This is a genomic window from Lelliottia wanjuensis, from assembly GCF_030238365.1.
GTDB classification, from domain to species: Bacteria; Pseudomonadota; Gammaproteobacteria; order Enterobacterales; family Enterobacteriaceae; genus Enterobacter; species Enterobacter wanjuensis.
Genome location: NZ_JASSOT010000047.1, coordinates 56495 through 151803, shown reverse-complemented (window position 1 = coordinate 151803; position 95309 = coordinate 56495). Strand labels below are relative to the sequence as shown.

Genomic DNA, 95309 nt, shown 5'->3' with positions numbered 1-95309 from the left:
GTGTTCCATCTTTTCCGGCAAGGTAGTGATTGACGACAGCTAATCTGGTTTCGAGGGAATATTTTGGCTTTGCCATAAAAAACTGCACCTTAATCAGTTGGGTGTCCAACTTTTGGGGTGCAGTCCAGAAGGGGGCTTTTTTTTAACTCAATTTTGACGGTAGCCAACAGCTGGCGATTAATCCGCCCTCAGGCGCATTATCCAGCGTCAGGTTGCCACGATGCAGCTGCACGATGCGCTGGACGATACTCAGCCCTAAACCACTCCCGCCATAGCGCTGGTCGAGACGACGGAACGGCTCGGTAATCGAATGCCGATGCGCTTCATCAATGCCCGGTCCCTGATCGATGACGCTGACCTGGGTTCCTTCTTCGTGCTCGGTTAACGCCACTTCGATGGTCGTTCCTGCCGGGCTATAGCGCGCCGCATTCTCCAGTAAATTACGCAGCATCAAACGCAACAAAACCGCATCTCCCTGAACGGTCAGCGAGCTATGCTCGGGCCAGATGATGCGGTGATCTTTCGCCTCATGCTCCAGTGCCAGCGGCGCGATAATATGATCTGTCCAGTTGACCGTATCATAATGGCCGCTCGCCAGTGCCTGGCCCGCTCGCGCCAGCATCAGCAGCTGTTCAACAGTGTGCATCAGCTGATCGATACGATTAATCAACGTCGCAGCCTGCGGTGAGCCTGACTGGACCATCAGTTCCAGATGGAGTCGAATACCGGCCAGCGGTGTACGCAGCTCATGGGCCGCGTCAGCGGTGAATAATCGCTCCTGCTGGATGGTGTGGTCCAGACGGGCAAGGAGCTGGTTCAGAGAGGTCGTAACCGCGCCGATCTCTTCCATATCGGAATAAACAGGCAGAGGGGTCAGATTATCCGCCGAGCGATTGGCAAGGCTGTCGCGAAGTTTGTTGAGCGGGCGTGTAATCCAGGTGATGGCCCAGAAGGAGAAGAGCAGGGTAAAACCGACCATCACCAGGGAAGGTACCAGCAGCGAGGCGATAGCTTCGCGGATCTCTTTCTCCACGTGCTGGTTACGCGCTTTGGCGGATAATGTCTCGCTCACCAGAAAGCCGATCTGCTCGCGGCTTTCATGCCACAGCCAGACCACGCTAATCAGTTGGAAAAATAACAGAATGACCGCCAGCAAAACCATTAATCGCCGACGCATGCTGTTCATTTTTGACTCTCCAGGCGATAGCCTACGCCGCGAACGGTTTTGATGCGGTCTTTGCCAAGCTTGCGCCGCAAGTTGTGAATATGCACTTCAAGGGTGTTTGAGCCCGGATCATCCTGCCAGGAGTAGATATCCTGCTGGAGTGTTTCGCGGTGAACCGTCTGCCCGGTGCGCATAATCAGGCGCGTCAGCAGGGCAAACTCTTTCGGCGTGACTTCCACGGGCTCGGCATTACGCAGCACTTGCTGCGTTTGCAGATTCAGCGTCAGATCGCCATCCGTGACCAGATTATCGCTGTGGCCCTGGTAGCGGCGAATCAACGCACGAACGCGAGCCTGGAGCTCCGCCAGGGCAAAGGGTTTGACCAGATAGTCATCGGCACCGGAGTCCAGACCATTAATTCTGTCTTCCAGAGCGTCTCGCGCCGTCAGGATCAGTACCGGGTTCTCGACGCCACGGCGACGCCACTGGGTGAGCAGGGTCGCGCCGTCTTTATCGGGCAGCCCTAAATCCAGGATCACCAGACTGTACTCGCCGCTTTGAATCAGCGAGTCAGCCTCTGCCGCGGTGGCGGCACAATCTAGCGCGTATCCTTCGTTGGCCAGCGCCAGCGCCAGCCCTTCCTGTAATAACAGGTCGTCTTCCACAATGAGTAATTTCATCGCTAGTTATTCTGGTAGATGTCCTTGTAGAGCCTGCTTTCGAAACGCACCAGAGGGATACGGCGATTGCGCTGGTCGCTCGGTTCGACGGCATAGCCGGAGAGATACTGCACAAATGCCATGCGTTGACCGCTGGCCGTCGTGATAAAGCCCGCAAGGTTGTATACGCCCTGCAGTGAACCCGTCTTGGCGGAAACCTTGCCGTCTACGCCCGCGGCGTGAAGGCCAGCGCGATACTGCAGAGAGCCATCGTAACCCGCCAGCGGGAGCATTGAGATGAAGTTTAGCTCAGTGTCGTGCTGCGCAATGTACTGAAGAACCTGCATCATTGTTGCTGGCGAGATCAAATTATGGCGCGAAAGGCCGGAACCATCGACCGCAATAGTGTTACCAAGATCGATCCCCGCCTGCTGGCGCAGGATCTGGCGGACGGCATCGGAGCCAGCGCGCCAGGTACCAGGCACACCAAAACGGGCATGACCAATCATGCGGAACACCGTATCGGCAATCATGTTGTCGGACTTTTTCAGCATAATCTTAAGCAGATCGTGCAGGGGCGCAGACTGTTTGCTGGCAATCACCGTTCCGGGCTCATTGGCCTGCGTCTGGCGCAGCAGCGTACCGGAATAGCTGATATTGGCTTGTTTTAACTCATCTTTCAGAATGGCACCGGCGTAGCTTGCCCCGTCCTGGATGGCAAACGCCAGCGGCAGCGGATCGGCGCGCTGGGTCAGACATCCGGTCAGGGTGAAGCGGTTCAGATCGCCAGGCACCACGTCCAGCTCACAATATTGCGCATCGGGCGAGCCTTTCGCCAGCGTGCGGACCTGGCTGAACATCGTCACCGGGTAATAGGACGCCACGCGGATAAAGGCTAAATCATCGGCCTTCGGCGCGCTGTAGAGTGAGACAGAGAAGCAGTTGCGGTCGACAATCGCGGCAGCGGGCGGGGCGCTAAAGCATTGGGTCATGTCGTTCCACGGCCAGCCTGGCGCTTTATCGTGGCTGGCAAAAATGGAGGTATCGATCAGCACGTTGCCGTCGATTCTCTGCACGCCGGATTTTTTCAGCACCGCAACCATGTTGCGGATATCCTGGCGCTTAAAGGTTGGATCGCCGCCAAAACGGGCGATTAAATCCCCTTTCAGGACGCCGCCATCCACGCTGCCTTTACTCTCCAGCGTCGTGGTGAAGCGGAAGTCTGGTCCCAGCTGCAATAGCGCAGCCAGAGCCGTAATCACTTTCTGTGTACTGGCGGGGAGTGCCATCTGCTGGCTGTGATAATCAATCTCCGGCGCCTGGGCACCCACTTTTTGCACCATCAGCGCAAGGTTAGCGCCAGCAGGGAGTTGATTAATATACTCATCAACATTCGCTGCCTGGACAGTGAACGCCACACTGGTAGTCAATCCGATGATAAATCTGGAAAATCGCATAATCTCGCGCTAACAACCCGTAAACAAACCGTCATACTACGGTGCAACGCCCTGTAAAGTAAACGATGACCCATAGTGAACTTCGCGGTAAAATACGCATCAAATTGAAAAATTGCTGCTGACCTGGAACTTTGCTTCCGGGTCAGTTTTCTTTTGCTCCCGACCTGTGACAGGCTGTGACGCCTGCGAGGCCGGAAGTCGGAGTGAGTCCGTCGCTCCCAACAGGAATGTTTAAGAGGTATAACAAATGCAAGCTATTCCGATGACCTTACGTGGTGCCGAAAAACTGCGCGAAGAACTGGATTTCCTGAAATCTGTTCGCCGTCCTGAAATCATCGCCGCTATCGCGGATGCGCGTGAGCATGGCGACCTGAAAGAGAACGCGGAGTATCACGCCGCGCGCGAACAGCAAGGCTTCTGCGAAGGTCGTATCAAAGATATTGAAGCGAAACTGTCGAATGCACAGGTTATCGATATCAGCAAAATCCCGAACAATGGCCGCGTGATTTTTGGTTCTACCGTGACGGTGCTGAACCTGGATAATGACGAAGAGCAGACTTACCGCATTGTGGGCGATGACGAGGCAGACTTTAAACAGAACCTCATCTCCGTGAACTCACCGATTGCGCGTGGTCTGATCGGCAAAGAGCAGGACGATGTGGTGGTGATCCGCACGCCAGGTGGCGAAGTGGAATACGAAGTGATTAAGGTCGAGTACCTGTAATTCGCATCTCCCCGCAGTTGTTGATACATTGTAAAGATAGGAAAAAGGCCGCATAGCGGCCTTTTATCAACTCAAGGAGCGTGGCATTTTGCTCACCTGCTTGTGGAAATCCCTCGTTTTACACTGAAAAAGTGTTCGATTCGGGATATTCTTAGCGTGGCAGCGAGATTTTGCGCTCTTTAGTCGGGCGGTAGAGCACCAGCGTTTTACCGATAACCTGTACATTACAGGCACCGGTATTGCGCACGATAGCTTCCACGATCAGGGTTTTGGTGTCTCTGTCTTCAGAGGCAATTTTTACCTTAATCAGCTCGTGGTGCTCCAGCGCTTGTTCGATCTCGGCAAGCACCCCTTCGGTCAAACCATTATTGCCAAGCATGACTACAGGCTTGAGTGGATGTGCCAGACCTTTAAGGTGCTGTTTTTGTTTAGTACTCAGATTCATCGTATATTTTTGCTTACGTTGGGATTGAAAACGGTTCATTCTACCGCCATCTCCCTTATATCGCCAAATAGCTGCGTAGAAATTTACGTCAAAGGCAGGTTACGATGAACCAGGACGGAAAGTTAAATGACAGGTAAAAAGCGTTCTGCCAGCTCCAGCCGCTGGCTCCAGGAACACTTTAGCGATAAATATGTTCTTCAGGCACAGAAAAAGGGGTTACGTTCCCGTGCCTGGTTTAAACTTGATGAAATACAGCAAAGTGACAAACTCTTTAAGCCGGGAATGACGATTGTTGATCTCGGTGCTGCACCTGGCGGATGGTCCCAGTATGCTGTTACGCAAATTGGCGGACAGGGGCGAATCATCGCACTTGATCTTTTGCCAATGGATCCGATAGTCGGTGTGGACTTCCTTCAGGGCGATTTTCGTGATGAATTAGTTCTGAAAGCATTACTCGAACGTGTAGGTGACAGTAAAGTTCAGGTTGTCATGTCCGATATGGCGCCAAATATGTGCGGAACACCGGCGGTGGATATTCCCCGTTCCATGTATCTGGTTGAACTTGCGTTAGAAATGTGTCGTGATGTTCTAGCGCCTGGTGGTAGTTTTGTAGTGAAGGTGTTCCAGGGCGAAGGTTTCGAGGAGTATCTTAAGGAAATTCGCTCCCTGTTTGCGAAGGTGAAAGTTCGTAAGCCGGACTCTTCCCGTGCTCGTTCACGTGAAGTGTATATTGTAGCGACCGGGCGGAAATGATAACCGGCTGACTTCGGACGAACGTTCGAAAGACACTGGATAGAGAGTCTCCTGACGCTGTTTTTAACACAGTTGTAATATGAGGTTAATCCCTTGAGTGACATGGCGAAAAACCTAATACTCTGGCTGGTCATTGCCGTTGTGCTGATGTCAGTGTTCCAGAGCTTTGGGCCCAGCGAGTCGAATGGCCGTAAGGTGGATTACTCTACCTTCCTGCAAGAGGTCAATCAGGACCAGGTTCGCGAAGCGCGTATCAACGGACGTGAGATCAACGTTACCAAGAAAGATAGTAACCGTTACACGACTTACATCCCGGTGAACGATCCTAAGCTGCTTGATAACCTTCTGACTAAAAACGTCAAGGTGGTAGGTGAGCCGCCAGAAGAGCCGAGCCTGCTGGCTTCTATCTTCATCTCCTGGTTCCCGATGCTGCTGCTTATCGGTGTCTGGATCTTCTTCATGCGCCAAATGCAGGGCGGCGGTGGCAAAGGCGCCATGTCGTTCGGTAAGAGCAAAGCGCGCATGCTGACGGAAGATCAGATCAAGACCACGTTTGCCGACGTCGCAGGTTGTGACGAAGCAAAAGAAGAAGTGGCTGAACTGGTTGAATACCTGCGTGAGCCGAGCCGTTTCCAGAAACTGGGCGGTAAGATCCCGAAAGGCGTTCTGATGGTAGGTCCTCCGGGTACCGGTAAAACCCTGCTGGCGAAAGCCATCGCGGGTGAAGCGAAAGTCCCGTTCTTTACCATTTCAGGTTCTGACTTCGTTGAAATGTTCGTGGGTGTCGGTGCATCTCGTGTGCGTGACATGTTCGAGCAGGCCAAGAAGGCAGCACCGTGCATTATCTTCATCGATGAAATCGATGCCGTAGGCCGCCAGCGTGGCGCGGGTCTGGGCGGCGGTCACGATGAACGTGAACAGACTTTGAACCAGATGCTGGTTGAAATGGATGGCTTCGAAGGTAACGAAGGTATCATCGTTATCGCGGCAACTAACCGTCCAGACGTACTTGACCCTGCGCTGCTGCGTCCAGGCCGTTTCGACCGTCAGGTTGTGGTCGGTCTGCCAGATGTGCGTGGTCGTGAACAGATCCTTAAAGTCCACATGCGTCGCGTACCGCTGTCTCCGGACATCGATGCGGCAATCATCGCACGTGGTACACCTGGCTTCTCCGGTGCTGATCTGGCGAACCTGGTGAACGAAGCAGCGCTGTTTGCTGCTCGCGGTAACAAACGCGTTGTGTCGATGGTGGAATTCGAGAAAGCGAAAGACAAAATCATGATGGGTGCGGAACGTCGCTCCATGGTGATGACCGAAGCGCAGAAAGAGTCCACGGCATACCACGAAGCAGGCCATGCGATTATTGGTCGTCTGGTGCCGGAACACGATCCGGTGCATAAAGTGACCATTATCCCACGCGGTCGTGCACTGGGTGTGACCTTCTTCCTGCCGGAAGGCGATGCGATTAGCGCCAGCCGTCAGAAGCTGGAAAGTCAGATTTCGACCCTGTACGGCGGTCGTCTGGCTGAAGAGATCATCTACGGTGTGGAACATGTTTCTACCGGTGCGTCGAACGACATCAAAGTCGCGACGAACCTGGCGCGTAACATGGTCACTCAGTGGGGCTTCTCCGACAAACTCGGTCCGCTGCTGTACGCGGAAGAGGAAGGCGAAGTGTTCCTGGGCCGCTCCGTGGCGAAAGCGAAACACATGTCCGATGAAACGGCTCGTATCATCGATCAGGAAGTTAAGGCGCTGGTTGAACGTAACTATGGCCGTGCGCGTGAAATTCTGAATGACAACCTGGACATTCTGCACTCGATGAAAGATGCGCTCATGAAATATGAGACCATCGATGCTCCGCAGATTGACGACCTGATGGCCCGCCGCGAAGTGCGTCCGCCAGCAGGCTGGGAAGATCCAGGCGCTTCCAACAACTCTGACAACAATGGCACCCCGCGTGCTCCGCGTCCGGTCGATGAACCGCGTACGCCGAATCCGGGCAATACCATGTCAGAACAGCTTGGCGACAAATAAGTCACCGCTGGAGATGTGATTATCTTCACCTGAAACCCTGGAGCTTGCTCCGGGGTTTTTCTTATCTGCATAACTCAAAATACCAGGGATTTAGCCATGAAACTTTTCGCCCAGGACACGACTCTCGATCTCTCACATCCTCATGTGATGGGTATCCTGAACGTCACCCCTGACTCCTTCTCCGACGGTGGCTCGCATAACACGCTGATTGATGCGGTGAAACATGCCAATCTGATGATCAATGCAGGCGCAACGATTGTGGATGTCGGCGGCGAATCGACGCGCCCCGGTGCGGCGGATGTGAGTGTGGAAGAAGAGTTATCCCGCGTAATCCCGGTGGTTGAGGCGATTGCCCAACGTTTTGAGGTGTGGATCTCTGTCGACACCTCCAAGCCGGAAGTGATTCGTGAAGCGGCGCGAGTGGGCGCTCACATCATCAATGATATCCGTTCGCTGTCTGAACCGGGCGCGCTGGAAGCGGCAGCTGAAACGGGCCTGCCTGTTTGCTTGATGCATATGCAGGGCCAGCCGAAGACGATGCAGGAAGCGCCAAAGTATTCTGATGTCTATGCAGACGTGAATCGCTACTTTATTGAGCAAATCGCGCGCTGTGAGCGTGCAGGTATCGCAAAAGAGAAATTGCTGCTCGACCCGGGATTCGGTTTCGGTAAAAATCTGTCACATAACTATGAGCTGCTTGCGCGCTTATCTGAGTTTCACCATTTTGGCCTGCCGTTGCTGGTCGGGATGTCGCGAAAAACGATGGTCGGGCAATTGCTGAATGTTGGCCCGAGCGAACGTCTCAGCGGCAGTCTTGCCTGCGCGGTGATCGCGGCCATGCAAGGGGCTCACATTATTCGCGTCCATGACGTCAAAGAGACTGTAGAAGCTATGCGTGTGGTTGAAGCCACATTGTCAGCGAAGGAAAACAAACGCTATGAGTAATCGTAAATATTTTGGCACCGATGGTATCCGTGGGCGCGTGGGTGATGCACCTATTACTCCTGAATTTGTGCTCAAACTGGGTTGGGCGGCAGGTAAGGTGTTGGCTCGTCATGGCTCGCGTAAAATCATCATCGGTAAAGACACCCGTATTTCTGGCTATATGCTGGAGTCCGCGTTAGAAGCGGGTCTTTCCGCCGCCGGGCTTTCCGCTTCCTTTACGGGCCCGATGCCAACGCCTGCGGTCGCGTACCTCACGCGTACTTTCCGCGCGGAAGCGGGTATCGTGATTTCGGCTTCCCATAACCCGTTCTACGATAACGGCATCAAATTCTTCTCCATCGATGGCACCAAACTGCCGGACGAAGTGGAAGAAGCCATCGAAGCGGAAATGGAAAAAGAGCTGACCTGCGTTGACTCTTCAGAGCTGGGTAAAGCCAGCCGTATCGTGGATGCCGCGGGCCGTTACATCGAATTCTGCAAAGGCACCTTCCCGAACGAACTGAGCCTGAGCCACCTGAAAATCGTGGTCGATTGTGCCAATGGCGCCACCTACCACATTGCGCCGAATGTCTTCCGTGAGCTGGGTGCTAAAGTCATTGCCATCGGCTGTGAGCCGGACGGCGTCAACATCAACGAAGAAGTGGGTGCGACAGATGTGCGTGCGCTGCAGGCGCGCGTGCTGGCAGAAAAAGCCGATCTGGGTATCGCGTATGACGGCGATGGCGATCGCGTGATCATGGTCGATCATGAAGGGAACAAGGTCGATGGCGATCAGATCCTGTATATCATCGCTCGTGAAGGGCTGCGTCAGGGACAGCTGCGCGGCGGTGCGGTTGGCACGCTGATGAGCAATATGGGTCTTGAGCTGGCGCTGAAACAGCTGGGTATTCCGTTTGTCCGTGCGAAAGTGGGCGACCGCTACGTGCTGGAGAAACTGCAGGAAAAAGGCTGGCGCATCGGGGCTGAAAACTCCGGTCACGTGATCCTGCTCGACAAAACCACCACGGGTGACGGCATCGTGGCCAGTCTGCAGGTTGTAGCGGCGATGGTGCGTAACCATATGAGCCTGCACGATCTCTGCACCGGCATGAAAATGTTCCCGCAGATTCTGGTAAACGTGCGCTTTACCGCAGGCAAAGGCGATCCGCTGGAAAATGAGAACGTGAAAACGGTGATGGCTGAAGTCGAAGCTGCCCTCGGCAATCGTGGCCGCGTACTGCTGCGCAAATCCGGCACTGAGCCGTTAATTCGCGTGATGGTGGAAGGTGAAGACGAGAAACAGGTGACAGAGTTTGCTCACCGAATTGCTGATGCGGTGAAAGCTGCATAAATTCTCGCAGTAAGTGTTTAAAAAGGCGGCGTTTGCCGCCTTAAACTTATCCGACAAAAGCGCTTTTGCTGTTTTTTTCCGCAGTTGATACAATGCGCTGAAATTGCCCTTGCGAAGGTCATTCGCTTTGGTTAGTATTCACACCCGCTTCAGTGGGAAACATAATTCCCGCTAAATTGGTCGAAGCATTGGTATGCGGCAAATCCGCAAGGAACAGGTTGATTATGTACGAAGCTCTTTTAGTTGTTTTCCTTATTGTAGCCATCGCTCTTGTAGCGCTGATCATGCTGCAGCAAGGTAAAGGCGCTGATATGGGAGCCTCCTTCGGAGCAGGCGCTTCCGGTACGCTGTTCGGTTCAAGTGGTTCTGCGAACTTCATGACCCGCACGACGGCGATTCTGGCTACGCTGTTCTTCATCATCAGTCTGGCGCTTGGCAATATCAACAGCAACAAGACCACGAAAGGAAGCGAGTGGGACAATCTGAGTGCTCCGTCTAAAACTGAGCAGACTCAGCCAGCTGAACCGGCCAAGCCGACCAGCGATATCCCGCACTAAGTAGTATTCAGTACCGAGGTGGTGGAATTGGTAGACACGCTACCTTGAGGTGGTAGTGCCCTAACGGGCTTGTGGGTTCGAGTCCCATCCTCGGTACCAATATTCCAGAAGAAAGACGTCGAAAGACGTCTTTTTTTTCGTCTGTATCTTTTGCTTTTCGTGTTTTGTAGGCCCGGTAAGCGCAGCGCCACCGGGCAAAACTGGCGGGTGGCGCTGCGCTTACCCGCCCTACGAACACCGCAACCGACAACAAAAAAGGCGCCATCAGGCGCCTTTTGCATTTCATCTGAACGATTACTTCTTATCGCTGTGTTCCAGATTCTCAACCTGCGGCAGACCATTGCCGGAAGAGGCAGAGAGCAGGCCGGTTTCGATGTAGTTGAACAGCTTCTCACGGGTGTCGGTGATATCCAGATTACGCATGGTCAACTGACCGATACGATCGTCCGGAGAGAAGACCGAATCGCCTTTCTCCATGGTCAGACGCTCTGCTTTATAGGTCAGGTTGTCAGACACGGTGTTCAGGATTGAATAGTCGTTACCCCGACGCAGTTCCAGCGTCACTTCACCGGTGATGGCGCTCGCCACCCAACGCTGCAGCGCGTCACGCAGCATCAGCGCCTGCGGATCAAACCAGCGACCCTGATACAGCAGTTTACCCAGCTGACGGCCATGAGAGTGATACTGCTCGATGGTGTCTTCGTTGTGAATACCGGTCAGCAGACGCTCATAGGCGATGTGCAGCAGGGCCATCCCCGGCGCTTCATAGATGCCGCGGCTCTTCGCTTCGATGATACGGTTTTCAATCTGATCGCTCATGCCTAAACCGTGACGACCACCGATGCGGTTGGCTTCGAGCATCAGCTCGACGTCATCAGCGAACTTCTGGCCGTTCAGGGCAACCGGATGGCCGCGCTCAAAACGTACAGTCACCTCTTCGGCCTGGATTTTGACGTTTTCGTCCCAGAACTTCACGCCCATGATCGGGTTAACGATCTTCACGCTGGAGTTCAGGAATTCCAGGTCTTTCGCTTCGTGCGTCGCACCCAGCATGTTGGAGTCGGTGGAGTAGGCTTTCTCAACTGACATCTTGTAGTCGAAGCCGCAGGCAATCATAAACTCGGACATTTCATGACGACCGCCGAGCTCGTCGATAAAGTCGGTGTCCAGCCAGGGTTTGTAGATCTGCAGCTCGGCGTTGGTCAGCAGGCCATAGCGATAGAAACGCTCAATGTCGTTGCCTTTATAGGTACTGCCATCGCCCCAGATGTTCACGCCGTCGTCTTTCATGGCCGCGACCAGCATGGTGCCGGTGACCGCACGGCCCAGCGGCGTGGTGTTGAAATAGGTCAGACCGCCCGTGGTATTATGGAATGCGCCGCACTGAATTGCTGCGATACCTTCCGCAACCAGCTGCTTACGGCAGTCAATCAGACGTGCGTTCTCTGCGCCATATTCCATGGCACGGCGAGGGATCGCATCATAATCTTCCTCATCCGGCTGACCCAGGTTCGCAGTATAAGCATACGGAACCGCTCCCTTTTGGCGCATCCACAGCAGTGCAGCGCTGGTATCCAGGCCGCCAGAAAAAGCGATGCCAATACGTTGTCCTACCGGAAGATGCTTGAGAATCGTCGTCATAAAATAAAACCCTGCTTGATTGACTGATAAGAGACCGCTTTCGCTCTTATTGCATGTTTATGCAAAATAAGTGAGTTTTCATTTAATCATCTTTTGTCGATGACCGGAAGAGATTCGTGCGTTTTTTGTAAAAATTCCTTTGGTGCTGCCCGTTGCGGGATGATTCGACAAACACACACAAACATTTAACGCTATTCAGCGTAGCGCATGGAAACCAGAGTTGACAGCCGAATGCTCTAACCAATATAATGCATGCAGATTTTACGTCCCGTCCTCGGTACCAAATCCCAGCATTATTTGCATTTTTTACCCAAAACGAGTAAAATTTGCCACGTTTCAGGCGCGGGGTGGAGCAGCCTGGTAGCTCGTCGGGCTCATAACCCGAAGGTCGTCGGTTCAAATCCGGCCCCCGCAACCACTTTCCTATAAAGTTCTTTTTCAAATATACTGTGAAGACTCAGAGCCTTCGTAGCTGGATTTGAAAAAATTCTTTCAGAAAGTGCTCCAGGCCGCAGTTGCGGCTATAGGGTTCAGTTATCTAAAGCCCCGATTTATCGGGGTTTTTTGTTATCTGACTACAGAATAACTGGGCTTTAGGCCCTTTTTTTATGTCTTGGGGGTGGGCTTGTCCACATTAGAGCAAAAATTAACAGAGATGATTAAGGCACCAGTCGAAGCACTGGGCTACGAACTGGTCGGCATCGAATTTATTCGCAGCCGCACATCCACGCTGCGCATCTATATTGATAGTGAAGATGGCATCAATGTTGATGATTGTGCTGATGTCAGCCACCAGGTCAGTGCGGTTCTTGACGTTGAAGATCCTATTACTGTTGCCTACAACCTGGAAGTTTCCTCGCCTGGTCTCCATCGTCCAATGTTCACCGCTGAGCATTACACGAAGTATCTCGGTGAAGAAGTGACTGTTGTCCTGCGTATGGCTGTGCAGAACCGCCGTAAATGGCAGGGCATTATTAAGGCCGTTGATGGTGAGATGATCACGGTAACAGTCGAAGGCAAAGATGAAGTGTTCGCGCTGAGTAATATCCAGAAGGCGAACCTGGTTCCCCACTTTTAACAGTCTGGATTGAGGTGAAAAGCCCGCGATGAACAAAGAAATTTTGGCTGTTGTTGAAGCCGTCTCTAACGAGAAATCACTGCCGCGTGAGAAGATTTTCGAAGCGCTGGAAAGTGCCCTGGCTACAGCAACCAAGAAAAAATACGAACAAGAGATCGATGTTCGCGTAGAAATCGATCGTAAAAGTGGTGACTTCGATACCTTCCGCCGTTGGGTGATCGTTGAAGAAGTGACCCAACCAACCAAAGAAATCACGCTTGAAGCGGCTCGTTACGAAGACGAAAGCTTCAACGTTGGCGAATATGTTGAAGATCAGATCGAATCTGTCACCTTCGACCGTATCACCACCCAGACCGCTAAGCAGGTTATCGTACAGAAAGTACGTGAAGCTGAGCGCGCGATGGTGGTTGATCAGTTCCGCGAACACGAAGGTGAAATCATCACCGGTGTGGTGAAGAAAGTGAACCGTGACAACATCTCTCTGGATCTGGGCAGCAACGCTGAAGCCGTGATCCTGCGTGAAGACATGTTGCCGCGCGAGAACTTCCGTCCAGGTGACCGTATCCGCGGTGTTCTGTACGCAGTGCGTCCAGAAGCACGTGGTGCGCAGCTCTTCGTCACGCGCTCTAAGCCAGAAATGCTGATCGAACTGTTCCGCATTGAGGTGCCAGAAATCGGTGAAGAAGTTATCGAGATCAAAGCAGCGGCCCGCGATCCGGGTTCTCGCGCTAAGATCGCGGTAAAAACCAACGACAAGCGTATCGACCCGGTCGGTGCTTGCGTCGGTATGCGTGGCGCACGTGTCCAGGCAGTCTCTACTGAACTGGGTGGCGAGCGCATTGATATCGTTCTGTGGGACGACAACCCGGCACAATTCGTGATTAACGCGATGGCTCCGGCTGACGTGTCTTCTATCGTTGTCGACGAAGACAAGCACACCATGGATATCGCCGTTGAAGCAGGTAACCTGGCACAGGCTATCGGTCGTAACGGTCAGAACGTACGTCTGGCTTCTCAGCTGAGCGGCTGGGATCTGAACGTCATGACGGTTGATGACCTGCAGGCTAAGCATCAGGCTGAAGCCCATGCAGCGATCGATAACTTTACGAAGTACCTGGACATCGACGAAGATTTCGCCACCGTCCTGGTTGAAGAAGGTTTCTCTTCGCTTGAAGAACTGGCCTATGTGCCAATTAAAGAACTGCTGGAAATTGACGGCCTGGATGAAGCAACCGTTGAAGCCCTGCGTGAACGCGCTAAAAACGCACTGACCACCCTGGCGCTGGCTCAGGAAGAAAGCCTTGGCGATAACAAGCCGGCTGATGACCTGCTGAATCTGGAAGGTCTTGATCGTGCGATTGCGTTCAAGCTGGCTGCCCGTGGTGTTTGTACGCTGGAAGATCTCGCTGAGCAAGGCGTTGATGACCTGGCTGATATCGAAGGTTTAACCGACGAGAAAGCCGGCGAGCTCATCATGGCCGCACGTAATATTTGCTGGTTCGGCGACGAAGCGTAATAAACTGTAGCAGGAAGGAACAGCATGACTGATGTAACTGTAAAATCGCTGGCTGCTGAGATTCAAACCCCTGTGGACCGCCTGGTACAGCAATTTGCTGATGCAGGGATCCCAAAGGCGGCTGATGACTCAGTGACTGCGCAAGAAAAACAAACATTGTTAGCGCACCTGAACCGTGAACACGGTTCTACGCCTGACAAACTGACGCTGCAGCGCAAAACGCGTAGCACGTTAAACGTTCCCGGTACCGGTGGGAAAAGTAAATCGGTACAAATCGAAGTCCGCAAGACACGCACCTTTGTAAAACGTGATCCGCAAGAGGCCGAGCGCCTTGCAGCGGAAGAGCAGGCGCAGCGTGAAGCGGAAGAGCAAGCCCATCGTGAGGCAGAAGAAACAGCCAAGCGTGAGGCAGTATTAAAAGCTGAACGTGAGGCCGCTGAAAAAGCGAAACGCGATGCCAGTGAAAAAGCAAAGCGTGAAGCTGCGGAAAAAGACAAAGTGAGCAATCAACAGACTGACGATATGACCAAAACCGCCCAGGCAGAAAAAGCCCGTCGTGAAAATGAAGCAGCCGATCTGAAGCGTAAAGCGGAAGAAGAAGCGCGTCGCAAGCTCGAAGAAGATGCGCGTCGCGTCGCTGAAGAAGCACGTCGTATGGCGGAAGAAAATGCGGGTGTTTGGGCTGAGCAAGAGAAAGAGAAAGGTGAAGAGGATAAGAGCGATTATCACGTCACCACGTCTCAGCATGCTCGCCAGGCCGAAGATGAGAACGATCGTGAAGTCGAAGGCGGCCGTGGCCGTACTCGTACGACCAAAGCGGCACGTCCTCAGAAGAAAGGCAACAAGCACTCTGAATCTAAAGCTGACCGTGAAGAAGCGCGCGCCGCTGTTCGTGGTGGTAAAGGTGGCAAGCGTAAAGGTTCCTCTTTACAGCAGGGCTTCCAGAAACCTGCTCAGGCCGTTAACCGCGACGTTGTGATCGGCGAAACCATCACCGTGGGCGACCTGGCAAACAAAATGGCTGTGAAAGGCTCTCAGGTCATCAAAGCGATGATGAAACTGGGCGCAATGGCAACCATTAACCAGGTTATCGATCAGGAAACCGCACAGCTGGTTGCTGAAGAGATGGGCCACAAAGTTATCCTGCGTCGTGAAAACGAGCTGGAAGAAGCGGTAATGAGCGACCGTGACACTGGCGCTGCGGCAGAATCCCGCGCACCGGTTGTGACCATCATGGGTCACGTTGACCACGGTAAAACCTCTCTGCTGGACTACATTCGTTCAACGAAAGTGGCCTCTGGCGAAGCGGGCGGCATCACCCAGCATATCGGTGCATACCACGTTGAAACGGACAACGGTATGATCACCTTCCTGGATACCCCGGGTCACGCCGCGTTTACCTCCATGCGTGCTCGTGGTGCTCAGGCAACGGATATCGTTGTTCTGGTTGTTGCAGCAGACGATGGCGTGATGCCACAGACAATCGAAGCTATCCAGCACGCGAAAGCGGCGCAGGTGCCAGTGGTTGTTGCTGTGAACAAGATCGATAAGCCAGAAGCGGATATGGATCGCGTTAAAAACGAACTGTCCCAGTACGGTGTTATGCCGGAAGAGTGGGGCGGTGAGTCTCAGTTCATCCCAGTTTCTGCGAAAGCAGGTACCGGTATTGATGACCTGCTGAACGCCATCCTGCTGCAGGCTGAAGTTCTGGAACTGAAAGCCGTTCGTAAAGGCATGGCAAGCGGTGCAGTTATCGAATCCTTCCTCGATAAAGGTCGTGGTCCGGTAGCCACTGTTCTGGTCCGTGAAGGTACCCTGAACAAAGGCGACATCGTGCTGTGCGGCTTCGAATACGGTCGTGTTCGTGCGATGCGTAACGAACTGGGTCAGGAAGTTCTGGAAGCAGGTCCATCCATTCCTGTGGAAATCCTGGGTCTGTCCGGTGTTCCGGCTGCCGGTGATGAAGTGACCGTTGTTCGTGACGAGAAGAAAGCGCGTGAAGTTGCGCTGTACCGTCAGGGCAAATTCCGCGAAGTTAAACTGGCTCGTCAGCAGAAATCTAAGCTCGAGAACATGTTCGCTAACATGACCGAAGGCGAAGTTCACGAAGTGAACGTCGTACTGAAAGCGGACGTTCAGGGGTCTGTGGAAGCGATCTCCGACTCTTTACTGAAACTGTCTACCGACGAAGTGAAAGTGAAGATCATCGGTTCTGGTGTCGGTGGTATCACCGAAACCGACGCAACCCTGGCTGCGGCGTCCAACGCGATTCTGGTTGGCTTCAACGTTCGTGCTGATGCTTCTGCGCGTAAAGTTATCGATTCAGAAAGCCTGGATCTGCGCTACTACTCCGTCATCTACCATCTGATCGACGAAGTGAAAGCAGCGATGAGCGGCATGCTGTCTCCGGAACTGAAACAGCAGATCATCGGTCTGGCTGAAGTTCGTGACGTGTTCAAATCACCGAAATTCGGTGCGATTGCGGGTTGTATGGTTACCGAAGGTACCATCAAACGTCACAACCCAATCCGCGTTCTGCGTGACAACGTGGTTATCTACGAAGGCGAGCTGGAATCCCTGCGCCGCTTCAAAGATGACGTTAACGAAGTCCGTAACGGCATGGAATGTGGTATCGGCGTTAAGAACTACAACGACGTTCGCGTTGGCGATATGATCGAAGTGTTCGAAATCATCGAAATCCAGCGTAGCATCGCTTAATCCCTGAAAGGGTTAAGAAAATTGTAAGCCGGGTAAGCGAAGCGCCATCCGGCATGAAATATCAAAAGGGGCTTATGGCCCCTTTTTTGTCTGGAGAATTTATTATGGCGAAAGAATTTGGTCGCCCACAGCGCGTTGCTCAGGAGATGCAGAAAGAGATCGCTCTCATCCTGCAGCGCGAAATCAAAGACCCACGCGTGGGAATGATGACCACCGTTTCGGGCGTTGAAATGTCCCGTGACCTGGCGTATGCCAAAGTGTTCGTCACCTTCCTGAACGACAAAGACGAAGCAGCTGTTAAAAACGGCATTAAAGCCCTGCAGGAAGCCTCTGGTTTTATCCGCTCTCTGCTCGGCAAAGCGATGCGCCTGCGTATCGTGCCTGAGCTGACCTTCTTCTACGATAACTCCCTGGTAGAAGGTATGCGCATGTCCAACCTGGTGACCAGCGTGGTTAAACATGACGATGAACGTCGTGTGAACCCGGACGACAGCAAGGAGGACTGATGAGTCGTCCTCGTCGTCGCGGTCGCGACGTGCACGGCGTGCTGTTGCTGGATAAACCTCAGGGTGCATCCAGTAACGACGTGCTGCAAAAAGTGAAGCGTCTTTATAACGCCAACCGCGCCGGACATACCGGCGCGCTGGATCCGCTGGCGACCGGCATGCTGCCGGTGTGTCTGGGCGAAGCAACCAAGTTTTCCCAGTACCTGCTCGATTCCGATAAGCGTTATCGCGTGATCGCAAAACTGGGTCAGCGCACGGATACCTCCGATGCGGATGGTCAGGTTGTCGAAGAGCGTCCGGTGACCTTCAGTGACGAACAGCTTCAGGCGGCGCTTGAAAGCTTCCGTGGCGATACCTTACAGGTGCCGTCCATGTATTCGGCGCTGAAGTATCAGGGTAAAAAGCTCTACGAGTACGCGCGTCAGGGTATTGATGTCCCGCGTGAAGCGCGCCCGATCACGGTCTATGAGCTGCTGTTCATTCGTCACGAAGGCGATGAACTGGAGCTGGAAGTTCACTGTTCGAAAGGGACCTATATTCGTACCATCATTGACGATCTGGGTGAAAAGCTGGGTTGTGGCGCGCATGTCATCTACTTGCGTCGTCTGGCTGTCAGCAAATATCCGGTCGAACGCATGGTGACGCTTGAGCAACTGCGTGCGTTGGTCAAACAGGCAGAAGAGCAGGGGATCTCCCCGGCCGATCTGCTCGATCCGCTGCTGATGCCAATGGACAGCCCGGCCGCTGATTTCCCGATCGTGAATTTGCCATTAACGTCATCCGTTTACTTTAAAAACGGCAATCCGGTTCGCACGACAGATACCCCGCATACCGGGCTGGTTCGCGTGACGGAAGGCGAAGAAAACAAGTTCATCGGAATGGGTGAAATCGACGACGAAGGCCGTGTCGCACCGCGTCGCCTGGTGGTTGAATATCCCCTTTAAGATATTTACTTGCCTTGCGATAAGCAGGGGAGACGGGTAGAATATCGCCGCTTAACGCCTGGTAAATTGTTTAACAATCTGCGGGGCGTAAACTGGGGTTGCTGAATTAGAGATCGGCACCCTTTCATTCTTTATTTTTTGGAGTTCATCATGTCTCTAAGCGTTGAAGCTAAAGCTAAAATCGTTTCCGAGTTCGGTCGTGGTACTAACGACAGCGGTTCTACCGAAGTTCAGGTAGCCCTGCTGACTGCACAGATTAACCACCTGCAGGGTCACTTTGCAGAGCACAAAAAAGATCACCACAGCCGTCGTGGTCTGCTGCGTATGGTTTCTCAGCGTCGTAAACTGCTCGACTACCTGAAACGTAAAGATGTTGCACGCTACACCGCGCTGATCGAGCGTCTGGGTCTGCGTCGCTAAGTCTTGCGAGTTTCAGAAAAAGGGGCCTAATGGCCCCTTTTTTCAACCAGACGGCAGCAATTCACTGGAAACTATTGTATTGTTGCTATAAATGATCTTCATTGCAGAGGTTCGCGCGGCTAATGAGAGGCTTCACCCATGGGGGTGTCGGTTGTCATTAGTCGCGAGGATGCGAAGAAGGTCGGGTTAAATCGACAGCACACCGAAGGTGTGCTGTCATTCATTAAGAAAGGACAGAATTTTGCTGAATCCGATCGTTCGTAAATTCCAGTATGGTCAGCATACCGTCACTCTGGAAACCGGCATGATGGCACGTCAGGCTACTGCTGCCGTTATGGTAAGCATGGATGACACTGCGGTATTCGTGACCGTTGTTGGCCAGAAAAAAGCTAAACCAGGTCAGGACTTTTTCCCGCTGACCGTTAACTATCAGGAGCGTACTTACGCTGCTGGTAAAATCCCGGGTGGCTTCTTCCGTCGTGAAGGCCGTCCAAGCGAAGGCGAAACCCTGATTGCGCGTCTGATTGACCGCCCGGTTCGTCCGCTGTTCCCGGAAGGCTTCGTTAACGAAGTTCAGGTTATTGCGACCGTTGTTTCCGTTAACCCACAGGTTAACCCGGACATCGTAGCGATGATCGGTGCATCCGCTGCACTGTCCCTGTCAGGTATTCCATTCAACGGTCCTATCGGTTCTGCTCGCGTCGGTTACATCAACGACCAGTACGTACTGAACCCGACTCAGGATGAGCTGAAAGAAAGTAAGCTGGACCTGGTTGTTGCCGGTACCGAAGCTGCGGTACTGATGGTTGAATCCGAAGCAGAACTGCTGAGCGAAGACCAGATGCTGGGCGCGGTGGTGTTTGGCCACGAGCAGCAGCAGATTGTTATCCAGAACATCAACGATCTGGTGAAAGAAGCCGGTAAACCACGTTGGGACTGGCAGCCAGAAGCCGTGAACGAAGCGCTGAACGCGCGCGTTGCTGCACTGGCAGAAGCTCGTCTGAGTGATGCATACCGCATCACTGACAAACAAGAGCGTTACGCTCAGATTGACGTCATCAAATCCGAAACCATCGCTACGCTGGTTGCTGAAGATGAATCTCTGGACGCGAACGAGCTGAGCGAAATCCTGCACGCTATCGAGAAAAATGCTGTACGTAGCCGCGTTCTGGCTGGCGAACCGCGTATCGATGGCCGCGAAAAAGACATGATCCGTGGTCTGGATGTGCGTACCGGCGTTCTGCCACGTACTCACGGTTCCGCACTGTTCACCCGTGGCGAAACTCAGGCGCTGGTAACAGCCACTCTGGGTACCGCACGTGACGCGCAGAACATTGACGAACTGATGGGCGAGCGCACTGACAGCTTCCTGTTCCACTACAACTTCCCTCCGTACTCCGTAGGCGAAACCGGTATGGTTGGCTCGCCTAAGCGTCGTGAAATTGGTCACGGTCGTCTGGCGAAGCGCGGCGTGCTGGCGGTTATGCCGGAAGCTGACAAATTCCCGTACACCGTTCGTGTGGTTTCTGAAATCACCGAATCTAACGGTTCTTCTTCCATGGCTTCCGTGTGTGGCGCTTCCCTGGCTCTGATGGATGCAGGCGTGCCAATCAAAGCCGCTGTTGCGGGTATCGCAATGGGCCTGGTGAAAGAAGGCGACAACTTTGTTGTTCTGTCTGACATTCTGGGCGACGAAGATCACCTGGGCGATATGGACTTCAAAGTAGCGGGTTCCCGCGAAGGTATCTCTGCGCTGCAGATGGATATCAAAATTGAAGGTATCACCAAAGAGATCATGCAGGTTGCTCTGAACCAGGCTAAAGGTGCGCGTCTGCACATCCTGGGCGTGATGGAACAGGCGATCAACGCGCCGCGCGGCGACATCTCTCAGTTCGCACCGCGTATCCACACGATCAAGATCAGCCCAGACAAGATCAAAGACGTGATCGGTAAAGGCGGTTCTGTGATCCGTGCTCTGACTGAAGAGACCGGCACCACCATCGAAATCGAAGATGACGGTACCGTGAAGATCGCAGCGACCGACGGCGAAAAAGCGAAATTCGCGATTCGTCGTATCGAAGAGATCACTGCAGAAATCGAAGTGGGTCGCATCTACAATGGTAAAGTGACCCGTATCGTTGACTTTGGCGCGTTCGTTGCCATCGGTGGCGGTAAAGAAGGTCTGGTTCACATCTCTCAGATCGCTGACAAGCGCGTTGAGAAAGTGACCGATTACCTGCAGATGAACCAGGAAGTACCGGTTAAAGTTCTGGAAGTTGACCGCCAGGGCCGTATCCGTCTGAGCATTAAAGAAGCAACCGAGCAGTCTCAGCCTGCTGCCGCGCCGGAAGCCCCGGCCGCAGAACAAGGCGAGTAAGGTTGCATTTGCCCTCCGCTTTGGCGGAGGGCGTATTATCAGGCAGGACGCCTTGTTAGCAGCCGGGGGACAGGACGTTCATCCAATAGTTGTCTTCGGGAGTGGGAAATGAAGCCTTTTTTGCGCTGGTGTTTCGTTGCGACAGCTTTAACGCTGGCAGGATGCAGCAACTCTGCCTGGCGTAAGAGCGAAGTCCTCGCAGTGCCATTGCAACCGACTTTGCAGCAGGAAGTGATTCTGGCACGCATGGAACAAATTCTTGCCAGTCGGGCTTTAACCGATGATGAACGCGCACAGCTTTTATATGAGCGCGGAGTGTTGTATGATAGTCTCGGTCTGAGGGCACTAGCGCGAAATGATTTTTCACAAGCGCTGGCAATCCGACCTGATATGCCTGAAGTATTCAATTACTTAGGCATATATTTAACGCAGGCAGGCAATTTTGATGCTGCCTATGAAGCGTTTGATTCTGTACTTGAGCTTGATCCAACTTACAACTACGCGCACTTGAATCGCGGTATCGCCCTGTATTACGGCGGTCGTGACAAGTTAGCGCAAGATGATCTGCTGGCGTTTTATCAAGACGATCCTAATGATCCTTTCCGCGTCCTGTGGCTTTACATCGTTGAGCAGAAGCTCGATGAGAAGCAGGCGAAAGAGACGTTAAAGCAACGTTTCGAGAAATCGGACAAGGAACAATGGGGATGGAACATTGTCGAGTTCTACCTGGGCAACATTAGCGAAGCAACGCTGATGGATAGGCTCAAGGCGGACGCAACGGATAACACCTCGCTCGCTGAGCATCTCAGTGAAACCAACTTCTATTTAGGTAAGTACTACCTAAGTCTGGGGGATAAGGACAGCGCCACGGCACTGTTCAAATTAGCGGTTGCTAACAACGTCCACAACTTCGTTGAGCACCGTTATGCATTGTTGGAATTATCGCTCTTGGGCCAGGAGCAAGACGACCTGGCAGAATCGGACCAGCAATAGCTGACGTCACCACTTCAGCCCGTAATCATTTTTTGATTGCCATCACCTTAACTGGTGAGGGCGTTGTTGTTCGTCAATACACCTACTTTGAGCCGGTTCACACTTTTCAATGAAAATTGCTAATCATTTTCACGACGAGTTATGTAGACTGGCCGCCATTAATATCGAGGCACTTGTACTACATGGCTGAATTCGAAACCACTTTTGCAGATCTGGGCCTGAAGGCCACTATCCTTGAAGCCCTTAACGATCTGGGTTACGAAAAACCATCTCCGATCCAGGCTGAATGCATCCCGCATCTGCTCTCTGGTCGTGACGTGCTGGGCATGGCCCAGACTGGTAGCGGTAAGACCGCAGCGTTCTCGCTGCCACTGCTGCACAACATTGATCCGGAACTGCGTGCTCCGCAGATCCTCGTGCTCGCTCCGACCCGTGAACTGGCTGTTCAGGTTGCGGAAGCGATGACTGAATTCTCTAAACATATGCGCGGCGTGAACGTGGTAGCCCTTTACGGCGGCCAGCGTTATGACGTGCAGTTACGCGCCCTGCGTCAGGGTCCACAGATTGTTGTCGGTACACCTGGCCGTCTGCTGGATCACCTGAAACGCGGTACTCTGGATCTCTCTAAACTGAGCGGTCTGGTTCTGGATGAAGCTGACGAAATGCTGCGCATGGGCTTCATCGAAGACGTAGAAACCATCATGGCTCAGATCCCAGAAGGTCATCAGACCGCTCTGTTCTCTGCAACCATGCCAGAAGCGATCCGTCGTATCACCCGTCGTTTCATGAAGGATCCGCAGGAAGTGCGCATCCAGTCCAGCGTGACCACTCGCCCGGACATCAGCCAGACATTCTGGTCTGTACATGGAATGCGTAAAAACGAAGCGCTGGTGCGTTTCCTGGAAGCAGAAGATTTTGATGCGGCGATTATCTTCGTACGTACCAAAAACGCGACCCTGGAAGTGGCTGAAGCTCTGGAACGTAGCGGCTACAACAGCGCAGCGCTGAACGGCGACATGAACCAGTCCCTGCGTGAGCAGACTCTGGAGCGTCTGAAAGACGGTCGTCTGGACATCCTGATTGCAACCGACGTGGCAGCACGTGGTCTGGACGTAGAACGTATCAGCCTGGTTGTGAACTACGATATCCCTATGGATTCCGAGTCTTACGTTCACCGTATCGGTCGTACCGGTCGTGCGGGTCGTGCTGGCCGTGCTCTGCTGTTCGTTGAGAACCGTGAGCGTCGTCTGCTGCGTAACATTGAACGCACCATGAAGCTGACCATTCCAGAAGCAGACCTGCCAAACGCAGACCTGCTGGGCAAACGCCGTCTGGAAAAATTCGCCGCGAAAGTCCAGCAGCAGCTGGAAAGCAGCGATCTGGATCAGTACCGTGCTCTGCTGGCGCAAATCCAGCCGACCGTGGAAGGCGAAGCGCTGGACATCGAAACTCTGGCTGCAGCGCTGCTGAAAATGGCCCAGGGCGAACGTGCTCTGATCGTGCCACCTGATGCACCGATGCGTCCTAAGCGTGAATTCCGCGACCGTGACGATCGTTTCGATCGCAACGATCGTGCTCCACGCGGCGACCGCAATGACCGTGGCCCACGTGGCGACCGTCCAGAGCGTAGCGGTGAAGACCGTCCACGTCGTGAGCGTCGTGACGCAGGCGATATGGAACTGTACCGCATTGAAGTTGGCCGTGATGACGGTGTTGAAGTTCGTCATATCGTTGGCGCTATCGCTAACGAAGGTGACATCAGCAGCCGTTACATCGGTAACATCAAGCTGTTCGGTACTCACTCTACTATCGAACTGCCAAAAGGCATGCCGGGCGAAGTTCTGCAGCACTTTACTCGCACTCGCATCCTGAACAAGCCGATGAACATGCAGCTGATGGGCGATGCCCAGCCGCGTCCGGACCGTGGTCCTCGTCGTGAAGGCGATCGTCCAGCGGGCGAGCGTCGTTTCGGTGGCGGTGAGCGTCGTGAAGGCGGTCGTGGTCCTCGTCGTGATGGCGCAGCACCAGCCGGTGCAGGCCGCTTCAGCGGTGAGCGTCGCGAAAATCGCGGCCCACGTCGCGAAGAAGGCACTACCCGTCGTCGCGACGCGTAATTGCCACGCCTGATAGCGTAAAGTAATCATTACAGCCCCGATATTTTTATCGGGGCTTTTTTTATTCCATTTGTACTATCGTACTGGTACAGTGCGACACATTAAAATGCAGTAGCAAAATGTTTAACTGGAGAAAGGGCTGTATGGCGACACTAACCACCACACAAACTTCACCTTCGCTGCTCGGCGGCGTGGTGATCATCGGCGGGACGATAATTGGCGCAGGGATGTTTTCCCTGCCGGTGGTGATGTCCGGTGCGTGGTTCTTCTGGTCGCTGGCGGCGCTGGTGTTTACCTGGTTCTGTATGCTGCATTCCGGGCTGATGATCCTCGAAGCCAACCTGAACTACCGTATCGGGTCGAGCTTCGACACCATCACCAAAGATCTGCTGGGCAAAGGCTGGAACGTGGTGAATGGCATCTCGATTGCCTTCGTGCTCTACATCCTGACCTACGCCTACATTTCGGCGAGCGGTTCGATCCTGCACCATACGTTTGCCGAGATGTCGCTAAACATTCCGGCACGGATGGCCGGTTTAGTCTTCGCCCTGGCGGTAGCCTTTATCGTCTGGATGAGCACTAAAGCGGTGAGCCGCATGACGGCTATCGTGCTCGGCGCAAAGGTGATTACTTTCTTCCTGACTTTCGGCAGCCTGCTGGGGCACGTCACGCCCGCGACGCTGTTTAACGTTGCGGAAACTCACGCGTCGTACTCGCCGTATCTCCTGATGACACTGCCGTTCTGTCTGGCGTCGTTTGGCTATCACGGTAACGTCCCGAGCCTGATGAAGTATTACGGCAAAGATCCGCGCACCATCATTCGCTGCCTGGTTTACGGTACGCTGCTGGCGCTGGGCCTGTATGTGATTTGGCTGCTGGGGACGATGGGCAACATCCCGCGTCCGGAATTTATCGGCATTGCTCAGAAGGGCGGGAATATTGATGTGCTGGTGCAGGCGCTGAGTGGCGTGCTGAACAGCCGCAGTCTGGATCTGCTCCTGGTGGTGTTCTCAAACTTTGCGGTGGCGAGTTCGTTCCTCGGCGTGACGCTGGGCCTGTTCGACTACCTGGCGGATCTGTTTGGCTTTGATGATTCCGCGATGGGCCGTCTGAAAACCGCGCTGCTGACCTTCCTGCCGCCAATTGTGGGTGGCCTGCTGTGGCCTAACGGTTTCCTGTATGCCATCGGGTATGCGGGTCTGGCGGCGACCATCTGGGCGGCGATTGTTCCGGCGCTGCTGGCGCGTAAATCACGTAAACGCTTCGGCAGCCCAAAATTCCGCGTCTGGGGCGGCAAGCCGATGATTGCGCTGATTCTGGTGTTCGGTGTCGGTAACGCGCTGGTGCATATTCTGTCGAGCTTTGATGTGTTGCCGGTGTATCAGTAAAACGCTTTGCCGGATGGCGGCAGCATAAATTTGTAGGCCCGGTAAGCGCAGCGCCACCGGGCACAAAACTACCCCAACAACTCCTCTTTCACCTGCATCGCCAGATCAAACGAATGCAAACGCGCCTGGTGATCGAAAATCTGTCCGTTAACCATAATCTCATCGGCCTGCGTTTCGCGCAGCACTGCCTCCAGCCCGTGACGCACTTTCGCTTTATCGCCCACCAGCGACATGCTCAGCGCCTGCTGCACGCCGTATTGCTCCGACGCTGACCACAGCTGATGCATATTCTCCACCGGTGGCGGCAACTGCCCGCTTTCGCCACGACGCAGTTTGGCGAAGGCCTGCTGCATCGAGGTGAACAGGAATTCCGCATCGCGGTTGCTGTCGGCGGCAATGATATTGATGCACACCATCGCGTGCGGTTTCTCCAGCCGCTCTGACGGTTTGAAGTTAGTGCGATAAAGATGCAGCGCCTGATGCAACATATCCGGGGCAAAGTGGGAGGCGAACGCAAACGGCAGGCCGAGCTGTGCCGCCAGCTGTGCGCTGTAGAGGCTTGAACCTAACAGCCATACGGGAATCTTCTCACCGTAGCCAGGAACCGGACGCACATGTGGATTTGGATCGCGCGCATCGAACCAGTCCACCAGCTCCGCCACATCGCGCGGGAAGTTATCAATATCGCCGCTCATATGGCGACGCAGCGCGCGCATGGTCGGCTGATCGCTGCCCGGCGCACGGCCAAGCCCTAAATCAATACGCCCCGGATAAAGGGTATTCAGCGTGCCAAACTGCTCGGCAATTACCAGCGGGGAGTGGTTCGGTAGCATCACGCCGCCCGAGCCGAGATGAAGGGTGGTAGTATTCGCGGCCAGATAGCCAATCAGCACCGAGGTCGCGGCGCTGGCGATGCCAACCATGTTGTGATGCTCCGCCAGCCAGTAGCGATGATATCCGCGCTGTTCCGCGAGACGGGCGAGATCCAGAGAGTGAGAAAAGGCTTCTCGCGCAGAGGAGCCTTCTGGGATCGGCGCCAGATCGAGCACCGAAAAGGGAATGGATTTATCAGTCATAACAGCTCACTTTGTCGACGGCATATCTTTTAATAGTGCATTAAAAATTAACCCTTGTTGTTAACAAAGTGAGCTTTTTTTAGGCCTGCAGCTCCAGCCCTGCCACGCGTCTCCAGTAACCGTTACAGTCACTGTTGGCCTTCAGCGGCAATGGCGCGGTGCCATTTTCGTTGGCGCGAAACGCATCCAGCATCGCAAAGACGTCAGTGTCTAACGGCGACAGACGCACCATATCCACCACGCCCTGCATCGACGTCAGCTCGTTGCCGAGGTTGTAAACATAGCCGCTCATGGTCTGAATGCCGTTCAGCACAAACACCAGTTGGTTCTCCTGCGACAGCATATTGCGGCCGTTCGGATACTTGATGCAGCAGGTTTCACACTCGTCTTTCGGGCGATCTTCCGAACGGGCGGTAAAGCAGCGCGCGGAGTAGGCCAGCGGCAGATGCCCGTAGCTCAACACCTCCACTTCAAACTGGTCGCGGATGCCCAGCTCTTGGCACTGATTCAGCAGATTGACCAGCCAGTCGCGGGACAGTTCCACCGGCATACACCAGCGCGTCATCCCCTGTTTCAACAGCAGGCGCAGCGTCACGGCGTTGTAGCAGTTGAGCGCGTGCCCGGCGACAAACGGCAGCTTGCGCTCGGCGCACATATTCACCACGCCAAGATCGCTCGCTTCCAGTAGAAAATCGCCGTTATCGACGTAGCGCTTAATCTCGCCAAGCTCGGACGAGGCCTGCACCAGCGCCAGCGTCGACAGCACCACCTGCTTGCCGCTGCCCGCGAGGGTTTTCGCCATATCCAGCCAGTCGCCCACTTTGGTTGCACGACGCTTGCTGCACACGGATTCACCGAGATAAATCGTATCGGCGCTGCTGCCCGCCGCCTGCTGGTAAAAATCTTCCAGCGTCTCTTTTGACCAGTAGTAGAGCACCGGTCCTAATGAATATTTCATGGATTATCTCACTGCCATTTACGGTGATACGCGCCAAGCGTGGTTTGCGTGCCTTCGGACATTGCGCCCAGGGTGTCCATCCAGGTCGGTTGGGGCGCATAGTTCTGCGGATCGGCCATGCAGCGGTCAATCGCCTGACGCCACACTTTGGCGACCTGGCTGACGTACGCCGGGCTGCGCTGGCGGCCTTCGATTTTCACCGAGGCGATATTCGCCGCCAGCAGTTCTGGCAGCAGCTCCAGGGTGTTCAGGCTGGTCGGCTCTTCGAGAGCGTGATACCGCTCGCCGTCGACCAGATAGCGGCCCTTACACAGCGTCGGATAACCGGCGTTTTCCCCGTCCTGGTAGCGGTCGATCAGCACGTCGTTCAGACGCGATTCCAGCCCTTGCGGCGTCTGCTGCCAGCGCACAAAGCGGGCAGGGGAGCAGGCCCCGACGGTATTCGGCGATTCGCCGGTCAGATAGGACGACAGATAGCAACGGCCTTCCGCCATAATGCACAGACTGCCGAACGCAAAAACTTCCAGGGGAACTGGCGAGACCCGCGCCAGTTGCTTAACCTGATGAATAGAGAGCACGCGCGGCAACACCACGCGGGCGACGTCGAAGTGGCGGTGATAGAAACGCACGGCCTCCTCGTTGGTGGCCGAAGCCTGAACAGAGACATGGCGCTCAATATGCGGATAGCGTTCTGCGGCATACTCCAGCATAGCGAGGTCGGCCAGAATCAAGGCATCTGCCCCAAGCTGGGCCGCCATATCCACCGCGCGCTGCCAGCGCGCATAGCCATCGGGATGGGCGAAGGTGTTGATGGCGATATGTAATTTGCGGCGGTGCTGGTGGACGAAGTTAACCGCTTCCTGAAGCTTTTTCTCCGTGAAGTTCAGACCAGCAAAATGGCGGGCGTTGGTGTCATCTTTCAGACCGATATAGACCGCGTCGGCGCCATTTTCGATGGCCGCCTTAAGTGCCGGAAGGTTTCCGGCTGGACAGAGCAGCTCCATAATTTATCCTGACGTTCGCTGCCCCAGAGGGCACAAAATTGTTAACGAACGGGGAGTTTAATTAACCTCCACGCGACAATTTTTGATTTAAGGCAGTTAATGGCGTATTGATGACACCAATAATCAATGACGTCGCAATACGGTTTGTTGATTTACGCCGCTACGATGGCTGCCGGATATGGCAAAATAACGGGATTATCGACATCAGGGAGTAAAGCTCGTGCTGGAAAAACTGCGTTCACGCCTCGTACAATTTGGTCCATCAATGCTGAGCGTGCCGGTCAAACTGACACCGTTCGCCCTTAAGCGTCAGGTGCTTCAACAGGTGCTAAGCTGGCAGTTCCGCCAGGCGCTGGAAGAGGGCGAGCTGGAGTTTCTGGAAGGCCGCTGGCTGAGTATCGAGGTGCGTGACATTGGACTGCGCTGGTTTACCTCCGTTGAGAACGGCAAGCTGCTGGTCAGTGATTCCGCCCCAGCGGATGTCAGTTTCAGTGCGAACGCCAGCGATCTGCTGATGATTGCCGCCCGTAAGCAGGACCCGGATACCCTCTTCTTCCAGCGTCGTCTGGTGATTGAAGGCGATACCGAGCTTGGCCTGTACGTCAAAAATTTAATGGATGCCATTGAACTGGATCAGATGCCGAAGGCGCTGCGCACGGTGCTGATGCAAATGGCCGATTTCGTTGAGGCTGGTCTGAAAAACCCGCCTGAAAGTAAACACACTTCAGTAGGTGAGCCATGCTGATTCGAGTTGAAATTGGGATTGATGCCCCAGGTATTGATGCATTATTACGTCGGTCGTTCCCGGAAGACGGCGAGGCCCGACTGGTCCACGATCTGCGCGAAGACGGTCTGGTGACGCTCGGTCTGGTCGCGACGGACGATGAAGGGCAGGTCGTGGGTTATGTGGCGTTCAGCCCGGTCGCCGTTCAGGGTGAAGATCTGCAGTGGGTCGGAATGGCCCCGCTGGCCGTGGATGAAAACTATCGCGGTCAGGGGCTGGCGCGCCAGCTGGTGTATGAAGGGCTCGATTCCCTGAATGAATTTGGCTATGCCGCGGTGGTGACGCTCGGCGATCCGGCGTTCTACGGTCGCTTAGGGTTTGAGCCTGCCGCGCCTTACGATCTGCACTGCCGCTGGCCGGGCACCGAAACCGCCTTCCAGGTGCATCGCCTGGCGGATGACGCCCTGAACGGCGTCAGCGGTCTGGTTGAGTATCACGATCACTTCAATCGCTTTTAACCGGCGCCGTTTGCAGGCTCTCGCGTAGGGCCTCAAACGACCCATCCCCGGCGACGAGGCGCTCTTTCTGGCGCTTCGTCAGCTGTTTAATGCGGTACTCCATCTTCAGCGCCAGCGAGCGCTCACCCACGTGCGCCGAAAAGGCCAGCGTCAGCTCACCTTTCCCCCGCAGCGCTTTGGCGCCTTTTCCCGTTTGATGTTCAAGGAAGCGCCGCGGCACATCGGTGGTAATCCCGGTGTAGAGCGCATTGTTGGCCGTTCGGACAAGATAAAGAAACCAGCACACGGTTCATAGATTCAGTATGTTAAGGTGAACGCACCATAGCATGAGAGGGAACAATAATGGAAACTCTGGCCGCCATCAGCCGCTGGCTGGCAAAGCAGCACGTCGTCACCTGGTGTGTCCACCGTGAGGGCGATCTGTGGTGCGCGAATGCGTTTTATTATTACGATCCCGAGCGCGTGGCGTTTTACGTCCTGAGCGAAGACAAAACCCGCCATGCGCAGATGTCCGGGCCCATCGCGCCGGTCGCAGGGACGATCAACGGTCAGCCGAAAAATGTCGCGCTGATCCGCGGCGTGCAGTTTAAAGGTGAGATTCGTCGTCTGGAAGGGGAGGAGAGCGACGCAATGCGCAAGCGCTACACGCGCCGCTTCCCGATGGCTCTTGCCATGTCAGCGCCAGTCTGGGAAATTCGCCTCGATGAGCTGAAATTTACCGACAACACGCTGGGCTTCGGTAAGAAGCTTCACTGGCTACGATCCGAGCAGGCGTAGTGCTTCGCGGTTAAAGGCCGGCAGATCGTCCGGCGTCCGGCTCGTGACCAGCTGATTGTTATCGACGACCACTTCCTGATCGTAGAAATCTGCTCCCGCATTTTTCAGATCGATAACGATCGGTTTAACCGCGGTCAGTTTGCGCCCCCGCACCACCTCGGCGCTGATCAACAGCTGCGGCCCGTGGCAGATGGCGAAAACAGGTTTGCCGCTGGAGACAAAATCACGTGTGAACGTCACAAAGCGCTCGTCGCCGCGCAGCGTATCCGGGGAGTGGCCGCCAGGTAACAGCAGGGCGTCAAAGTCTGCCGGGCGCACTTCATCAATGGCTTTGTCGATGGTCACACTGGCCTCGCCCTTATGGCCTTTTACCGTTTTTCCGGCCTGCTTATCGATCGTCACCACCTCGTGCCCGGCTTTGCGAAATGCCTCGGCGGGTGAGGTGAACTCTGAATCTTCAAACTCGTCGGTGATCAATACGGCTATTTTCTTGCCCATGTTTCCTCCGTTGTTTTGGCTTCAGACAGATTTTTTTCCGTTTGTGGTAAATACTTACCCGTAACAGACTTTTAAGTGTGGCTAAGCAGGCTGAAATCGCAAACGGACTAATCTGCAAAGGAGATAAAATGAGCCAGGTATTAATCACAGGAGCCACCGGGCTGGTGGGCGATCACCTTCTGAGAATGCTGATCCGGGAGCCGAGGATCAATTACATCGCCGCGCCCACCCGACGCCCGTTAGCGGACATCTCGGGCGTATACAATCCTCACGATCCGCAGCTGACGGATGCCCTCGCCCAGGTGCAGGATCCGATCGATATCGCCTTTTGCTGCCTAGGGACCACCCGCCGTGAAGCCGGCAGCAAAGAGGCCTTTATCCACGCCGACTACACGCTGGTGGTGGATACGGCGCTCACTGCCAAACGTCTGGGGGCGAAGCACTTCTTAGTGGTCAGCTCGATGGGCGCGAACGCGAACTCGCCGTTTTTCTACAACAAAGTGAAAGGCAAAATGGAAGACGCCCTGATCGCGCAGAACTGGGACCGGCTCACGATTGTGCGCCCGTCAATGCTGCTGGGCGATCGTGAAAAGCAGCGTTTCAATGAGTCGATTTTTGCGCCGCTGTTCCAGCTTTTCCCCGGCAACTGGAAATCCATTCAGGCGCGTGATGTGGCGAGCGCCATGCTCCATGAAGCTCGCTCCCCCTCAAAGGAGGGCGTCAATATCATCCCGTCGGCTAAACTGCGTGAAATCGCAAAAGGCGAGGCGTAAACTCCCCGGGCTAAATGAATCTCACTCCCGGGGAATGCTATGACTGGTCAGTCTTCATCTCAGGCGGCAACGCCATTTCAGTGGTGGAAGCCCGCACTCTTTTTTCTCGTCGTTATTGTTGGTCTCTGGTATGTGAAATGGCAGCCCTATTACGGCAAAGCCTTCACCGCAGCTGAAACCCATACCATCGGCAAATCGATCCTCGCCCAGGCCGACGCCAGCCCGCTCCAGGCGGCGTGGGATTACGCTATGGTCTACTTCCTCGCCGTCTGGAAAGCCGCCGTGTTGGGCGTGCTGCTGGGGTCGCTGATTCAGGTTCTCATTCCGCGCCAGTGGTTACTGCGAACCCTCGGGCAACCGCGCTTTCAGGGGACGCTGCTCGGCACGATCTTCTCGCTGCCGGGGATGATGTGCTCCTGCTGCGCCGCACCCGTCACGGCAGGCATGCGGCGTCAGAATGTGTCGATGGGCGGCGCGCTGGCATTCTGGATGGGCAATCCGGTCCTTAATCCGGCCACGCTGGTGTTTATGGGCTTTGTGCTTGGCTGGCATTTTGCGCTGATCCGGCTGGTGGCGGGGCTAATCATGGTACTGGTGGTGGCTTCGCTGGTGCAGCGTCTGGTGAAAGAGCAGAACGTCCAGCCCGCGTCAGTTGAGGTTGATATGTCTGAACCCCAGGGCGAGTTCTTCTCCCGCTGGGGCAAAGCGCTGTGGCAACTCTTCTGGAGCACCATCCCGGTCTATATTCTGGCGGTGCTGGTTCTGGGCGCGGCGCGCGTCTGGCTCTTCCCGCACGCGGACGGGGCGATCGATAATTCCCTGCTGTGGGTGATTGCGATGGCGGTCGCCGGATGTCTGTTCGTCATTCCGACGGCGGCGGAGATCCCGATCGTGCAAACCATGATGCTCGCTGGAATGGGCGCGGCACCTGCTCTGGCGCTGCTGATGACGCTGCCTGCGGTCAGTTTGCCGTCGCTGATCATGCTGCGTAAGTCATTCCCGGCAAAAGCCCTGTGGCTGACGGGCGGGCTGGTGGCACTGAGTGGGGTGATAACAGGAAGTATTGCGCTACTGTAGGACAAAAAAATCCCCGGCCAGTGCCGGGGATTTTCTTATTTAATGAAGGTAAAGGCGGTGGTGACTTTCTTCACGCCGCTCACGCGGCTGGCAATATCCGCTGCCGCTTTGCCTTCCCGGTCGGTGACCAGGCCGAGCAGGAACACTTCGCCATTCTCGGTAGTAACTTTCACGTTAGAGGATTTCACCTGATCGCTGCCCAGCAGCTGGGAGCGCACCTTGGTGGTAATCCAGGTATCAGACGACGCGGTACCCAGACCAATCGGCTGGCCCTGACGCACTTCGTTAAACACCTCGGTGGTCCCTTCGACGCCCATGGCGATCTGTTTCGCGCGGGAGGCGAGATCCAGATTCGGCGCCTGGCCTGCCAGCAGCACTTTGCCCTGATAAGCGGTCACGTTAATGCGCGCTTCTTTCTTAATTTGTTCGTCTTTCGACAGGGCGCTGTTCACGCGAAGTTCCAGCGTACCGTCGTCCACCTGGGTTCCCACAGAGCGCGGGTCGGTTGCGGCTTTGGTGCCAACAGCCGCCGTACCGACGACGGCCGCCGCGATGCATCCCTGAAGCAGCAGCGCAGAAATAAGGACTGCGAGGGGCGTTAATGCCTTCATTAGTACTCCTTAATCATCCTGGTGAGGGAAAAGCGTGTTATCGATCAGATCGCATAAGCAGTTCACCGTCAGCATGTGCATTTCCTGAATGCGCGCGCTGCGATGAGAAGGAATGCGGATTTCCACATCCTGCGGCCCTAACAGACCCGCCAGTTCGCCGCCGTCGTAGCCCGTCAGCGCGACGATAGTCATATCGCGCGTCACGGCCGCTTCCACGGCTTTGACGATATCGCGGCTGTTACCGCGCGTGGAAATCGCCAGCAGAACATCCCCGGCATGCCCAAGGGCGCGCACCTGTTTTGCGTATATTTCGTCATGCAGACGATCGTTGGCGATCGCCGTTAAGACCACATTATCGGTATTAAGTGCAATGGCGGGTAAACTTGGGCGTTCTGTTTCAAAACGATTGATCATGCTGGCAGCAAAATGCTGTGCGTTGGCGGCCGATGTGCCATTGCCACAACAGAGGATTTTGTTGCCATTCAGCAGGGACTGTACCAGCGTCATCGCGGCACGAGAAATAGCATCCGGGAGGGCTTCCGCCGCTGCAATCTGAGTTTGAATGCTTTCTGTGAAACAAACCTTAATTCTTTCGAGCACGTTATCCCTTTAAAACTTTGTTTTAGACGTCTTCGCCAAAGGCGTTTTTCAGCCATTCTACGTCGTTTCCGGTGAAGGCTACCACATCGAACCGGCAATCCACAGTATCAAAACTCCCATTATGGCGGGCGAGCCACAAGAGCGCAGTCTGTAATAATTTTCGTTGTTTGGCGAGCGTCACGCTGGCGGCAGCGCCCCCAAAGCGGGACGACTGTCGGAAACGGACCTCAATAAACACGGTGACCTGACCCTCTTTCATGATCAGATCAATTTCGCCGCCCCGTTCACGAACGTTGGCGGCGATAAAACGCAGTCCTTTGCCTTCCAGCCAGCGACGCGCTTTGAGTTCCCACGCGTCGCCGGTCTGTTTACGGCTTAACTGGCCGGGACGATCTGCCCCTGCTGGTATTTGAGCCATGATAACTTCCTGTTAATCACGCAATCCTGAGTGGCGGTCAGATCGCCGGTGTTGCCGTTAAGCTCAAAGCCCGGCACCTGGCGCATCTGGGTAAAGTGATTCGCCAGCGCCCACGCATCCACGCCCATGGCGTAAAGACGGGCGAGGGAGTAGTCGTTACGCACGCTGCTCAGCGCCTGCTGCATCAGCGCCGGGTTGCTGCCCGCCAGCATCGGGATTTCGCTGTACTGCAGGCCATCCATCTCCAGACGGAAATCCGGGCCCGCGGTGCCTTGCGCGCTGCGCGAGCTGGCGTACAGGGTCGCACCGCTCTGGCTGCCGTTACGCATGGCGATCATCGGTTTGATAAAGGCGATCTCTTCTGGCGTGGCGACGATATAGGCTGCGTCCACTTTACCGCCGCCGCTGATTTGCGCGTCAGTCGGTGGAGCCGGAATGGTCAGGCCGCCGATGGTGACACCCTGCTGCTGTGGCAGGCTGGCGGTCACCGGGCTGCCGGTGAGCGAGATACCCGAGCCGCTGTTAACGCCCGCACGCAGTTCTGAGGTTGAGCCAAATTTCTGCTGCAGTACAACGCCGCCGCCCAGCTGTTGCCACTCCTGAGCAAAGGCATTCGCCACCCGATCGCCGAGTGCGCTACGCGGCGTCAGCAGCAGTGGAGCCTGTTTTCCCTGCTCGTGGATATGACGCGCCGCGTCGCGAGCCTCATCTTCCGGCGAAAGGGCGAAGTAGCAGATGTTCGCGCGATTCTGTACCTGTTCAGGTTGGTTAAGCGCCAGCACGTTCAGGGTAGTGTTGCTCTTCATCAGCTCTTCAACGTTGTTCTTCAGCAGCGGGCCGACCACGATGCTGGCTCCATCCTGCTGAACCTGCGCCAGAACCTGATCGAGCGGCTGCGAGCTGGTGTCGTAAATCTTCAGCTCAGCGCCTGGGTTTGCGGTGGCGGCAACAACGGCCTGCGGCTGTGCGGCGGGCTGTTGTTCTGGGGCTGCAGTTTGCGGCTGAGTCGCGGCAGCATCCGTTGTCGGCGCGGCTGGCGTTTCAGCTGGCGCTGGCTGTGCCGCCGGAGCTGGAGTTTGTGGCGCCGGAGCCGTTGCCGGAGGCGTCGTTGGCGCTGTAACCGGGTTTTGCATAGTGCCCTGAGCAGGCGTCTGCGTGGTGGTTAAATCGGTGGTTTCCGCTGCCGACGGGCTGATGACGTCATTGACGTTAGCGGCCTGTGCCGCCTGCGTTGGAACCGCACTGCCCGCTACCGCGGTGGTGCCGTTTTTCGCCGCTTCAAAGCCCTGCTGAATGGTGCGACCAAACACCGCCGCCTGACCGTTCAGGGGAAGTAACAGGGCGATTTTATTCACCGATGCGGGTTTGAAGTTCTGCACGTTGACCAGCTGCGTGGGCAGCATTTTCGCGCCTGGGTTTTGCGGATAGCGGGTCTGCCAGTCGGTGATCCCGGCTTTCAGCATCTTCGGATCGCTGCGGTTGGTGAACCACATCTGCTGCAGATCCAGCCAGCCCTGCAGCACGTTTTCGTCGGCGTTGATCACCAGCGTTTGCGCCTGCTCCGGCGTCATGGCCGACAGCGCCTGCCAGGTGGCGTCGATATTCTTCTGCTTAGCATCGCCGCTCAGCAGCGGCTCCTGCGCAATCAGAGCGCGAAGCAGGGGCAGGGAAGGGCGGCCCTGTTCGGTGGCAATGGTTGCCTGCCAGTAGCGCGCCTGCTGGTTGTTATCCAGCGCTTTCACGTCGATGTCGGCGAGGATTTTTTTCGCGGACGCGAAATCTTTCTGTGCGGTTTTCACTTCCGCCGACAGCAGAGTCTGTTCGCGACGCTGGGTATCGTTCAATTCCTGCGGCAGCTGGTTGTACAGATCGACCGCCTGCTGGGTTTTGCCCTCTTTCAGCAGTGAACGAATGGCAAGTAATTGCCAGTTGGTCTTGGTATCATCTGAGCTTTGCGACATCTGTTGCAGATAATAGCCGGAATCAGCCTGCGCAGTACCCTCCATATGGGCAGCAGTCTGATCGGGCGCCTGAGTGCCACAGCCTGCGAAAATCAAGGCTGCCAGCACAATGGGCAGGCTGCGCGAAGCTTTTGTTCGAAGAAACGTTAAGGGTACCATACTGTATCCAGTGATATTTTTTAGGCAATGCTCAATATTAAATCGGCAATACGGACTAAACAATGAAACAACACGAAACGGCAGATAATTCTCAAGGCCAGCTTTATATTGTACCTACTCCTATCGGGAATTTGTCTGATATTACCCAACGTGCGCTCACCGTTTTACAAGCTGTTGATTTAATTGCCGCCGAAGACACTCGCCACACCGGCCTGCTGCTGCAACATTTCGCCATTAGCGCCAAAATGTTCGCCTTACACGATCACAATGAGCAACAAAAAGCCGAATCGCTGGTGGCGAAACTGAAGGAAGGGACGAACATCGCGCTGGTGTCCGATGCCGGGACACCGCTGATTAACGACCCCGGCTATCACCTGGTGCGTACCTGCCGCGAAGCCGGTATCCGCGTGGTGCCCCTGCCCGGTCCGTGCGCCGCGATTGCCGCCCTGAGCGCCGCGGGTCTGCCATCCGACCGTTTCTGCTACGAAGGTTTTTTACCGGCTAAATCCAAAGGCCGTCGCGACGTACTGAAAGATCTCGAAGCCGAGCCGCGCACCCTGATTTTCTACGAATCAACCCACCGTCTGCTGGACAGTTTAGAAGACATGGTCGCCGTCTGGGGCGAATCCCGCTACGTGGTACTGGCCCGCGAGTTGACCAAAACCTGGGAAAACATCCACGGCGCTCCGGTCGGTGAACTGCTGGCGTGGGTGAAAGAGGACGAAAACCGCCGCAAAGGTGAAATGGTCCTGATTGTCGAAGGCCATAAAGCGCAGGAAGACGCACTGCCCGCCGAAGCGCTGCGCACCCTGGCGCTCCTGCAAGCCGAACTGCCGCTGAAAAAAGCCGCCGCGCTTGCCGCCGAAATCCACGGCGTGAAAAAGAATGCGCTGTACAAGCATGCGCTGGAGCAGCAGGGGGAATAATCCGTGAGCCGCTACCAGCCACCTTTCACCATCACGCCATCCATCCTCAATCAGGTTGTGGAGATTGGCGAACTGCTGGGGCATTGGGCGGCTCAGTCAGGGCGCACTTCACCGCTGCTTCGCAAAGAAAACCGTATTCGTACCATTCAGGCGTCTCTGGCGATAGAGCATAACTCGCTGACGACAGGCCAGGTAACGGCGATCATGGAAGGCAAGAGAGTGCTGGCGCCTGAGAAGGATATTCAGGAGGTGCGAAACGCCATTCTCGCATATGAGAAAATGCCTGACTGGAAAACCTCGAATCTCAGCGATCTTCTGAGCGCACACCGTTTACTCATGACCGGGCTCGTCGATAATCCGGGGAAACTACGGACTGGCGATGTCGGCATTTACCGCGGCAATACGCTGGTGCATATGGCACCACCCGCATCGCAGATGCCGCGCCTCGTTGATGACCTGCTGGACTGGCTCAAAAAGACGGACCTTCATCCCCTGATTGCCAGCTCGGTCTTTCATTACGAATTTGAATTTATTCATCCGTTTGCCGACGGAAATGGCCGCATGGGCCGTTTATGGCAAACGCTGATTTTGAGTCACTGGCGAAATGAGCTGGCGTGGCTGCCGGTTGAGACCCTGATCCACTATCAACAGGCTCATTATTACAAGATACTGGGTCAGTGCGATAAAGTCAGCGACTGCACAGCGTTCATCGAGTTTATGCTAAAAAATATGGCCGATGCACTTCGGGAAGGCATATCCCAATCCCTTTCCATGTCGGAAGAAATGTCGGATAAAATGTCGGAAGAAAGTGCGGCCTATCTGACCGCAGCAGAACGCGACATTCTTCAGATTCTGCAGGATAACCCGAAGTTGTCGGCAGCAGCGTTGGCGGAACAAACCGGAACCACATCGCGCACAATTGAACGCTACCTCAAACAGCTACAGGACAAATCCCTGCTGCAGCGTATCGGCCCGAAAAAAGGCGGCTTTTGGCGCGTGAAGCAGTCGTTGTAGGCCGGGCAAGCGCAGCGCCGCCCGGCACGCCCTTCGTTACAAAATCCCCAATGCCGACCCGACAATCGCCAGCACAAAAGTGACGGCAATCAGCAGCACCGGATGGGCTTTCTTCACCCGCAGCAGGTAGTACATCAGCAGGGTATAGCCCATCGGCAAAATGTTCGGGAACACCTTATCGAAGAAGTCCTTTTGCAGCGCCACGCTGTGAGTGGCGTCGATGGCGAAGCTGGTGACGACGTTGATATGCACATATGAGGCAATCAGCCCGCCGATCACCGTGATCCCAAGAATCGTTGCCGAGCGGGCGATCATCTGCGAGTTCTCTCGCACCTTATCGATAGCCTTGATCCCCACCGTATATCCCACATGCGTCCAGCCCACGCGCAGGAAGAAGATCGCCAGATAGACGCCGAAGAACAAAATCGGCCCCAGCAGGTTGCCCTGGCTGGCAAAGGAGGAACAAATCCCGGCCATGATCGGCAGCAGCGTAAACCAGAAAATCGCGTCGCCAATCCCGGCGATCGGGCCAAACAGCGCCACCTTCAGCCCCTTGATGGTGCTGCGGTTTTCGCCTTTCTCCTCCATGGAGATCAGCAGCCCCATCAGGAACCCGACCAGGTTCGGGTGGGTGTTGATAAATTCCAGATGATCCTTCATCGCCGCGCTGAGCCCTTCTTTGTCGCCTTTGTAGATCTTTTTCAGGATCGGCAACATCGCCCAGGTAAAACCGCCCGCCTGCATGCGTTCGTAGTTAAAGCTCGCCTGCAACAGAGAGGATCGGAACCCCAGGCGCGTAATGTCTTTTTTACTGATTTCAGATCCCATTGCTGTAATCCTCTTCATCTTTTTTCGCAGCCGCTGCGGCTGGCTGGGCGGCGTTTTTGGCTTTGGCGTTAAAGAACTCATACACCGCAAATCCGGCTCCTAACACGGCCACCGGCAGCAGGTTGCTCACCTGGATGTAACAGACAAACAAGAACCCGGCGATGAGGTAAGGGATGTACTGCGCCTTGAACATCACACGCAGCAGCAGGCCAAAACCCACCGCTGGCAGAATACCGCCCGCCACTTCGAAGCCGTGGGTCAGCCAGGCGGGCATCGCTTTGACCAGCGCCTGCATCGCCCCTTGTGCGAGGTAGGTGCAGAGGAAAGTGATAATCGCGTAGGTGCAGGCGACGATTAGCGTGGTCGTCCAGTTAAGGCGCGCGAAAGCGGCGGTGTTGGTCTCTTTCGCATACTTATCGGCCTTCGACATAAACAGAGAGAATGCCGAATAGAAGAACAGAATTACGTACTGCATCAGCAGGCTAAATGGCAGCCCGAGGCCGATGGCGGTTTTGGCGTCGACGCCGGTCGAAAAGGCAATGACGGTGGTCATCACCCCGGCCATGATCGGGTTCGGCGGCTGCACGCCCCCGGCAGGCGTTAAACCGGCGAAAGCCAGCTCCGTTAAACCGCCGGTGATGAGGCCAATGTGGATATCGCCCAGAATCGCCCCGGTGAGGGTACAGACGATAATAGGACGAAACAGAAACAGCGCTTCCAGCCAGAAATCTATCCCTAGAAAGAAAACTAAAGCCGCCAGGGATATCCCCTGAATCAATGTTATTTCGTGCATTTTTTTGCCTCGTAATGATGACTTCAGCTATTTGAATGTCGAGACACTGCCACTAATCGGGGATGCCTTCTTTTGCGTCCCCCGGAACATCCTGGATAAAGAGATTCACGCCGCTGCGCTTGATGAAACGCAGATCGTCGAGATCGCTCTCGTCCACGTATACCTTGCTGCTGATCTGTTTTTTGCCTTCCGAGAAGTGCATATTCCCGACGTTGACGTCCTTCAGCGGCACGCCGCCCTCAATCAGTTTTCTGACAATGTCCGGCGTGCGACAAATCAGGAAAATTTTCTGGTGCGGCGCGGCCTTCTCGATAATGGCGATGGTCTTTTCGATGGAGAAAAAGCGGATACCAAATCCGTAAGTGTCCGCGGTGATCCCCATCAGCTTTTGCTGGATCTCGTCTTTGGCGACCTCGTCGTCAACGACGATCAGCAGATTGGCACCAATGGTCGACGTCCATGTCACACCCACCTGGCCATGCACCAGACGATTATCGATACGGGTCAATAAGATATTGGGGCTACTCATAGTCTTCATTCCTGCCGATGTTGGGTTGTGAGTGTTGTTGTTTTATCAAACGGTTGCTGAATCGAGCACCAGTTTGTTGGCCGATCCGCAGACGTTAATTTTGTTTTTAACCACCTCTTTCATGGCGTCCATACCCACTCGCATGTAGTAACGCGGGTCGTTACCCTGCGGGTTTTCGCGGAACCATGCTTTAACCGCATCGGAAAACGCGATTTTCAGCTCGGTCGCGACGTTCACTTTGCACACGCCCAGTTCGATGGTGCGACGCACGTACTCATCGGGCACATCACTCGCGCCGTGCAGCACCAGCGGGATATCCACCACATCGCGGATCTCGCCCAGACGCTTGAAATCAATTTTCGGCGTTTTGGTGTACAGCCCATGCGCCGTGCCGATGGCCACCGCCAGACTGTCAACGCCCGTCAGTTCGACAAAGCGTTTCGCCTCCTGCGGATCGGTCAGGAAGGCGCTCTCGGCGTCCACGCTCATGTCGTCTTCCACGCCGCCCAGCCGACCCAGCTCCGCCTCGACGCTGCAATCATGGAGATGGCAGAAATCCACCACCGATTTCACCAGCTTCACGTTCTGCTCAAACGGGAAATGGCTGCCGTCGATCATCGCGCTGCGTACGCCCGCGTTGACCTTGCGACGAATGTCGTCCAGCGATTCATGGTGATCGAGGTGCAGCGCCAGCGGCATGTCGTAGGTGAGGGAGTAGGCGCTGCACAGGGCGTAGATCTCTTCCAGCGCGATATGCTTAAAGGTGCCCGGCGTTCCGGCAAGGATCACCGGCGATCGCATTTCGCTGCACACTTCGAGGATCGCCTGGATCGTCTCGGCGTTATGGATGTTAAACGCAGGCACGGCGTACCCTTTTGCCTGCGCATCCTGCAGCAGATATTTGGTGGAGATAATACTCATGATGCGCTCCCTGGTGTCTGCCATGGGTGAATGATCACGCCCTGCACCACGCGGTTCACGGTGCCGCTGGCGGAAGGGGTGTCCGGGGTATTTCCGACGCTTAACGACTGGGTCAGGGCAAAGACCTGGGCGTAAATCAGGAAACAGAAAGCCAGTTCCACGTCGACGAACTCACGCGAAGCAGGCAGCAGAATATGAGGGCCCGCGTCAGTCACCGGATCGCGCTCAGCGGTAATCGCGATCACTTCCATCGCCTGTCCGTCGCGGCGCAGCTCCGCCAGCAGGTCGAGATCGTACTGACGCGTATAGGGATGGCTGGAGACAAACACCACCACCAGCGTTTCGCTATCCACCAGGGATTTCGGGCCGTGACGGAACCCGGTTGGTGAGTCATAAAACGCAACCACTTTCCCGGCGGTCAGCTCCAGCACTTTGAGCGCCGATTCTCGGGCCGCCGCCTGCAAGCCTCCGCTGCCGAGATAGACGATCCGCTTCCAGGGTTTATCACCAAACACGCCGCGGCTGAAATCGCCGAGCGAGGCGAGGATCGACTGGCAGCGATCCGCCACATCCTGGAAGGTGTTGCTGTTGATCCTGTCCGGCGCGAACACCGCCAGACAGCTCGCCATCATGGTGGTGATGCTGCTGGTCATCGCGAACCCGCGATCGTGGGTTTCGGCAGGCATCAGCAGGGCAAAGGCGTTGTCACTGTCGACCGCATTTTTGTAGAGGCTACCGGCCTCGTTGCAGGTGATCGACAGGTGATAGCACTCAGGGACGAACTGGTTTGCCAGCTCCACGGCGGCCACGCTTTCCGGACTGTTGCCGGATCGGGCAAAAGAGACCAGCAGCAGGGGATGCGTCGGGTTCAGATAATCCATGGGATTCGTCACCAGATCGGTGGTCGGAATCGCCGTAAAGTTTTTCCCGGTGTGGCGCGCAAGCCACGGGGCGATAATGTCGCCGATAAATGCCGAGGTTCCCGCGCCGGTCAGAACGATCCGCAGATCGTCTTTTTGCAGCAACGGCGAGAGAAAGCGATCGAGCGTCTGTCGAATATTGTCGATATTTTTGAGGGAACGGCTCCAGCAGCCGGGTTGCTGACGGATCTCTTTTTCCGTCCAGGTGCCGGTGGCAGTTTGGGTTTCTGGCATAACGCAGTCCTTAGTAAGGTGAATCCCACGTCAGACTTCGGCTAAGTGACCTTTGTCTTTCGTTTCGTTTCACTTGTTCGATTGATTAAAATCTATCGAAAGGAAAACGAAAGATCAACATGCAAAAAGAAATAAAACGAAAACTGTGATCGATGAAACACAGCGTTTTATCTATTCATTTGATAAATCATCGTTTTTTAAATTCAGGCTGGTAAAGGCGTCTGGATTAAGAAAGGAAAAGAAAGGCCTGCGGGATTTCCCGAAGGCCAAGGTGATGCACAATGAAAGGGCTAAGGGGGAGAGCCTGCCCGGAATGAAATCAGTGGTTAAATGCCTTCCTCAACGGGCTTTTCCTCGCGGCAGCGCCCCAGCTCATCTACCAGACTCGTCAGCCCGCGATGCCCGCACTCCAGCGCCTGTAAACGAAACGCTTCGCTGCTCAGCCCGTCGCGCTCCATCACCATCTCCAGCAGCAGCTGGAGGTTGGTGCCGGTGATCACTTCCCAGCCCGGCTTTTCCATCGCCATGGTCGAGGCCACGCGAAACGGCGTGCCGCCCAGCAGATCGGTCAGAAAGACGATATCTTCCGCGTCACCCAGTTCGGCAATCGCCTGCTCCAGCTGCGACGTCAGTAGCGCGGTGGTGGAGGTTTCGGGAAAGTCGATGGCAACAAATTGCTCCTGTTCACCGAGGATCTGCTTCATCGCTTTTTCCAGCCCGCTGGCAAACCCACCGTGGCCCGTCAAAATAATGCTTAACATCTAAGACCTCTTTGTATTCACAGGAAGTGACAGAATTTGCCGACCACGCCCAGCACCACCGTAATGCCGATCAGGCGTAACGGGCTCCAGCCACGGCGTACCAGCCAGAACATGGTCAGGGTGTAGACCAGTGGCAGAAACGCGGGCATCAGCTTGTCGATCACATCGGTTTGCAGTTTCACCACCGCATCGCCAGCGGTGATCTCAAGCGTGGTATTCAGCCGCACATAGGTGGCGACCAGCGCGCCGATGACCGTCATCCCGACGATAGAGGCCGCGTGGCCCACCTTTTTGGTGTTGGCCTTAATCAGCGGAATGGCGGCGACCCCCATCCGATAAGCATAGTGCGCGAGGCCAAAACGCAGCCCCAGGTGTACCACGTTGAACATCACAATAAACACGACTGCGCCAAGAATTGAGCCTTGCAGCGCCAGACTGGCACCGATACCGCCGCAGATCGGCAACAGCGTCAGCCAGAACATGGCATCGCCAATCCCGCCGAGCGGCGCACCCACCGCAATCTTGGTGCTCTGAATGCTGTTCACGTCCTGCTTGGAACGCTCCATCGCCAGAATAATGCCGATCACAAAGGTCACCAGGAACGGGTGAGTGTTGAAGAAGCCCATGTGGCCTTTCATGGCGCGCGCCAGATCGCGTTTGTTGGTGTGGATTTTTTTCAGCGCCGGAAGCAGGCCGTACAGCCAGCCCGAGGCCTGCATACGTTCGTAGTTGAACGACGCCTGCAGGAGCATCGAACGCCAGGCCACGCGGTTGATGTCCTTTTTCGTCAGCTCCGCGCCGATCGTCTGATCTTCATAGATATTTTCGTTCACGCCGGACAGAAGCGTCTCGTCGTTATCGGAGACGGCCGGCAGGGTGGTGTGATTAGATGCCATCTTCGAATTCCTCTTTCTGAGCAACGGGAGCCGCGGGTTCTGGAGCTTTGCGCACAAAATCGATCAGGGCCATCGCCAGCGCCGCGGCGGCAATCGCCAGCACCGGCAGTTTCAGCCAGGCGGCAGCGACAAACCCGAGAATGAAATAGGGGATGTAGACATTTTTCATCATGATTTTCAGCAGCACGGCAAAGCCGATCGCTGGCATGATGCCGCCCGCTACGCCCAGACCGTCAATCAAACGGGCAGGTAGCACGTCGATGGCGGTTTTGGCATGTTCGGCGCCAAAGTAAATCGGCAGGAAGGCGCAGAGAAAATAGAAGATCCCCAGTGCCAGCAGCGCCAGATAGTTCACCCGCTCGATTCCGTTGGTATCGGCGTTCGCCGCCATTTTGTCGCAGCGCGCCATCACGCCGGACATCACCGAGAACAGGAAGGTGATCCCCATCTGCACCGCCACGGCGAACGGAACCGCTACGCCGACGGCCACCTCGGGTTTCACGCCCGTGGTAATGGCGAATGTCGTCCCGACGATGGTGCCGATAATGACGTTTGGCGGCTGCGCACCGGCTAGCGGTGCCAGCCCCATCCATACCAGCTCCAGCGTCCCGCCGGTCAAAATCCCCGTATGCAGATCGCCAAGAATCAGGCCCACCAGTGGCCCAAGCACCACCGGGCGGTGCATGTGCGTTAACCCGTTGAACATATCCAGGCCCGCGATAAAGGCGAGAATGCCCAACGCAAATGCCTGCAACAGACTGATTTCCATTGTGAATCCCTCAGAGTAGTTTAAAGAGATCCAAAGCGGGTTCTGTCGGAACGCCCTGAACAAAGCATTCCACCCCGGCGGCTTTCAAACCGCTAAATGCCGCGATATCACCGGCATCGACAGAGACCGTTTTGGCAATTTGTTGTTTGCCATTGGCGTAGTGCATATTTCCGACATTGATACGTGTCACCGGCACGCCGCCCTCGACGAGGGTCAGGAAATCGGCGGGCGACTTGCAGACCAGCAGGATTTTCTGCCGGTCGGCGGCACGGTGAATGTTGTCGATCACCTTTTGCAGGGACCAGAAGCGAACGGCAATTCCCTCTGCCAGCACCATTTCCATCAGGTTTTGCTGGACCGAATCCTCAGCGACCTCATCGTTGGCAACCAGCACCAGATTCGCGCCAGCGAATCCGACCCACTGAACGCCGACCTGGCCGTGGATCAGACGTTCATCGATGCGGCATAAGACAATGTTTGGCATAGCATTATCCTCTTCGTTGTTATGCGTTATGGGACGACGCGCCCTGACAGGCTGCGTGATACTGGCGCAGTATGTCCTGAATGTGGTCGATGATGAGTTCCCGCGGCGCAGCCTTGAGAGCCTCCTCGCGAACTTTTCGATACTGCAGCGGTAAGTACTGGCTGACGAGTGGGAGCGGAATCGGCTCATCGGCCAGGTTGCGCACCAGCCGCTCGAAGGCGTCGTCGATTTGGCTGTCCGGCCAGTAGTAGCGAACGCGGTCCGAATAGCTGTAGCCGCGCGCCAGTCGACGGGCGTGGCCGTCACCGTGGTAGTGGCTTTGCCAGTATTCCGGACGGTCGAGCATCACGCTCTCCAGCACCTGGCGCAGGCCAGAACTGGCTTTGGCAGGCAGCAGTTCTTCTTCAATGGCGGCCAGTGAGAACAGGGCTTCGCGCAGGGCGAAGGTCAGCGCCGGGCCGACTTTCAAAATCGCGAAGTGATCTTTCACCAGCTGGCGCAGGGCCTGCGGCGTCTGGTAGTCGGTGGAGTGCGCCTCAAAGACCAGCGAATCATAGCCTTGCACCATTTCACTCAGGGCAACGGCTTTCTCCGGGCGATAGTCAATCACATGGGTGTGATCGAATTCGACGCCAGGCTGCACTACCAGCCCGATGATGCGCGGCCAGATATCTGCCAGCCCCTGTTTTTCGAAGGCGAGGCGATGGGCTTCCAGCGTGGCGCGTGCCGCTTCCGGCGTGGTGACTTCCAGCTCGGTCAGCGCTTCGTGAGCCCCGCCGGGAACCGGCACTTCTGTGCCAATCACGTACACCAGATCCGGCTCACCAAAGTGCTCGCGGCTGGTCTGTTCGGCAATCTTCGCCAGCCGCGCGGCGCGTTCGGCGACGATCTCATCCGTCAGTGGAACCGGATCGTCCTCGCAGGACATGCTGCAGTCGAGGTGGATCTTTTGAAAACCGGCGGCCACGTAGCTTTTGATCAGATCTTCGGCGTTGGCCATTGCTTCACTGGCGGTGAGGTTTTGCCAGCGATTCGGGCCGAGATGATCGCCGCCTAAAATCAGCTGCGAGAGCGGGAAATCCAGTTTGTTGGCAAGCTGGCTAACAAAGCCGTGAAAATCGGCGGGTGTCATACCCGTATAGCCGCCGAACTGATCCACCTGGTTGGACGTCGCCTCAACCAGCAGGGCGGTGTGATGATCGCGAGCGAAGCGAATGGCGGCTTCAAGGACCAGCGGATGTGCGGAGCAGACGGCGTAGATACCGTTGCCTGCGCCTGCTTTATGCAATTCCACCATTTCAATAAGATGTTTCACTTTCCTCTCCACGTTGGATGGTTTGAGTGCTAATCTTTCGTTTTATTTCACTTTATACTGCGTGATGGTCTTATAAAAATAAAACGAAAGATAATAGTTTTCCGATCTGTTTCACAAAAGAAACATAATGAAAGGTTTCAGCAAGGGGATAGCAGGGTGTCGGAAGGCGGATGGGGCTTGCATTCCACTAAAGGAAAGGCGTTAATAGGCCAAACGAAATGAAACGAAAGATTTTCTTAAAGGAGCTTGCATGAGCAGCACCGAATCCTCCGCGGAGAAACGCGTGACCGGCACCAGCGAAAGGCGTGAACAAATTATCCAGCGGTTGCGACAGCAGGGAAGCGTCCAGGTGAACGATCTTTCAGCGCTATATGGCGTGTCTACGGTGACGATCCGTAACGATCTGGCGTTCCTCGAAAAACAGGGCATCGCCGTTCGCGCCTACGGTGGCGCGCTGATCTGCGACGGTAACACGCCGGGCCTTGAGCCTTCCGTCGAAGACAAAAGCTCCCTGAATACGGCGGTGAAACGCAGTATTGCGCAGGCGGCAGCGGACCTGATTAAACCGGGCCACCGCATCATTCTTGACTCCGGTACCACCACCTACGAAATAGCGCGCATGCTGCGCCAGCACACGGACGTCATCGCCATGACCAACGGCATGAACGTGGCGAATGCACTGCTGGAGGCGGAAGGGGTTGAGCTGCTGATGACCGGCGGGCACCTGCGTCGTCAGTCCCAGTCGTTTTACGGCGACCAGGCCGAGCAGTCGCTGCAAAACTATCATTTCGATCTGCTGTTTTTGGGTGTGGATGCCATCGATACGGACCGTGGCGTCAGTACGCATAATGAGGATGAAGCCCGGCTGAATCGGAAGATGTGTGAAGTGGCGGAGCGCATTATCGTGGTCACCGACTCCAGCAAGTTCAATCGCTCAAGCCTGCATAAAATCATCGATACCCCGCGTATCGATATGGTCATCACCGACGAAGGCATTCCGGCGGAGAGCTTACAGGAGCTTCAGCGGTCGGGGATTGAAGTGGTGCGGGTGAAACAGTAAGTGTCAACAGAGCCGGGTGGCGGCTGCAAGGTAAAAGCAAACGGCAACCCTTGGGTTGCCGTTTTGGTGTGTTCTCCCTCTCCCTGCGGGAGAGGGTCGGGGTGAGGGCTTCAGGCAGCAAAAGGCATCACGTCACCGGAGCCGGATTAAACACCGCCAGCTGGTTATGCAACCCCCATTGATCCGAGAAGGTTTTCTTGCGCCCGCTCGCGACATCCAGAATAAAGTGGAACAGCTTCCAGCCCACGTCCTCAATGGTCTCTTCACCCGTCGCAATCGTCCCCGCGTTGATATCCATTAAGTCATACCAGCGGTTTGCAAGCTCAGTGCGTGTCGCCATCTTAATCACCGGAACCGCCATCAGCCCGTACGGCGTGCCGCGCCCGGTGGTAAACACCTGCACCGTAATGCCTGACGCCACCTGCTGCGTGCCGCAGACAAAATCGCTGGCCGGTGTCGCGGCATAAATCAGGCCGCGTTTGGTCGGGCGCTGGCCCGGCGAAAGCACTTCCGAGATCGCGCTCTGGCCGGATTTGGCAATCGAGCCAAGCGCTTTTTCCACCACGTTCGCCAGCCCGCCTTTTTTGTTGCCCGGAGACGGGTTCGCGCTGCGGTCGGTTTGCCCCATGTCGAGATAATTGTCATACCAGGCCATCTCTTCCAGCAGGCGCTTGCCCACCTCTTCGTTGATGGCGCGCGGAGTCAGGAGGTGGATCGCATCGCGCACTTCGGTCACTTCCGAGAACATCACCGTCGCACCGCAGCGCACAAACAGGTCGGAGGCATAGCCGACAGCCGGGTTAGCGGTGACGCCGGAGAACGCATCGCTGCCGCCGCACTGTGTACCCACGACCAGCTCAGAGGCCGGGCAGGTTTCGCGCCGGCGTTTGTTCAGTTTTTCCAGGTGGCGCACGGCAACCTGCAGAATATCGTCCACCATCGATTTGAAGCCGACGTGATGCTCGTCCTGCAGACGCACAATGCTGGCGTCATCCACCGCGATCGCCTGCACATCGTCGGTGCCCTGCAGCAGGCGCTCCGGCTGGAGTTTTTCACAGCCCAGGCCAATCACCATCACTTCCCCGCCGAAATTCGGGTTGAGCGAAATGTTGTGAATGGTACGAATCGGCACCACGGCAGCGGGGGCGTTGATCGCCACGCCGCAGCCGTAGAGGTGGTTCAGACCCACCACGCCGTCGACGTTCGGGTATTTCGGCAGCAGATCGCGTTCGATGATTTTCACCACGTAATCCACCACGCCCGCCACGCAGTGCACGCTGGTGGTGATGCCGAGCAGATTTTTGGTGCCGACGCTGCCATCTTTATTGCGATAGCCCTCGAAGGTATAGCCTTCCAGCGGCGGCAGTGGTTCTGGCACGCGGGTCGCCAGCGGCAGGGTGTTCAGCGGCGGCGCTTTCGGCAGCTCAACCAGTGACTCGTCAATCCAGCTCCCCTGCGGGATCGCCCGCACGGCGTAGCCGATGACCTCTCCGTAACGGACGATTTCACCCTGGGCAGGAATATCAACCAGCGCGACTTTATGGCCCTGGGGAATATGCTCGATAAGCGTCAGGCCATCGGGGAAACGTGTTCCTGCTTTCAGACCATTGTCGTTAACAATAATCGCCACGTTATCCGTGTCGTGTACCTTTATATAAAACGCCGTCGGCGACTGTTGTCGAATTTCGATGTCGGCCATTGCTCATTATTCTCCAGTAAATCTTTCGATATTAATGCGGTATGAGAGTATTTATTTTCTTATTGTCAGAAATAAAAACGCTGCCTTCTTGAATAAAGAATGTCAGGAGTCGAAAGATAAAAATGTGACGAAGATCACTCCGCTAAGCCTGCATCCGCGCCGCCTGGCAGGCAATGCGTAAATCTGTGCATTAGCGCCCATGCTCTTGTGCATATGCTCAAAATAACGTTGATACGGACGTTTAAAATTGAGCGATGCGACAATGTGTAGGGACGAGGCGATGTTTATACTGAATCACGGTTTCAATGCATCTGGTTAATTAACGGATATTGCCTGCTATCGATAAATAATCAGTAAAGACTTTTCCAAAAATAATAAAAATACCTGGATCGATGTGCCTGAGGAAATAAACATGTCACTGGAAACAGCTGTAGAAACGAAAAAGGGTATTCATACCCGTCATTTAATATTACTGATTATTTTTATCGTCACAGCGGTGAACTACGCTGACCGCGCGACGCTGTCGATTGCCGGGACAGAAGTGGCGAAAGAGCTGCAGCTCAGCGCCGTATCGATGGGCTATATCTTCTCCGCGTTTGGCTGGGCTTACCTGCTGATGCAGATCCCCGGCGGCTGGCTGCTCGATAAATTTGGTTCGAAAAAGGTCTATACCTACAGCCTGTTCTTCTGGTCGCTGTTTACCTTCCTGCAGGGCTTTGTCGATTTCTTCCCGCTGGCATGGGCCGGTATCTCCATGTTCTGTATGCGCTTTATGCTCGGTTTCTCGGAAGCGCCGTCCTTCCCGGCCAACGCCCGTATTGTGGCGGCCTGGTTCCCGACCAAAGAGCGCGGCACCGCCTCGGCGATTTTTAACTCCGCGCAATATTTTTCGCTGGCACTCTTCTCGCCGCTCCTCGGCTGGCTGACCTTCGCGTGGGGCTGGGAACATGTCTTTACCGTGATGGGGGTGATTGGCTTCATCCTCACCGCGATGTGGGTGAAGTTCATCCATAACCCGACCGATCACCCGCGTATGTCTGCCGAAGAGCTGAAGTTTATCTCTGACGGCGGCGCGGTGGTCGACATGGATCATAAGAAGCCGGGCGACAAAGCGGCGAGCGGTCCAAAGCTGCATTACATCAAACAGTTATTGACCAACCGCATGATGCTGGGCGTATTTTTTGGTCAATACTTTATCAACACTATCACCTGGTTCTTCCTCACCTGGTTCCCGATTTACCTGGTGCAGGAGAAGGGCATGTCGATTCTGAAGGTCGGCATGGTGGCGTCCATCCCGGCGCTGTGCGGTTTTGCCGGTGGCGTGCTGGGCGGGGTGTTCTCGGACCATCTGATTAAATCCGGTAAGTCGATCACCCTGGCGCGTAAGCTGCCGATCGTGCTCGGCATGCTGCTGGCGTCCTCCATTATTCTGTGCAACTACACCAACAACACGGCGCTGGTTGTCGCCCTGATGGCGCTGGCGTTCTTCGGTAAAGGTTTTGGTGCCCTGGGCTGGCCGGTTATTTCCGATACCGCGCCAAAAGAGATTGTGGGCCTGTGTGGTGGCGTGTTTAACGTCTTCGGTAACGTGGCGTCGATTGTCACCCCGCTGGTGATTGGTTATCTGGTGAGTGAACTGCATTCATTCAATGCGGCGCTGGTCTTCGTCGGCTGTTCTGCGCTAGGGGCGATGTTCTGTTACCTGTTTGTCGTCGGCGATATCAAGCGTATGGAATTGCAGAAATAAATCACGATTCATTGAAGGTAAAAGCGATGAGTAACGATATTTTCCCGAATAAGTTTAAAGCGGCCCTGGCGGCAAAAGAGATTCAGATTGGCTGCTGGTCTGCGCTGGCAAGCCCGATCAGCACCGAAGTTCTGGGGCTGGCCGGTTTTGACTGGCTGGTGCTCGACGGTGAACACGCGCCGAACGATATCAGCACCTTTATTCCGCAGCTGATGGCGCTGAAAGGCAGCCACAGCGCGCCGGTGGTGCGTGTCCCGACCAACGAGCCGGTGATTATCAAACGCCTGCTGGATATCGGCTTCTATAACTTCCTGATCCCCTTTGTGGAGACGGTAGAAGAGGCGGTGCAGGCCGTGGCCTCGACTCGCTATCCGCCGGAAGGCATTCGCGGGGTATCGGTTTCCCATCGCGCCAACATGTTTGGCACCGTGCCGGACTACTTTGCCCAGTCCAACAAGAACATCACCATTCTGGTTCAGATTGAGAGCCAGCAGGGCGTGGACAACGTCGATGCCATCGCCGCCACCGATGGTGTGGACGGGATCTTCGTCGGCCCAAGCGATCTGGCGGCGGCATTGGGTCACCTCGGCAACGCCAACCACCCGGACGTGCAGCGCGCTATTCAGCACATTTTCGCCCGTGCCAAAGCCTTCGGGAAACCGTGCGGCATCCTGGCACCGGTCGAAGCTGACGCCCGCCGTTACCTGGAGTGGGGCGCGACCTTTGTGGCCGTTGGCAGCGATCTCGGCGTCTTCCGTTCTGCCACGCAGAAATTAGCCGATTCCTTTAAAAAATAATCACCACTGAGAAGAGAGAACGTTATGACGATGAAAGTTGGTTTTATTGGCCTGGGGATCATGGGTAAACCAATGAGTAAAAACCTGATTAAAGCAGGTTACTCACTGGTGGTGTCCGACCGTAATCCGGAAGTGATCGCCGAGCTGATTGCCGCCGGGGCCGAAACGGCCCTCACGGCCAAAGCGATTGCCGAGCAGTGCGACGTGGTCATCACCATGCTGCCCAACTCCCCGCACGTGCAGGAAGTAGCGCTGGGTGAAAACGGCCTGATCGAAGGCGCGAAGCCGGGCCTGGTGCTGATCGACATGAGCTCTATCGCCCCGCTGGCGAGCCGCGAAATCAGCGAAGCGCTGAAAGCGAAAGGCGTGGAGATGCTGGATGCGCCGGTGAGCGGCGGCGAGCCGAAAGCCATCGACGGAACCCTCTCCGTCATGGTCGGCGGCGACAAAGCGATTTTCGATAAATATTACGATCTGCTGAAAGCGATGGCCGGTTCCGTGGTGCACACCGGTGAAATCGGGGCGGGTAACGTCACCAAACTGGCGAACCAGGTGATTGTGGCGCTGAACATTGCCGCGATGTCTGAAGCCCTGACCCTGGCGACCAAAGCGGGCGTGAACCCGGATCTGGTGTATCAGGCGATTCGCGGCGGACTGGCGGGCAGTACCGTGCTGGACGCCAAAGCGCCGATGGTGATGGATCGTAACTTCAAACCGGGCTTCCGTATCGATCTGCACATCAAAGATCTGGCGAACGCGCTGGATACCTCGCACGGCGTGGGCGCACAGCTGCCGCTGACCGCTGCGGTGATGGAGATGATGCAGGCCCTGCGTGCCGATGGTCTGGGAAATGCGGATCACAGCGCCATCGCGTGCTACTACGAAAAAATGGCGAAAGTGGAAGTCACTCGCTAATGACGTTCTGCCCGGTGGCGCTGCGCTTACCGGGCCTACCCTGTAGGCCGGATAAGTGAAACGTCATCCGGCGTTGTGCAGTAACAGGCTACCACTATGAAAATCGTAATCGCCCCTGACTCTTATAAAGAAAGCCTGTCCGCCTTTGAGGTGGCACAGGCGATAGAAAAAGGATTTCGGGAAATCTTTCCTGATGCTCAGTATGTCTCTGTGCCTGTCGCCGATGGCGGAGAAGGCACGGTCGACGCGATGATTGCCGCCACCCAGGGAACTGAGCACCACGCCGTGGTCACCGGCCCACTGGGCGAAAAAGTGAAGGCCTGCTGGGGAATGTCCGGCGATGGCGCAACCGCGATTATCGAAATGGCCGCCGCCAGCGGACTGGCGCTGGTGCCGTCGGCAAAGCGTAATCCGCTGATCACCACTTCTCGCGGCACCGGCGAACTGATTCTGCAGGCGCTGGATAACGGCGCGCGCAACATTATTATCGGCATTGGCGGCAGCGCGACCAACGACGGCGGGGCCGGGATGGTGCAGGCGCTGGGCGCGAAGCTGTGTGACGCCAACGGCACGGAGATTGGTGATGGCGGTGGCAGCCTGATGGCGCTGAACCACATCGATATTTCCGGGCTGGACCCACGACTGAAAGGCTGCACCATTCGCGTGGCCTGCGATGTCACCAATCCGCTGATCGGCGAGAAAGGGGCGTCGCGCATTTTTGGGCCGCAGAAAGGGGCCGACGAGGCGAAAATCGTCGAGCTCGATCGCAATCTCAGCCACTTCGCGGACGTGATTAAAAAATCCCTGTCGATCGACGTGAAAAACGTGCCGGGTTCCGGTGCGGCGGGCGGCATGGGCGCGGCGCTGATGGCGTTTCTCGGCGCAGAGCTGCGCAGCGGGATTGAGATTGTCACTCAGGCGCTAAACCTCGAAGAGCATATCCACGACTGCACCCTGGTGCTGACCGGTGAAGGGCGCATCGACAGCCAGAGTATTCACGGTAAAGTGCCGGTGGGCGTGGCAAACGTCGCCAAAAAATATCACAAACCGGTGATCGGCATTGCGGGCAGTTTGACCAGCGACGTCGGTGTGGTGCATCAGTACGGCATCGACGCGGTCTTCAGCGTGCTCAACAGTATTGGCACGCTAGAAGAGGCTTTCCGCGGTGCGTTTGACAACATTTATCGCTCGTCACGCAACATCGCGGCGACTTTGCAGGTGGGGATGCGCACGCAAGGGTGACAGCGGCCCTCAAACCCTCTATACTTCGCGCCGAAGCTGACCAGACAGTCGCCGCTTCGTCGTCGTCCCTCTCGGGGGAGACGGGCGGAGGGGAGGAAAGTCCGGGCTCCATAGGGCAGGGTGCCAGGTAACGCCTGGGGGGGAAACCCACGACCAGTGCAACAGAGAGCAAACCGCCGATGGCCCGCGCAAGCGGGATCAGGTAAGGGTGAAAGGGTGCGGTAAGAGCGCACCGCGCGGCTGGCAACAGTCCGTGGCACGGTAAACTCCACCCGGAGCAAGGCCAAATAGGGGTTCACCAGGTACGGCCCGTACTGAACCCGGGTAGGCTGCTTGAGCCAGTGAGCGATTGCTGGCCTAGATGAATGACTGTCCACGACAGAACCCGGCTTATCGGTCAGCTTCAACCATTAAGAAAACCCCGCTTCGGCGGGGTTTTTGCTTCTGGACGGCGTGAAAGATGAATGACTGTCCACGACACTATTCTTAAAAGAACGCGGCTTATCGGTCAGCTTCAACCATTAAGAAAACCCCGCTTCGGCGGGGTTTTTGCTTTCTGGGGGCGAGAAAGCTGCCTTTCTTCAGCTTAACCCGTTTCCACACTATTTTTTTTTGCACTCACGCGTTCAAATCCTGAAAACTTACCGCTCGATGACCGAGGGTGTGGTATGAAAAATTGACCTAAATATTAATTGAAAATACAGGTTTTTTTAACTGGAGATACCACTATGGTATTAGTGTGGCAGCCTTTTTAATGAGTGATTTAATTTAGCTTTAATCATTTTAGATGTTCGAATAAACGATTTGGAAGGCTCGCGGAATACTTGACTGTATTACATGGCAGCCATACAATCCGCATCGTTAATAGTATTAAAAATATGTGGCGCACAAAAAAAGCATTTAAATTAAATTTTCTCTGGATATTTCCCGATCTCTTTATGCAGTGTTTCTTATCATTGTTTAAAGATTTGATTTTTCAGCTATTTATCTAATGCTCTTATAATTATAAATATTTTATATATTATTAATAATAACTATATTTACTGGCTTTAATGACAACCTCAAACATTACCGTTACGGGGTTAATTATCAATGTGTTAACGAAGATCCTCTCGGTGAAGGTTTTTTCATTTTGATAGCTAATGTCTGGGAATATCCATTCCATCAATGATGGAAGATAATAAGAGTATTTCTCATCGGCAAGAGCCGATATTGTAGGAGCATATATGAGCTTAACAAATCACTTTATGAATTTAAAAGTTAGCCGAAAACTATTCTTGGGGTTTTCGGTGATCCTGCTGGTTACCCTCATGATACTTTCATCGGGTTTACTGGGACTTAACGCGATTCAGGATAAAGCGACCAAAAGCAATTTAGCCACGAATCTCTACAAATCCCTTTCGTCAATTCGTGTTGCGCGTACGAATTTCCAGTACACCATGGATCAAAAATATCTGGATAACATTAACGATGGGACGGGAGAGTTACTGGAGACCCTTAACCTGCTGCACCGCTTTAGCTGGTCGGTGGATGGTAAAGCCGCACTGAACACGACCACTGATGCCGTGAATGACTACATTGCCGCGCTGACCCCCTTTAACAAAGCCATTGCGGAAAAAAAGCAGAGTGAAGAACAGCTCTCTTCTCAGATACTTTCCAGCAATGCCGCTCTCATTATCCAGCAGAGCCGGGACCCGTCGCTCTCGCCTGCAGAAGCATTACTGAGCGCCCAAGCGGCCTTCACGATGAGTGACATTGATTCACAATTGACGCTCTATAAACAGCATCCGACGCTGGAGCAACAGAAAGTCGTCACGACGTTCCTGCAGAACGGTAAAACCATCTCTGAACAGCTTTTAACGATGCTGCCCGACGCGCGACGGGCGATGATGCAGACCAACATCGACAGCATCAATCGCATTAGTCAGGAGCTGAGAAATTACCGTAACGTCTGGGGCGTGCAAACTTCACTTTCCGATAATTTAACTGATAAAGCGGAGATCCTGACGGAGGACATCCAGGCGCTCTCTAATCTGCAGCAGCAAAAAATGGTTGATGCCGTCATTAGCGTGCAATGGCAAATGGCTACCGTAGCCGCCGCGGGTATCGTGCTAGCCGTACTGCTGGCGATGGCGATCACCCGGTCGATCACCCGCCCGCTCAATGAAACCTTACGGGTGGCCGAACAGATTGCCAAAGGCGATCTCACTGGAAACCTCACCCATACCCGCCAGGATGAATTAGGTCTCCTGATGCAGGCGGTTGCCACCATGAATGAAAGCCTGAAAAGCATCATTCGTGATGTGCGGGAAGGGGTGGACAGCGTGGCGCGTTCAGCGTCGGAAATTGCCGCTGGCAATTTAGATCTGTCGTCGCGTACCGAGCAGCAGTCTGCCGCCGTGGTTCAAACGGCAGCCAGTATGGAAGAGCTAACCTCCACCGTGGCCCTGAACGCAGAAAATGCCAATCACGCCCGCGTACTGGCCCAGGAAGCCTCAGTAAATGCCAGCGAAGGGAGCCAAATCTCGCAGAAAGTGATCGACACCATGAAGAATGTGCGTATCAGCTCGCGCCGCATTTCAGAGATCACCACGGTCATTAACAGCATCGCCTTCCAGACGAATATCCTGGCGCTGAATGCCGCCGTTGAGGCTGCACGCGCGGGCGATCAGGGGAAAGGATTTGCAGTGGTCGCGGCGGAAGTGCGCAGCCTTGCTCAACGCAGCGCCCAGTCGGCGAAAGAAATTGAAAACCTGATCAACGAATCGGCGGTGTTTGTCGACACTGGCTTTAACCTTGTCGAAGGGGCGGGGGAAGCGATGACGCGTATTGAGAGTTCCGTGGCACAGGTGCGCAACATCATGAGCGAGATTGCTTCCGCTACGGACGAACAAAGCCGCGGTATTTCACAAATTGCCCAGGCGATGGCCGAGATGGACACCACCACTCAGCAAAATGCGGCGCTGGTGGAAGAGTCCTCTGCCGCCGCCAGCTCGCTGGAAGGGCAGGCCGTCCAGTTGGAAAAAGTGGTCTCCGTGTTCAAAGTCTCTACTGCAGCTACCCAGCGGGCGAGCGAAGCGCAGACAGTCAAGCCTGTGCTGGTTATACAAGCCGCGCAGCCACAAAACGACTGGGTTCAGTTCTGAATCTTGTCACGTCACTTCCTCACGTCAGGCAGCAAACTGCCTGACGTGAGATCCTAAGATGTGGGAAAAGAGACTGAGTGCCACGAAACCGGACTCGCCAAATCAAACCAATTCTCATTTTTGCGACTAATAGCACATTTCACTGTTTATGGTCGTAATAGTGATTTTTTTCCAATCCACGCGATCCCATTCACAAAATTACGCGCTGAAAACCCGCCATTTTTCAGTGTTGAATGGATGTTATGAATGCTGTCGGTTTGTAACTCATTTATGGCTCATAGATTAACGAAATCTTTCCGTTCAATACATTTGCCTTGTGAATGTGTGATGCCCTCGACGCTTTTCCCGATGCTGACACGTATTTATTAACTTATTTGATAATATACAAAAATGTTTAAGGCAAATAACGTCTATTTATTCACCTTTAATTGCCTGAAATATCACCTTTATTCATTCTGGTTTATCGCCATAAATAGATCATGGTTATTGCCATAAATTTAATTTATCTGCGTGACTTTTGTTGATCAATATCAGGCGTTTCATTGATTGAGTTAATGGTAAGTGTATGATTTATATCTGTTAATGAGGGGGTTGAAGAGTCTCTGTGTAATATGAAAAAGTAATCTGTGAGTAACAGCACATACCCTCGTCATCAATAATGAGTAGAATTCTGCCACGGCATAAGGAAATAAGAGCAGAATATGACGAACACTATTATTCTACCGAAAACGCAACATCTGGTTGTATTTCAGGAAGTCATTAAAAGTGGATCTATCGGTTCTGCCGCCCGACAACTTGGCCTGACTCAGCCGGCCGTCAGCAAAATCATCAATGATATCGAATCCTACTTTGGCGTTGAGCTGATTGTGCGCAAAAACACCGGCGTGAAGCTGACCAGCGCGGGGCAAACCCTCCTCGCGTACTCCGAATCCATCACCCGCGAAATGAAGAACATGGTCAGTGAGATGAACAGCCTGAGCTTCAGTACCGTTATCGACGTTTCGTTCGGCTACCCGTCGCTGATTGGCTTCACGTTCCTCTCCAGCATGATCAAAAAGTTCAAGGAAGTGTTCCCGAAAGCGCGCGTCTCCATGTTTGAAGCGCAGCTCTCTTCGTTCCTCCCGGCCATTCGCGACGGTCGGCTGGATTTCGCCATCGGCACCCTGAGCGATGAGATGCTGCTGCAGGACCTGCACGTCGAGCCGCTGTTTGAGTCCGAGTTTGTGCTGGTGGCGAGTAAAACACGAACGTGCACCACAACGACGACACTGGCATCGCTCACGCATGAGCAGTGGGTGATGCCGCAAACCGATATGGGCTACTACAAAGAATTATTAACCACCCTTCAGAATAACCACATCAGCATCGAAAACATCGTCCAGACCGATTCCGTCGTCACCATCTATAACCTGGTTCTCAATGCCGATTATCTCACCGTGATCCCGAGAGACATGATTACGCCATTCGGTTCAGACCAGTTTGTGGTGCTGCCGGTGGAAGATGAATTACCCGTGGCACGCTATGCCGCCGTCTGGTCAAAAAATTATCGTATTAAAAAATCCGCTTCGGTATTAGTGGAGTTGGCGAAGCAATATTCCGCGCAAAACAGCGAAAGGCGAAAACAGCTGACATTAACTGAATAATATTTTTAGCAGCATCCATTTTAAAACACCCGGTGAGGAATATTCCTCGCTGACACCCAGATTTTGTTTACAGAAAATGAATTATTATAAAGAGGATTATATGCACATTACTTACGATCTTCCGGTAACGATTGAAGAAATACAAGATGCTCGCAAACGTCTGGCGGGTAAAATTTATAAAACCGGTATGCCGCGTTCGAATTATCTGAGCGAGCGTTGCAAGGGTGAAATTTTCCTGAAGTTTGAAAATATGCAGCGCACCGGCTCGTTTAAAATTCGCGGTGCCTTCAACAAATTAAGCTCGTTAACCGAAGCCGAACGCCGCAAAGGCGTGGTGGCGTGCTCGGCAGGTAACCACGCTCAGGGCGTGTCGCTCTCCTGCGCCATGCTCGGCATCGACGGCAAAGTGGTGATGCCGATGGGCGCGCCGAAATCGAAAGTGGCTGCCACACGCGATTACTCCGCGGAAGTGATACTCCACGGCGAGAACTTTAACGACACCATCGCTAAAGTCAGCGAAATCGTCGAACTGGAAGGCCGCATCTTTATTCCACCGTATGACGACGTGAAAGTCATTGCCGGGCAGGGCACCATTGGTCTGGAAATTCTCGAAGACTTATATGATGTCGATAACGTCATTGTCCCGATCGGCGGCGGCGGATTAATTGCCGGGATAGCTACGGCGATTAAATCCATTAACCCAACCATTAATATTATCGGCGTGCAGTCCGAAAACGTTCACGGTATGGCGGCGTCGTACTACGCCGGGGAAATTATGAATCACCGTACCACCGGGACATTAGCCGACGGTTGCGATGTTTCTCGTCCAGGTAATTTAACCTTCGAGATTGTCCGTGAATTAGTCGACGACATCGTGCTGGTGAGCGAAGACGATATTCGCAACAGCATGGTCGCGCTGATCCAGCGCAATAAAGTGGTGACAGAAGGGGCTGGGGCACTGGCAACGGCTGCATTATTAAGCGGAAAACTGGATCATTATATTCAGGGGCGCAAAACGGTTAGTATTATTTCCGGCGGCAATATCGACCTTTCCCGCGTTTCCCAAATTACCGGCCTCGTTGATGCATAAATAAGGATAAATTATGAGCAACTCTGAAACTATCATTGCCAGTCAGACAAAAACGTCTTCCTGGCGAAAATCAGATACCACCTGGACACTGGGGCTGTTCGGTACGGCAATCGGCGCGGGCGTGCTGTTCTTCCCCATCCGCGCGGGTTTTGGCGGGCTGATCCCAATTCTGCTGATGCTGCTGCTGGCGTATCCGATCGCCTTCTACTGCCACCGTGCGCTGGCGCGTCTGTGCCTCTCCGGCAGCAATCCGTCCGGTAACATCACCGAGACGGTGGAAGAGCATTTTGGTAAGACCGGCGGTGTGGTCATCACCTTCCTCTACTTCTTTGCGATTTGCCCTCTGCTGTGGATTTACGGCGTCACCATTACTAACACCTTCATGACCTTCTGGGAAAACCAGCTCCAGCTGCCTGCGCTGAACCGCGGCTTTGTAGCCCTGTTCCTGCTCCTGCTGATGGCCTTCGTTATCTGGTTTGGTAAAGACCTGATGGTGAAAGTGATGAGCTTCCTGGTGTTCCCGTTCATCGCCAGCCTGGTGCTGATCTCCCTGTCGCTGATCCCTTACTGGAACTCGGCGGTGATCGACCAGGTCAACCTGAGTGACATCTCCTTCACCGGACACGACGGCATTCTGGTCACCGTCTGGCTGGGGATTTCGATCATGGTCTTCTCCTTCAACTTCTCGCCAATCGTCTCCTCGTTCGTGGTGTCGAAACGTGAAGAGTATGAAGGCGAGTTCGGCAAAGAGTTCACCGAGCAGAAATGTTCCAAAATCATCGGCCGCGCGAGCATGTTGATGGTGGCGGTGGTGATGTTCTTCGCCTTTAGCTGCCTGTTCACGCTCTCTCCGCAGAACATGGCCGAAGCCAAAGCGCAGAACATTCCGGTGCTCTCTTACCTGGCTAACCACTTCGCGTCGCTCTCGGGCACCAAATCGACCTTCGCCACCGTGCTGGAATACGGCGCGTCGATTATCGCTCTGGTCGCCATCTTCAAATCCTTCTTCGGCCACTACCTGGGTACGCTGGAAGGGCTGAACGGCCTGGTGCTGAAGTTTGGCTACAAAGGCGATAAGAAGAAAGTGTCTGTCGGCAAACTCAACACCATCAGCATGATCTTCATCATGGGCTCCACCTGGGTCGTGGCCTACGCCAACCCGAACATTCTGGACCTGATTGAAGCGATGGGCGCACCGATTATCGCCTCTCTGCTGTGCCTGCTGCCGATGTACGCCATCCGCAAAACGCCAGCGCTGGCGAAATTCAAAGGCAGAACCGAGAACATCTTCGTCACCGCGATTGGCCTGCTGACCATTCTGAATATCGTTTACAAACTTTTCTGATTCAAAGCTCAGGATGAGCGGAGTAAAGACATGAATGAATTTCCGGTTGTATTGGTCATTAACTGTGGATCGTCTTCTGTGAAGTTTTCGGTGCTGGATGCGGCGAGCTGCGAAGCACTGATGACCGGCATCGCCGACGGCGTGAACACCGACAATGCCTTTATATCCGTGAACGGGAGCGAGCCAGTCGCACTGGCTCGCAAGGACTACGAAGGGGCGTTGGCTGCCATCGCCCTGGAGCTGGAGAAGCGCGACTTGATGAGCAGCGTGGCCTTAATTGGCCACCGCATCGCTCACGGTGGCAGCCTGTTCAGTGAGTCCACCCTGATCACTGATGAGGTTATCGACCAGATCCGTCAGGTGTCGCCTCTGGCCCCGCTGCACAATTACGCCAATCTCAGCGGCGTGGAAGCCGCGCAGCAGCTGTTCCCCGGCGTGCAGCAGGTGGCGGTGTTTGATACCAGTTTCCACCAGACGCTCGCGCCTCAGGCTTATCTCTACGGTCTGCCGTATCGCTTCTTCGAAGAGCTCGGCGTGCGCCGCTACGGCTTCCACGGCACCTCTCACCGCTATGTTTCTCAGCAGGCTTATGGGCTGCTGAATATTCCCGAAGCGGATAGCGGGCTGGTGATTGCGCACCTCGGCAACGGGGCATCGATTTGCGCGGTTCGCAACGGGCGCAGCGTGGACACCTCCATGGGCATGACGCCGCTGGAAGGACTGATGATGGGCACGCGATGCGGCGACGTCGATTTTGGTGCGATGGCGTGGATTGCCGAGCAGACTGGGCAGACGTTCGAGGATCTCGAGCGCGTCGTCAACAAAGAGTCCGGCCTGCTCGGGCTTTCCGGCCTCTCGTCTGATTTGCGCACCCTGGAAAAAGCCTGGCACGACGGACACGAACGCGCCCGCCTGGCGATTGAGACCTTCGTCCATCGCATCGCCCGCCATATCGCCGGTCATGCCGCGTCCCTGCATCGTCTGGACGGTGTGATCTTTACGGGCGGCATCGGTGAAAACTCGCGGCTGATTCGCCAACTGGTGACGGATCGCCTGCGGGTGCTCGGCATCCAGCTTGATGAAGAGAAAAACGCCCAGCCCGGCAGCGCCGGTGAGCGCGTCATCTCCGCAGACACGTCCCGCGTGCCCTGCGCCGTGATCCCAACCAACGAAGAAAAAATGATCGCACAGGATGCCCTCCGTCTTGGAAAGGTCCATCTGGCTGCGGAAATCGCCTGACACAGAGAGAAACTCATGAAGGTAAATATCGATATTCGTGTCGCTCCCTACAGCGACGCGTGGGCCGGCTTTTGCGGTAACGACTGGCAAGAGAGCATTAACGTGCGGGATTTTATCCAGCATAACTACACGCCGTACGAGGGTGATGAGCACTTTTTAGCACCCGCGACGCCTGCCACCACGGCGCTATGGCAGAAGGTGATGGAGGGTATTCGTCAGGAGAACGCCACCCATGCCCCGGTCGATTTCGACACTAACGTCGCCACCACCATCACTGCCCACGGGCCGGGCTACATTGAGAAAGAGCTGGAAACCATTGTCGGCCTGCAAACGGACAGCCCGCTGAAGCGCGCCCTGCATCCGTATGGCGGGATCAACATGATCCGCAGCTCCTTTGAAGCCTATGGACGCGAGATGGATCCGCAGTTCGAATACCTCTTCACCCATCTGCGCAAGACCCACAACCAGGGCGTATTCGACGTCTACTCTCCGGAGATGATGCGCTGTCGTAAATCCGGCGTGCTCACCGGTCTGCCGGACGGATACGGACGTGGACGCATTATCGGCGACTACCGCCGCGTGGCACTGTACGGCATCAGTTATCTGGTACGCGAACGTGAGCTGCAGTTTGCCGATCTGCAGCCGAGAATGGAGCGCGGAGAAGATCTCGAGGCGACCATTCGCCTGCGCGAAGAGCTGTCCGAGCACCGCCGCGCGCTGCTGCAAATCCAGGAGATGGCGGCCAAATACGGGTGTGATATTTCTCGTCCGGCGATGAACGCCCAGGAAGCGGTGCAGTGGTTGTACTTTGCCTATCTGGCGGCGGTGAAATCCCAGAACGGCGGGGCGATGTCCCTGGGCCGCACGGCGACCTTCCTCGATATTTACATCGAACGCGACATGAAGGCCGGACGCCTGAACGAGCAGCAGGCGCAGGAGCTGATCGATCACTTCATCATGAAGATCCGCATGGTGCGCTTCCTGCGTACCCCGGAGTTCGACACCCTGTTCTCGGGCGATCCGATCTGGGCTACGGAAGTGATCGGCGGGATGGGGCTGGATGGCCGCACGCTGGTCAGCAAATCCTCGTTCCGCTATCTGCACACGCTCAACACCATGGGGCCAGCGCCGGAGCCGAACCTGACGATCCTCTGGTCGGAACAGCTGCCGATTGCCTTCAAAAAATATGCCGCGCAGATGTCGATCGCGACCTCCTCGCTGCAGTACGAGAATGACGATCTGATGCGCGCTGATTTCGACAGCGATGATTACGCCATCGCCTGCTGCGTCAGCCCGATGGTGATCGGCAAGCAGATGCAGTTCTTCGGGGCGCGCGCCAACCTCGCCAAAACGCTGCTGTACGCAATCAACGGCGGGGTGGATGAGAAGCTGAAAATCCAGGTCGGCCCGAAAACCGCGCCGCTGCTGGATGACGTGCTGGATTACGACACCGTGATGGCGAGCCTCGATCACTTTATGGACTGGCTGGCGGTGCAGTACATCAGCGCCCTGAACCTGATCCACTACATGCACGACAAATACAGCTATGAAGCGTCGCTGATGGCGCTGCACGATCGCGACGTCCATCGCACCATGGCCTGCGGTATCGCGGGCCTGTCGGTGGCGGCGGATTCTCTGGCGGCGATCAAGTACGCCACGGTGAAACCGGTGCGCGACCACACGGGCCTGGCCGTCGACTTCGTGATTGAAGGGGAGTATCCGCAGTACGGTAACAACGACGACCGCGTGGACAGCATCGCCTGCGATTTGGTTGAGCGCTTTATGAAGAAAATTCAGGCGCTGCCAACCTATCGCAACGCCGTGCCGACCCAGTCGATTCTGACCATCACCTCGAACGTGGTGTACGGTCAGAAAACGGGGAATACCCCGGACGGCCGCCGCGGTGGCACACCGTTTGCGCCGGGTGCGAACCCGATGCACGGGCGCGATCGCAAAGGGGCGGTGGCGTCGTTAACCTCGGTGGCGAAATTGCCGTTCACCTACGCCAAAGACGGGATTTCGTACACCTTCTCGATTGTGCCGCAGGCGCTGGGCAAGGACGAAGGGGTCCGCAAAACCAACCTCGTCGGCCTGCTGGACGGGTACTTCCACCACGAGGCGGCCATCGAGGGCGGGCAGCACCTGAACGTCAACGTCATGAACCGGGAAATGCTGATGGATGCCATTGAACATCCAGAGAATTATCCGAACCTGACGATCCGCGTATCAGGCTATGCGGTCCGCTTTAACGCCCTGACGCGCGAGCAGCAGCAGGACGTGATTTCACGAACCTTTACCCAGGCGATTTAAGCCAACACCTGTGAACAGGCCCCCTTCTTAGAAGGGGGCTTTTTTTTGCCCGCTGAACATACAAATTTGTTTATATAATTGATCACACATCTTCATCCGGTCTTGAAAAACAATGCCCCTGCTTTTCCCTACCACCATTTAAGGACAGTAAGATGATGAAAATGACCCGAATTGCCCTGCTCGCCGCCACCCTCGCGGGTTTTAGTTTTGCGGCTCAGGCTGCAAACGTTGAGGCTGCACCGTCCCCTTCGCAAGATCCGCTGGTTCAACATCTTAAGCTCAGCAACGATCAGGTGAAGAAAATTGAAGATCTGCACCAGAAACTGGAAGACAGCGTCAGCAAGATCCCGATGACCGGCGTGAAAGATGGCGCGCTGATTGATATGTTCCAGTCCGGAAAATGGAACGAAAGTGTGGTGAAAAACCAGCTCGCGGCTTTCAGCAAAGTGGAAGAGCAGGCGCGTTATTACCGTGTGAAATACTACTTCGATGTCAGCCAGGTGCTCACGCCGGAGCAGCGTAAGCAGATCAAAACCGATATGGCGAATGCGCTGAGCGAGTGATCCGATGCCCGCGCTTGTCGCGGGCGTTTTGTTATGTCTAATTGTTATATTAAACTCTCTGTTTTTTCGTTATTAATATTATCAATTTAAATTTACGCTGATTACGTTATCTGAATAATGGAATTAATAGCGGGTTAATTGGAAATATTGTGATGCTTTAGTGTGTTAATGTTTCCAATATTATTGTGAATAGCACTTTTTCCTAAAAAAATACATCTCCCCATTAACTTATCAGCTTTACAGTAATGAGAAGTGCAAGTACGCTATCTTGCTTTCGAGATTAATCTCCAGATATTTATCAAAATATAAATTGATAGTTCAGAGGTTTTTTGTGAATAGAGATAGAGAAGCATTTATTAAACATGTGGTAAAAGAACTTCAAGAAGAAAATTTAGCAATATTCGCAGGGGCCGGTCTATCTGCTGGCGGAGGTTTTGTAAGTTGGCCTGAATTATTAAGACCGATAGCTGAAGAACTGGGGCTAGATGTTGATAAAGAACATGATCTTGTGACTTTGGCACAGTTCCATTGTAATTCAAATGGTAATAATAGAAGTCAATTGAACCAACGACTCATAGAGGAGTTTGCCAGGGATGCTGTGGAAACTGAATCGCATAGAGTGTTGGCAAGATTACCAATTAGTATATATTGGACGACAAATTATGATTCATTGATTGAGAATACTTTAGTAAAGTCAGGGAAAGTACCTGATGTCAAATACACCAAAGAACAATTAGCAGTTACTATATTCAGACGTAATGCTATTGTTTATAAAATGCATGGCGATAAAGCACACCCAAATGACGCTGTATTAACAAAAGATGATTATGAAAGATATCATATTAAAATGAACCAATATCTTTCGGCTTTGAAAGGTGATTTGATTTCTAAAACATTTATATTTATTGGATTTAGTTTTACAGATCCGAATCTTGATTATATTCTTAGTCGAGTGCGTGTAGCATACGAAGATAATCAGCGAAGACATTATTGTTTTATTCGCTCCATAAAACAAAAGAAAGATGAACCTGCGGCGGATTTTAAATATAACTGTAGAAAGCAAGAACTTTTCATTTCAGATTTAAGCCGGTTTAATATCAAAACGATATTGGTTGATGAGTTTAGTGAAATCGAAGAGTTACTGCTTCTCATTGAATCAAATTATAAAAAGAAAACACTATTTGTATCTGGTGCAGCGCATGAATTTGGCCCCTGGGGAGAAGAGCAGTCACATAAATTCATTGCCCAATTGAGCGCTGGTTTAATAAAAAATGGCTGCAAAATTGTATCTGGTTTTGGGCTCGGAGTTGGAAGTTCTGTTATATGTGGAGCATTAGAAGAAGTATATATGAAACAGGGGCGACAAATTCAGGAGCAACTTCTTTTAAGACCATTTCCACAGCCGTCTAAAACACAAAATTTTTCTGCACTGTGGACGCAATATCGCGACGATATGATTGCACATGCAGGATTTTCTGTTTTTTTGTTTGGAAATAAAATAAGTGATCAAAGCTTATTACCGTCCAAGGGTATGTGGGAAGAGTACGAAATATCAAAATCAAAAAATAACATCGTTATTCCTGTAGGGGCTACTGGATACGTAGCTAGAGATATTTGGGAAAAGGAGGTTTCAATTTTCAAAGAGGAAAATGTGAAAGATGATATCTTTTATGATTTATTTATTAAGTTAGGGGATGAAAAATCATCCCCTGATGAAATTTTATCAAATACATTGCGAATTATAAAATATTGCATTGAAAAAGGTGACTTACATGGCTAGAAAGTGTTTTTTTAGTTTTCATTATCAACCTGATAACTGGCGTGTTTCACAAGTCAGAAACATTGGTGCGATCGAAGGAAATAAACCGGCGAAAGATAATGATTGGGAAGAAGTTGTCGGGGGAGGAGATAAGGCGATTAAAGAGTGGATCTCTAATCAAATGTCTGGAAGAACCTGTACAGTCATTCTCGCAGGGGAAAACACAGCTAATAGGAAGTGGATCAATCATGAAATAATTGAATCATGGAACAATGGGTTAGGTATTTTAGTTATCTATATTCATAATTTGAAAAATGCTTCGGAAGAGCAATCATCTAAAGGTAAGAATCCACTGGACTTTATTACTCATGGTTCCACAGGAAAAAAATTATCAACTATTGCGAAGGCATATGATCCGCCATATTCTGTTAGCACAAATGTGTATAATTATATTGCAGAGAATATTGAAGACTGGATCGATGAAGCAATTAAGATTCGCAAAGATAATGACTGAGTTAAGTAATCAAGATAAATAAAATTTTTTATATTTAAGCAATAATCCGGGCCGACAGTAGTTGGCCCGGATAAAAATCACACCGGCAAATCAATCAGCAGCGCGCGCAGCGGGGTATCGGCGACCAGCGTAATGTTCGCTTCATCGCGGATAAACGCGCCGTCGCCGCAGGTGAGCGCTTCTTTCTCTTCCGCGTGCGTCAGAGCATGCACCGTGCCGTTGATAGATTGCAGGTAGGCTCGCGGCCCGTGGAGCTGGAAGCTCGCCTGTTCACCTTTTTTCAGCTCGATATGGTGCAGCCACACCTGCTGGCGCAACTGCAGGCTGCCGTTGCTGCCATCCGGCGTTGCAATCAGCTGCTGCTTATCGCCGCTCAGATTGATCTTCTGCACCAGCGGATTTTCCCGCTCCGGGCAGGCATCCAGCCACAGCTGCATGCGGGTCAGCGTCTTATCTTTGCTGAGGTTATGTTCGCTATAGCTAATGCCGGGCTGCGTTGAAATCAGCAGCGCTTCGCCCGCCTTCGCCTGGACATGATTGCCCTCGCTATCGCGATATTCTGCTTCACCTTCCAGTATCAGATTCAGGATATCCACTTTCGGATACGTGCGGGGCTGGAAGGAGGCACCCGGTGCGAGCACTTCCTGGTTCAGCACGCGCAGTGAGGCGTAACCGAGCAGTTTTGGGTCAAAGTAGTGTCCAAAGGAAAAGGTGTAGCGGGCCTGCAGCCAACCGAAATCGGCTTGTCCGCACTGTTTTGCTGTTCTTGTCGTAATCATAAAACTGACCTCTCTTTACACTAAAACAATGGTAAAGGTATGGACGCTTCATTGTTAGCCAGATATTCTGCCCGGTATGTTCAAATTTCCTGAATGAGAACCAGATGGCAAAAGAGAGAGCATTGACGCTTGAGGCGCTGCGCGTCATGGACGCGATAGACCGGCGTGGCAGCTTTGCCGCTGCGGCTGACGAGCTGGGGCGCGTTCCGTCTGCCCTGAGCTACACCATGCAGAAACTGGAAGAAGAGCTGGATGTGGTGCTTTTCGACCGTTCTGGTCACCGAACAAAATTCACTAATGTCGGGCGCATGCTGCTGGAGCGCGGCCGCGTTCTGCTGGAGGCGGCCGATAAGCTGACCACCGACGCCGAAGCCCTGGCGCGCGGCTGGGAAACTCATCTGACGCTGGTCACCGAAGCGCTGGTGCCGACATCGGCGCTGTTCCCGCTGGTGGATCGTCTGGCCGCGAAAGCGAACACCCAGCTCTCCGTCATCACTGAAGTGCTGGCGGGCGCGTGGGAACGCCTTGAGACGGGCAGGGCGGACATCGTGATCGCCCCTGACATGCACTTCCGCTCCTCGTCCGAAATCAACTCGCGCAAACTGTACAGCGTCATGAACGTCTACGTCGCCGCGCCGGATCACCCGATCCATCAGGAGCCGGAGCCGTTATCCGAAGTGACTCGCGTGAAATATCGCGGCGTGGCGGTGGCGGATACTGCCCGTGAGCGCCCGGTGCTCACCGTACAGCTGCTGGATAAACAGCCGCGACTGACGGTGACCTCCCTCGAAGACAAGCGTCAGGCGCTGTTAGCGGGCCTGGGCGTGGCGACAATGCCTTATCCGTTTGTGGAAAAAGATATCGCCGAAGGGCGGCTGCGCGTAGTCAGCCCGGAATACACCAACGAGGTGGATATCATCATGGCGTGGCGTCGCGACAGCATGGGTGAGGCCAAATCCTGGTGTCTGCGCGAAATCCCAAAACTCTTCGCACACAATAAGTAGCTTTTGTAGGCCCGGTGGTTCTTACCGGGCCTACAATGGCGATTTTTCCCCCTCTCCCTGCGGGAGAGAATAATAGCGGGCACCGTAAACCAATTCGCAATTCCTGCTCTTTTCCCGCTCGTTTCTTGATACTTACCCTGATAACCATTATCTTGCTTGCGTGTGATGAGAGGAGTTCCCGTGAGCGAAGAAGATCTGTTTTGCCGCAGGCCGATGGGGATGCGGATGGCGATGATCGTGCGTCAGTGGCGCGCGGTGATTGATGACGCCATTCTCGACACTGGCCTGACGCAGTCGAGCTGGACGGTGATGATGCAGCTCAAATCACTGGGGGATAACGTCTCGGTCAGCGAGCTGGCGGAAGTGCAGGGTATCGAACTGCCGCCGCTGATGCGCACCCTGACTCAGCTGGAAAAACAGGGCTATCTGCTGCGCGCCGTGTCACCTTACGACAAGCGCATCCGCCTGCTCACTCTCACGCCTGAGGGCAACGCAATCCTGGACACGCTCACCCGCGTGATTGAGAACTTTCAGGAACGCGTGTCGCACAATATCGCGCCGGAACATCTGGAGATTTTCAGCGCAACATTAAATCAAATCGCCTGCAATTTGCGGTCAATCCGCGAAGAAGATAACAAGACCCAATAATAATGACTCCTGAACAAAAGTTTGCCCGCTGGGTAAGGGTGAGTATTGCCTCTTTCCTGCTGATGTTTGTCTATTTTATCGTCGCGGATATCTGGATCCCGCTGACGCCGGACTCCACCGTGATGCGCGTGGTGACGCCGGTGTCGGCGCGCGTCTCCGGCAATGTCGCGGCGGTGCACGTCCACAACAACAGCCAGGTGAAGAAGGGCGATGTGCTGTTTGAACTCGACCCGACGCCGTTTCGCAACAAAGTCGACGCCGCCCAGATCGCGCAGGAACAGGCCCGGCTCTCTAATCAGCAGCTGGACGCGCAGATCGTCGCCGCGCAGGCCAGTCTGAAAACGGCGCAGCTCACCGCCCGTAACGATAAAGTGACCTTTGATCGCTACCAGCGCCTGAGCACCCTGCAGAATGTCTCGCAGGCGGATCTGGATAAGGTACGCACCACCTGGCAGAGCAGCGAACAGTCGGTGGCGAATCTGAACGCCAGCATCCATAACCTGCGTATCCAACGCGGCGAGCAGGATGAACATCGCAACGTGACGCTGAAAAAATACCGCAATGCGCTGGAAGAGGCGGAGCTGAACCTGAGCTGGACGAAGGTCTACGCTCTGGCCGACGGCACCGTGAGTAACGTCCAGCTCAGCCCTGGTTTTTACGCCTCTTCGGGTTCTGCCGCGCTGGCGCTGGTGAATAACCAGACCGATATCGTCGCCGATTTCCGTGAGAAAAGCCTGCGCCATACCCATCAGGGCACCGACGCCGCGGTGGTGTTTGATGCCTTCCCGGGCCGCGTCTTCCGCGCCCATGTGACCAGCAGCGATGCGGGTATTTTGGCCGGGCAGGAAGCGGTCAACGGTGAGCTCTCTGCGCCTGAAACCTCCAACCGCTGGGTGCGCGACGCGCAGCGGATGCGCATTCACATCGCGCTGGACGAAGATCTGCCGAAACATTTACCGACCGGCGCTCGCGCCACGGTACAGCTCTATAACAGCGAAGGGCCGTTCGCGCGCTTCTTCTCCGGGCTGCAAATCCACCTCGTCAGTTTGCTGCATTATGTCTATTAATACGCTCGCGCGGGTCTTCACTCCGCACGGCAACATCGTCTACACGGCCAACGACTTTCGCCAGACCCTGCGCATCGTCTTTGCCGGGATGATTGCCCTGAGCATTTCGACGTTTTACAACACCAGCTACGGCGTGTTTTACGTCGTCTACCCGATCATGCTCCTGTCGCTGGTGCCGGTGTTTAACCGCCACGTGGCGAAGCAGTTCGTGTTCAGCGCGTCGCTCAACTGCATCGAAATGGTGATTATCATCGGCTATCTCTCGCAATGGCCGCTGATCATGACGCTGGTGGTTTTCGCCCTCTACGTGATGCGTTTTCGCTTTATGAGCCAGGGGCCGCTGTTCCTGTTTGGCTCGATGGGCGTGGTGTGCCAGAGCGTGATGCTCAATTTTATGAGCTACCCGACGACCAACTGGCACACGCTGCTGTTCTCGAACGTCGAGGCCAGCATCATGGCGGTGTGCTTGAGCGCGCTGATGAACTACCTGCTGCCGGACGTCGAACCGCGCAAGCCGCCGCCGCTGATTGAGAAAAACGCCGCTCGTGTGCGCCACGAGTCCTTACTTTCCGGCACCGTGGCGACAATGATTTTTGTCGTCTTCCAGATAAGCGATCTCAGCGATTCCCTCTCGGCGCTGATGGCGGGCGTGCTGATCCTCTTCCCGATGCACTATCGCGGCGCGGTGATGAGCTCCCTGTGGCGCGTGGTCGGGGTGATCCTCGGCTGTCTGTACATTCTGGTGATGCAGCTGGTGCTCTACGATCACAGTAGCCACATGCTGCTGATGATGCCGCTGATTGGCCTCGGGCTGGCGTTTGGCGCGCGGTTACACGTGATGGAGAAGGTCGGCGCGGGCGTGGGTTTTGCCAGTATCACCACCATCGGCATCATGTTTGGCCAGAATATGCATCCCGACGGCGACCTGGTGTTCAGCGATCTGTATCGCATCGTCTCTGTGACGGTGGCGCTGGTCTCCACCCTGACCCTGGTGTTCCTGGTGCATCTGTTCCTGAACCTTTTTGAGCCCACGCGCTACGTCATTCGCGAGCCCTGACACACCCTTTTTCTGCGTTCTGTGCTATCACTGTCGGCCGGTCAATGGGGCGACAAAAGGAGCAGAGAGATGTGGGAGACGAGGGCGCTGGAGCTCAATAATCAGGCGTACTGGAACTGGGAGAAGGCCTGCGAGCTGGTGGAATACGCCGTCGCGCATGATTTTAATACGGTGATTGTCGGGCAGGTGGATCTGTTCGACATGCTGGTTTCGCCAAAGGGTTACACCCCGCTTCAGTACAACGATCGCCTCTCCAGCCAGCAGCGTGCCCGCTGCGTCTATCTCAATCGCCTCGGAAAATTGTGTCAGCAAAAAGGGCTGCGTTTTTATCTCCAGGCCAAAGAGTTCAACTTCCCGACGGATCTGCTGCTGGCGCACCCGCATCTGTTCGAACCGGGCCACGGCGTGCGCTTTGACGTCGATTTCTGGTGCGCGTATCTGAGCGAGAAAGTGTCGCTGATTTGCCAGCGCATTCCGGCGCTGAGCGGCCTGCTTATCGCGATTTCCAATACCGACGGGCTGCTGCCCATCTCGCGCCCGAACTGGGAGCTGCAGGCGGACGACAACGCCCGGATCCCTGAGCGCGACGAGCGCAGTTTTGCCCTCTACAGCCGCTGCTTTAACACCCTTTCCCGCGCGATGCAGAAAGAGAATAAACATCTGGTGCTGCGCGTGTTTCCGGCGGGCAATCACGATCTCGGCAACGTGCTGGAGGCGATCCGCCCGCTGCCCGAGAGCGTCAGCGTCTCTATCAAGATGACGCCCGAGCGCTTCTGGCCGTCGTTCCCTAATAACCCGGCGCTGCTGGCGGTGCGCGAGCGCGAAGTGTGGGCGGATATCGATCTGGTGGGCGAAGAGGTCGGCTGGGGCATTTTCCCGTTCCCGCGTATCGACGAGCTGCAGGGTCGCCTGCTGTGGTGTCGCAGCAATCCGGCGATCCGCGGCGCGGTGTGCAAAACCAGCTGGGAAGGGGTCGATAACCACTGGATCATGGGCACCCTGAGCGAGTGCAACCTGGTGGCGTGCAGCAGGATGCTGGCGAACGATGGCGCGCATCTGTCGCGCGATCAGTTGCTCACCTACTGGCTCGACGAAAGCTACGGCTGGCGGCCCGAACCGCCGGTGTTCGAAGAATTCACCGCTCTGCTGGAGCAGGCCGGGCAGGTGCTTTACAGCGCGATTTACGTCCGCGACCACGTGTTTCATCGCCACAGCCAGGTGCCGGAAAGCTACGGCCAGGCGGTGTGGAGCCTATACGGGCAGCTCAACCGCAACCACTGGCTGCCGGGCTCGGAGCGCGATATCTCCTTTAACGCCAGCGACGTGGAGACCTCCGCCGCCTGCCTGTCGCGCATCGCCAAAGAGAAAGATGACGCCCGTGACGCCTCCCTGAGCTTACGTGAACAGGCGCTGCGTTTTGCTGAAACCGCCGCGTTCCCGTATGCGCTGAAAAAACGCTGGCTGGAGGAGTGGCAAGGTTTTGCGCTCTACTGCCATCTGTTCCTGCACGCGCAAAAAGCCTTCTTCACCCTGCGCTTTGCCCGAGAGGTGGAAAACAGCTGGAGCATGCGCGAGATCTGCCAGATTAATATTCAGGAGCTGTATCGCAGCGCGTCCGAGATGGAAGACTATTGCACCAGGTACGCCGATGCCTCGCCGGGATTGCACGTCCTGTTCGACGCCTCACGCGTGCGGGCGCTGGCGGACAGTCTGGGGGACGAGCTGAAAGCGCTGAAGGGGTGATGCGTGTCACATCTTTTGGCGGTTCCAGGGCGTGTTCCTGTGATCGCCATCACCTTCAGTTTCTCACTTTCGCGTAAGGCGTGATCCTCATCACGCCGCTCTTCTCCCTCTGGCCCGCTTTGTGAGGGGCCAGGCATATCCCATAAATCCGCCCGATCCGCTCCTCGTTGAAACCCCCGCGCCCCCTGAAAATAGCCGCCACGAACACAGAAGCAATGAGGGCGATATGTCACGACCATTCACGCAGGGCGAGGCGCTGGGGCGTTTTCAGGTTTCAGCGGCCAAAGCGGAGCGTTTTGCGGAGTTTTACACCGGTGAAGGGGCCGATCCCGCGAGCCGCGAATCCTTTTGCCGTCAGGTGTTTCGCCGCAGCCACGCCGGGCGCGCGATCGATCCGGCGCTGGCGCTGCCCTGCGATGAGGTCGCGGTCGCCGATGAACATGGCTGGTTGGATTTTTCCGGTCATCGCGCGTTGCCTTTTCATGTTCAGCGCTGGCTGAGGGTGGATCTGATTGCGCCGCGCGAGGGCGAATATGCGTTTCGTCTGGGCACCTGCGGCGGCGTACGGGTTTGGTCTTCCGGTAGACTGATTGCCTGCTTTACGCCGTTTACCCGCAACGTGATGCAGTTTCAGGACGTCCGGCTCACCCTGCGTCAGGGAGAAAACCGCGTCCTGATCCATCTCGACGAGCTGTTCGAGCGCGACACATTATGCGGCCTGAAAATGGTGTACATCGACGAGCCGCCGTTGGGGACGGTTGTCTGCGAGGGGCCTCAGCAGCAACGCCTCCCCGCGCTGCCCGATCCCGATCCCGAGCGTCTGCTGACGTTAATGGCGCAGAAGGAGTATGGTCCGGAGGCGGATGCGCTGCTCGCGCACCTGCTTAAACGGGTGAGCGCGCGCGAAGAGGGGTCGGTCTATTGCCTGCTCGCGCTGCTGCAGCTCTGGCAAAACCATCGCACCAGGTACTTCGCGGAAACCCTGTGGCGCAGAGTGAAATCGACCATTCTGGGGTATCGCTACGGGCCCGACGAACGCGGCTGCGACGTGATGGATTTTTCGAATCATGCCAGCGCCTTTCATGCCGCCCAGTCTCTTGCGGGACAACTCTTCCCCGACGCGCGGTTTATCGCCTCTTCACGTTACGGCCATCAACAACACGCGCTGGCAGCAATGCGCATCAAAGGAGTCCAGGCATGAACAAAGAACCCCTGATGGGCACGCTGGATCGCGTGGTGCGCGGCTTCTGTCGCTTAAAAAATCTCGATGAAGTGGGCGTAGAAGAGGGTTTTGCGATCCACTTCGAAGAGTGGGAATGGGAGATCGGCGTCGGGCTGTACGGCTTCTGGCGCTATGCCGTGCATCAGCAGGATGCCGCGCTGCAACGGTCGATCCTCGCGTGGTACGAACAACAGATCGCTAAAGGGCTGCCGGAGATGCAGATCAACACCACCGCACCGATGATCGTGCTGGCGCTGGTGGCGGGGGAGCATCAGCGTGAGGATCTGCTGACGACGGTGAATGACTGGGCCGACGCCCTGCTGCGCGATCTGCCGAAAACCGAAGAGGGCGGGTTTCAGCACGTGGTGAAAGAGCAGCCCAACACCGGGCAGCTCTGGGACGACACGCTGTTTATGACCTGTCTGTTCCTCGGCGTGGCGGGGATCGTGCTCAAGCGCAGCGATCTGATCGACGAGGCGGGGTATCAGTTTCTGCTGCACACGCGCTACCTCAGCGATCCGGTCAGCGGGCTGTGGTATCACGGCTGGACGTTTGTCGATAAGCACCATTTTGCCGGGGCGTTTTGGGCGCGGGGCAATGCGTGGATCACCGTGGCCATTCCGGAATTTATTGAGCTCATGGGAGAACATCTCGACACCGGCGTGCGCCGATATTTGTCGCAGGTGGTGGCGCGTCAGGTACGTTCGCTGTGTGACCTGCAGGCGGATAACGGAATGTGGCACACGGTGCTAGACGATCCGCTCTCGCCGCAGGAATCTTCCGCCACGGCGGGGATCGCCTACGGCATGCTGCGCGGCGTGCGGATGGGGATTCTCGATGAGTCCGTCACCGTTCACGCGATGCGGGCATTTGATGCGGTGATGGCGCGGATTGACGAGGGGGGCATTGTGCTTGAAGCCTCGCGCGGCACCATGCTGGGCTGGGACATTCAGTATTACTGCGATATCGCGATGGCCCCGGTGCCTTACGCCCAGGCGCTGACGATGTTGTTGTTGCTTGAAGTGGAGCAGGGGAGCTGGCAGGCGTAATCGCCCGGCGGCGCTGCGCTTGCACGGGCCTACGAAAACCGTCGGCGGAACAAATATCGTAGGCCGGGTAAGGCGCAGCCGCCACCCGGCAAAAAGGCCGCACCAAACCCGTAGGCCGGGTAAGGCGCAGCCGCCACCCGGCAAAAAAGACCGCACCAAACCCGTAGGCCGGGTAAGGCGCAGCCGCCACCCGGCAAAAAGACCGCACCAAACCCGTAGGCCGGGTAAGGCGCAGCCGCCACCCGGCAAAAAAGCGACTACGGCAGCAGCTCAGGTATCTGCGACAGCAAAAACAAAATCAACCCAATCGTCCCGCCGACCAGCGTGCCGTTGACGCGGATAAACTGCAGATCTTTGCCGATATTCAGCTCGATCTGGCGCGACATATCTTTCGCATCCCAGCCCTTCACCGTATCGCTAATATGGCGCGTCAGGAACGCGGCGAAATCCGGCGCCACGCGGTGCGCCGCCTGCTCCAGATGTTCATTCAAGGAGGCGCGCAGGCTGGCGTCGGCCACCAGGGTTTCACCAAACCACTGGCCCGCCCTGGCGATGCGCTGCTTCACCCGCGAGTCGTCGCTCTGCATATCCGCTTTCAGCCACGCGCGCAGGTCGGCCCACATCTCGCCGAGATAGCGGTTAAACGCCTCGTCATTCTTCAGATAATCTTTGATGTTCTCGGCTTTCGCCGCCATCTCCGGATCGGTTTTCAAGTTGTCGATCAGCTTCAGCGTGGCGCGATCGAACGCCTGACGGATCTGGTGCGTGCGGTCGTGGCTGATATCGTCGAGAATCGCGTTCACCGCATCGGACACCAGCTCGGCGCTTTGATCGCCCAACCATTCGGTCGGCAGCACCATCGCCTTACGCGGATGTTCGGTCTTGAGCCAGTGAACGATCTGCGTGGCGATAAACTCCCGCGTGGTGTCGCGCTGAATCAGGTCGATTAGACGACGAATCACCGCGTCGAGCAGCACCTGATGGCGATTGTTTTTGGTCATGCTCTCCAGCATCGCGGCGCTGGTCTCGGTGAAATCGACTTTATCGATGGCCTTATGCACCGCGCGTTTCAGTAAGCGCTGAATGCGCCCGTCGTCCGTCAGTTCCAGGAACCCGCCCATCACCTGAATCAGATGCTGCCCGACGCGCTGGGCGTTATCCGGCTGGCTGAACCAGGTGCCGATCATCTGCGCCGGTTCGTAGCGGCGGATCAGCGCCACTAACGACTGGGTATCAAGAAACTTCTCCTGCACGAACAGGCCGAGATTATCGGCGATCCGGTCTTTGTTACGCGGGATGATCGCCGTATGGCGCGAGATAAACGGGATCGGCACCCGACGGAACAGGGCGACAACGGCGAACCAGTCCGCCAGCGCGCCGACCATCGCCGCCTCGGCAATAGCCTTCACGCCGCGCACCCAGAAGGTCTGCGGCAGGAATAGAGTGGTCACGAAGGCCGCTGCGGCTATCAGCAGCAGCGACAGCGCCAGTAGCTTGGCGCGTTTGAGTTCAGCTAATTTTTCCATAGGGTTAAGGATAGAGCGGAACGCGGGATGAGTGCAAAAAAGAGCGATCAGTCGCGCAGGGCGTGCAGAAAACGGCTGAACAGATCCGGAAGCGGTTCGTCGTACCACAGGGCGTAAAGATCGGCGGGGATGGTTTCGGCAAGTTTCAGGAACACCACGCCAGGCCAGTGGATCAGCGCGCAGGATTCGGGCAACAGCGACACGCCATTCCCGGTGCTGACCAGCGCCAGCGCGGTTTGCGGCTCAAACACCTGGTGCGTCACAAGCGGCGACACGCCCAGGGAAAGACAGTTGTCGTACACCTGACGGGCGAAATCGCTGTGGGTAAAAGAGAGGGAGATAAAGGCGCGGTCGGCCAGATCTTTCAGGGTGACGGTGGCGTGACGGCACAAAGGATCGCTCTCATGTACCGCGACGCACACCGCTTCACGGGCAATCAGCTGGCAGCGGATTTTGGCTTCGACGTGCGGAATGACGTTGCGGTTGATGGCGATATCAATGGTGCGGGCGCGCAGGGCCTCGGTTTGCTCCTGCTGGCCGAGCTCGTGCAGCGTCCAGTTAACGTCCGGATTGGCCTCGCGGAAGGCTTTCATGCGCGTCAGCAGCGGGCCCCACATCGCGCTGCCGATAATGCCAATGTTGATGTGCTGTTTCTCGCTGCGGCCAATCTGGCGCACGTAGTTCAGGGACTGTTCGGTGGCGCTGAGCAGCCGATCCACTTCCGCTTTCAGCACTTTTCCGGCGTGCGTCAGTACCACTTTGCGGCTGGTGCGCTCAAACAACTCCACGCCGAGTAGCTCTTCCAGCTCTTTGATCTGCATGCTCAGCGGCGGCTGGGAGATATTCAGTTTTGCGGCGGCGCGGCCAAAATGCAGCTCATCGGCGAGAGCCTGGAAATAGCGCAGCATCCGGAAACGAATGCGGCTGTTGGCCTGTGAATCGAGCATGCCGGGCACCGAGAAAAAGGAGGGTGGCGATATCATGCAACCCTCCCTGGAGCCTGTCAAACCGCGACCGCCTCGCCCTGATGCAGGCGTTCGGCTCGGCTGCAGGCGATAGCCGCCAGCAATGTCACCATCAGCAGCGCGTAGGCGCAGGTGGACGCATTCACCGCCCCGTGCAGGCCGTAACGGCTATTGACCAGCGACGAGACCGTCGCGAACAGCAGCGTGCCGACGGTGCCGCAGGTGAGCAGGGCGGAGATCAGCGTTGGCGAACTGCGGCTCACCTGCAATGACCCGTAGCTCATCAGGCCGGAGAACAGACCGGAGTTAAAGAAGCCGAACGCGCCGCAGGCAATCAGGATCAGCGTGGTGTTGGCGCTGTTGCTGATAAGGGCGATGGCGACCAGACCAACGGCGGTGCAGATCAGCAGGAAGGTGCGCAGTTTCATCCACTTGACGGTGAACTGGTTGAGGAACAGCCCGGTCGCCTTCGCCACCCAGTAGACGGTGGTGTACAGCGCCGCCTGTTCTGGCAGCATCTGGAAACGCCACTGCAGATAACCCGGTGTCCACATGGTGAAGATCGGCTCTGCCAGCAGGAACAGGAACAGCGCGCCGCACAGCAGCCACACGGAACGGCCCCAGGGCTCGTTGCTGGATGCTTCCTGATATTCAGGTTCTGCCGCCACGGTGGAGGGGTAACGGCTGCGCAATGTGAGGATCAGCATCAGCACGCCCAGCCCGCCCATGATGCCGTACATGGCAATCCAGCTCGCGCCCATTTTGAACAGCCACGCCAGCAGGAAGGAGAGGGTCGCGCCCGCCAGGCTGAAGAAGAAATCGGTGAAAATCAGGCTCGATGAGCGGCTCTTTTCGTCCGGATTAATGCGCACCACCAGGTAGCTGCCGATAGTCATAAAAATCCCGCCGCAGGCGCCGATGATGGCGACCGCGACGCTGAACATGGTGAGCGTCGGGGTGGCGAACAGCAGCGCGCTGATGAGGATCGTCAGCGCGGCGGCGATCACCAGCGGCTTTTGCAGACCCCATTTTTTCATCAGGATCCCGCCGAGCATGATCGGCACGAACATGCCGATGTTCATCAGGGTAAACACCTGGCCGATAAAGCTCGGATCCTTATTGAACGCGGCGCACAGCGGGCCGAGGACAATCCCCAGCGTCGAGACCAGCGCGCCGACGAAGTAATAGCTCAGATAGGAAATCGCATTCAGACTGCCGCGAGAGTAGTTTTCTGACATCTGCATTTCTCCTGGCGGGCGCGTGCCCGCCGCTGGACGGGAAGTTAGCGGCAGTTCTTCACGAACTGGCTAATCAGGCGAACAAAATCGTCGGTGACCATCGCCGCGCATTTCAGGGTTTGTTCGTGGGAGAGCTCCACGTCGCTCAGGCCTTCCGCCATGTTGGTGATAGCCGAGACCGCCAGCACTTTCAGGCCGCAGTGGCGCGCGACGATCACTTCCGGCACCACCGACATGCCGACCACGTCGCCGCCCATGTTCTGCATCATGCGGATTTCCGCCGCCGTTTCGAAGTTCGGGCCAGGGTAGGAGACGAACACGCCTTCGTGCAGGTTGATGTTCATATCGCCCGCCGTGTGGTGCAGTTTTTCGCGCAGCTCCTGGTCGTAGGCGTTGGCGAGGCTAAAGAAACGCGGGCCAAAACGATCGTCGTTCGGCCCAACCAGCGGCGTGGACGGCATGGTGTTGATGTGATCATTCAGCGCCACCAGGCTGCCCGCCGGGATATTTGGATTTAGCGAACCGGCGGCGTTGGTGCAGAACATAAATTCGCAGCCGAGCAGCTTAAAGGTGCGCACCGCGTGGGTCATGATGCCCATCCCGACGCCCTCGTAGAAATGCCCGCGCCCTTTCATGCAGATGAGGTCCACGCCGTGCAGGGAGCCCATCACCACTTCGCCCGCATGCCCAATCACGGTGCTGACGGGGAAGCCCGGCAGTTTTTCGTAAGAGATGACGGTTTTGTTGTCGAGCTTATCCGCCAGCACGCCAAGGCCGGAGCCGAGGATAAACGCGATGCGCGGTTTAAAGCCGGGTTTGGCTTTACGCAGGATTTCAACGGCTTCGTATGGGGTGTCGTTAATGATGGAATGTGACATGGGAACTCCTGAATGCTTGTGGTGTATATCTGCATTTTGTAGAGGGAGTGATTGGGAATCCAATTGGATAAAGGGTGGTATTGATAGCTTTTAGTGAATGGATAGGGTGTGGGTGTACGGATATTCAAGGGGTTAGGAATAACGCCCGGTGGTTTGTGTTGGGAATTGCATGGGGGAAGTGTGATGGGGTTTGAGTTTTGCAGCCTCGGCGTTTTGCCGGGCGGCACTGCGTTTGCCCGGCCTACAAAGGCTTATTGTTGCGCGGATTGTAGCCCCGGTAAGCGCAGCGCCACCGGGGGGATTTTATAGGTGACTATCATAATGTCAAAGTGGTAATAATTTTCATTATTGACTGTTACTGCTTCTTAAACAGTCAAACATAAATTTATCTTCAGTAATACTATGGTTTAAGAGTTTTTCTTTCTGCTTTTGATAAAGAAGGCTGCACATGCTTTTTTCATTAATCATTGCTTTTGAGAAAAAATTTGGTAGGTATATATTTGAAGTAAAGGCAATGGATATTCCTGTTAATGTTGTGATGAGCGGGTTATTTATTTTTAAAACATATTTAAGATGTATGTAAACAGGCCTTAATAATAATTTGTAAATAAGTACAAAGCTACAAGCCGATACTCCAATACCAAATAAAAAATCAAAATTATTTACAGCTTCTTCGCTCTTTCCATTTTCCATGACTCTATTTAATGCCACCCAAAAAAGTATGATACCTAATGGATTTAAAACGGACCACACTTGAAGTATTTGCAGGAAATATAGAATGGATATTTTTCTGCTTGTTGCAAATGATAATATTGAAACAGAAGACCAAAAGATTAATGAAATTACTATTGCGCGTGAGAATAACGATATATATAAAACCAACGGATTAATAATTAATTCTAAGTTTGCGATTAGCGAATTGTTTAACATGCTCCATTTTATCAACGTGATTACTACACTGATAGCGAGTGTTGATTTTAATAGATTACCAAGTGCATTTTTGAGTGGAGTATACTCTTCTATGCCATCATATATTTCAGGGTGTCTGATAAATGTTATCATGTCATTGTAGAATTTTACGCCAGGTATAACATTAAGTGCATGTTTGATAACTTCATTTATGGATGTCATAACACCCTCATAGAGTATTTGAGTGAATCAACCTTTCCTTCAGACACTATCATATTTACATCAGAAACTTCCGCATATACCCAACTTTACCCCCGCCCCCAGCCATCTTGACTACTCTTAATACCCTAAGCGGTAATTAAGGAGACCTATATGGCTTACCAGACAGTGAATCCTGCTAACAACAAGCTCATCAAAGAGTACAAATCCCACACCGATGCGGAGGTCGAGGCGGCGCTGAAAACGGCGGATGCGCTTTACCATTCAGAGTGGGCGAAAGGGGCTATCGAACAGCGTCTGCCGATGCTGCATAAGCTGGCGGATCTGATCGACAGCCGGCGCGAAGAGCTGGCGAAAATCGCCAGTCAGGAGATGGGGAAACTCATTGAGCAAAGCCGCGGGGAGGTGAAGCTCTGCGCGCAGATCGCCCGCTATTACGCGGATAACGCGAAGCAATTTTTGGCGCCCGTGAAGTACAAATCGGAGCTGGGTGACGCCTGGGTGGAGCACCATCCGATTGGCGTGGTGATGGCCGTTGAGCCGTGGAATTTCCCGTTCTATCAGCTGATGCGCGTCCTGGCGCCGAATCTGGCGGCGGGGAACCCGGTGGTGGCGAAACACGCCAGCATCGTGCCGCACTGTGCGGAGGCATTCGCCCATCTGGTGCGGGAAGCCGGTGCGCCGGACGGGGCCTGGACCAATCTCTTTATCTCTTCGGATCAGGTCGCGAAGATCATTGCCGATCCGCGCGTGCAGGGCGCAGCTCTGACTGGGTCTGAAAAGGCCGGGAGCGTGGTCGCGGCCCAGGCGGCGAAGCACATTAAAAAATCGACCCTCGAACTGGGCGGTAACGATGTGTTTATTGTCCTCGACGATGCGGATCTCAAGAAAGCGGTCAAGATCGGCGTCAATGCCCGACTCAACAACGCCGGGCAGGTCTGTACCGCCGCGAAGCGATTTATCGTCCATGAGAAAGTCGCGGATCAGTTCCTGACCGCTTTCACCGAGGCGTTCCGCGAGGTGAAGATCGGCGATCCGCTGGATGAGAAAACCACGCTGGGGCCGCTGTCGTCGAAAGACGCGCTGGAGACGCTGACCAAACAGGTCAACGAGGCGGTGAAAAACGGTGCGAAAGTGCATTTCGGCGGCAAGCCGGTTGAGCGCGAAGGTAACTTCTTCGAGCCGACGATCCTGACTCATATCTCCCGCGACAACCCGGCGTATTTCGAAGAGTTCTTCGGGCCGGTGGCGCAGTTCTATGTCGTCAAAAGCGACGACGAAGCGGTGAGCCTGGCGAACGACTCGAACTACGGCCTCGGTGGGGCGGTGTTCAGTCAGGATATTGATCGCGCGAAGAAAATGGCGTCGCGGATCGAAACCGGGATGGTCTACATCAACTGGCTGACCGACACGGCGGCGGAACTGCCCTTCGGCGGCGTGAAGCGCTCGGGCTACGGTCGCGAGCTGTCGGATCTCGGTATCAAAGAGTTCGTGAACCAGAAGCTGGTGGTGGTTCGCCGGTAAGCTGATTTATCCGCGGTGAAATGGGTGGCTTTCGAGCCGCCCTTTTTTTATGCAATAGATAAAGTGTTGTGATTCGTATGGAGTCACATAACGGATATATTTGTATCATTAATTAGTTACCAGACTCACAGTTCGCAGTGAAACAAACTGGCTGTTCTGGATAACATTTAGCCTCTTGCTAGTATCAAATCGAAAATCATACACCTGCAAGAGGATACAATGAAAAATACAAATCGTATGATCGTGAACTGTGTTGTGGCTTCCCTGACGCTGAGCTGGAGCATCGCGGCGCTGGCAAATACCGCCCCGACAGAGGTCAAGATCGTTCGCGATAACTACGGCATGCCGCATATTTACGCCGACGATACGTATCGTCTTTTTTACGGCTACGGCTACGTGGTGGCGCAGGATCGCCTGTTCCAGATGGAGATGGCGCGGCGCAGCACCCAGGGCACGGTGTCGGAAGTGCTCGGCAAATCCTTTGTGAGTTTTGATAAAGATATCCGCCAGAACTACTGGCCGGACTCCATTCATGCGCAGATCGCCGCGCTCTCCGCCGATGACAAAGCGATCCTGCAGGGCTATGCCGACGGAATGAACGCCTGGATCGATAAAGTGAACGCCGACCCTGGCAAGCTAATGCCCGCGCAGTTTGCCGAGTTTGGTTTCAAGCCCGGACACTGGCAGCCCTTTGATGTGGCGATGGTTTTTGTCGGTACCATGGCGAACCGTTTTTCTGACAGCACCAGCGAAATCGACAACCTGGCGCTGCTGACGGCGCTGAAAGATAAATATGGCGCGCAGAAAGGGATGGGGGTGTTTAACCAGCTGAAATGGCTGGTGAATCCGGCGGCACCGACGACAATCTCCGCTCAGGAAAGTCACTACCCGCTGAGCTTTGATCTCAAAAATACCCAAACCGCCGCGCTGCTCCCGCGCTACGATCTCCCCGCGCCGATGCTGGATCGGCCAGCCAAAGGCAACGACGGCGCGCTACTGGCGCTCACCGCCGGGCAGAATCGGGAAGCGATCGCTGAACAGTTTGCCCGCAGCGGTGCCAACGGGCTGGCCGGGTATCCGACAACCAGCAACATGTGGGTGATTGGCAAGAAAAAGGCGCATGACGCGAAAGCCATCATGGTCAACGGCCCACAGTTTGGCTGGTACGCCCCGGCGTATACCTATGGCATCGGGCTGCACGGCGCGGGCTATGACGTCACCGGCAACACGCCGTTTGCCTATCCGGGACTGGTGTTTGGCCACAACGGGCATATTTCCTGGGGCGCGACGGCGGGGTTCGGCGACGATGTGGATATCTTTGCGGAGCAAATTTCGGATCAAAAACCAGGCGAGTATCTGCATAACGGCGAGTGGGTCAAAATGCTCAGTCGCGAAGAGACCATCGCCGTTAAAGACGGCCAGCCGGAGACCTTTACCGTCTGGCGAACTGTGCACGGGAACGTGATCAAAACCGATCCGGCGACCCACACCGCCTACGCTAAAGCGCGCGCCTGGGATGGGAAGGAGGTCGCGTCCCTGCTGGCGTGGACGCATCAGATGAAGGCCAAAGACTGGCCGAGCTGGACGGAACAGGCGGCGAAGCAGGCGCTGACGATCAACTGGTATTACGCGGATGTCGATGGCAACATCGGCTACGTTCACGGGGGCGCGTACCCGAAACGCCAGCCGGGGCACGATCCGCGTCTGCCGGTGCCGGGCACCGGAAAGTGGGACTGGCAGGGGCTGCTGTCGTTTGACCTGAATCCGAAAGTTTATAACCCGCAGTCGGGGTATATCGCCAACTGGAACAACTCCCCGCAAAAAGATTATCCGGCCTCGGATCTGTTCGCCTTCTTATGGGGCGGGGCGGATCGCGTCACGGAGATCACGCAGCTCATCGATAAACAGCCGACGCTGACCCACGAGCAGGCCTGGGATCTGATCCAGAAAACCAGCCGTCAGGATCTGAATCTGCGTCTGTTCCTGCCGACCCTGCAAAAAGCGACGGCGAGCTTGCCAGAGAGCGACCCTCGGGTGCAACTGGTGAAAACACTGGCGAGCTGGGACGGGCAAAACGTGATGAGTGAGGACGGGGAAACGTATCAGCAGCCCGGTTCCGCCATTCTGAACGCCTGGTTGACCAGCATGCTGAAACGCACGGTGGTGGCTGCTGTTCCGGCACCGTTTAACACCTGGTACAGCGCCAGCGGATATGAAACGACGCAGGACGGCCCGACCGGCTCGCTGAATATCAGCGTCGGGGCCAAGATTTTGTTCGAAGCGCTGGAGGGGGAAAAATCGGCGATCCCGCAGGAGGTCGATCTGTTTGCCGGGCAGTCGCAGCAGGCGGTGGTCCTTGATGCTTTGCAGGATGCCTGGCAGACGCTCTCGACGCGCTACGGCACGGATATCAACACCTGGAATACGCCTGCGATGGCGCTGACGTTCCGCGCCAATAACTTCTTCGGCGTACCGCAGGCGGCGGCGAAAGAGGCGCGTCACCAGGCCGAGTATCAGAACCGGGGTACGGAAAATGACATGATTGTCTTCTCGCCGACATCGGGTAAAAGCCCGGTGCTGGCCTGGGATGTGGTCGCGCCCGGTCAAAGCGGGTTTGTGGCGCCGGACGGGACGCCGGATAAGCACTATGACGATCAGCTGAAAATGTACGAAACCTTTGGCCGGAAGCCGCTGTGGTTAACGCCGCAGGAGGTGAGTGCGAATCAGGAATCGCAGGAGATTTTGCAGGTCACCGTAAGTGACCCGCATTATGTCAGGTGAAGCTGATATGGCCCGAGCGCGTTTGCTGTCGGGTGGCGCTGCGCTTACCCGACCTACATAACGACAAAGCCATTGATATGTCTGGATATTGTAGGCCGGGTAAGCGTAGCGCCACCCGGCAATCAATAACCTTAGAAGCTCACGCCGCCGCCGAAGTAGGCGCCGTCAATCAGGGTGTGGTTTGGACGACCGTCTTTGCCGTCAACGCTCACGTGGCGGTAGCCGACTTTCAGCGTCACTGGTTTGACTGGAGTCCAGCTTACGCCGCCGTTGGCTTCAACGTAGTTTTTCACGCTGTTGTTCAGGCCGTTAGGGGCCACGTAACCTTCGCCGAAGACGTTGATGCTGTCAGTCAGGGCAACGTTCACACCGCCGCCGACCGGGAATGCGACACCGTTATCGCCTTTTTTCGGACCGAGGTAGATGGCTTTCGCACCGGCATTCAGCATCGCCGGGCCCACTTCCAGGTTGTAACCTGCGCCAACACCACCGGTCTGGGTGCCGTCGTCGGTATTTTTCAGCCAGTTACTTTCGGCATAAACACCGGAGGTGGATTTACCCATTTCGATATTTAAATTGGTGAAGTTCTTACCCTGCTCAATAGAAGCGCCCATCGCCAGAGCGGAACCAGAAGTTACGGTCAGAACAGAAAGCAGAATGAAGTTAATCTTTTTCATGGTGTATTTCCTCGTCATCAAATTAATCTGAGGACACCTTAACAAGCGATGTTTACGACTGCAAATGTGACGTTACTCGCAGTTTTATGCTGGTTTTGTTAATTTTTGATGCGTTTGTTGTTTAGGGAAGGTTGGTTTGTCCTGGCGTCAATCATTAATCTTTTCACGTTTAGACTTCGTTTTGTTTAACAGCTAAACGAAACCTGAATATCGCGGAAATAATGATGAGGAGTGAATTAATAAGGATTTTCATTATTTCAAAAAAGTTCTGAAAATGACGAAAAATTACATTTCTCGAATCGTTATTACGCAGGTTTTGCAGGAACCGCCCGGATAAAAGGGCGGTTTAGTGCGGGGATCAGCGTTTCAGTTCGGCGAAGGCCGCGCGGATCTCGTCTTCCGGCAGCTGAATCCCGATAAAGACCATGGTGCTGTGCGGCGTTTCGTCGCCCCACGGACGATCCCAGTCGGCGCTATACAGGCGCTGCACGCCCTGAAACAGCAGGCGGTTCAGCTCGCCGTCAATCCACAGCATCCCTTTGTAGCGCAGCAGTTTGTCGGCAAACGACAGCAGCAGGTTTTCCATCACGCGGGAGACATCGCTGATATCCACCGGGTAATCCAGCTCGACCACGATCGAGGTCACGTCGTTTTGTTTGTCGCCGATGAAATGGAAGCGCGGCTTCGCGGCGATGTTCTCTTCCAGCATAAAGCCGTTGGTGTTGAACAGCTGCGCGAGATCGATATCACCGTGGATGACCGTGTAGATCGGCGCGCGGGCGTTGATGCGCGTCAGGCGCTCACGCAGTTTTTCGCAGTCATTGGCCACATCGGTTTTGGTCAGCAGGATGCGGTCCGCGTAGCCAATCTGCGACTGGGCGATGGTGAACTGGTTCATCTGCTCGTCGGCGTGGACCGCATCGACCAGGGCAATCACGCCGTCCAGCAGGTAGCGCTGGCAGAGAATGTCGTGGGAGAAAAAGGTCTGGATGATCGGGCCGGGGTCGGCCATGCCGGTGCATTCGATCACCAGACGGTCAAATTCGATGTCGCCGCGATCGCGGCTGTCGAGCAGATCCAGCAGGGCATCTTCCAGCTCGCTGGAGCGGGTGCAGCAGATGCAGCCGTTGGTCAGGGTTTTGATCTGGGTGGCACGATCGCCAATCAGCTGATCGTCGACGGAGACTTCGCCGAATTCGTTTTCGATTACGGCGATTTTAAAGCCGTGCTGTTCGTTGAGGATGTGGCGCAGCAGGGTGGTTTTGCCCGCGCCGAGAAAGCCGGTTAACAGGGTGACTGCAATAGGGGTCATGTTCTCTCCTTTAGCAACAGCGTACGCCGCTTTTGCCATCGCCGCCGTAGCGCGCTTGCTGGCGCTCGCGGAAGAATTCTTTGTAGGTCATGTACGGTTTATCCGGATGGTTGGTCTGCATATGTTCAACGTAGTTGTCATAGTCCGGAATACCAATCAGCATTTTCGCCGCCTGACCGAGGTATTTTTTTGCTTCGCCTAAGTTACCAAACATTGTGCCATCCAGATAGAAAAAGCCCGGTGGCGCGCAGCGATCCGGGCCTACAGGTTCTGTGTAGGGCGGGTTAGCGCAGCGCCACCCGCCAGGGTCTTAGTGGTGCGAAGAGGTCTTCACGCCGCCTTCCGGGACCGGCACATACGGGGTTTCTTTATCCGTACGGCCTTCGGCGTTACGCACATTCATCCAGGTTTTGATGCCGTAGAAGATGATGCTGTAGACCACGACCAGGAACAGAATACTCAAACCGGCGTTGGTGTAGTTGTTCACCACGATATGGTTCATGTTGGCAATCTGCTGTGCGGTCAGGTCACCGCCGCCCGCGGCAATTTTCGCCTTGTACTGGTTAGCCATAAACAGGAAGCCTTCCAGCTGCGGGTTGGTGCTGAACAGTTTCAGGCCCAGCGCCCAGGTGGTGCACAGCAGCAGCCACAGCGCAGGAACCACCGTCACCCAGATGTATTTGGTGCGTTTCATCTTCACCAGCACCACGGTACCGAGCACCAGCGCGACGGCTGCCAGCATCTGGTTAGAGATACCGAACAGCGGCCACAGGCTCTTCACGCCGCCGAGTGGGTCGACGACGCCCTGATACAGCAGGTAGCCCCACAGACCGACACAGCCTGCGGTGCCCAGCACGCCCGCCACCAGAGAGTCGGTTTTCTTCAGGAACGGCACGAAGTTACCGAGCAAATCTTGCAGCATGAAGCGGCCTGCACGGGTACCAGCGTCCAGCGCGGTCAGGATGAACAGCGCTTCGAACAGAATACCGAAGTGGTACCAGAAGCCCATGTCCGCCCACGGCAGCACTTTGTGGAACACGTGTGCGATACCGACGGCCAGGGTTGGTGCGCCACCCGCACGGTTCAGAATCGACGGCTCGCCGATGTCTTTCGCGGTCTGCATGATCTGCTCAGGCGAGATCACAAAGCCCCAGGAGCTGACGGTCGCCGCCGCGTGGGCACTAGCGTCTTTCAGCTGGGCCATGATCAGCGCCGCGTTGTCGCCACCCATCTCATGCAGGTTTGGCATGGTGATGCCAAGGCCCGCCGGCGGGGTGTTCATCGCGAAGTACAGACCTGGCTCGATGATGGACGCTGCCACCAGGGCCATGATCGCCACGAAGGATTCCATCAGCATTGCACCGTAGCCGATAAAGCGCGCGTCGGTTTCGTTTGCCATCAGCTTCGGCGTGGTGCCGGAAGCGATCAGGGCGTGGAAGCCGGAGACGGCGCCACAGGCGATGGTGATAAACAGGAACGGGAACAGCGCGCCTTTCCACAGTGGACCGGTACCGTCAATGTACTGGGTCACGGCTGGCATTTTCAGTTCCGGGTTGATGATCACGATGCCGATCGCCAGACCGACAATTACGCCGATTTTCAGGAACGTCGCCAGGTAGTCACGCGGGGCCAGAATCAGCCACACCGGCAGCAGCGCAGAGATAAACGCGTAGCCAATCAGGGCGAAGGTAATGGTGGTGTCTTTGAAGGTCAGCGCCGGGCCCCAGTACGGGTCGTGCGCAATGATGCCGCCGAAGTAAATGGAAGCGACCAACAGCACGATACCAATCACCGACACTTCACCGACGCGGCCCGGACGGATAAAGCGCATGTAGATACCCATGAACAGCGCAATCGGTACGGTCGAGCAGACGGTGAACACACCCCACGGGCTTTCGGCCAGGGCTTTCACCACGATCAGCGCCAGCACCGCAAGGATGATGATCATGATCAGGAAGCAGCCGAACAGGGCAATGGTGCCCGGCACGCGGCCCATCTCTTCTTTGATCATCTCACCCAGAGAAGCGCCGTTACGGCGGGTCGAGATGAACAGGACCATGAAGTCCTGCACCGCACCTGCCAGCACCACGCCTGCGAGCAGCCACAGAGTGCCAGGCAGATAGCCCATCTGCGCGGCAAGCACCGGCCCAACCAGCGGACCGGCACCGGCAATCGCGGCAAAGTGGTGACCAAACAGCACGTAGCGGTTGGTAGGCACATAGTTCAGGCCGTCATTGTTAATGACCGCCGGAGTGGAACGCGTCGGGTCAAGTTTCATGACCTTCTGCGCGATGTAAAGACTGTAGTAGCGGTACGCTACCAGATAGACGGAAACCGACGCGACCACGATCCACAGGGCGCTAACGTGTTCACCCCGGCGTAATGCGACAACCGCCAGACAGAAAGCACCGAGGATCCCGAGGAGCGCCCAGGGTACGTGCTTAAGTAGTTTTTTCGTATCCATAGTTAGACCTGGTTTTTTTAACTGGAAAAAGGGCCTGAGTTCATTTTGAGGAGGTATTGATTAATGCTGTGGCGATCTTGCCAGATCGTCGCGCGTGTAAAGGACGGTAAATGGGTGAGTGGTTGATTGCGGTGGGTAAGCGGTCAAAGGCTGGGGCGAGTGGTTCAGGCTCGCCGCCAGCGGGCTGGTTTATGTGATTGAGATCACACTGATTATTCGAGCACCTCGGCAGGCGCGGTGGTCATGTAGCCTTCGAGGGTCTCAAAGAGTTTGTCCCGCAGCCACTGTGGTTCCAGCACCTGAATGTTCGGCAGCCAGTAGAAGATTAGCGGCAGGATCTGATTCTCGTGCGCCGCCTGGCAGCGGATCGTCACGCCGTCGTCGCTTTCCGCAATCACCTCCTGGTCCGGGAGCAGGTCCCGGCGGGTGAAGTAGTGCGAAATAATATTGTTGGTAAATATTTTCACTTCGAAAGTATCTTCGCTCACCCAGGGGTCGAGATTCTTCTCAAGTAATTCTGCCGTATCTGCATCCGGCGTGAAGGTCTCTTTTTGAATATCCAGCCAGTTTATCTGACTTAATGAAAACGATTTCAGTCTGCCATTTTCCGTAGCTTGTAAATACCATATATTTTTTTTGTTAATTAATTTGTACGGATTAATCAGTCGCGTTTTGTCTTTATAAACCATCTGGCAAACGTGCCGCTCTTTTATCGATTTCTCAATCGCCGTCAGATGTCGACGAATATCATTCTGAACCGTGTGTTCGGCGTCGTTGCTGAGGATCAGAATATGGTTCTCTTCGACGCGCGCCTCCAGACTCTGCCAGAACGCGGTGCCGCGGTCAGGAAAATAGTTATCCGCATTCAATAGGTTAGCGACGGCGTTGTGCAGCCCCTGGCCGCTGGCGTTTTGCTGGGCGTGAATCAGACGATACAGGCCATTTCCCGTGTGCTGAACAATGGGGGCGAGAGCATTGAGATCGCGATATACCGTGCGTTCGGTAATTTTAAATTTATGCATCAAGTCGCGACGGTTAACCACACCGTTTAAATGCAGCTCCATAAGAATATCGACGAGTCGTTCAGCCGAGCGGCTGCGGGCTGGAGTTGTCATATTATATTCCCGTTTAGTGCGGTGAAAATCTCTGCAGAATAAGGATCTCACTGACAGAATATGTCAGTGCAACAGAGATAAAATTTATCTTATGGAATATATAACGGCGCGATTTAGGATAAACATTAATAGTTTTTTGCGAAATCCTCCGTAAATGTTCAAATCATCAACACGATTTTCGTAAAGTTTTCTCTAACCAGGCCGAAAATTCTGTTATCTGTCTGATGGAAAGAGAAAGCATGTTAAATCGTATCAAGATTGTCACCAGCTTGTTGCTGGTTTTGGCTATTTTCGGCCTGTTACAACTGACATCCGGTGGACTTTTCTTCAATGCCCTGAAGCATGACAAAGAAAACTTCACTGTCCTACAAACTATTCGCCAGCAACAATCCACGCTTAACGGCAGCTGGGTCGCGTTGCTGCAAACCCGTAATACCCTGAACCGCGCGGGTATCCGTTACATGATGGATCAGAGCAACATCGGCAGCGGCGCCACCGTTGCGGAACTGATGCAGATTGCGTCCGCTTCCCTGAAGCAGGCGGAGAAAAACTGGGCTGATTACGAAGCACTGCCGCGCGATCCGCGTCAGAGCGACGCTGCCGCCCTGGAGATCAAACGTAACTACGATATCTATCACGGTGCGCTGGCCGAGCTTATCCAGCTGCTGGGCGCGGGTAAGATCAATGACTTCTTCGATCAGCCGACCCAGAGCTATCAGGATGGTTTTGAGAAGCAGTACGTGAACTACCTGCAGCAGAACGATCATCTGTATCAGACTGCCGTGGACGACAGCAACAGCTCTTACACTCAGGCGATCTGGGTGCTGATCAGCGTGCTGATCGCGGTGCTGGTGGTGATCGTCGGCGTCTGGCTGGGCATTAAGCAGTCGCTGATCTCTCCGCTGAATCGTCTGATCGACAGCATTCGTCATATCGCCAGCGGCGATCTGGTGAAGCGTATTGACGTCGAAGGCACCAATGAGATGGGCCAACTGGCGGACACTCTGCGTCACATGCAGAGCGAGCTGGTGAGCACCGTTGGCGATGTGCGTAACGGCGCGAATGCGATCTACAGCGGCGCGAGCGAAATCTCTGTCGGTAACAACGATCTCTCTTCCCGTACCGAGCAGCAGGCGGCTTCTCTGGAAGAGACGGCTGCCAGCATGGAAGAGCTGACCGCGACCGTGAAGCAGAACGCCGAAAACGCCCGCCAGGCGAGCAATCTGGCGCTGAGCGCGTCCGAGACTGCGCAGAAGGGCGGGAAAGTGGTGGATAACGTGGTGCAAACCATGCGTGACATCGCGGGCAGTTCGCAGAAAATCGCTGACATCATCAGCGTGATCGACGGGATTGCCTTCCAGACCAACATCCTGGCGCTGAACGCCGCCGTCGAAGCAGCACGTGCGGGCGAACAGGGTCGTGGTTTTGCGGTGGTGGCAGGTGAAGTGCGTAACCTGGCGCAGCGTAGCGCCCAGGCGGCACGCGAAATTAAGAGCCTGATCGAAGACTCCGTGGGCCGCGTCGAGCTGGGGTCAACCCTGGTGGAAAGCGCTGGCGAAACCATGGGCGAGATCGTGAATGCGGTGACCCGCGTGACCGACATTATGGGCGAAATCGCCTCTGCGTCTGATGAGCAGAGCCGCGGTATTGACCAGGTGGGTCTGGCGGTTGCTGAGATGGACCGTGTGACGCAGCAGAACGCCTCGCTGGTGGAAGAGTCCGCTGCGGCAGCTGCCGCGCTGGAAGAGCAGGCGAGCCGTCTGACGCAGGCGGTGGCGGTGTTCCGCATTCAGCAGGAGCAGCAGAAATCACGCGATAACGGCGGGTTGAAAACGCCGGTGGTGACGGCGAAGGGGCGTAAAGCCGCTGCCGCGACGACCGCGTCCAGTGAGAACTGGGAAACCTTCTGATGTAAAAAAAGCGCCCTGTTCAGGAAGGGCGCTTGAGTCGTCTGTTATGTTGCCGGGTGGCGGAAATGCGTGGTCCTTTGTAGGCCCGGTAAGCGCAGCGCCACCGGGCGTTTTTAGGCCGCACAGTCGTTTGTTGCCGGGTGGCGGCTTCGCCTTACCCGGCCTACAAGTTTATACTCCGGTCTGCACCACCTTCATTTCAACCATCCCAATCCCCAGCTTGCGCGGTGAATGTCCGAGAATATTGCCCTCGTTCGTCGACTGCGGGTCTGGCGGCACAATCACGACCGTATTGCTGCGCGACGGGTTCTCGAAATGCAGCGTCGTTGTGGTGACATCGTTGCCAAGGGTGATGGTCTGCTCTTTGTCGCCGATGCGCACCGGGATCGGTTTGTTGGCGTTCGGGCCAAAGGCTTTGGCGGTGATCACCAGATCGAATTTCTCCGGTAGCGGCTGGGCGTATTCGATTTTCACCTCGTTGCCAAGCTGCGCGTTAGACCAGCGTCCCCAGGATTCCGGGCGTGAAATACCGCTAAACTGCTTCACCTCTTCCGGCGCGCCCGCCACGTTAAACACGAAGCTGTCCGCCTTGTAGCGAATATCGTTATCCACCACTTTCAGCAGATCCACGTTGCGCTGATAGCGGTCGGTATTGATCACCGTATCCTTGAACGCGGTTTTGCCTTTCCACTGATCTTTATCCACGCGCTGGACGGTTTGTTCACCGCCGAGCTGGCCCTGGGAGACGCACCAGTCCGTGGAAAGCGACAGCGGCTGCGACCACAGCTGGCCCATCTTGTAGCAGCGGTCGACCCAGACGAAGTTATCGCGCGGGGCGAAGT

85 protein-coding genes, 2 tRNA genes and 1 other RNA gene (1 of these 88 cut by a window edge) are annotated in these 95309 nt (G+C 55.2%); 51 read left to right on the top strand and 37 right to left on the bottom strand.

What is annotated here, in order from left to right; genetic code table 11:
* Positions 1-142 precede the first annotated feature (142 nt).
* From pmrB to dacB, 3 genes are read right to left on the bottom strand one after another with little or no spacing between them, the layout of a single operon-like run.
* On the bottom strand, positions 143-1186 hold the full coding sequence (gene pmrB / locus QQF33_RS04225; protein WP_285148137.1) for a two-component system sensor histidine kinase PmrB: 1044 nt from the start codon (positions 1184-1186) through the stop codon (positions 143-145).
* Entirely contained in the window at positions 1183-1845 is a 663-nt protein-coding gene (pmrA, locus tag QQF33_RS04220) for a two-component system response regulator PmrA (protein WP_285148140.1), read from the bottom strand. The genes pmrB and pmrA overlap by 4 nt, the downstream gene beginning before the upstream one ends.
* 2 nt (positions 1846-1847) lie before the next feature.
* Positions 1848-3281 carry a serine-type D-Ala-D-Ala carboxypeptidase gene (gene dacB, locus QQF33_RS04215; protein ID WP_282491813.1) on the bottom strand — a complete coding sequence of 478 codons (1434 nt, stop codon included), beginning with the start codon at positions 3279-3281 and terminating at the stop codon, positions 1848-1850.
* A gap of 247 nt (positions 3282-3528) precedes the next feature.
* Here dacB and greA point away from each other — a divergent pair, with 247 nt between their 5' ends.
* Entirely contained in the window at positions 3529-4005 is a 477-nt protein-coding gene (greA, locus tag QQF33_RS04210; RefSeq protein WP_282491812.1) for a transcription elongation factor GreA, read from the top strand.
* 151 nt (positions 4006-4156) lie between these two features.
* Here greA and yhbY read toward each other — a convergent pair whose 3' ends face one another.
* Entirely contained in the window at positions 4157-4450 is a 294-nt protein-coding gene (gene yhbY, locus QQF33_RS04205; protein ID WP_282491811.1) for a ribosome assembly RNA-binding protein YhbY, read from the bottom strand.
* A gap of 126 nt (positions 4451-4576) precedes the next feature.
* Here yhbY and rlmE point away from each other — a divergent pair, with 126 nt between their 5' ends.
* From rlmE to QQF33_RS04175, 6 genes are all read left to right on the top strand, one after another.
* Positions 4577-5203 (top strand): 23S rRNA (uridine(2552)-2'-O)-methyltransferase RlmE, encoded by a 627-nt coding sequence (gene rlmE / locus QQF33_RS04200; RefSeq protein ID WP_095283562.1) that lies wholly within the window; start codon positions 4577-4579, stop codon positions 5201-5203.
* Positions 5204-5305: 102 nt separating this feature from the next.
* The gene (gene ftsH, locus QQF33_RS04195; RefSeq protein ID WP_100778748.1) at positions 5306-7240 is read left to right on the top strand and encodes an ATP-dependent zinc metalloprotease FtsH; all 1935 of its coding nucleotides are present in this window, start codon (positions 5306-5308) and stop codon (positions 7238-7240) included.
* 96 nt (positions 7241-7336) lie between these two features.
* On the top strand, positions 7337-8185 hold the full coding sequence (gene folP, locus QQF33_RS04190) for a dihydropteroate synthase (protein ID WP_285157421.1): 849 nt from the start codon (positions 7337-7339) through the stop codon (positions 8183-8185).
* Positions 8178-9515 (top strand): phosphoglucosamine mutase, encoded by a 1338-nt coding sequence (glmM, locus tag QQF33_RS04185; protein ID WP_285145817.1) that lies wholly within the window; start codon positions 8178-8180, stop codon positions 9513-9515. Before folP ends, glmM begins: the two co-directional genes overlap by 8 nt.
* A gap of 224 nt (positions 9516-9739) precedes the next feature.
* Positions 9740-10072: a preprotein translocase subunit SecG gene (gene secG, locus QQF33_RS04180; protein WP_100778751.1), complete on the top strand. Its 333-nt coding sequence runs from the start codon at positions 9740-9742 to the stop codon at positions 10070-10072.
* A gap of 12 nt (positions 10073-10084) precedes the next feature.
* Positions 10085-10171 (top strand) — tRNA-Leu (locus tag QQF33_RS04175).
* 195 nt (positions 10172-10366) lie between these two features.
* On the opposite strand, the gene argG is transcribed toward QQF33_RS04175, so the two are convergent.
* Positions 10367-11713: an argininosuccinate synthase gene (gene argG / locus QQF33_RS04170; RefSeq protein ID WP_282491808.1), complete on the bottom strand. Its 1347-nt coding sequence runs from the start codon at positions 11711-11713 to the stop codon at positions 10367-10369.
* Between the two features lie 341 nt (positions 11714-12054).
* Between argG and QQF33_RS04165 the strand changes: the two genes are divergently transcribed.
* The 12 genes from QQF33_RS04165 (at position 12055) to mtr (ending at position 25767) form a co-directional block, all read left to right on the top strand.
* A tRNA-Met gene (locus tag QQF33_RS04165) sits at positions 12055-12131 on the top strand.
* A 207-nt stretch (positions 12132-12338) separates the two neighbouring features.
* Entirely contained in the window at positions 12339-12791 is a 453-nt protein-coding gene (rimP, locus tag QQF33_RS04160) for a ribosome maturation factor RimP (RefSeq protein WP_282491807.1), read from the top strand.
* 28 nt (positions 12792-12819) lie between these two features.
* Positions 12820-14307, top strand: coding sequence for a transcription termination factor NusA (gene nusA / locus QQF33_RS04155; protein ID WP_100778754.1), 1488 nt, complete (start codon positions 12820-12822; stop codon positions 14305-14307).
* Positions 14308-14331: 24 nt separating this feature from the next.
* Complete coding sequence (gene infB / locus QQF33_RS04150; RefSeq protein WP_282491806.1) at positions 14332-17025, top strand: translation initiation factor IF-2; 2694 nt, start codon at positions 14332-14334, stop codon at positions 17023-17025.
* A 104-nt stretch (positions 17026-17129) separates the two neighbouring features.
* Positions 17130-17531 (top strand): 30S ribosome-binding factor RbfA, encoded by a 402-nt coding sequence (rbfA, locus tag QQF33_RS04145; RefSeq protein ID WP_100778756.1) that lies wholly within the window; start codon positions 17130-17132, stop codon positions 17529-17531.
* Positions 17531-18475, top strand: a complete 945-nt coding sequence (truB, locus tag QQF33_RS04140) for a tRNA pseudouridine(55) synthase TruB (RefSeq protein WP_285145816.1) — start codon at positions 17531-17533, stop codon at positions 18473-18475. The genes rbfA and truB overlap by 1 nt, the downstream gene beginning before the upstream one ends.
* A gap of 150 nt (positions 18476-18625) precedes the next feature.
* The gene (rpsO, locus tag QQF33_RS04135) at positions 18626-18895 is read left to right on the top strand and encodes a 30S ribosomal protein S15 (RefSeq protein WP_003861789.1); all 270 of its coding nucleotides are present in this window, start codon (positions 18626-18628) and stop codon (positions 18893-18895) included.
* Between the two features lie 241 nt (positions 18896-19136).
* A complete protein-coding gene (gene pnp, locus QQF33_RS04130) occupies positions 19137-21272 on the top strand; it encodes a polyribonucleotide nucleotidyltransferase (protein ID WP_095283551.1) in 2136 nt (711 codons plus the stop codon).
* Between the two features lie 108 nt (positions 21273-21380).
* Positions 21381-22265 carry a lipoprotein NlpI gene (gene nlpI, locus QQF33_RS04125; protein WP_282491803.1) on the top strand — a complete coding sequence of 295 codons (885 nt, stop codon included), beginning with the start codon at positions 21381-21383 and terminating at the stop codon, positions 22263-22265.
* Positions 22266-22374: 109 nt separating this feature from the next.
* Positions 22375-22455: a protein YrbN gene (gene yrbN, locus QQF33_RS04120; protein WP_097919743.1), complete on the top strand. Its 81-nt coding sequence runs from the start codon at positions 22375-22377 to the stop codon at positions 22453-22455.
* Positions 22448-24379, top strand: coding sequence for a DEAD/DEAH family ATP-dependent RNA helicase (locus QQF33_RS04115; protein WP_285145815.1), 1932 nt, complete (start codon positions 22448-22450; stop codon positions 24377-24379). The genes yrbN and QQF33_RS04115 overlap by 8 nt, the downstream gene beginning before the upstream one ends.
* A gap of 143 nt (positions 24380-24522) precedes the next feature.
* Entirely contained in the window at positions 24523-25767 is a 1245-nt protein-coding gene (gene mtr, locus QQF33_RS04110; RefSeq protein ID WP_285157420.1) for a tryptophan permease, read from the top strand.
* 68 nt (positions 25768-25835) lie between these two features.
* On the opposite strand, the gene QQF33_RS04105 is transcribed toward mtr, so the two are convergent.
* The 3 genes from QQF33_RS04105 to ubiU all read right to left on the bottom strand — a co-directional run bounded on the left by QQF33_RS04105 (position 25836) and on the right by ubiU (position 28805).
* The gene (locus QQF33_RS04105; RefSeq protein WP_285157419.1) at positions 25836-26843 is read right to left on the bottom strand and encodes a luciferase-like monooxygenase; all 1008 of its coding nucleotides are present in this window, start codon (positions 26841-26843) and stop codon (positions 25836-25838) included.
* Positions 26844-26922: 79 nt separating this feature from the next.
* Positions 26923-27801, bottom strand: coding sequence for a U32 family peptidase (locus QQF33_RS04100; protein WP_285157418.1), 879 nt, complete (start codon positions 27799-27801; stop codon positions 26923-26925).
* 8 nt (positions 27802-27809) lie between these two features.
* Complete coding sequence (gene ubiU / locus QQF33_RS04095) at positions 27810-28805, bottom strand: ubiquinone anaerobic biosynthesis protein UbiU (protein ID WP_285157417.1); 996 nt, start codon at positions 28803-28805, stop codon at positions 27810-27812.
* A gap of 220 nt (positions 28806-29025) precedes the next feature.
* Between ubiU and ubiT the strand changes: the two genes are divergently transcribed.
* Both ubiT and QQF33_RS04085 read left to right on the top strand, forming a co-directional pair.
* Positions 29026-29550, top strand: a complete 525-nt coding sequence (ubiT, locus tag QQF33_RS04090) for a ubiquinone anaerobic biosynthesis accessory factor UbiT (protein ID WP_282491797.1) — start codon at positions 29026-29028, stop codon at positions 29548-29550.
* Positions 29544-30047 carry a GNAT family N-acetyltransferase gene (locus tag QQF33_RS04085; protein WP_282491795.1) on the top strand — a complete coding sequence of 168 codons (504 nt, stop codon included), beginning with the start codon at positions 29544-29546 and terminating at the stop codon, positions 30045-30047. The genes ubiT and QQF33_RS04085 overlap by 7 nt, the downstream gene beginning before the upstream one ends.
* Here QQF33_RS04085 and QQF33_RS04080 read toward each other — a convergent pair.
* Positions 30034-30333, bottom strand: a complete 300-nt coding sequence (locus tag QQF33_RS04080) for a GIY-YIG nuclease family protein (RefSeq protein ID WP_285145811.1) — start codon at positions 30331-30333, stop codon at positions 30034-30036. The genes QQF33_RS04085 and QQF33_RS04080 overlap by 14 nt on opposite strands.
* Before the next feature lie 56 nt (positions 30334-30389).
* Here QQF33_RS04080 and QQF33_RS04075 point away from each other — a divergent pair, with 56 nt between their 5' ends.
* Complete coding sequence (locus tag QQF33_RS04075; protein ID WP_285148148.1) at positions 30390-30824, top strand: YhbP family protein; 435 nt, start codon at positions 30390-30392, stop codon at positions 30822-30824.
* Here the strand turns inward: QQF33_RS04075 and QQF33_RS04070 are convergent.
* Positions 30804-31322: a type 1 glutamine amidotransferase domain-containing protein gene (locus QQF33_RS04070; RefSeq protein WP_103948848.1), complete on the bottom strand. Its 519-nt coding sequence runs from the start codon at positions 31320-31322 to the stop codon at positions 30804-30806. The two genes, QQF33_RS04075 and QQF33_RS04070, sit on opposite strands and share 21 nt — an antisense overlap.
* A gap of 128 nt (positions 31323-31450) precedes the next feature.
* Here QQF33_RS04070 and QQF33_RS04065 point away from each other — a divergent pair, with 128 nt between their 5' ends.
* Both QQF33_RS04065 and QQF33_RS04060 read left to right on the top strand, forming a co-directional pair.
* Complete coding sequence (locus QQF33_RS04065) at positions 31451-32095, top strand: NAD(P)H-binding protein (RefSeq protein WP_285157416.1); 645 nt, start codon at positions 31451-31453, stop codon at positions 32093-32095.
* Positions 32096-32134: 39 nt separating this feature from the next.
* Positions 32135-33172 carry a permease gene (locus QQF33_RS04060; RefSeq protein WP_285157415.1) on the top strand — a complete coding sequence of 346 codons (1038 nt, stop codon included), beginning with the start codon at positions 32135-32137 and terminating at the stop codon, positions 33170-33172.
* Between the two features lie 35 nt (positions 33173-33207).
* Here QQF33_RS04060 and dolP read toward each other — a convergent pair whose 3' ends face one another.
* Genes dolP through QQF33_RS04040 form a run of 4 tightly spaced genes read right to left on the bottom strand, consistent with a single transcriptional unit; the run spans position 33208 to position 36921 of the window.
* Positions 33208-33783, bottom strand: coding sequence for a division/outer membrane stress-associated lipid-binding lipoprotein (dolP, locus tag QQF33_RS04055; protein ID WP_100778770.1), 576 nt, complete (start codon positions 33781-33783; stop codon positions 33208-33210).
* Positions 33784-33792: 9 nt separating this feature from the next.
* Positions 33793-34383 carry a DnaA initiator-associating protein DiaA gene (gene diaA, locus QQF33_RS04050; protein WP_003861754.1) on the bottom strand — a complete coding sequence of 197 codons (591 nt, stop codon included), beginning with the start codon at positions 34381-34383 and terminating at the stop codon, positions 33793-33795.
* 22 nt (positions 34384-34405) lie between these two features.
* Positions 34406-34801 (bottom strand): YraN family protein, encoded by a 396-nt coding sequence (locus QQF33_RS04045; protein ID WP_282491789.1) that lies wholly within the window; start codon positions 34799-34801, stop codon positions 34406-34408.
* Positions 34759-36921, bottom strand: a complete 2163-nt coding sequence (locus tag QQF33_RS04040) for a penicillin-binding protein activator (RefSeq protein WP_285157414.1) — start codon at positions 36919-36921, stop codon at positions 34759-34761. The genes QQF33_RS04045 and QQF33_RS04040 overlap by 43 nt, the downstream gene beginning before the upstream one ends.
* Positions 36922-36983: 62 nt before the next feature.
* Between QQF33_RS04040 and rsmI the strand changes: the two genes are divergently transcribed.
* A complete protein-coding gene (gene rsmI / locus QQF33_RS04035) occupies positions 36984-37847 on the top strand; it encodes a 16S rRNA (cytidine(1402)-2'-O)-methyltransferase (RefSeq protein ID WP_103947034.1) in 864 nt (287 codons plus the stop codon).
* Positions 37848-37850: 3 nt separating this feature from the next.
* Complete coding sequence (locus QQF33_RS04030; protein WP_285157413.1) at positions 37851-38861, top strand: Fic family protein; 1011 nt, start codon at positions 37851-37853, stop codon at positions 38859-38861.
* Between the two features lie 36 nt (positions 38862-38897).
* On the opposite strand, the gene agaD is transcribed toward QQF33_RS04030, so the two are convergent.
* From agaD to kbaZ, 10 genes are all read right to left on the bottom strand, one after another.
* The gene (agaD, locus tag QQF33_RS04025) at positions 38898-39689 is read right to left on the bottom strand and encodes a PTS galactosamine transporter subunit IID (protein ID WP_282491787.1); all 792 of its coding nucleotides are present in this window, start codon (positions 39687-39689) and stop codon (positions 38898-38900) included.
* Entirely contained in the window at positions 39679-40482 is an 804-nt protein-coding gene (gene agaC / locus QQF33_RS04020; RefSeq protein WP_282491786.1) for a PTS galactosamine transporter subunit IIC, read from the bottom strand. Before agaC ends, agaD begins: the two co-directional genes overlap by 11 nt.
* Positions 40483-40534: 52 nt before the next feature.
* The gene (gene agaB, locus QQF33_RS04015) at positions 40535-41011 is read right to left on the bottom strand and encodes a PTS galactosamine transporter subunit IIB (protein WP_285145805.1); all 477 of its coding nucleotides are present in this window, start codon (positions 41009-41011) and stop codon (positions 40535-40537) included.
* Positions 41012-41056: 45 nt separating this feature from the next.
* On the bottom strand, positions 41057-41932 hold the full coding sequence (kbaY, locus tag QQF33_RS04010; protein WP_282491784.1) for a tagatose-bisphosphate aldolase subunit KbaY: 876 nt from the start codon (positions 41930-41932) through the stop codon (positions 41057-41059).
* On the bottom strand, positions 41929-43086 hold the full coding sequence (locus QQF33_RS04005; protein WP_285157412.1) for an AgaS family sugar isomerase: 1158 nt from the start codon (positions 43084-43086) through the stop codon (positions 41929-41931). The genes kbaY and QQF33_RS04005 overlap by 4 nt, the downstream gene beginning before the upstream one ends.
* 326 nt (positions 43087-43412) lie before the next feature.
* Positions 43413-43847, bottom strand: a complete 435-nt coding sequence (gene agaF / locus QQF33_RS04000) for a PTS galactosamine/N-acetylgalactosamine transporter subunit IIA (RefSeq protein ID WP_282491782.1) — start codon at positions 43845-43847, stop codon at positions 43413-43415.
* A 17-nt stretch (positions 43848-43864) separates the two neighbouring features.
* Positions 43865-44743: a PTS N-acetylgalactosamine transporter subunit IID gene (gene agaE, locus QQF33_RS03995; RefSeq protein WP_285145802.1), complete on the bottom strand. Its 879-nt coding sequence runs from the start codon at positions 44741-44743 to the stop codon at positions 43865-43867.
* Positions 44733-45512, bottom strand: coding sequence for a PTS N-acetylgalactosamine transporter subunit IIC (gene agaW / locus QQF33_RS03990; RefSeq protein WP_285157411.1), 780 nt, complete (start codon positions 45510-45512; stop codon positions 44733-44735). The genes agaE and agaW overlap by 11 nt, the downstream gene beginning before the upstream one ends.
* A 10-nt stretch (positions 45513-45522) precedes the next feature.
* The gene (agaV, locus tag QQF33_RS03985) at positions 45523-45996 is read right to left on the bottom strand and encodes a PTS N-acetylgalactosamine transporter subunit IIB (protein WP_285145800.1); all 474 of its coding nucleotides are present in this window, start codon (positions 45994-45996) and stop codon (positions 45523-45525) included.
* 19 nt (positions 45997-46015) lie between these two features.
* Positions 46016-47311 (bottom strand): tagatose-bisphosphate aldolase subunit KbaZ, encoded by a 1296-nt coding sequence (gene kbaZ, locus QQF33_RS03980; RefSeq protein WP_285145799.1) that lies wholly within the window; start codon positions 47309-47311, stop codon positions 46016-46018.
* Between the two features lie 250 nt (positions 47312-47561).
* On the opposite strand from kbaZ, the gene QQF33_RS03975 reads away from it, so the two are divergent.
* Complete coding sequence (locus QQF33_RS03975) at positions 47562-48371, top strand: DeoR family transcriptional regulator (RefSeq protein WP_285148163.1); 810 nt, start codon at positions 47562-47564, stop codon at positions 48369-48371.
* A 127-nt stretch (positions 48372-48498) separates the two neighbouring features.
* Here QQF33_RS03975 and garD read toward each other — a convergent pair whose 3' ends face one another.
* Positions 48499-50070: a galactarate dehydratase gene (garD, locus tag QQF33_RS03970; protein WP_285148166.1), complete on the bottom strand. Its 1572-nt coding sequence runs from the start codon at positions 50068-50070 to the stop codon at positions 48499-48501.
* 412 nt (positions 50071-50482) lie between these two features.
* Between garD and QQF33_RS03965 the strand changes: the two genes are divergently transcribed.
* The 14 genes from QQF33_RS03965 (at position 50483) to QQF33_RS03900 (ending at position 68380) form a co-directional block, all read left to right on the top strand.
* Positions 50483-51817 carry an MFS transporter gene (locus QQF33_RS03965; protein WP_285148167.1) on the top strand — a complete coding sequence of 445 codons (1335 nt, stop codon included), beginning with the start codon at positions 50483-50485 and terminating at the stop codon, positions 51815-51817.
* A 26-nt stretch (positions 51818-51843) separates the two neighbouring features.
* A complete protein-coding gene (garL, locus tag QQF33_RS03960) occupies positions 51844-52614 on the top strand; it encodes a 2-dehydro-3-deoxyglucarate aldolase (protein WP_282491774.1) in 771 nt (256 codons plus the stop codon).
* A 24-nt stretch (positions 52615-52638) separates the two neighbouring features.
* Complete coding sequence (garR, locus tag QQF33_RS03955; RefSeq protein ID WP_285148168.1) at positions 52639-53529, top strand: 2-hydroxy-3-oxopropionate reductase; 891 nt, start codon at positions 52639-52641, stop codon at positions 53527-53529.
* 96 nt (positions 53530-53625) lie between these two features.
* Positions 53626-54771, top strand: coding sequence for a glycerate 2-kinase (gene garK / locus QQF33_RS03950; protein ID WP_285148169.1), 1146 nt, complete (start codon positions 53626-53628; stop codon positions 54769-54771).
* 32 nt (positions 54772-54803) lie between these two features.
* Positions 54804-55180, top strand: an RNA gene (gene rnpB / locus QQF33_RS03945) — RNase P RNA component class A.
* 817 nt (positions 55181-55997) lie between these two features.
* Positions 55998-57917, top strand: a complete 1920-nt coding sequence (locus QQF33_RS03940; RefSeq protein ID WP_455583661.1) for a methyl-accepting chemotaxis protein — start codon at positions 55998-56000, stop codon at positions 57915-57917.
* A gap of 701 nt (positions 57918-58618) precedes the next feature.
* A complete protein-coding gene (tdcA, locus tag QQF33_RS03935) occupies positions 58619-59560 on the top strand; it encodes a transcriptional regulator TdcA (protein ID WP_282491770.1) in 942 nt (313 codons plus the stop codon).
* 100 nt (positions 59561-59660) lie between these two features.
* Complete coding sequence (gene tdcB / locus QQF33_RS03930) at positions 59661-60650, top strand: bifunctional threonine ammonia-lyase/L-serine ammonia-lyase TdcB (RefSeq protein WP_282491769.1); 990 nt, start codon at positions 59661-59663, stop codon at positions 60648-60650.
* A gap of 13 nt (positions 60651-60663) precedes the next feature.
* Positions 60664-61995 carry a threonine/serine transporter TdcC gene (gene tdcC / locus QQF33_RS03925; RefSeq protein WP_282491768.1) on the top strand — a complete coding sequence of 444 codons (1332 nt, stop codon included), beginning with the start codon at positions 60664-60666 and terminating at the stop codon, positions 61993-61995.
* 30 nt (positions 61996-62025) lie between these two features.
* The gene (tdcD, locus tag QQF33_RS03920) at positions 62026-63234 is read left to right on the top strand and encodes a propionate kinase (RefSeq protein WP_285148171.1); all 1209 of its coding nucleotides are present in this window, start codon (positions 62026-62028) and stop codon (positions 63232-63234) included.
* A gap of 15 nt (positions 63235-63249) precedes the next feature.
* Entirely contained in the window at positions 63250-65544 is a 2295-nt protein-coding gene (pflB, locus tag QQF33_RS03915) for a formate C-acetyltransferase (protein ID WP_285145792.1), read from the top strand.
* Between the two features lie 152 nt (positions 65545-65696).
* Complete coding sequence (locus QQF33_RS03910) at positions 65697-66107, top strand: Spy/CpxP family protein refolding chaperone (RefSeq protein WP_282491765.1); 411 nt, start codon at positions 65697-65699, stop codon at positions 66105-66107.
* A gap of 331 nt (positions 66108-66438) precedes the next feature.
* Positions 66439-67887, top strand: coding sequence for an SIR2 family protein (locus QQF33_RS03905; RefSeq protein ID WP_285148172.1), 1449 nt, complete (start codon positions 66439-66441; stop codon positions 67885-67887).
* Positions 67880-68380, top strand: a complete 501-nt coding sequence (locus tag QQF33_RS03900) for a TIR domain-containing protein (protein ID WP_285145790.1) — start codon at positions 67880-67882, stop codon at positions 68378-68380. Before QQF33_RS03905 ends, QQF33_RS03900 begins: the two co-directional genes overlap by 8 nt.
* Before the next feature lie 77 nt (positions 68381-68457).
* On the opposite strand, the gene QQF33_RS03895 is transcribed toward QQF33_RS03900, so the two are convergent.
* Positions 68458-69159 carry a pirin family protein gene (locus QQF33_RS03895; RefSeq protein WP_285157410.1) on the bottom strand — a complete coding sequence of 234 codons (702 nt, stop codon included), beginning with the start codon at positions 69157-69159 and terminating at the stop codon, positions 68458-68460.
* A 104-nt stretch (positions 69160-69263) separates the two neighbouring features.
* Between QQF33_RS03895 and QQF33_RS03890 the strand changes: the two genes are divergently transcribed.
* The 7 genes from QQF33_RS03890 (at position 69264) to bglB (ending at position 76949) form a co-directional block, all read left to right on the top strand.
* Positions 69264-70163, top strand: a complete 900-nt coding sequence (locus QQF33_RS03890; protein WP_282491757.1) for a LysR family transcriptional regulator — start codon at positions 69264-69266, stop codon at positions 70161-70163.
* 180 nt (positions 70164-70343) lie between these two features.
* Positions 70344-70811, top strand: coding sequence for a MarR family winged helix-turn-helix transcriptional regulator (locus QQF33_RS03885; RefSeq protein WP_282493425.1), 468 nt, complete (start codon positions 70344-70346; stop codon positions 70809-70811).
* The gene (locus tag QQF33_RS03880; RefSeq protein ID WP_285157422.1) at positions 70811-71878 is read left to right on the top strand and encodes an HlyD family secretion protein; all 1068 of its coding nucleotides are present in this window, start codon (positions 70811-70813) and stop codon (positions 71876-71878) included. The genes QQF33_RS03885 and QQF33_RS03880 overlap by 1 nt, the downstream gene beginning before the upstream one ends.
* Positions 71868-72935 (top strand): DUF2955 domain-containing protein, encoded by a 1068-nt coding sequence (locus tag QQF33_RS03875; RefSeq protein WP_285145788.1) that lies wholly within the window; start codon positions 71868-71870, stop codon positions 72933-72935. Before QQF33_RS03880 ends, QQF33_RS03875 begins: the two co-directional genes overlap by 11 nt.
* Positions 72936-73004: 69 nt before the next feature.
* Positions 73005-74678, top strand: a complete 1674-nt coding sequence (locus tag QQF33_RS03870; RefSeq protein WP_285148174.1) for a hypothetical protein — start codon at positions 73005-73007, stop codon at positions 74676-74678.
* A gap of 226 nt (positions 74679-74904) precedes the next feature.
* The gene (locus tag QQF33_RS03865) at positions 74905-75879 is read left to right on the top strand and encodes a hypothetical protein (RefSeq protein WP_285148175.1); all 975 of its coding nucleotides are present in this window, start codon (positions 74905-74907) and stop codon (positions 75877-75879) included.
* On the top strand, positions 75876-76949 hold the full coding sequence (bglB, locus tag QQF33_RS03860) for a beta-galactosidase BglB (RefSeq protein WP_285148176.1): 1074 nt from the start codon (positions 75876-75878) through the stop codon (positions 76947-76949). Before QQF33_RS03865 ends, bglB begins: the two co-directional genes overlap by 4 nt.
* A gap of 257 nt (positions 76950-77206) precedes the next feature.
* Here the strand turns inward: bglB and QQF33_RS03855 are convergent, their stop codons facing one another.
* The 5 genes from QQF33_RS03855 to QQF33_RS03835 form a co-directional block, all read right to left on the bottom strand.
* Positions 77207-78475: a DUF445 domain-containing protein gene (locus QQF33_RS03855; RefSeq protein WP_285148177.1), complete on the bottom strand. Its 1269-nt coding sequence runs from the start codon at positions 78473-78475 to the stop codon at positions 77207-77209.
* 47 nt (positions 78476-78522) lie between these two features.
* Positions 78523-79458 carry a LysR family transcriptional regulator gene (locus QQF33_RS03850; RefSeq protein ID WP_285148178.1) on the bottom strand — a complete coding sequence of 312 codons (936 nt, stop codon included), beginning with the start codon at positions 79456-79458 and terminating at the stop codon, positions 78523-78525.
* Between the two features lie 20 nt (positions 79459-79478).
* Positions 79479-80678: an MFS transporter TsgA gene (tsgA, locus tag QQF33_RS03845; RefSeq protein ID WP_285148179.1), complete on the bottom strand. Its 1200-nt coding sequence runs from the start codon at positions 80676-80678 to the stop codon at positions 79479-79481.
* Between the two features lie 44 nt (positions 80679-80722).
* Positions 80723-81556, bottom strand: a complete 834-nt coding sequence (xapA, locus tag QQF33_RS03840; protein WP_285148181.1) for a xanthosine phosphorylase — start codon at positions 81554-81556, stop codon at positions 80723-80725.
* 345 nt (positions 81557-81901) lie between these two features.
* Positions 81902-82687, bottom strand: a complete 786-nt coding sequence (locus QQF33_RS03835) for a hypothetical protein (RefSeq protein WP_285148183.1) — start codon at positions 82685-82687, stop codon at positions 81902-81904.
* A 150-nt stretch (positions 82688-82837) separates the two neighbouring features.
* On the opposite strand from QQF33_RS03835, the gene QQF33_RS03830 reads away from it, so the two are divergent.
* Positions 82838-84208, top strand: a complete 1371-nt coding sequence (locus QQF33_RS03830) for an NAD-dependent succinate-semialdehyde dehydrogenase (protein ID WP_285157409.1) — start codon at positions 82838-82840, stop codon at positions 84206-84208.
* Between the two features lie 219 nt (positions 84209-84427).
* Positions 84428-86989, top strand: coding sequence for a penicillin G acylase (locus QQF33_RS03825; RefSeq protein ID WP_285157408.1), 2562 nt, complete (start codon positions 84428-84430; stop codon positions 86987-86989).
* A 131-nt stretch (positions 86990-87120) separates the two neighbouring features.
* On the opposite strand, the gene QQF33_RS03820 is transcribed toward QQF33_RS03825, so the two are convergent.
* From QQF33_RS03820 to QQF33_RS03800, 5 genes are all read right to left on the bottom strand, one after another.
* Complete coding sequence (locus QQF33_RS03820) at positions 87121-87666, bottom strand: YfaZ family outer membrane protein (RefSeq protein ID WP_282493438.1); 546 nt, start codon at positions 87664-87666, stop codon at positions 87121-87123.
* Positions 87667-88024: 358 nt separating this feature from the next.
* Positions 88025-88978: a GTPase gene (gene yjiA, locus QQF33_RS03815; protein ID WP_285157407.1), complete on the bottom strand. Its 954-nt coding sequence runs from the start codon at positions 88976-88978 to the stop codon at positions 88025-88027.
* A 10-nt stretch (positions 88979-88988) separates the two neighbouring features.
* Positions 88989-89192, bottom strand: a complete 204-nt coding sequence (locus QQF33_RS03810) for a YbdD/YjiX family protein (RefSeq protein ID WP_282493440.1) — start codon at positions 89190-89192, stop codon at positions 88989-88991.
* Between the two features lie 96 nt (positions 89193-89288).
* Positions 89289-91442: a carbon starvation CstA family protein gene (locus QQF33_RS03805; RefSeq protein WP_095280643.1), complete on the bottom strand. Its 2154-nt coding sequence runs from the start codon at positions 91440-91442 to the stop codon at positions 89289-89291.
* A gap of 212 nt (positions 91443-91654) precedes the next feature.
* Complete coding sequence (locus tag QQF33_RS03800) at positions 91655-92557, bottom strand: helix-turn-helix transcriptional regulator (protein ID WP_285145584.1); 903 nt, start codon at positions 92555-92557, stop codon at positions 91655-91657.
* 239 nt (positions 92558-92796) lie between these two features.
* Between QQF33_RS03800 and tsr the strand changes: the two genes are divergently transcribed.
* Positions 92797-94467 (top strand): methyl-accepting chemotaxis protein, encoded by a 1671-nt coding sequence (gene tsr, locus QQF33_RS03795; protein ID WP_285145583.1) that lies wholly within the window; start codon positions 92797-92799, stop codon positions 94465-94467.
* 171 nt (positions 94468-94638) lie between these two features.
* Here tsr and opgB read toward each other — a convergent pair whose 3' ends face one another.
* Positions 94639-95309: the end of a phosphatidylglycerol--membrane-oligosaccharide glycerophosphotransferase gene (gene opgB, locus QQF33_RS03790; RefSeq protein ID WP_285157406.1), read on the bottom strand. Its footprint extends 1621 nt past the window's final position; only the last 671 of its 2292 coding nucleotides appear in the window; its start codon lies off the right edge, out of view; the stop codon is at positions 94639-94641.

Bases quoted from the DNA above. Each gene is read 5' to 3' on its own strand.
- rpsO (WP_003861789.1), top strand. From the start codon at position 18,626: ATGTCTCTAAGCGTTGAAGCTAAAGCTAAAATCGTTTCCGAGTTCGGT.
- QQF33_RS04075 (WP_285148148.1), top strand. From the start codon at position 30,390: ATGGAAACTCTGGCCGCCATCAGCCGCTGGCTGGCAAAGCAGCACGTC.
- agaE (WP_285145802.1), bottom strand. From the start codon at position 44,743: ATGGCATCTAATCACACCACCCTGCCGGCCGTCTCCGATAACGACGAG.
- pflB (WP_285145792.1), top strand. From the start codon at position 63,250: ATGAAGGTAAATATCGATATTCGTGTCGCTCCCTACAGCGACGCGTGG.
- tdcA (WP_282491770.1), top strand. From the start codon at position 58,619: ATGACGAACACTATTATTCTACCGAAAACGCAACATCTGGTTGTATTT.
- nlpI (WP_282491803.1), top strand. From the start codon at position 21,381: ATGAAGCCTTTTTTGCGCTGGTGTTTCGTTGCGACAGCTTTAACGCTG.
- rsmI (WP_103947034.1), top strand. From the start codon at position 36,984: ATGAAACAACACGAAACGGCAGATAATTCTCAAGGCCAGCTTTATATT.
- argG (WP_282491808.1), bottom strand. From the start codon at position 11,713: ATGACGACGATTCTCAAGCATCTTCCGGTAGGACAACGTATTGGCATC.
- greA (WP_282491812.1), top strand. From the start codon at position 3,529: ATGCAAGCTATTCCGATGACCTTACGTGGTGCCGAAAAACTGCGCGAA.
- yhbY (WP_282491811.1), bottom strand. From the start codon at position 4,450: ATGAATCTGAGTACTAAACAAAAACAGCACCTTAAAGGTCTGGCACAT.
- QQF33_RS03830 (WP_285157409.1), top strand. From the start codon at position 82,838: ATGGCTTACCAGACAGTGAATCCTGCTAACAACAAGCTCATCAAAGAG.
- QQF33_RS03975 (WP_285148163.1), top strand. From the start codon at position 47,562: ATGAGCAGCACCGAATCCTCCGCGGAGAAACGCGTGACCGGCACCAGC.
- QQF33_RS04060 (WP_285157415.1), top strand. From the start codon at position 32,135: ATGACTGGTCAGTCTTCATCTCAGGCGGCAACGCCATTTCAGTGGTGG.
- secG (WP_100778751.1), top strand. From the start codon at position 9,740: ATGTACGAAGCTCTTTTAGTTGTTTTCCTTATTGTAGCCATCGCTCTT.
- QQF33_RS04100 (WP_285157418.1), bottom strand. From the start codon at position 27,801: ATGAAATATTCATTAGGACCGGTGCTCTACTACTGGTCAAAAGAGACG.
- xapA (WP_285148181.1), bottom strand. From the start codon at position 81,556: ATGTCACATTCCATCATTAACGACACCCCATACGAAGCCGTTGAAATC.
- tsgA (WP_285148179.1), bottom strand. From the start codon at position 80,678: ATGTCAGAAAACTACTCTCGCGGCAGTCTGAATGCGATTTCCTATCTG.
- tsr (WP_285145583.1), top strand. From the start codon at position 92,797: ATGTTAAATCGTATCAAGATTGTCACCAGCTTGTTGCTGGTTTTGGCT.
- agaC (WP_282491786.1), bottom strand. From the start codon at position 40,482: ATGCACGAAATAACATTGATTCAGGGGATATCCCTGGCGGCTTTAGTT.
- QQF33_RS03835 (WP_285148183.1), bottom strand. From the start codon at position 82,687: ATGACATCCATAAATGAAGTTATCAAACATGCACTTAATGTTATACCT.
- rlmE (WP_095283562.1), top strand. From the start codon at position 4,577: ATGACAGGTAAAAAGCGTTCTGCCAGCTCCAGCCGCTGGCTCCAGGAA.
- tdcD (WP_285148171.1), top strand. From the start codon at position 62,026: ATGAATGAATTTCCGGTTGTATTGGTCATTAACTGTGGATCGTCTTCT.
- dacB (WP_282491813.1), bottom strand. From the start codon at position 3,281: ATGCGATTTTCCAGATTTATCATCGGATTGACTACCAGTGTGGCGTTC.
- agaV (WP_285145800.1), bottom strand. From the start codon at position 45,996: ATGCCAAACATTGTCTTATGCCGCATCGATGAACGTCTGATCCACGGC.
- QQF33_RS03870 (WP_285148174.1), top strand. From the start codon at position 73,005: ATGTGGGAGACGAGGGCGCTGGAGCTCAATAATCAGGCGTACTGGAAC.
- kbaY (WP_282491784.1), bottom strand. From the start codon at position 41,932: ATGAGTATTATCTCCACCAAATATCTGCTGCAGGATGCGCAGGCAAAA.
- QQF33_RS04105 (WP_285157419.1), bottom strand. From the start codon at position 26,843: ATGACTGATAAATCCATTCCCTTTTCGGTGCTCGATCTGGCGCCGATC.
- folP (WP_285157421.1), top strand. From the start codon at position 7,337: ATGAAACTTTTCGCCCAGGACACGACTCTCGATCTCTCACATCCTCAT.
- yrbN (WP_097919743.1), top strand. From the start codon at position 22,375: ATGAAAATTGCTAATCATTTTCACGACGAGTTATGTAGACTGGCCGCC.
- tdcC (WP_282491768.1), top strand. From the start codon at position 60,664: ATGAGCAACTCTGAAACTATCATTGCCAGTCAGACAAAAACGTCTTCC.
- QQF33_RS03810 (WP_282493440.1), bottom strand. From the start codon at position 89,192: ATGTTTGGTAACTTAGGCGAAGCAAAAAAATACCTCGGTCAGGCGGCG.
- QQF33_RS04115 (WP_285145815.1), top strand. From the start codon at position 22,448: ATGGCTGAATTCGAAACCACTTTTGCAGATCTGGGCCTGAAGGCCACT.
- QQF33_RS04005 (WP_285157412.1), bottom strand. From the start codon at position 43,086: ATGCCAGAAACCCAAACTGCCACCGGCACCTGGACGGAAAAAGAGATC.
- glmM (WP_285145817.1), top strand. From the start codon at position 8,178: ATGAGTAATCGTAAATATTTTGGCACCGATGGTATCCGTGGGCGCGTG.
- bglB (WP_285148176.1), top strand. From the start codon at position 75,876: ATGAACAAAGAACCCCTGATGGGCACGCTGGATCGCGTGGTGCGCGGC.
- QQF33_RS04040 (WP_285157414.1), bottom strand. From the start codon at position 36,921: ATGGTACCCTTAACGTTTCTTCGAACAAAAGCTTCGCGCAGCCTGCCC.
- pmrB (WP_285148137.1), bottom strand. From the start codon at position 1,186: ATGAACAGCATGCGTCGGCGATTAATGGTTTTGCTGGCGGTCATTCTG.
- QQF33_RS03875 (WP_285145788.1), top strand. From the start codon at position 71,868: ATGTCTATTAATACGCTCGCGCGGGTCTTCACTCCGCACGGCAACATC.
- ubiU (WP_285157417.1), bottom strand. From the start codon at position 28,805: ATGGAGCTGCTCTGTCCAGCCGGAAACCTTCCGGCACTTAAGGCGGCC.
- tdcB (WP_282491769.1), top strand. From the start codon at position 59,661: ATGCACATTACTTACGATCTTCCGGTAACGATTGAAGAAATACAAGAT.
- QQF33_RS03965 (WP_285148167.1), top strand. From the start codon at position 50,483: ATGTCACTGGAAACAGCTGTAGAAACGAAAAAGGGTATTCATACCCGT.
- ftsH (WP_100778748.1), top strand. From the start codon at position 5,306: ATGGCGAAAAACCTAATACTCTGGCTGGTCATTGCCGTTGTGCTGATG.
- rbfA (WP_100778756.1), top strand. From the start codon at position 17,130: ATGGCGAAAGAATTTGGTCGCCCACAGCGCGTTGCTCAGGAGATGCAG.
- nusA (WP_100778754.1), top strand. From the start codon at position 12,820: ATGAACAAAGAAATTTTGGCTGTTGTTGAAGCCGTCTCTAACGAGAAA.
- garD (WP_285148166.1), bottom strand. From the start codon at position 50,070: ATGGCCGACATCGAAATTCGACAACAGTCGCCGACGGCGTTTTATATA.
- QQF33_RS04070 (WP_103948848.1), bottom strand. From the start codon at position 31,322: ATGGGCAAGAAAATAGCCGTATTGATCACCGACGAGTTTGAAGATTCA.
- QQF33_RS03900 (WP_285145790.1), top strand. From the start codon at position 67,880: ATGGCTAGAAAGTGTTTTTTTAGTTTTCATTATCAACCTGATAACTGG.
- agaB (WP_285145805.1), bottom strand. From the start codon at position 41,011: ATGAGTAGCCCCAATATCTTATTGACCCGTATCGATAATCGTCTGGTG.
- garR (WP_285148168.1), top strand. From the start codon at position 52,639: ATGACGATGAAAGTTGGTTTTATTGGCCTGGGGATCATGGGTAAACCA.
- garK (WP_285148169.1), top strand. From the start codon at position 53,626: ATGAAAATCGTAATCGCCCCTGACTCTTATAAAGAAAGCCTGTCCGCC.
- QQF33_RS04045 (WP_282491789.1), bottom strand. From the start codon at position 34,801: ATGGCTCAAATACCAGCAGGGGCAGATCGTCCCGGCCAGTTAAGCCGT.
- dolP (WP_100778770.1), bottom strand. From the start codon at position 33,783: ATGAAGGCATTAACGCCCCTCGCAGTCCTTATTTCTGCGCTGCTGCTT.
- QQF33_RS03855 (WP_285148177.1), bottom strand. From the start codon at position 78,475: ATGGAAAAATTAGCTGAACTCAAACGCGCCAAGCTACTGGCGCTGTCG.
- QQF33_RS03890 (WP_282491757.1), top strand. From the start codon at position 69,264: ATGGCAAAAGAGAGAGCATTGACGCTTGAGGCGCTGCGCGTCATGGAC.
- agaD (WP_282491787.1), bottom strand. From the start codon at position 39,689: ATGGGATCTGAAATCAGTAAAAAAGACATTACGCGCCTGGGGTTCCGA.
- QQF33_RS03865 (WP_285148175.1), top strand. From the start codon at position 74,905: ATGTCACGACCATTCACGCAGGGCGAGGCGCTGGGGCGTTTTCAGGTT.
- QQF33_RS04085 (WP_282491795.1), top strand. From the start codon at position 29,544: ATGCTGATTCGAGTTGAAATTGGGATTGATGCCCCAGGTATTGATGCA.
- QQF33_RS03805 (WP_095280643.1), bottom strand. From the start codon at position 91,442: ATGGATACGAAAAAACTACTTAAGCACGTACCCTGGGCGCTCCTCGGG.
- QQF33_RS04065 (WP_285157416.1), top strand. From the start codon at position 31,451: ATGAGCCAGGTATTAATCACAGGAGCCACCGGGCTGGTGGGCGATCAC.
- QQF33_RS03850 (WP_285148178.1), bottom strand. From the start codon at position 79,458: ATGATATCGCCACCCTCCTTTTTCTCGGTGCCCGGCATGCTCGATTCA.
- QQF33_RS03800 (WP_285145584.1), bottom strand. From the start codon at position 92,557: ATGACAACTCCAGCCCGCAGCCGCTCGGCTGAACGACTCGTCGATATT.
- mtr (WP_285157420.1), top strand. From the start codon at position 24,523: ATGGCGACACTAACCACCACACAAACTTCACCTTCGCTGCTCGGCGGC.
- pmrA (WP_285148140.1), bottom strand. From the start codon at position 1,845: ATGAAATTACTCATTGTGGAAGACGACCTGTTATTACAGGAAGGGCTG.
- yjiA (WP_285157407.1), bottom strand. From the start codon at position 88,978: ATGACCCCTATTGCAGTCACCCTGTTAACCGGCTTTCTCGGCGCGGGC.
- truB (WP_285145816.1), top strand. From the start codon at position 17,531: ATGAGTCGTCCTCGTCGTCGCGGTCGCGACGTGCACGGCGTGCTGTTG.
- infB (WP_282491806.1), top strand. From the start codon at position 14,332: ATGACTGATGTAACTGTAAAATCGCTGGCTGCTGAGATTCAAACCCCT.
- garL (WP_282491774.1), top strand. From the start codon at position 51,844: ATGAGTAACGATATTTTCCCGAATAAGTTTAAAGCGGCCCTGGCGGCA.
- QQF33_RS03940 (WP_455583661.1), top strand. From the start codon at position 55,998: ATGAGCTTAACAAATCACTTTATGAATTTAAAAGTTAGCCGAAAACTA.
- QQF33_RS03895 (WP_285157410.1), bottom strand. From the start codon at position 69,159: ATGATTACGACAAGAACAGCAAAACAGTGCGGACAAGCCGATTTCGGT.
- QQF33_RS03910 (WP_282491765.1), top strand. From the start codon at position 65,697: ATGATGAAAATGACCCGAATTGCCCTGCTCGCCGCCACCCTCGCGGGT.
- agaF (WP_282491782.1), bottom strand. From the start codon at position 43,847: ATGTTAAGCATTATTTTGACGGGCCACGGTGGGTTTGCCAGCGGGCTG.
- QQF33_RS03820 (WP_282493438.1), bottom strand. From the start codon at position 87,666: ATGAAAAAGATTAACTTCATTCTGCTTTCTGTTCTGACCGTAACTTCT.
- QQF33_RS03825 (WP_285157408.1), top strand. From the start codon at position 84,428: ATGAAAAATACAAATCGTATGATCGTGAACTGTGTTGTGGCTTCCCTG.
- agaW (WP_285157411.1), bottom strand. From the start codon at position 45,512: ATGGAAATCAGTCTGTTGCAGGCATTTGCGTTGGGCATTCTCGCCTTT.